Origin of the sequence: Moorena sp. SIO3I8 (assembly GCF_010692325.1) — a bacterium.
Classification (GTDB): Bacteria; Cyanobacteriota; Cyanobacteriia; order Cyanobacteriales; family Coleofasciculaceae; genus Moorena.
Genome location: NZ_JAAHHW010000001.1, coordinates 57,672 through 163,684, shown reverse-complemented (window position 1 = coordinate 163,684; position 106,013 = coordinate 57,672). Strand labels below are relative to the sequence as shown.

At 44.3% G+C, this 106,013-nt stretch carries 90 protein-coding genes and 5 pseudogenes (1 of these 95 only partly in view); 57 read left to right on the top strand and 38 right to left on the bottom strand.

What is annotated here, in order from left to right; translation table 11 throughout:
* Nucleotides 1–523, bottom strand: a 523-nt coding sequence (locus F6K51_RS00715; RefSeq protein WP_293017361.1) for an AAA family ATPase, incomplete at its 3' end; no start/stop codon positions are given.
* Nucleotides 524–861: 338 nt separating this feature from the next.
* Here F6K51_RS00715 and coaD point away from each other — a divergent pair.
* The 3 genes from coaD (at nt 862) to F6K51_RS00700 (ending at nt 3,908) form a co-directional block, all read left to right on the top strand.
* Nucleotides 862–1,416: a pantetheine-phosphate adenylyltransferase gene (gene coaD / locus F6K51_RS00710; protein ID WP_287313897.1), complete on the top strand. Its 555-nt coding sequence runs from the start codon at nt 862–864 to the stop codon at nt 1,414–1,416.
* Entirely contained in the window at nt 1,323–2,084 is a 762-nt protein-coding gene (locus tag F6K51_RS00705; RefSeq protein ID WP_293017356.1) for an ATP synthase F0 subunit B, read from the top strand. Before coaD ends, F6K51_RS00705 begins: the two co-directional genes overlap by 94 nt.
* Nucleotides 2,085–2,363: 279 nt before the next feature.
* Nucleotides 2,364–3,908, top strand: coding sequence for an NAD(P)/FAD-dependent oxidoreductase (locus F6K51_RS00700; RefSeq protein WP_293017355.1), 1,545 nt, complete (start codon nt 2,364–2,366; stop codon nt 3,906–3,908).
* Between the two features lie 120 nt (nt 3,909–4,028).
* Here the strand turns inward: F6K51_RS00700 and F6K51_RS00695 are convergent, their stop codons facing one another.
* Complete coding sequence (locus F6K51_RS00695) at nt 4,029–4,316, bottom strand: DUF1778 domain-containing protein (RefSeq protein ID WP_075903888.1); 288 nt, start codon at nt 4,314–4,316, stop codon at nt 4,029–4,031.
* Between the two features lie 191 nt (nt 4,317–4,507).
* Here F6K51_RS00695 and F6K51_RS00690 point away from each other — a divergent pair, with 191 nt between their 5' ends.
* From F6K51_RS00690 to F6K51_RS00675, 4 genes are all read left to right on the top strand, one after another.
* Entirely contained in the window at nt 4,508–5,137 is a 630-nt protein-coding gene (locus tag F6K51_RS00690) for a Uma2 family endonuclease (protein ID WP_293017354.1), read from the top strand.
* A 259-nt stretch (nt 5,138–5,396) separates the two neighbouring features.
* A complete protein-coding gene (locus tag F6K51_RS00685) occupies nt 5,397–5,813 on the top strand; it encodes a XisH family protein (RefSeq protein ID WP_293017353.1) in 417 nt (138 codons plus the stop codon).
* On the top strand, nt 5,801–6,136 hold the full coding sequence (locus F6K51_RS00680; RefSeq protein WP_293017352.1) for a XisI protein: 336 nt from the start codon (nt 5,801–5,803) through the stop codon (nt 6,134–6,136). Before F6K51_RS00685 ends, F6K51_RS00680 begins: the two co-directional genes overlap by 13 nt.
* A gap of 74 nt (nt 6,137–6,210) precedes the next feature.
* On the top strand, nt 6,211–6,357 hold the full coding sequence (locus F6K51_RS00675; protein ID WP_293017351.1) for a hypothetical protein: 147 nt from the start codon (nt 6,211–6,213) through the stop codon (nt 6,355–6,357).
* A 377-nt stretch (nt 6,358–6,734) separates the two neighbouring features.
* On the opposite strand, the gene F6K51_RS00670 is transcribed toward F6K51_RS00675, so the two are convergent.
* Nucleotides 6,735–7,061, bottom strand: coding sequence for a hypothetical protein (locus tag F6K51_RS00670; RefSeq protein ID WP_293017350.1), 327 nt, complete (start codon nt 7,059–7,061; stop codon nt 6,735–6,737).
* A gap of 145 nt (nt 7,062–7,206) precedes the next feature.
* Here F6K51_RS00670 and F6K51_RS00665 point away from each other — a divergent pair, with 145 nt between their 5' ends.
* From F6K51_RS00665 to F6K51_RS00625, 9 genes are all read left to right on the top strand, one after another.
* A complete protein-coding gene (locus tag F6K51_RS00665; RefSeq protein ID WP_293017349.1) occupies nt 7,207–7,452 on the top strand; it encodes a hypothetical protein in 246 nt (81 codons plus the stop codon).
* Nucleotides 7,453–7,484: 32 nt separating this feature from the next.
* A complete protein-coding gene (locus tag F6K51_RS00660) occupies nt 7,485–8,435 on the top strand; it encodes an Rpn family recombination-promoting nuclease/putative transposase (RefSeq protein ID WP_293017348.1) in 951 nt (316 codons plus the stop codon).
* 142 nt (nt 8,436–8,577) lie between these two features.
* Nucleotides 8,578–9,204, top strand: a complete 627-nt coding sequence (locus tag F6K51_RS00655) for a type I restriction endonuclease (RefSeq protein WP_293017347.1) — start codon at nt 8,578–8,580, stop codon at nt 9,202–9,204.
* Between the two features lie 43 nt (nt 9,205–9,247).
* Nucleotides 9,248–9,895, top strand: a complete 648-nt coding sequence (locus F6K51_RS00650) for a Uma2 family endonuclease (protein ID WP_293017346.1) — start codon at nt 9,248–9,250, stop codon at nt 9,893–9,895.
* A 600-nt stretch (nt 9,896–10,495) separates the two neighbouring features.
* On the top strand, nt 10,496–11,782 hold the full coding sequence (gene iscB, locus F6K51_RS00645) for an RNA-guided endonuclease IscB (RefSeq protein ID WP_293017345.1): 1,287 nt from the start codon (nt 10,496–10,498) through the stop codon (nt 11,780–11,782).
* Between the two features lie 103 nt (nt 11,783–11,885).
* Entirely contained in the window at nt 11,886–12,140 is a 255-nt protein-coding gene (locus tag F6K51_RS00640) for a XisI protein (RefSeq protein WP_364305299.1), read from the top strand.
* Between the two features lie 112 nt (nt 12,141–12,252).
* Nucleotides 12,253–12,804: a Uma2 family endonuclease gene (locus F6K51_RS00635; protein ID WP_293017344.1), complete on the top strand. Its 552-nt coding sequence runs from the start codon at nt 12,253–12,255 to the stop codon at nt 12,802–12,804.
* 60 nt (nt 12,805–12,864) lie between these two features.
* Complete coding sequence (locus F6K51_RS00630; protein WP_293017343.1) at nt 12,865–13,146, top strand: hypothetical protein; 282 nt, start codon at nt 12,865–12,867, stop codon at nt 13,144–13,146.
* 123 nt (nt 13,147–13,269) lie between these two features.
* Nucleotides 13,270–14,010, top strand: a complete 741-nt coding sequence (locus F6K51_RS00625; protein ID WP_293017342.1) for a sulfotransferase family protein — start codon at nt 13,270–13,272, stop codon at nt 14,008–14,010.
* A 242-nt stretch (nt 14,011–14,252) separates the two neighbouring features.
* Here F6K51_RS00625 and F6K51_RS00620 read toward each other — a convergent pair whose 3' ends face one another.
* On the bottom strand, nt 14,253–14,996 hold the full coding sequence (locus F6K51_RS00620; protein ID WP_293017341.1) for a CmcI family methyltransferase: 744 nt from the start codon (nt 14,994–14,996) through the stop codon (nt 14,253–14,255).
* 12 nt (nt 14,997–15,008) lie between these two features.
* Nucleotides 15,009–15,230: pseudogene (locus F6K51_RS00615) on the bottom strand (cupin domain-containing protein); the annotation flags it as partial.
* A 186-nt stretch (nt 15,231–15,416) separates the two neighbouring features.
* Here F6K51_RS00615 and F6K51_RS00610 point away from each other — a divergent pair.
* Nucleotides 15,417–15,554, top strand: a pseudogene (locus F6K51_RS00610) (IS4 family transposase); the annotation flags it as partial.
* A 207-nt stretch (nt 15,555–15,761) separates the two neighbouring features.
* On the opposite strand, the gene F6K51_RS00605 reads toward F6K51_RS00610, so the two are convergent.
* From F6K51_RS00605 to F6K51_RS00595, 3 genes are all read right to left on the bottom strand, one after another.
* Nucleotides 15,762–16,574 carry a spondin domain-containing protein gene (locus tag F6K51_RS00605; RefSeq protein WP_293017340.1) on the bottom strand — a complete coding sequence of 271 codons (813 nt, stop codon included), beginning with the start codon at nt 16,572–16,574 and terminating at the stop codon, nt 15,762–15,764.
* Between the two features lie 445 nt (nt 16,575–17,019).
* On the bottom strand, nt 17,020–17,988 hold the full coding sequence (locus F6K51_RS00600; RefSeq protein WP_229415318.1) for a potassium channel family protein: 969 nt from the start codon (nt 17,986–17,988) through the stop codon (nt 17,020–17,022).
* A 147-nt stretch (nt 17,989–18,135) separates the two neighbouring features.
* Nucleotides 18,136–18,363, bottom strand: coding sequence for a hypothetical protein (locus tag F6K51_RS00595; RefSeq protein WP_293017338.1), 228 nt, complete (start codon nt 18,361–18,363; stop codon nt 18,136–18,138).
* Nucleotides 18,364–18,615: 252 nt separating this feature from the next.
* Between F6K51_RS00595 and uvrA the strand changes: the two genes are divergently transcribed.
* Together uvrA and F6K51_RS00585 are read left to right on the top strand one after the other, a co-directional pair.
* The gene (gene uvrA, locus F6K51_RS00590) at nt 18,616–21,600 is read left to right on the top strand and encodes an excinuclease ABC subunit UvrA (RefSeq protein ID WP_293017337.1); all 2,985 of its coding nucleotides are present in this window, start codon (nt 18,616–18,618) and stop codon (nt 21,598–21,600) included.
* A 123-nt stretch (nt 21,601–21,723) separates the two neighbouring features.
* Nucleotides 21,724–22,062, top strand: coding sequence for a XisI protein (locus F6K51_RS00585; RefSeq protein WP_293017336.1), 339 nt, complete (start codon nt 21,724–21,726; stop codon nt 22,060–22,062).
* A gap of 805 nt (nt 22,063–22,867) precedes the next feature.
* Here F6K51_RS00585 and F6K51_RS00580 read toward each other — a convergent pair.
* The 3 genes from F6K51_RS00580 to F6K51_RS00570 all read right to left on the bottom strand — a co-directional run bounded on the left by F6K51_RS00580 (nt 22,868) and on the right by F6K51_RS00570 (nt 24,831).
* Nucleotides 22,868–23,107 carry an isopentenyl pyrophosphate isomerase gene (locus F6K51_RS00580; RefSeq protein ID WP_293017335.1) on the bottom strand — a complete coding sequence of 80 codons (240 nt, stop codon included), beginning with the start codon at nt 23,105–23,107 and terminating at the stop codon, nt 22,868–22,870.
* A gap of 42 nt (nt 23,108–23,149) precedes the next feature.
* Nucleotides 23,150–24,493, bottom strand: a complete 1,344-nt coding sequence (locus F6K51_RS00575) for a ribulose bisphosphate carboxylase small subunit (RefSeq protein WP_293017334.1) — start codon at nt 24,491–24,493, stop codon at nt 23,150–23,152.
* An 83-nt stretch (nt 24,494–24,576) separates the two neighbouring features.
* Entirely contained in the window at nt 24,577–24,831 is a 255-nt protein-coding gene (locus F6K51_RS00570; RefSeq protein WP_293017333.1) for a hypothetical protein, read from the bottom strand.
* 357 nt (nt 24,832–25,188) lie between these two features.
* Here F6K51_RS00570 and F6K51_RS00565 point away from each other — a divergent pair, with 357 nt between their 5' ends.
* Together F6K51_RS00565 and F6K51_RS00560 are read left to right on the top strand one after the other, a co-directional pair.
* Nucleotides 25,189–25,392, top strand: a complete 204-nt coding sequence (locus tag F6K51_RS00565; protein WP_293017332.1) for a hypothetical protein — start codon at nt 25,189–25,191, stop codon at nt 25,390–25,392.
* Nucleotides 25,393–25,452: 60 nt separating this feature from the next.
* Nucleotides 25,453–27,381, top strand: a complete 1,929-nt coding sequence (locus F6K51_RS00560) for a polysaccharide biosynthesis tyrosine autokinase (protein ID WP_293017331.1) — start codon at nt 25,453–25,455, stop codon at nt 27,379–27,381.
* Between the two features lie 204 nt (nt 27,382–27,585).
* On the opposite strand, the gene F6K51_RS00555 is transcribed toward F6K51_RS00560, so the two are convergent.
* Together F6K51_RS00555 and F6K51_RS00550 are read right to left on the bottom strand one after the other, a co-directional pair.
* Nucleotides 27,586–27,912: a DUF5615 family PIN-like protein gene (locus tag F6K51_RS00555; RefSeq protein WP_293017330.1), complete on the bottom strand. Its 327-nt coding sequence runs from the start codon at nt 27,910–27,912 to the stop codon at nt 27,586–27,588.
* Complete coding sequence (locus F6K51_RS00550; RefSeq protein WP_075900924.1) at nt 27,896–28,120, bottom strand: DUF433 domain-containing protein; 225 nt, start codon at nt 28,118–28,120, stop codon at nt 27,896–27,898. The genes F6K51_RS00555 and F6K51_RS00550 overlap by 17 nt, the downstream gene beginning before the upstream one ends.
* A gap of 89 nt (nt 28,121–28,209) precedes the next feature.
* On the opposite strand from F6K51_RS00550, the gene F6K51_RS00545 reads away from it, so the two are divergent.
* The 3 genes from F6K51_RS00545 (at nt 28,210) to F6K51_RS00535 (ending at nt 29,917) form a co-directional block, all read left to right on the top strand.
* Complete coding sequence (locus F6K51_RS00545; RefSeq protein WP_293017328.1) at nt 28,210–28,488, top strand: hypothetical protein; 279 nt, start codon at nt 28,210–28,212, stop codon at nt 28,486–28,488.
* Between the two features lie 253 nt (nt 28,489–28,741).
* The gene (locus F6K51_RS00540; protein WP_293017327.1) at nt 28,742–29,071 is read left to right on the top strand and encodes a hypothetical protein; all 330 of its coding nucleotides are present in this window, start codon (nt 28,742–28,744) and stop codon (nt 29,069–29,071) included.
* Between the two features lie 252 nt (nt 29,072–29,323).
* Nucleotides 29,324–29,917 (top strand): hypothetical protein, encoded by a 594-nt coding sequence (locus F6K51_RS00535; protein ID WP_293017326.1) that lies wholly within the window; start codon nt 29,324–29,326, stop codon nt 29,915–29,917.
* A gap of 436 nt (nt 29,918–30,353) precedes the next feature.
* Here the strand turns inward: F6K51_RS00535 and F6K51_RS00530 are convergent, their stop codons facing one another.
* Together F6K51_RS00530 and F6K51_RS00525 are read right to left on the bottom strand one after the other, a co-directional pair.
* Nucleotides 30,354–30,608, bottom strand: coding sequence for a hypothetical protein (locus F6K51_RS00530; protein ID WP_293017325.1), 255 nt, complete (start codon nt 30,606–30,608; stop codon nt 30,354–30,356).
* 23 nt (nt 30,609–30,631) lie between these two features.
* On the bottom strand, nt 30,632–31,342 hold the full coding sequence (locus F6K51_RS00525; RefSeq protein ID WP_293017324.1) for a hypothetical protein: 711 nt from the start codon (nt 31,340–31,342) through the stop codon (nt 30,632–30,634).
* 77 nt (nt 31,343–31,419) lie between these two features.
* On the opposite strand from F6K51_RS00525, the pseudogene F6K51_RS38265 reads away from it, so the two are divergent.
* A pseudogene (locus F6K51_RS38265) lies at nt 31,420–31,686 on the top strand (restriction endonuclease); the annotation flags it as partial.
* 352 nt (nt 31,687–32,038) lie between these two features.
* Here the strand turns inward: F6K51_RS38265 and F6K51_RS00520 are convergent.
* From F6K51_RS00520 to F6K51_RS00510, 3 genes are all read right to left on the bottom strand, one after another.
* Nucleotides 32,039–32,191, bottom strand: a complete 153-nt coding sequence (locus tag F6K51_RS00520; RefSeq protein WP_293017323.1) for a hypothetical protein — start codon at nt 32,189–32,191, stop codon at nt 32,039–32,041.
* A gap of 272 nt (nt 32,192–32,463) precedes the next feature.
* Nucleotides 32,464–33,675 (bottom strand): aspartate aminotransferase, encoded by a 1,212-nt coding sequence (locus F6K51_RS00515; protein WP_293017322.1) that lies wholly within the window; start codon nt 33,673–33,675, stop codon nt 32,464–32,466.
* 451 nt (nt 33,676–34,126) lie between these two features.
* Nucleotides 34,127–35,311 carry an iron-containing alcohol dehydrogenase family protein gene (locus tag F6K51_RS00510; RefSeq protein ID WP_293017321.1) on the bottom strand — a complete coding sequence of 395 codons (1,185 nt, stop codon included), beginning with the start codon at nt 35,309–35,311 and terminating at the stop codon, nt 34,127–34,129.
* 156 nt (nt 35,312–35,467) lie between these two features.
* On the opposite strand from F6K51_RS00510, the gene F6K51_RS00505 reads away from it, so the two are divergent.
* Entirely contained in the window at nt 35,468–35,599 is a 132-nt protein-coding gene (locus F6K51_RS00505) for a hypothetical protein (protein WP_293017320.1), read from the top strand.
* Between the two features lies 1 nt (nt 35,600).
* On the opposite strand, the gene F6K51_RS00500 is transcribed toward F6K51_RS00505, so the two are convergent.
* From F6K51_RS00500 to F6K51_RS00470, 6 genes are all read right to left on the bottom strand, one after another.
* Nucleotides 35,601–36,395, bottom strand: coding sequence for a lysozyme (locus F6K51_RS00500; protein ID WP_293017319.1), 795 nt, complete (start codon nt 36,393–36,395; stop codon nt 35,601–35,603).
* A gap of 946 nt (nt 36,396–37,341) precedes the next feature.
* On the bottom strand, nt 37,342–38,253 hold the full coding sequence (murI, locus tag F6K51_RS00495) for a glutamate racemase (RefSeq protein ID WP_293017318.1): 912 nt from the start codon (nt 38,251–38,253) through the stop codon (nt 37,342–37,344).
* 130 nt (nt 38,254–38,383) lie between these two features.
* Complete coding sequence (locus tag F6K51_RS00490; RefSeq protein ID WP_293017317.1) at nt 38,384–40,294, bottom strand: N-acetylmuramoyl-L-alanine amidase; 1,911 nt, start codon at nt 40,292–40,294, stop codon at nt 38,384–38,386.
* Between the two features lie 448 nt (nt 40,295–40,742).
* A complete protein-coding gene (locus F6K51_RS00485; protein ID WP_293017316.1) occupies nt 40,743–42,164 on the bottom strand; it encodes a cation:proton antiporter in 1,422 nt (473 codons plus the stop codon).
* A 999-nt stretch (nt 42,165–43,163) separates the two neighbouring features.
* The gene (locus tag F6K51_RS00475) at nt 43,164–43,436 is read right to left on the bottom strand and encodes a hypothetical protein (protein WP_293017314.1); all 273 of its coding nucleotides are present in this window, start codon (nt 43,434–43,436) and stop codon (nt 43,164–43,166) included.
* Entirely contained in the window at nt 43,436–43,732 is a 297-nt protein-coding gene (locus F6K51_RS00470) for a transposase (protein ID WP_293017313.1), read from the bottom strand. The genes F6K51_RS00475 and F6K51_RS00470 overlap by 1 nt, the downstream gene beginning before the upstream one ends.
* A 261-nt stretch (nt 43,733–43,993) precedes the next feature.
* On the opposite strand from F6K51_RS00470, the pseudogene F6K51_RS00465 reads away from it, so the two are divergent.
* The 4 genes and pseudogenes from F6K51_RS00465 to F6K51_RS00450 form a co-directional block, all read left to right on the top strand.
* Nucleotides 43,994–44,136: pseudogene (locus F6K51_RS00465) on the top strand (ISAs1 family transposase); the annotation flags it as partial.
* A 184-nt stretch (nt 44,137–44,320) separates the two neighbouring features.
* Entirely contained in the window at nt 44,321–44,950 is a 630-nt protein-coding gene (locus tag F6K51_RS00460; RefSeq protein ID WP_293017312.1) for a peroxidase family protein, read from the top strand.
* A gap of 276 nt (nt 44,951–45,226) precedes the next feature.
* Nucleotides 45,227–45,631 carry a hypothetical protein gene (locus F6K51_RS00455; protein ID WP_293017311.1) on the top strand — a complete coding sequence of 135 codons (405 nt, stop codon included), beginning with the start codon at nt 45,227–45,229 and terminating at the stop codon, nt 45,629–45,631.
* A 69-nt stretch (nt 45,632–45,700) separates the two neighbouring features.
* Nucleotides 45,701–46,324, top strand: coding sequence for a hypothetical protein (locus tag F6K51_RS00450; protein WP_293017310.1), 624 nt, complete (start codon nt 45,701–45,703; stop codon nt 46,322–46,324).
* Nucleotides 46,325–46,447: 123 nt separating this feature from the next.
* On the opposite strand, the gene F6K51_RS00445 is transcribed toward F6K51_RS00450, so the two are convergent.
* Nucleotides 46,448–46,570, bottom strand: a complete 123-nt coding sequence (locus tag F6K51_RS00445; protein ID WP_293017309.1) for a hypothetical protein — start codon at nt 46,568–46,570, stop codon at nt 46,448–46,450.
* A gap of 571 nt (nt 46,571–47,141) precedes the next feature.
* Between F6K51_RS00445 and F6K51_RS00440 the strand changes: the two genes are divergently transcribed.
* Nucleotides 47,142–47,339, top strand: a complete 198-nt coding sequence (locus F6K51_RS00440; protein ID WP_293017308.1) for a hypothetical protein — start codon at nt 47,142–47,144, stop codon at nt 47,337–47,339.
* Between the two features lie 323 nt (nt 47,340–47,662).
* Here the strand turns inward: F6K51_RS00440 and F6K51_RS00435 are convergent, their stop codons facing one another.
* A complete protein-coding gene (locus F6K51_RS00435; protein WP_293017307.1) occupies nt 47,663–47,887 on the bottom strand; it encodes a hypothetical protein in 225 nt (74 codons plus the stop codon).
* Between F6K51_RS00435 and F6K51_RS00430 the strand changes: the two genes are divergently transcribed.
* The 6 genes from F6K51_RS00430 to F6K51_RS00405 all read left to right on the top strand — a co-directional run bounded on the left by F6K51_RS00430 (nt 47,887) and on the right by F6K51_RS00405 (nt 75,863).
* A complete protein-coding gene (locus F6K51_RS00430) occupies nt 47,887–48,030 on the top strand; it encodes a hypothetical protein (protein ID WP_293017306.1) in 144 nt (47 codons plus the stop codon). The two genes, F6K51_RS00435 and F6K51_RS00430, sit on opposite strands and share 1 nt — an antisense overlap.
* Nucleotides 48,031–49,668: 1,638 nt before the next feature.
* On the top strand, nt 49,669–59,850 hold the full coding sequence (locus tag F6K51_RS00425; protein WP_293017305.1) for a type I polyketide synthase: 10,182 nt from the start codon (nt 49,669–49,671) through the stop codon (nt 59,848–59,850).
* Nucleotides 59,847–62,903, top strand: coding sequence for a type I polyketide synthase (locus F6K51_RS00420; protein ID WP_293017304.1), 3,057 nt, complete (start codon nt 59,847–59,849; stop codon nt 62,901–62,903). The genes F6K51_RS00425 and F6K51_RS00420 overlap by 4 nt, the downstream gene beginning before the upstream one ends.
* 145 nt (nt 62,904–63,048) lie before the next feature.
* Nucleotides 63,049–69,882 carry an aminotransferase class III-fold pyridoxal phosphate-dependent enzyme gene (locus F6K51_RS00415; RefSeq protein ID WP_293017303.1) on the top strand — a complete coding sequence of 2,278 codons (6,834 nt, stop codon included), beginning with the start codon at nt 63,049–63,051 and terminating at the stop codon, nt 69,880–69,882.
* Nucleotides 69,834–74,324: a KR domain-containing protein gene (locus F6K51_RS00410; protein WP_293017302.1), complete on the top strand. Its 4,491-nt coding sequence runs from the start codon at nt 69,834–69,836 to the stop codon at nt 74,322–74,324. Before F6K51_RS00415 ends, F6K51_RS00410 begins: the two co-directional genes overlap by 49 nt.
* A 153-nt stretch (nt 74,325–74,477) precedes the next feature.
* Nucleotides 74,478–75,863 (top strand): condensation domain-containing protein, encoded by a 1,386-nt coding sequence (locus tag F6K51_RS00405; protein WP_293017301.1) that lies wholly within the window; start codon nt 74,478–74,480, stop codon nt 75,861–75,863.
* A gap of 127 nt (nt 75,864–75,990) precedes the next feature.
* Here the strand turns inward: F6K51_RS00405 and F6K51_RS00400 are convergent, their stop codons facing one another.
* The 3 genes from F6K51_RS00400 to F6K51_RS00390 all read right to left on the bottom strand — a co-directional run bounded on the left by F6K51_RS00400 (nt 75,991) and on the right by F6K51_RS00390 (nt 78,372).
* The gene (locus F6K51_RS00400) at nt 75,991–76,617 is read right to left on the bottom strand and encodes a hypothetical protein (protein WP_293017300.1); all 627 of its coding nucleotides are present in this window, start codon (nt 76,615–76,617) and stop codon (nt 75,991–75,993) included.
* Nucleotides 76,618–76,695: 78 nt separating this feature from the next.
* A complete protein-coding gene (locus F6K51_RS00395) occupies nt 76,696–77,304 on the bottom strand; it encodes an MFS transporter (RefSeq protein WP_293017299.1) in 609 nt (202 codons plus the stop codon).
* 636 nt (nt 77,305–77,940) lie between these two features.
* Entirely contained in the window at nt 77,941–78,372 is a 432-nt protein-coding gene (locus F6K51_RS00390) for a RidA family protein (RefSeq protein ID WP_293017298.1), read from the bottom strand.
* Between the two features lie 400 nt (nt 78,373–78,772).
* Between F6K51_RS00390 and F6K51_RS00385 the strand changes: the two genes are divergently transcribed.
* Entirely contained in the window at nt 78,773–80,107 is a 1,335-nt protein-coding gene (locus F6K51_RS00385; RefSeq protein ID WP_293017297.1) for a glutamine synthetase family protein, read from the top strand.
* A 378-nt stretch (nt 80,108–80,485) separates the two neighbouring features.
* Here the strand turns inward: F6K51_RS00385 and F6K51_RS00380 are convergent, their stop codons facing one another.
* A complete protein-coding gene (locus tag F6K51_RS00380) occupies nt 80,486–82,468 on the bottom strand; it encodes a tetratricopeptide repeat protein (RefSeq protein ID WP_293017296.1) in 1,983 nt (660 codons plus the stop codon).
* A gap of 616 nt (nt 82,469–83,084) precedes the next feature.
* Here F6K51_RS00380 and F6K51_RS00375 point away from each other — a divergent pair.
* The 5 genes and pseudogenes from F6K51_RS00375 (at nt 83,085) to F6K51_RS00360 (ending at nt 88,475) form a co-directional block, all read left to right on the top strand.
* Nucleotides 83,085–83,867, top strand: a complete 783-nt coding sequence (locus F6K51_RS00375) for an amidohydrolase family protein (RefSeq protein WP_293017295.1) — start codon at nt 83,085–83,087, stop codon at nt 83,865–83,867.
* A gap of 496 nt (nt 83,868–84,363) precedes the next feature.
* Nucleotides 84,364–84,669 (top strand): annotated as a pseudogene (locus tag F6K51_RS38260) (anhydro-N-acetylmuramic acid kinase); the annotation flags it as partial.
* A 57-nt stretch (nt 84,670–84,726) separates the two neighbouring features.
* Nucleotides 84,727–85,986 carry an anhydro-N-acetylmuramic acid kinase gene (locus tag F6K51_RS00370; RefSeq protein WP_365939888.1) on the top strand — a complete coding sequence of 420 codons (1,260 nt, stop codon included), beginning with the start codon at nt 84,727–84,729 and terminating at the stop codon, nt 85,984–85,986.
* 261 nt (nt 85,987–86,247) lie between these two features.
* Nucleotides 86,248–86,694, top strand: a complete 447-nt coding sequence (locus F6K51_RS00365) for a hypothetical protein (RefSeq protein ID WP_293017293.1) — start codon at nt 86,248–86,250, stop codon at nt 86,692–86,694.
* Between the two features lie 248 nt (nt 86,695–86,942).
* The gene (locus F6K51_RS00360; RefSeq protein WP_293017292.1) at nt 86,943–88,475 is read left to right on the top strand and encodes a serine/threonine-protein kinase; all 1,533 of its coding nucleotides are present in this window, start codon (nt 86,943–86,945) and stop codon (nt 88,473–88,475) included.
* Nucleotides 88,476–88,765: 290 nt separating this feature from the next.
* Here F6K51_RS00360 and F6K51_RS00355 read toward each other — a convergent pair whose 3' ends face one another.
* From F6K51_RS00355 to F6K51_RS00345, 3 genes are all read right to left on the bottom strand, one after another.
* Nucleotides 88,766–89,584 (bottom strand): tetratricopeptide repeat protein, encoded by an 819-nt coding sequence (locus F6K51_RS00355; RefSeq protein ID WP_293017291.1) that lies wholly within the window; start codon nt 89,582–89,584, stop codon nt 88,766–88,768.
* Between the two features lie 242 nt (nt 89,585–89,826).
* Nucleotides 89,827–91,290 (bottom strand): Re/Si-specific NAD(P)(+) transhydrogenase subunit beta, encoded by a 1,464-nt coding sequence (pntB, locus tag F6K51_RS00350; RefSeq protein WP_293069238.1) that lies wholly within the window; start codon nt 91,288–91,290, stop codon nt 89,827–89,829.
* Between the two features lie 65 nt (nt 91,291–91,355).
* Nucleotides 91,356–91,574 carry a hypothetical protein gene (locus F6K51_RS00345; protein ID WP_293017289.1) on the bottom strand — a complete coding sequence of 73 codons (219 nt, stop codon included), beginning with the start codon at nt 91,572–91,574 and terminating at the stop codon, nt 91,356–91,358.
* 141 nt (nt 91,575–91,715) lie between these two features.
* Between F6K51_RS00345 and F6K51_RS00340 the strand changes: the two genes are divergently transcribed.
* A complete protein-coding gene (locus F6K51_RS00340) occupies nt 91,716–91,844 on the top strand; it encodes a hypothetical protein (protein ID WP_293017288.1) in 129 nt (42 codons plus the stop codon).
* On the opposite strand, the gene pntA is transcribed toward F6K51_RS00340, so the two are convergent.
* Nucleotides 91,835–93,400 (bottom strand): Re/Si-specific NAD(P)(+) transhydrogenase subunit alpha, encoded by a 1,566-nt coding sequence (gene pntA / locus F6K51_RS00335; RefSeq protein ID WP_293017360.1) that lies wholly within the window; start codon nt 93,398–93,400, stop codon nt 91,835–91,837. The genes F6K51_RS00340 and pntA overlap by 10 nt on opposite strands.
* Before the next feature lie 951 nt (nt 93,401–94,351).
* Here pntA and F6K51_RS00330 point away from each other — a divergent pair.
* Complete coding sequence (locus F6K51_RS00330; RefSeq protein ID WP_293017287.1) at nt 94,352–94,885, top strand: DUF2808 domain-containing protein; 534 nt, start codon at nt 94,352–94,354, stop codon at nt 94,883–94,885.
* 253 nt (nt 94,886–95,138) lie between these two features.
* Here the strand turns inward: F6K51_RS00330 and F6K51_RS00325 are convergent, their stop codons facing one another.
* Nucleotides 95,139–95,381 carry a hypothetical protein gene (locus tag F6K51_RS00325; protein ID WP_293017286.1) on the bottom strand — a complete coding sequence of 81 codons (243 nt, stop codon included), beginning with the start codon at nt 95,379–95,381 and terminating at the stop codon, nt 95,139–95,141.
* A gap of 752 nt (nt 95,382–96,133) precedes the next feature.
* On the bottom strand, nt 96,134–96,292 hold the full coding sequence (locus F6K51_RS00320; protein WP_293017285.1) for a hypothetical protein: 159 nt from the start codon (nt 96,290–96,292) through the stop codon (nt 96,134–96,136).
* A 240-nt stretch (nt 96,293–96,532) separates the two neighbouring features.
* Between F6K51_RS00320 and F6K51_RS00315 the strand changes: the two genes are divergently transcribed.
* From F6K51_RS00315 to F6K51_RS00275, 9 genes are all read left to right on the top strand, one after another.
* Nucleotides 96,533–97,120, top strand: coding sequence for a sigma-70 family RNA polymerase sigma factor (locus tag F6K51_RS00315; RefSeq protein ID WP_293017284.1), 588 nt, complete (start codon nt 96,533–96,535; stop codon nt 97,118–97,120).
* Between the two features lie 146 nt (nt 97,121–97,266).
* A complete protein-coding gene (locus F6K51_RS00310; protein WP_293017283.1) occupies nt 97,267–97,566 on the top strand; it encodes a hypothetical protein in 300 nt (99 codons plus the stop codon).
* Between the two features lie 235 nt (nt 97,567–97,801).
* Complete coding sequence (rpmH, locus tag F6K51_RS00305) at nt 97,802–97,939, top strand: 50S ribosomal protein L34 (RefSeq protein WP_044494288.1); 138 nt, start codon at nt 97,802–97,804, stop codon at nt 97,937–97,939.
* A gap of 128 nt (nt 97,940–98,067) precedes the next feature.
* On the top strand, nt 98,068–98,490 hold the full coding sequence (gene rnpA / locus F6K51_RS00300) for a ribonuclease P protein component (RefSeq protein WP_293017281.1): 423 nt from the start codon (nt 98,068–98,070) through the stop codon (nt 98,488–98,490).
* Nucleotides 98,480–98,875, top strand: coding sequence for a PH domain-containing protein (locus F6K51_RS00295; RefSeq protein WP_293017280.1), 396 nt, complete (start codon nt 98,480–98,482; stop codon nt 98,873–98,875). The genes rnpA and F6K51_RS00295 overlap by 11 nt, the downstream gene beginning before the upstream one ends.
* A gap of 208 nt (nt 98,876–99,083) precedes the next feature.
* Entirely contained in the window at nt 99,084–100,253 is a 1,170-nt protein-coding gene (yidC, locus tag F6K51_RS00290) for a membrane protein insertase YidC (protein ID WP_075901672.1), read from the top strand.
* A gap of 1 nt (nt 100,254) precedes the next feature.
* Nucleotides 100,255–100,749, top strand: coding sequence for a R3H domain-containing nucleic acid-binding protein (locus F6K51_RS00285; RefSeq protein ID WP_293017359.1), 495 nt, complete (start codon nt 100,255–100,257; stop codon nt 100,747–100,749).
* A 189-nt stretch (nt 100,750–100,938) separates the two neighbouring features.
* The gene (locus F6K51_RS00280) at nt 100,939–101,454 is read left to right on the top strand and encodes a YceD family protein (RefSeq protein WP_075901670.1); all 516 of its coding nucleotides are present in this window, start codon (nt 100,939–100,941) and stop codon (nt 101,452–101,454) included.
* 487 nt (nt 101,455–101,941) lie between these two features.
* A complete protein-coding gene (locus F6K51_RS00275) occupies nt 101,942–103,456 on the top strand; it encodes an AAA family ATPase (protein ID WP_293017358.1) in 1,515 nt (504 codons plus the stop codon).
* Between the two features lie 48 nt (nt 103,457–103,504).
* Here F6K51_RS00275 and F6K51_RS00270 read toward each other — a convergent pair whose 3' ends face one another.
* Entirely contained in the window at nt 103,505–103,630 is a 126-nt protein-coding gene (locus F6K51_RS00270; RefSeq protein WP_293017279.1) for a hypothetical protein, read from the bottom strand.
* A 245-nt stretch (nt 103,631–103,875) separates the two neighbouring features.
* Here F6K51_RS00270 and F6K51_RS00265 point away from each other — a divergent pair, with 245 nt between their 5' ends.
* Entirely contained in the window at nt 103,876–104,343 is a 468-nt protein-coding gene (locus F6K51_RS00265) for an SH3 domain-containing protein (RefSeq protein WP_293017278.1), read from the top strand.
* Between the two features lie 205 nt (nt 104,344–104,548).
* Nucleotides 104,549–104,725 (top strand): hypothetical protein, encoded by a 177-nt coding sequence (locus F6K51_RS00260; protein ID WP_009148761.1) that lies wholly within the window; start codon nt 104,549–104,551, stop codon nt 104,723–104,725.
* A 49-nt stretch (nt 104,726–104,774) separates the two neighbouring features.
* On the opposite strand, the gene F6K51_RS00255 is transcribed toward F6K51_RS00260, so the two are convergent.
* On the bottom strand, nt 104,775–105,656 hold the full coding sequence (locus F6K51_RS00255; protein ID WP_293017277.1) for an SH3 domain-containing protein: 882 nt from the start codon (nt 105,654–105,656) through the stop codon (nt 104,775–104,777).
* Nucleotides 105,657–105,839: 183 nt separating this feature from the next.
* Here F6K51_RS00255 and F6K51_RS00250 point away from each other — a divergent pair, with 183 nt between their 5' ends.
* Nucleotides 105,840–106,013, top strand: the 5' end (the start) of a protein-coding gene (locus F6K51_RS00250) for a peptidoglycan-binding protein (RefSeq protein ID WP_293017276.1). The gene runs 1,029 nt beyond the window's last position; only the first 174 of its 1,203 coding nucleotides appear in the window; it begins with the start codon at nt 105,840–105,842; its stop codon lies beyond the right edge, outside the window.

Genomic DNA, 106,013 nt, shown 5'->3' with positions numbered 1-106,013 from the left:
TGGGTTGAAGGTTATTGGGTTGAAGGTTATTGGGTTGAAGGTTATTGGGTTGAAGGTTATTGGGTTGAAGGTTATTGGGTTGAAGGTTATTGGGTTGAAGGTTATTGGGTTGAAGGTTATTGGGTTGTTCGCGAACAACCTGTAACTTGCTAACCTGTAACGGTTCCTCCAACTCTTTAACCTGTAACGGTTCCTCCAACTCTTTAACCTGTAACGGTTCCTCCAACTCTTTAACCTGTAACTCGTCATAGTTATTGAAGTCAGATAAGTCAAAGGTAACTGTGACACTCGCTTCGACAGTGCCTCGATGTTCTTTATTGTGGTTAACTAAATCAGGAAGGCGTTCAGCTCGCATTCCTTTGGAACTGGCGATACCAAGACAAAATAGAAGAGCATCAAGGATGTTGGATTTGCCTGACCCGTTTGGCCCAGAAATTACGGTAAATCCTTCCAGGAGGGGGATTTTTGTGGTGCCGCCGAAGGATTTGAACCGCGAGAGTTCCACTCGCTTGATGTGTACCATAGGCGTTTCTGGGTTTAGGTTAACCGGTTGGTCACACAGAGTGTGCGTACTGAACACATTGCTGATCAGCGTAGCATGGGCAATAGGCAGATGGCGCAACTGATGGGTTAATATATGATGTAAATGGGTTAACAGATGGAACGGATGGCGGATGGAGGGGGGACAGTGTGGGGCTGCAATTAAAATGCTCTATACTATATCAAAAAAACCAATAACTAATGACTAGTGACTAATCACCAATGAGTTAACAAACTAATATTTCACTAATAGTTCAGTATGTCATCGCCGTGAAACAAGCTATATAATCACTCCTTGAACCCATTGGTAATACTTGCGTCGTGATTGCAATCTATCCAGGCAGCTTCGATCCCATTACCCTAGGACACCTTGACATCATCCAGCGTGGCTGTAGACTCTTTGATAAGGTGATTGTGACGGTGCTGCGCAATCCAAATAAATCTCCCTTGTTCACAGTGCTTGAGCGAGTCGAGCAGATTAAACTTTGCACCCAAGACTTACCTAATGTGGAAGTGGACAGTTTCACTGGTTTAACGGTGGAATATGCCAAACTGAAGAAAGCTCAAGTACTGTTGCGAGGGTTAAGGGTGCTTTCTGACTTTGAGAAGGAACTCCAGATGGCTCATACTAATCATACCCTCTGGGATGAAATCGAAACGGTTTTTCTCGCCACCTCTAACGAATATAGTTTCTTGAGTAGTAGCGTAGTCAAAGAGATTGCCAAATTTGGCGGCTCCGTCGATCATCTTGTCCCCCAACAGGTTGCCTTAGATATATACCGATGTTACGCCAAGAATCATCCCGGTACGACCCACCCGAGCAAAACAAACCCCCAAACCCTACTGAATCCTTTAATCCTGGATCAGGAGACATAGATATTCAGGGGCAATTTAACTATATCGAGGACATAATCTTCGATAGCCCCCACATCCCCTTTACCCGGCGCACCCTGATTGATGAAGAACTGTTGCTGGCTCAACTCGACTTGGTGCGGGAAAATTTGCCCTTAGCTTTTCAACAAGCTACTAGAATAATTGAAGAACACGATGCAATAATCCAGCAAGCTGAACAGTACGCTCAAGAAATCATTGAGACAGCTCAGCGGCGTGCTGAAATGATTTTAGATGAACTCGGTATTATTCAGCAAGCGGAACACGAAGCCCAACAAATCAGCCAACAAGTTCAAAAAGAGTGTGAGGCGATGCACAAGCAAACGGTATCGGAGCTTGAGCAGATGCGCCGCAAAGCCCAGCAGGAACTGGAGCAAATGCGCCAAATGACCCTAGCGGAGTGTGAGGAAATTCAAAATGGGGCAGATGCCTACGCTGACGGAGTGCTCTACAATATTGAGCAGCACCTCAGTGACATGCTTAGAGTAATTCGCAATGGACGTCAGCAACTCAATGGTCCTGTCAAACCCCAAAACTCTGGCAAGAAAGATAATGGTAAGAAAGACAATGGTAAGAAAGACAATGGTAAGAAAGACAATGGTAAGGGGGGTTCACGCTCACCTAAAACCCCATCGAAGTCAAAAAAAGGATGAACGAAGGATTAAGGATTAAGGATTAAGGATTAACTAAGAACTAAGGACATTTCTAGAACTTATTAGGTACAGTATTTTTTGACGCTTATTACCTGAAAACCCTCTTTTATATTGCCTTTTGCATTAAAAGGATAATAAGTTTCGATAATCGTTATTATAATTGCAATATTTAATTTATTCGGTTGTTAAAGAGCCGCTACGCGATTGGCCGTAGGTCACGCTACGCGAACGCATTTTTGATGGAGAATCAGTTTAAGCCCTAATTTAGGATAACACTGGATGTTTAACCCTTACCGCCATACACAAGAGTTAGAGCGACCTTTTTCCTTTGAGCGCCTGTATCGTCATCCTGGTTCCCTTAGTCCCTACGATCAAGGTGGTACTCGCAAACGAATTGCGATTATCGGTGGAGGAATTGCTGGGCTTGTTAGTGCTTATGAACTCAGTCAACTCAACCATCAAGTTACTATATTAGAAGCTGATTCTCGCCTTGGAGGAAGAATTAAGACTCATTATTTTAGTGATGGTACTTATGGGGAATTAGGCGCAATGCGAATTCCTACTAGTCATGGCTGCACATTACACTATATAGATAAATTTAATTTACCAAAAAGACCTTTTATTAATTACAATCCCGGCGCTTTTTCTTATCTACGGGGTAATAAAACTCGTTTAGATAGTTACCAAGAGTTGTTTGGTGTTTACAAGTTAACCCCTGATGAGCAACAAGACCCAGGGGTAATTTACGACCAGTTATTGGAAGAATTAATCGATTCTTTGACTGAAAAAGAGAAATGGGAGTTATTTGCACCCACTTTTACCAGTGATCAAGTTAGAAAATGGGATACCCTAACGGTTACCGACTATTTTCGCAGTCATCTTTCTCCCGATGCTTTTGAGTTACTCGGTCATGCTACTGGAGCAATTCATTACGACAAAGTATCTCTGTTAAATGGTTTAATTGACTTCTTTGCTTGGCATCGAGTAGAACAATATGAGCTAATCGGAGGACTGGAAACGTTAATTAAGGCTTTGGTTAAAAGGATATCAGGCATAATCCAGACTGAAGCCAGAGTAACAACTATAGAAATGACCGATAGAGGGGTTAGGCTGGTCTGGAATAAGCTGGATAAGCAACAAACCGCTGAATTTGACTATATTATCTGTACCATTCCTGCTACTGCTCTGGCTCAGATTAATTTTGACCCTAGTTTACCTAGCCAACAACGGGAAGCTATTAACAATTTGGGGTATTGCAGTGCCAGTAAAACTCTATTACACTGTACCGCTCGTCCTTGGGAATTTGCCGATCATGTCTATGGGGGTGGTAGCTTTACGGATTTAAATTTCGAAAAGTGTTGGTATCCTTCTGATAATGCTCAATTAGACTCAACAAACATTTCTCAACCTCACTTTATTGCTAAAGATAAGGATATTTCTTATCAGCCATCAGTATTAACGGCTGCTTATCGCTGGGAAGATAATTCCAGGAAATTTAGGACTTTAGAGGAAACAGCTAAAACCGATTTAACCTTAGACGAAGTTTCCCAACTGCATCCTGAGATTAAAGACTATACTGATGATATTATTCATAGTATTTGGGATGAAGATAATCAGTCTGGTTCTGGTTCTTATGCCTATTTTGCTCCAGGGGATCGGGAGAACTATCAACCATTACTTGGTCAAGCTTATCCAGTAGATAATCCCCGTGTTTTCTTTGCAGGGGAACACTTGGCAATTAATCATGCTTCAGTTCAAGGAGCGGTACAAACAGCTGTTTCAGCAGTTATTGATCTTCTCGAAAGTTCTATTTTTGAGATTTAATCGATTCTATTTATTTTCCTGGCTTCTCAAGCACTACCTAAACTAGATAAAGGCAAAAACAACAATAATGGATGCTCTTTAGTTCCTTCAAACCCGTATCTATCATAATAAGCCAGAAGTTCAATCTTTTCCACTGAAAAAAGCCTGATGTCGTTGGATAGCTTCTTTTAAATGCTTATTAGGGGTGGGTGGATTCTCAATAAGACTAAAAATTATATCCGCATCTTGGGGTGATAAATGAATCACCTGTTCTGTATTAATCACTTTTTGGGCTTCTTTAACCTGAGCATGAACCATAAATTGATTTAAGGTTGCCCCCGTTAAATCCGCAGCCTTTTGTAAAGTATCTTTGACCGATGCAGGAAGCCTAGCTGTCACACGAGTATCATTAGGAGTGGTACTTGCCATCTGAATTTATGCCTCAATTTCTTTCACTATAGCAATTCTCTATCCCATTAGGTACCAAGGGATCCCCCTAAATCCCCCTTAAAAAGGGGGACTTTGAGGTTGATCAGCGTACCTGGTAAATGCCATAAAGACTATATAACAGAATAGTGTCATTTTGTCACCATAAATTTCAGCTTCAAGAAGAACGATCTATGACTCAAGCCAAAGCCGAACAGAAATTATACAGCTTTGATGAATTTATCAGCTGGTATCCCGAAAACTCAGCAGTCCGTTACGAGCTACATGATGGAGTAATTATTGAAATGCCCAAGCCAAAGGGGAAACATTCAGATCTAACTGGTTCCCTGATCGAGCAACTATTGATAGTTATCAGGCAGATAGACAAAGGAGGCATTTGGACTATTCCTAGAGAGTCAATTGTTAAACCAAAACGGGAAAACTCAGGTTATGAACCGGACATTATTGTTTTGAATCAAGACGTTATGGGGGCAGAATCTCGGTGGGAAAGCGAATCAATTATTCAAAATCCTGATTCCGTCAAATTAATCGTCGAAGTTGTTTCAACTAATTGGCGTGACGATTACTACAATAAGCTTAGAGATTATGAAGAGATGGGGATCGAAGAATATTGGATTATCGATTATGCCGCATTGGGGGCGAGAAAGTTTATCGGCAACCCCAAGCAACCCACATTTTTTGTTTGTCATTTAGTTGACGGCGAATATCAGATGACGCCCTTTACGGAAAATACTCCCATTGTTTCCCCGACTTTTCCCCAGTTCAAGTTATCCGCACAGCATATTTTTAACCTAGCTTTGTAGGAAAAGGTTAGCCATCGGCGTTTAGCTTAGTGTAAGTATTCAACTGGACATGATATCAGATCATCCCACGGCTACGCCTTGAGCTTACCAACCTCACAGTTGGGCATTTCTGCCCCAGTCAAAACCCTTGCGGTCATGAGTTTTACTGAGAAGTTAAATCTTTTTAACTAAAAAAAGCCTGATGTGGTTGGATAGCTTCTTTTAAGAGTCTAGAAGAAATAACGTGAACTATTGCTAAAATTCAGGAAAAGCATATCATATGTCTGCTAAGGATTATTTTCATGAAGCTGTCAAAGGAGGACTAATTAAGGATGGATGGATTATCACTCACGATCCACTCTACCTGGATTTTGATAACGCTCGTATTCAAATAGATCTGGCAGGAGAGAAACTAATTGCAGCGGAGCAAGGTCTTGAAAAAATTGCTGTTGAGGTGAAAAGTTTTATCGGTTCTTCTACAATTTATGAATTTTACTTAGCAGTGGGACAATGTTTAAGTTATCGAATTGCCTTAAAAGCGCAACAACCGGAACGTAAACTTTATCTAGCGGTTCCTACCTATACTTACGAAGAATTTTTTCGTCGTCCTTTCGCAAAGCAAACGATTCAAGAATCTCACATAAACCTATTGGTATATGAGCCAAATCAGGAGGTAATTTTGCAGTGGATAAGTTAATTCAGTATCGTCATTTGATTCAGGAAATCTTGGAAAAGCATAGTCTGGTTAAGCTAGCCAATGAAGATATCAAAGTCTATAAATTCTTCGATCCTGAGCAAGATCATTATCAAGTCTTTCATGCAGGATGGCAAAATTATCGTCGTGTTTTCGGACCTTTGATTCACATTGATATTCTTGATGGAAAAATCTGGATTCAACATGATGGCACCGAGTTTGGGGTGGCGAATGAGTTACTTGAATTAGGGATACCAAAACAGGATATTGTCCTAGGGTATCATGCCCCATTTATGCGTCAATATGATGGATTTGCTGTTGGTTAGAAAGTAGATATTTATGGTTTTTTAGGGAAAAGGGAAAAGGGAACAGGGAACAGGGAACAGGGAACAGGGAACGGGTGCGTCCCTATCTCCCTATCTCCCTATCTCCCTATCTCCCTATCTCCCTATCTCCCTATCTCCCTATCTCCCTATCTCCCCACCAATCACATTTGAGTCCGACACAAGAAACAGCCCTGGGTTCAGAGGGAATTCCTGCTCCCTAAAAACCAATAATTTGTAGCTCAGTTAATAAAAAAATCAGGTAAATTTATTAGACAGAATTGAGTCTAAAAATGGTTAATAAAACTAATTGCAAATAAATGTAAAATATTTTAATTAACCCTTGCATTTTTTCGAGGATTTATCTATACTATATAAGGTAAAGACTGATACTAATAACCGCGCTGGTCATGCCCGTTAATCATATCCAGCGCGGTTTTCCTCCCACCTAAATAGGAGCTACTTCCATGATGCCAAAAAAATCACGATCATCAATCCTGGCTTTTCAGCAATCCACCGGATCTCTCTTGGGGATACGGCATTGTCTTGATGCAGTCGCTCATGGGGGAAACCCCCAAGACCGCGCTGCATCGCTTCTGAATCAAGGGATTAATATGAGTGGCATGGGCATACTGCCCGCCCGGAAATTGAAACGGGCAAGATGCCCGTTCCACCAAGATGCCCGTTCCACCAAGATGCCCGTTTCACCAAGATGCCCGTTCCACCAAGATGCCCGCATACTGCCCGCCCGGAAATTGAAACGGGCAAGATGCCCGTTCCACCAAGATGCCCGTTCCACCAAGATGTCCATGGCACGGCAAGATGCCCGTTCCACCAAGATGCCCATGGCACGGCAAGATGCCCATGGCACAGCCAGATGCCCATGGCACAGCCAGATGCCCATGGCACGGCAAGATACCCATGGCACAAAACTATTAAAATCATCCCGTATTTATTCAACGACAAAATTTGTCCATCACCTTTTTTTAAACCGCTATATAGCACTATGCATTAAAGTTAGGACATTGATAAAAGCTGAAAAGCTAATGCACGTCAACTTTGAGGTGCGACCCGTGGCGAATTTAATAATTAGATGCGGAAAGCGCACTTTTGCCTTTTGCCTTTTGCCTCTTGCCTTGCCCGTAGCGCTATATAGGGATCCGTGTAGGAATTGTGATAATTTTTGTTCCCTACTCCCTACTCCCTACTCCCTACTCCCTGTTCCCTGTTCCCTGTTCCCTGTTCCCTGTTATATAACTGATTATAGTGCAAACCCTCCCAGCCAAAACTGTGACTATAAAAGTCAAGACATTAGCTAATAACTAAACGGTTTAATTAACCCTGTAAAACCATGAAATTCATCAGTCCTAAAACTGACTTTGCTTTCAATAAAATATTTGGATCAGATCAGAGTAAAGATATTCTGATTTCCTTCCTCAATGCCATGATTTACTCTGGGAATTCGGTCATCCAGGATTTAGAAATTATAGATCCCTACAGTGCGGGGGATGTGGTTGATTTAAAAGACACCTATCTGGATGTTAAGGCAGTATTAGACGATAAAACGACTGTGATCATTGAAATGCAGCTCTGGAATGTGGAGGCTTTCGAGAAGCGAGTCGTTTATAATTTGTGCAAAACCTACGGGAATCAACTAAAATCCGGACAGGGATATTTCGATCTCAATCCGGTCATTGCTTTAACTATCACTGATTTTAAGCTGTTCCCCTCAACAGATAAAGTCATTAGCAGTTTTTACTTTCAAGAAGAAGAAGACCACTTACCTTATCAGGAAAATGAGTTAAAGATGGTGTTTGTGGAACTTCCCAAATTTACTAAGCAGCTGGAAGAGTTAGAAAGTGTGGTCGATAAGTGGATCTATTTTATCAAAGAAGCTCCCAGCTTAGAAATTATTCCTGATCAAATGAGGGAAATCCCACAGCTGGAACAAGCTTTAACTATAGCAAATCAAGCTGGCTTGAGTGTAGAAGAATTGGAAAAACTCCACAAACAGGAGATGTTCTTGGAGGACTGGCGAGGTGCATTGAGTCTAGCGAAAAGGGAAGGACAAGAAGAGGGAAGACAAGAGGCAAGACAAAAGGCAAGACAAAAGGCAATACTAGAAGGCGAAAGAAGCTTACTATTGCGACAGCTTGAGCGTCGTTTTGGAAAACTAACAAGTAATGAGAACGCATTACTTGAAGCCTTGAATTCCCAAGACCTAGAACCCTTATCAGAAGCAATCTGGGATTTTAATACCAGTGAGGATTTACTCAACTGGCTCCAAGAGCACTCTCACTAAGGCTAGCTATGGCTTAGTTGCCTAAAATCACACTAGACCTCTTGGAAAAATTGGGAATCAAAAGGGATTACTTTTCACTTTCCTATGGACTTAACCTCCTACGTCCCTACTACTTTTTACTGTATTCAACCAATGACTCATTATGGTTCAAACTATTCAAGCTCAAGATCTTAGCCTAGAAGAACTGCAAGAACACTTTAAACTACAATTAACAACTGATCATCAATTTTTTCGAGAATGGCAAGACAACTTACCCTCTTTAACGGATCAGGAAAAACGTTCTCTCGAAAGAGTCCGCAGTAACTACTTTAACTTGGTTAATCGCCGCCCTCTCTTAGAAGAGGCTGTAAAAATGGTGGTTCTATCACCGTTACTCGATCTAGCTGGATTCTTTCAACCACCCTTTTCGATCAGAACTGAAACTTCTGTGGCAATTGCTGCTGAAGACAATCGAGTAATTGTAAGAGGCAGGATAGATGTTTTAGTAGTGCGACAGAGACTTTGGATACTGGTGATCGAATCCAAAAGTACCAAGTTTGATGTGATGGCAGCACTGCCTCAAGCTCTAGCTTATATGCTGGATGGATCCAACAGTGACAAGCCAAGGTTTGGTTTTCTAGTCAATGGGAGAGAGTTTGTGTTTGTTAAACTCCAACCAGCAGATGTTCCCATCTATGGTCGTTCCTACGCCTTATCTATTGACAGGGAAAATGAACTGGAGCAAGTTTTAGCTGCTCTCAAAGCTATTGGTCAATTGGTATTAGATTAACTTTTGATGTTTATCCACAATCCGAAATCATAGAAGATTCACGATGGCTGTTACTCTCCTACTCCAACAACTTACCGTTCCCCCAGGCCAAAGACTATTGATTCATAACCTAGAGTGGGCTGAATTTGAGTCTGTTCTGGAAGAACTAGGGGAACATCGCTCTGCCCGTATTGCCTATAGCCACGGAACCTTAGAAATCAGAATGCCTACCCCAGAACAGGAAGTCGATAAAGAACTGCTCGGTGATTTAGTGAAAATTTTGCTTGATGAGTTAGAAATCGACTGCGAGTGCTTTGGTTCCACTACCTTCAAGGGAGAAAATATGGACAGTGGCATTGAACCAGATCAATGCTTCTACATCCAAAACCACGCTAGAATGCGAGGCAAGCGGCGCGTCGATCTCACTATTGACCCACCGCCAGATCTAGCCATTGAAGTGGATGTTACCTCCAAGACTCAACTAGATGTCTATGGCAACTTAGGTGTGCCTGAACTCTGGCGCTATGAAAAAAATAAACTCAGGATTGACCTGTTGCAAGGAGGTGAGTACCGGCAAGTTACCACCAGTCCGACCTTCCCCAGATTACCGATTAGGGATCTGGTAGCAGACGTTTTAGCTCAAAGCCGTGAAACCGGGAGAAGTCCTGCATTACGAGCCTTTCGCCAAAGACTAAAGCAACTGCTTCAATAAATTGATAGTTTAGTTTTGGGGGATAAACCGATAGGAATCAGTAATGGAATTGACTTCTAAAACACTACCCAAACTAATTGAATAGCATTTCTAAATAGGTCATGAATAATATTGCTAATTTCTCATAACATCAAAAATTATTCGGAGCTCTTTACTACTGTTACCTGCTCCCTGCTCCCTGCTCCCTGCTCCCTGCTCCCTGCTCCCTTTTACCATCACTCTTATGTTTACATCTAAAAAAAAATGCTATATATGATATCAATCAAGAGTTTATTAAACAATGGAAAAACTAAATCACTATAGAGAATTAGTCAAAAAAATCATCAATGAATACGGGCAATATAAACCTAAATGTCAATAACTCACCGCTAAGTCCTATGGGACTATAGCGGGAGCTTGTAGAAGCTCATAGTTGACCAGACTGAGACTTAGATTAGGTCTACGTTATTTGAGTTATAACACCTGTAGGTGCGTGCCAGCCTTCAGCTCTGTTGTTAACAATTAAACATCTGTAGCGAGTTAAGGAAGTGTTGTTAACCTCTCAAGCTCTTATAACATTGTCGAGGCAAACTTTACCCACATCGTGGAGTGTTCAAAGTAATGCGAGTTTTCGTTTTAGATCAAAATAAAAAACCCCTGGATCCATGCCACCCGGCACGAGCTAGGGAACTACTTAAGAAAAGAAGGGCTAAAGTATTTAAGCGCTATCCATTCACTATTATCATGCAGGACAGAAGTGTTAATAATTCTGTAACTCATCCACACAGAATCAAAATAGATCCTGGTTCAAAAACAACCGGAATAGCTGTTATTCAAGAACAGACTGGACGAGTGACAAGTGCATTAGAAATTAACCATCGAGGACAGAGTATCAAGAATTCTTTAGAATCCAGAAGAGCCTTAAGGCGAGGTAGGCGAAACAGAAAAACTCGTTACCGCAAGCCTCGATTTCTTAATCGGAAGCGCCCAGAAGGGTGGTTACCTCCGTCACTAATGAGTCGAATATTTAACGTTGAGACTTGGGTAAGACGACTGAGGAAGTTGTGTCCAGTGACTGCAATATCTCAAGAGCTAGTGCGGTTTGATACTCAGAAGATGCAAAATCCAGAAGTATCAGGTGTTGAATATCAACATGGCGAGCTATACGGGTTTGAGGTTAAAGAGTACCTTCTTGCCAAATGGGGACACAGTTGTGTTTATTGTGGTGCTATGAATACGCCCTTAGAAGTTGAACACATTGTCCCAAAATCAAAAGGTGGCAGCAATCGGGTCAGCAACCTAACCCTTGCTTGTCGGTGTTGTAATCAGAAAAAAGGTAATGACCCCATTGAAAAATTTTTAAAGAAAAAACCAGCAATTCTCAAAAAAGTATTAGCTAAAGCAAAAATTCCTTTAAAAGATGCCGCAGTCGTCAACTCAACCCGTTGGGAATTATGGAGAAGACTACAATCAACTGGATTACCCGTCGAAACAGGCTCGGGTGGATTGACTAAGTTTAATCGCAAGACTAGGGGTCTCGGAAAAACTCACTGGATCGATGCTCTTTGTGTTGGTAAAACCACCCCTGAGCAAATATTACTGAACGGAACAAAGCCACTAACAGTAACAGCTAAAGGTCATGGTATTCGTCAAAGGTGCCGACCTAATAAATACGGGTTTCCAAAGGCTCATGCTCCTTCTGCTAAGTCGTTTAAAGGCTTTCAGACAGGAGATATCGTCAAAGCTGACATAAAGAAAGGAAAATATGCCGGGCAGTATACAGGACGGATAGCTATTCGTTATCGTCCAAGTTTTGTACTTCAGACTCCCGAGAAGAAGTTCGATGTTCATCCAAAGTATCTGAGAATAATATTTAAAGCTGACGGATACGAATATGCGTCTAACTAGCAATGATTCGCGCTTCGCTCAATTTATTGACCTGCGGGAATTCCCCTCCCGCTAAAACTAACGTTTATAACGGGAGTCCCCTTCCCGTATTTAAGATGGAGATATTGAAGTCCAAAAAATCTTTGATGTTCAAGGAGATCACTATCAACTAATGAACGTGGGGTGGCATGGAAATCGGCGTTTAAGAGGCTGTGTTCTCCAAATTGACCTTAAAAACGACAAAATTTGGATACAACATGATGGCACAGAAATTGGCGTTGCTAATGAATTAGTAGAATGGGGTGTTCCCCCTGAAGATATTGTCTTAGCCTACCATGCTCCTTATAAACGCCAATATACTGGATTTGCTGTTGATTGATTAAATATAGCAATTCTATTTTCCATGAAGTGAAAAGGGCTCCCCCTAAATCCCCCTTAATAAGGGGGACTTTAATGCAATAATCGCTAGAAATAAATAGGAGATTTTAACAATGCCTAGTTTAACAGTAAAAGACTTAGAAAAACTGCAAGCTGAACATCCTGATTATCAGATGGAACTAGTGGATGGAGAAATTCTTGTTATGAGTCCTTCAGGTATAGAATCGGATGAAGTAGCTGCTGCTATTGTTACCCAGTTATCAAACTGGGTACGACCTCGTAGACTAGGCAGGGTAACTGCTTCTAGTGGTGGTTTTCATTTACCTAACGAAGATGGAGATGTTCGCGCTCCCGATGCTTCTTTTATCCTAGCCGAACGTTTACCTCGCACTACAGAAGGTTACGCGGAGTTAGTTCCTGACTTGATGTTTGAGGTTAAATCTAGAACTGATAGTTTGGCTAAATTACGTCAGAAGATCCAGCAATTTCTGGAATTGGGAACTAAAATTGGGGTGTTAGTCGATCCGAGAACTCGCACCATGGAAGTTTATCGCCTTAATAGAGATAAAGTTGTGCTGGGAGATGGGGATGTGCTGCAAGTGCCAGAATTGCTTCCTGGTTGGGAATTGCCTGTGGTGGAAGTGTGGGCACCTGAGTTTGATTGAGAAGACTGTTTATTCTTCTCAAGTATTAGATTAAGTTTGAATATTTGTAAGGGATTGAATATGATTATATCAAATATCAAAATTAGTCAAACTTCTCAAGACATTTTGATAAAAGCGGCGGCGAAAAAACGAATGTCTGTAGAGGAGCTGGCTTCAGAAATATTAAATGAAGCTATTCAAAATAAGCTTTCCGAAATTGTCACTATTGGTGAAGTCAAAAAGGAATATTCCTCTAATCCATTGGCAAACAAGCAGCCCTACGCATACTATGCTGATCCTGAAGAGCCAGCTATCCCTCTAGAAGACTGGGATATAGAGAATAGTTATGAAGAGGTTTTATGATTGTTCTGGACACTCATATTTTTGTTTGGTGGAATCAGAACGATCCTAAAGTGACGTACTCCTTATAAACTGTCCTCTGGTAACAGAGGCATTGACTCTAACATCTACTATTGAGATCTAGCGATGAAAAAAATTTTGGTATTATGGACAACTTTTCGATCAACATCCACCGCTTTTAAAATGATGATGCAAGCAAGGGGAGACTTTATTGTTCTTCATGAACCCTTTAGCCTATACTATTACGGTAGCGAGGAAAGGAAATCTGATCGCTGTGCAAAAGCTGAGATTAATCCAGCTTATAATTTTCAACCCCTATTCCAAGACCTAATCAATAAGGCTCAAAGCCAACCTGTCTTTATTAAAGATATGGCTTTATATATTTACGATCGAGCCGATGAAGCTTTTTTATCCCACTTTAACCACACTTTCCTTATTCGTCATCCTGCCAAAAGCCTTCCTTCTCTATTTGCCGGTTGGCCTGACTTCCACTTAAGTGAAACTGGGTATGCAGAACTTTACCAATTGTTTGAAGTCACCAAAGCCTTTCTGGGACAAGTCCCCCCCCTCATTGACTCAGATGACTTGGTACAAAAACCAGAGGCCACGATTAAAGCTTACTGTGATGCTGTAGGAATTCCGTTTATGCCCCAAGCGTTAAAATGGAATCCTAAGATATGCTCTAAAATATGGACTCTTCCATGGGAAGGAGATTGGCACACTTACTTACAATCGAGTCGGGAATTTAAAGAAAGGGACAGAAAAAATTACGTTAGTGTTGAAAACAATGAACACTTGAAGCAGACCTATGACTACTGTTTACCTTATTACCAAAGACTTTATGAACATCGACTGCGGATTGAATAACCACTTTTAACTACAGACTTTAAGCAATGAAAAGAGTAGTTTTTATCCTTCGTAGGGGAAATGGGTAGTGGTGCATTGTAATGATATCGGTAACGGTATGGTTAGGGTTTCAGCCCCCACCCACCATCACTATGCAGGACTACCTAATCTTCTAAGTCATCAATAGAAACTTTACACTTAAACCTGTTTTTTTGCAAATCGTTTATTATTTCGTTTATTCTAGATTTGTTAATCATTGTTATTTACATCCTTTTTAACATCGAATTCCAATTCTTCGAGCCGTTATAACCAAACAAATCTTGATAGTGAGTATCAATTAAGTACTCATTTTTGTGCTGCATCAGCCATTTTTTTAGTAAATCAAGCTTACCTTTCATCCGTTCAATAAATTCTTTATCTTCCCAATCTGACCAAGCCTCCCATAAAGCTTTATTTGTGTCTTCAATAATTAAATAATCTCCATTTTGTAAGCCATTGTGATGAAAATAATTCAGGATACCGACTAAATTAACATGAGCATCTTCTATGATTAACCAAGGATGAGGAAGTGTAGAAAGCAGTGTGGTGGATAAAACCATATCGATCTGGTGACAATCACCTTCCAAAAATTTTATATTGGGTTGGGCTTTGGCTTTTTCATCAAGTAAGGATAAATCGATATCAACAGAGTAGAGAAGACCTTCAATTTCAAATAACTTCAACTGATCTGCTAACCATACTGCACTTCCTCCAGTATCTGCACCAAGTTCAATAATTGTCTTTGGTTGGAGTTCGTAAATGAGCATTGGATAAAGGGCAATTTCTATAGGACTTTTGTCCATTGGTATCCCTTTCCAGGTTTGTAAATGATAGTTTTCAGTCAGAGGTCTCCAAATACCCTTGGGAAGGGAGGAGATATCTTCTCGATCAGAAATTTTGACAAGTCTTTTATTCTGTGAGATGTCTTGATCAGATCTAATGGATTGATCAGCACTTTGATTCTTCATTGCGATCACTCCTCAAACAGATTTAACTTTTGGTGATCGTATTTTCCCCTCTTCAATACCAACCCCATCTTCATTCCACTGCCAATCAAAAGCATAGATCCAATACATAATCCCAGACATCCTAGTATTGTGAGGCGTGTTAGCAGGTACTTTGAAGAATTCACCAATGGAAGGATGGTGAGTTTTACCTTGAAAATAAACTTCTAATTCCCCTTCTATCATGATAATAAATTCATCAGCTTTATGACCTGGATTTGACCAAAACTCTACAGAATTTGTTCTATATAACTCGCATTTAAAACCTTTTGGTTCCTGACGGGGTGACGAAACAGGCTGAAATGCTTGCTATGTAAAGCTAGTAGCATTTTGTGGTAAAAAAAAGTAGGTCTCTAAATTTGCAACAAGACCTACGTATTGACAATGTTACCAACATTCTACCAAAACCACCTAAAAAGTCAATTAAGTCTAGCCGATTATATTTTTTTAAAAATCCTGATTAATCTTTTACAATTAATCAAGAAAGTCAGTTTGGAAAAGTTAGCAAATGCTCTCCNCCTCCATTAATAAAAATAGCGCAATGCTTTTGGCATTGCTTTGTCGGCAACAACCATTAGTTAAAACTAATGCTATACCATCGTCCTATCTGCTTGTGAGTAGGTTTGTACAGGTTAAATGTTGCACTACTTATGTTGACTAGTTATGTAGTGTTGTTAATCAAGAAGGGAAAACAATTTAAAATTGTCAATGGTCAATTGCCAAAGGGATTTAGGCGAATCTGTTAAGACTCTGACGCCAGCGGCTACCCAGCCATAACAACCCACCGATAGCAAGTAATCCTCCAGTAGTAGAAGATTCTGGCACTTTCTCGACTTTGATACGTGCTATCTGGTAGCCATCCACTGTGAAGTCAGCTTGAGCAAACGCCGGAGTTGATAAAATCGGTCCACCTGGAATAAAACCTGGATGCAGGGTGACAACTCCGTTTTCTGGTGTACCGGTATCAGGAATAGTTTGACCGAAGAAAGCAGTAGTCGTCTCCTGCTCGTCGTTAACTTCAGTACCTGCATCCAGAACTTGAGAACCGAGAACGGTAAAGTCAGCTCCAGTGAAATTACCTTCTTCATCAAAAATCTCAATAGCCAAGGGGTTGCCATTAGCAATGAAAGCATCATTACTGGGAAGAATCATTGCTGCGTAGCTGAAGTAACGGCTAGTAGAATCTACAGTAAATGTGGCTTGGGCAATATCCCCAGAAGCAACTGGACCATTTGGACCAGGAATTACCCCATCAACTGAACCCGCACCACTAGCAAAAAACTCTTCACTAAGCACTGCTGCATTGCCATCCTCAGCAATGCGCTCAAGTCCTGGTGAAGCTGCCTCACCCCGATCATAAATATCAAAAAGACCATTATGAAAACCTACCCAGACTGGAGTCAATAACGTGCCGTTGTCCGGTGCCAGGCTTTGAATTGTCACCTTGAGGGTAGCTGCTGTTGCGCTAGATGCCATGGCTAGTGTAGAGGTTACCGTAACCATGGTGATGATTTTGAGTGATTTAATAATTGAATGCTTCATGGTGATCCTGATCAATGATATCAATATGGTAGATTTGTCAATGAGTGTGTTGCTCAACTATCTATGTAGCTACATCATTATCCGTAGAGTTAATCAGCTAAGTGTTTAAAACTTAGTATTCAAAACTTAGTGTTCAAAACTTAGTGTTCAAAACTGATTTTGCTGGCACCCCATCAAGTGGATAATTTTAGGTTAGTAGCTTGACTAGGATTATTGGTTTCTTGGTTTAGTTGTTGCTGAACAGAGGCTGAAAATTTGCTGATAATTTACTGATAATTTCCAGCCTCTATCAGCCTGGAATGACGACGTGATATTAGTTGCGGTTGACTACTTATCCTGGAAGGGTATTCGTCAATTGAAAATTTCAAATTTCAAATTTCAAATTGTTACTTAACACATCACAGGTCACAGTTCACAGGTCACACTTACGTTTAAGATTTCTCGTTTAAGATTTCTTTAGCAGTCGTGGTTCGTGTTGAGAAACGACAATTAAATAGTCACCATTCTCAAGTTTATAATCTGTCGGTGGATTGGAGATAACGTCTCCTTCAATTCCTTTTTGTACCGCTAAGACAATACTTTGATAGGCTTGCTTCATATACGTAAATACTTCCATAAAGGAACTACCAACCCGAGAGTCAGGAATCGCAATTTTATAAAGCTTGTTCCCAGTTTGAGTACTTAATATTTCAGAGACAACTTTGGTAATTCCATGGTTAAGAGCAGCTTGGGAAATGAGCATACTACTTAACTCACTACTAACGATTATTTCGTCAACCTTAGCCCGCTGACAGGATTTAACATGAGTTTCATCTACCAGCTCCACAACTGTGTAAGCCTTGGGATTAATACTTTCTACTGTCAGGGTAGATAGTATAACTTTTGCGTCGCGAGCTGTGTCATCTATACTGTCATCCCCTAAAATTATAACAGTTCTAGCCTGGATCAAGTTGGCTCGAATCAAGGTTTCATCACTTACATTACCTTTAAGAAAAAACAAATTATTGTCTTCGATAGGCTTCCGGTCTATATTAGCAATTAAAATAATTTTCTCATCTTGAGTTTTAGGAAACCTTCGCAACTCATTGATGATAAATCTTGCTCTAGAATTCCATTCGCAAATAATCAAGTGATTGTTAAAATTATAAGATCCCATACCTAGATCATTTTTGAGTTTTTGATCGACAAAAATACCAGCGAGGCTAGCGGTGAAGATGGCTAAGAATCCAATCCCCACAAACATATCGAGAATAGCAATAACGCGACCACCAACTGTGACAGGGGTGATATCACCATAGCCAACAGTTGTTAGGGTGACGATGCTCCACCAGAAAGCATCTGCTTTTGAGATATCTGGTTCCAGCCATGATATAGTGATGGTGTTAATGGTAATGATTATTATAATAACCCCCATTACTTTATCAAGGTTTTCACTGCGCAAAAAGTTCCAGAATTTTCGATTCCATAGTAATATCATTTGACTTAGACGTAATGGTCAGTTCATGTCGGTTTAAGAGCTGATTCGTAAACTCGCACTAAACCTTGTAGGATAAGGCTTGCGCTAAAATAGAACAATTGAACTATTTAATACCGAAAAGACAATCATAGCAAGGCTTTCAGACTTCTTAAGATTTACTTTACGAATCAGCTCTAAGTAACTATAATACAGCGGTTTTGAATTGGGTGAGGTACTTTCGTTATAGATTTTAGGGAGCAGGGACTTCGGAGCAGGGAGCAGGGACTTCGGAACAGGGACTTCGGAACAGGGCAAAAAACCTGTGTAGCTCATAGTTATGAAAAACGCTGTATCTATTCTCTATAATTTATAGATTGAATCGGCAGGGGGGCTCAGGAGCTCGGGAGTGGGCTTTGGAGTGTGCGCGAGCTTACTGAAAACTATACAAAAACTATATAATTGAAGTCTGGGATCGCTGAAGCTGAAAGCTAGAGGGCGTCCGGCAAACGGCTGAATGCTTATTGAACATTACTATGGGAACGGATAGCGCTACTATTGTTAAGGAGTTTAAAGCCGCTGTCGGTCATGCCAAAATCCTCTAACCTCAACCACACCCAGGACCACACCCCTAACTCTGCTCAAAACACCATTCGGATTCGGGGGGCTAGACAGCATAACCTGAAAAACATTGATCTGGAACTGCCACGCGATCGCATTATTGTCTTTACTGGTGTTTCCGGTTCCGGCAAATCCTCCCTGGCATTCGACACTATCTTTGCGGAAGGACAACGCCGTTATGTAGAATCCCTGAGTGCCTATGCTCGTCAATTCCTCGGACAACTGGATAAACCGGATGTGGATGCCATCGAAGGCTTAAGCCCCGCTATCTCCATTGACCAGAAATCTACATCCCATAACCCCCGTTCCACCGTTGGTACAGTTACGGAAATTTACGATTACCTGCGATTACTGTTTGGACGGGCTGGTGAACCCCATTGTCCCAAATGCGATCGCAATATTGCGCCCCAGACCATCGACCAGATGTGCGATCGCATTATGGAACTCCCTGACCGGACTCGCTTCCATATCCTGGCTCCGGTTATCCGAGGCAAAAAAGGCACTCACAAGAAACTATTATCCAGCTTAGCCACCGAAGGATTTGTGCGCGTCAGAGTCGATGGTGAAACCTTTGACCTCTCCGATACCATCGAATTGGATAAAAATTATACCCACAACATTGAAGTGGTGGTTGACCGTCTCATCAAAAAGCCTAGTATTCAAGAACGAATTACCGATTCCCTTGCTACTTGCCTAAAACGTTCTACTGGAATTGCAGTTATCCAAGTTTTAGATAATACATCAGCACAGTCAGCAGAAGTCAAATCTGATCATAATTATAGACGTACTCCTCCAAAAAATGGCAGTTCATCTGACCAAGACATTCCTCAAGAAATCGTATTTTCAGAAAACTTTGCTTGCCCAGAACATGGGGCAGTAATGGAAGAATTATCTCCCCGATTATTTTCCTTTAATTCCCCCTATGGTGCTTGTCCAGTTTGTCACGGTATCGGTAATTTACAAACCTTTTCTCCAGAACTAGTAGTACCTGACCCTACTCAACCCTTATATAGTGCTATTGCCCCCTGGTCAGAAAAAGACAACACCTACTACATCTCCCTACTCTATAGCGTAGGAGAAGCCTATGGTTTTGAAATCCAAACTCCCTGGAATCAGCTAACCTCTGAACAACAAGACATTCTGCTCTACGGCACCGACGAAAAAATTTATATTCAAAATGATTCTGCTTATGGCAAAGAAAAAGGATACTACAAGCGCTATGCTGGCATTATCCCGATTCTAGAAAAACAGTATAAAGACACTAGCTCTGAAGCATCAAAACAAAAACTAGAGCAGTATTTAATTTATCAACCCTGTCCAGAGTGTCATGGTAAACGCCTCAAACCAGAAGCACTATCGGTGCGGTTAGGACAATATCATATTGATGATTTAACTAGTGTCTCAATTCGCCAATGTCGTCAACGGATTGATAATTTACAACTCTCCCCCCGCCAAGCTCAAATTGGAGACCTTGCCCTCAAAGAAATTAAAGCCCGATTACAATTTCTAATTGATGTAGGATTAGATTATCTTACCCTTGACCGTCCAGCGATGACCCTTTCCGGTGGAGAAGCTCAACGGATTCGCCTAGCGACTCAGATTGGAGCAGGCTTAACTGGAGTTCTGTATGTATTAGATGAACCAAGTATTGGATTGCACCAAAGAGATAATGGACGGTTACTGACTACCCTAATCAAATTGCGGGATTTGGGCAATACCTTGATTGTTGTAGAACATGATGAAGAAACCATTCGTACTGCCGATCATATTGTCGATATTGGTCCGAAAGCTGGAATTCATGGGGGAGAAATTGTTGCTCAAGGGGATTTAGAGACTATAATCAAAAGTGATAATTCCCTGACGGGAGCGTATTTATCAAAACGGCAAGTAATTGAAACCCCTAGTAAACGTCGAGAGGGTAATGGTCGTTCCTTTGTGATTAAAAATGCTCATCGTAACAATCTTAAAAACATTGAGGTAGAGATACCACTAGGGAAATTAGTCAGCATTACAGGTGTCTCTGGGTCTGGGAAATCTACCTTAGTCAATGAATTACTTTACCCGGCATTACAACATCATATGACTCGTAAAGTACCCTTTCCCAAAGAATTGGATCAAGTTGAGGGACTCAATGCTATTAATAAAGCAATCGTAATCGATCAATCTCCCATTGGTCGCACTCCCCGGTCTAATCCTGCTACGTATACAGGAGTGTTTGATGCAATTCGAGAGGTATTTTCTAAAACTATTGAAGCTAAAGCTAGAGGTTACAAGCCAGGGCAATTTTCGTTTAATGTTAAAGGGGGACGTTGCGAAGCTTGTTCGGGACAGGGTGTGAATATCATTGAGATGAACTTTTTGCCCGATGTCTATGTACAATGTGACGTTTGTAAGGGAGCGCGATATAATCGAGAAACGTTGCAAGTGAAGTATAAAGGATATTCCATTGCTGATATTTTAAATATGCCAGTGGCAGAAGCATTGGAGGTATTTAAGAATATTCCAAGAGCAGCATCTCGGTTACAAACTTTAGTAGATGTAGGGTTAGGATATATTCACTTAGGGCAACCAGCACCAACATTATCTGGTGGAGAAGCACAGCGGGTGAAGTTGGCAACAGAATTGTCACGTCGGGCAACGGGAAAGACATTGTATTTAATCGATGAACCGACAACAGGATTGTCATTTTATGATGTTCATCACTTGTTGAATGTATTGCAGCGGTTGGTAGATAAAGGAAATTCTGTTTTGGTGATTGAACACAATTTAGATGTGATTCGCTGTGCTGATTGGGTAATAGACTTAGGACCAGAAGGTGGCGATAAAGGGGGAGAAGTAATTGCGTCAGGAACACCGGAGGAGGTAGCAGAAAATCCTAAGTCCTATACGGGGAAGTATTTGAAGGAGGTTCTCCAGGAGTACCCCCGACAGGAAGGACTGCTGAGTGCTTAGTGTTCAGTGGGTTAATTATAGGGCATGTTTGAGGTATGGCTTTTTTGATGCGATCGCTTAATTTGGATGCGATCGCTTAATTTGAAAGAAACAACCTCAACTCCACAGTGAAACCTTCATTGAATGGATACCAGATTAAACTACCAAGACATCATCAAAAAAGTATTAATGGAACACGCTGACTATCGTGCTTCCCTACCTGACAGCTATGACTCTCAAGTGCTTTTCGATGATCAGCGAGGACACTATTTAGTATTAGACATCGGTTGGAATGATGACTATTACCTACACGCTACACCAATTCACCTAGATTTAATTGGTGACACAATTTGGATTCAATACGATGATACGGAAGAGGGGATTGCTACCGATTTACTGGAAGCAGGTATTCCCGCAAACGATATTGTACTTGGTTTCCGCCATCCTCAAGTAAGACAATATACAGGTTTTGCAGTAGGCTAAAGGTTGAAGAATGAAGAATGAAGAATGAAGAATGAAGAATGAAGAATGTAGAATGTAGAATGTAGAATGAAGAATGTAGAATGAAGAATGTAGAATGAAGTAAAATTCTAAATTCTACATTCTCAATTATAAATTCAAAAATGTATAATTCCAAATTCTAAATTCTAAATTCTAAATTCTAAATTCTAAATTCTAAATTCTAAAATCCCTAATGACTGTCTATCTAGGCATCGATTTCGGAACCTCTGGCGCAAGGGCAGTAGTGATAGACTCTGTTGGTACTATCGAAGCTGAGACTCAATATCCCTTTCCAGAGGTGCGCACAAAGAGCGAATTTAATTCGACGACTGTAAACGAACCGGGGGGAAATTGAGTTGTCGAACTCAGGTTTTATTAGTATTTAATAACTGTTCTATTTCTTGACAAGATAACAACTCAAAACAACCTCTATACAAAAACTTCAGCCATCAGTTATTCTATCAGCTTTTTTTGGTGCAAGATCTGAGTAAGGCTTGTTCGTTTTCTGGGCTCATTGGGATAGCACAATAGAGTAATGCTCTATTTTACCTCAATTTTGCTTTCCCTGCCAAGACCCCTGGAATAAGGTTAGCGGACAATGTCCGCTAACTAATACCTCCTCGTGAAAAAGTGACATGCCTTGCTGACGGACACAAGTGCTTGAAAAGCAAGTAGGGGAGGGGTTGGACAAAACAGAAAAATCTGGGTAAATGGGGTAGTCAATAAAAATCCCAATTATGACCCAGAAAAAAATCTACTCACAAGTATATTGCCTTTCCCCCATACCTTAGATCAACGCTACCTCATATGGCGTCTTTTCTCCCCACACTCCCCCCTCTCCCCATCTCCCCATCTCCCCCTCTCCCCCTCTCCCCATCTCCCCATCTCCCCATCTCCCCATCTCCCCATCTCCCCATCTCCCCATCTCCCCATCTCCCCATCTCCCCACACTTCCCACACTCCCCCATCTCCCCATCTCCCCATCTCCCCACACTTCCCACACTCCCCCATCTCCCCATCTCCCCATCTCCCCATCTCCCCATCTCCCTATCTTCAAGCAGGAGAGATCTCAAGGGCGTTGAATAATCTTTTCCAGAACCCGCCGCTTGGCTTTGGTGTCGATACCAATTAGGCGCACATACTCACCCTTATGCTCCCCTAAGCGTTCTGTCAAAGCAGCGATCGCTTCCGATACATTGTTTTCTGGTAATGGATTCCCACTTTTCCAAGCATTATGCTTAACCCGACGCTCATTGCCGTATTCTAGGGTAAGGCGGTAACCTTGAGCCAAAAGCTCTCCAATCTGGTTTTGGGTTTCTAGATCTAATCCTAGATCTAATGGCATTTTGCTACCGTTGTGCTGTCTTGTCTCAGAGTGATTTAACCCGTTCGTGACTTTAGGGCTAGTTGACTCACTGATGACTGGATTGGATACAGGTGCCTTGTGGTTTGCTTGAGGTTGGTCAGGGGTTGGGATATTATAATTAGTATTTCTAGTATTTGTATTAGTTGCTTGGCTCGTCAGGGAGGGGACTTGATTGTACTCCCTAGCTAGTCCGCTGAGTTCCAACCGTTGCTGTTCAGCTTTAATCAGTTCTCCAAACTCAATTAAGCGGGAGATGCTAAAGTTTGGTGTTTCAAATTTGGGCGGTCCTTGCTTACTGTTGACTACACGAGAAGAAACTCGGTCTATACCAATATCGTAAATAAACTTACGGATTTGTTCATCGTAAATACGCGATCGCAAAGCACTGAAGAAATCAATCGCTTGATTGTCGAAGGTATCAATCAGTTGTTCAATCTCCCCGGTAGAGAGTCCATCTTCGTGAAAGATACCACTAACAATACCAATCCGGTCCTCTCGGTTGGGCTCCCAGTAGAATTTCGCCATCCGACCATCCCGAGTCAAGGGCGCATAGAGAGTAGAAAAATCATTACCAGTGACAATAATCGGTACTCGGTGGATCGGTTGTGAGTCATAACTCCCTGGAAGTTGGACATTGGTGGGATTATCAGCAATGTTCATCAAAGTACCATGCACCAGCTGGGTATTTACCGTATATTGGGTGCGTTCATCGAACCGTCCCGCCCCAGCATCCAAGTCATTGATCATCAGCACACACATCTTACCCTTGACTCGGATCATTTCAGCGGTTTCTCGGTAGCGCAAGCGGATCAGACGGGCTGGATCCCCAGCATCTGGGCTTTCTAGCTCACCAGAAGACATATGAACCGCTTCAATGCCCATGCGCTCGAACACAAGCTCACACTGAAAGGACTTACCCTCCCCCTTCCGTCCATGAATTCCCAGAATTAGAGGCACACGGACATGGGGTATATCAAGGAAGTTTTTAGTGATGTGAACCGCCAGTTTATCGATAAACCGGGGAGAAATGTAATAGTGCTGGGACATACAAACAGGTGCTATGGTGATAATCTCGTCAAATCCGGCAATTTTTTAGCCTATTGGAAATACTATTACAGTTTGTTGAAGGTTTAATCGGGTTGTTCGCGTAGCGTGGCCTTTGGCCAAGGTTGAAGGTTGAAGGTTGGAAGGTTGAAGGTTGAAGGTTGGCGGGTTGAAGGTTGAAGGTTGGCGGGTTGAAGGTTGAAGGGTGAAGGTTGAAGGTTGGCGGGTTGAAGGTTGAAGGTTGAACGCGATCGCGTGGCCTTTTGGCCAAGGTTATTTGGTTGTTCCCCTGAGGCGTCCGAAGTAGGGTCGGTTGACAGTTGACAGCGAACAGCCAACATTCAACCATCAACCCGATTAACCCTTCAAGCATCAACCCAATTAACCTTTCAACCATCCAACCATCAAGCCGATTAACCCTTCAACCAGCCAACCATCAACCATCACCCTTCAACCTTGGCCAATAGGCCACGCTACGCGAACAAGCTTCAACCTTTAACTCGATTAACCCGATTAAACCTTCAACCTTCAACATTCAACCTTCAACCAGCCAACATTCAACCCGATTAAACCTTCAACCTTCAACCTTCAACAACAAACAGTAATCAAATTGGCGTATTGGCACAATTGAGACTATTGGCTGGGCTAGGATATCCCTAAATAAGCATCAGGTACTTAAATTTTTTCTTGAGCTATTTATGGAATCTCCTGAATCCTCAAGGTTTGAACAATATTGGTGGATCCTGAAGCGACGTTGGCTACCAGCTTCCGGTATTTTTGTATCAGTTTCTGTGATTATGTCTTTGGTGGCATCATTCCAAAAGCCGGTATATGTAGCCCAAGGATTGCTGTTATTTAAGCGGCTTAATACGACGTCTTCAGTCACCGAGGTAGGTAAATAAATCGGTATTTTACAACCTCTGGTAGACCAAAGTAATCCTCTAGATACAGAAGCCAACATCATGATGTCTGAGCCTCTGGCTCAAAAGACAATCACCGCACTAAATCTTAAAGATAATCAGGGTAAACCTTTAGCAATTAAATACTTTTTACACAATGTCAGTGTAACCAATATCCGGAAAACTGATCTTCTAGAAGTGTCTTACCAATCTCAAGACCCTAAAGAAGCAGCAGCAGTTGTTAATCAACTAATGAGTATTTATTTAGAAAATCACTTAGATTTTCAACGGACTGAAGCTGTAGCTGCTCGGAAGTTTATTGAGAAACAGTTACCTCAAGCAGAAGCTACTGTTAGTAAAACAGAAGCAGCTTTGCGTCAGTTCAAACAAGAGAATGAAGTGATATCCTTAGACGCAGAAGCTCGCTCAGCTATCGAAGTCCTGACAGATTTGCAAAAAGAAATTGCTCAAAATCAGTCTAAAATGGCTGATGTCAATGCCCAGTACGAATCGCTCCAACAACGATTGGGCATGAACTCCAAGCAAGCGATCGCTCTAACGGCTCTCAAGCAGTCTCCTGAGGTGCAGGAGGCACTCCAAGAATTGCGCCAAGTGGAAGTCGAACTGGCTCTTGAGCGTAACCGTTTCCAACCCACCCATCCCACAATTGCTAACTTAGAAAGTAAGGTAGCCAGCCTAAAAGGTATCCTAAACCAACGAGTTAAACAGGTTTCTAAGGCTAAGCCGAAACCTGCTAGCCAGCTTTTTCAACTCGGAGAGTTACAACAAGACCTGACTAAAGAGCTAGTAGAATTAGAAGCAGCTCGTTTAGGTTTGGCTAATCAGACAAAAGCCTTAGTCAATGCTCAAACCGCTTACCGAAAAAGACTTAACGATCTCCCTAGACTGGAACAACAGCAGCGCGAGTTAGAACGCCAACTTGATGTGTCCCAATCCACCTATTCTCTGTTGCTAAATAAGCTTGGAGAAATTCATGTAGCGGAAAATCAAAACATGGGTAATGCCCGCATTATTGCAGGGGATCAGGTGCCGATGATTCCGATTTCATCTGCTAAAATAGCCTATATTGCTGCTTGTTTTCAGGGACTGTTGGCCACCGCAGCAATTATTTATATTTTAGAAACCAGAGATAAATCTCTGAAAACGATTAAAGACGTTAAGCAATTATTTAAATTTACCTTGCTGGGTGTGATTACCCACTTTAGTAAATCTCAATTATTAAATCCATCACAGGAAGTTTTAGATCCATTTACGCCCCAAGTTATTGTTCGGAATACCCCTCGGTCTCCCATCAGTGAATCCTATCGGATGCTGCAAGCAAATCTCAAGTTTTTGAGTTCAGATAAAGCTCTCAAAGCGGTGACTGTGACTAGCTCCTTACCTCAAGAAGGTAAGTCAACGGTGTCTGCTAATTTAGCAGCAGTGATTGCTCAGCGAGGAAGTAAGGTATTGCTAATTGATGCTGATCTCCATAAGCCTGTTCAACATCGAATCTGGGATTTATCGAATGAAGTGGGCTTGAGCAATATGCTTGTTAATCAAGTTAAATTAGGGGATGCCATTAAACCAGTGAGCGAGACTCTGGATGTCCTGACCTCTGGAGTAGTACCTCCTAATCCAGCAGTGCTTCTGGATTCCGAGCGCATGGCTTCATTGATTAACCATGTTGCTAGTCGTTACGACTTTGTGATTATTGATACCCCTTCTTTAAACGTTGCTGCTGATGCTCCTATCCTAGGAAAAATGACCGATGGTGTGCTGTTAGTTTCCCGACCTGGAGTGGTCGATTCCGGTAGTGCTGCTTTCGCCAAGGGACTTTTGGAGCAGTCTGGTCAGACTGTTCTGGGCTTAGTCGTTAATGGCGTGATTCCTGATAATGAGCCTAACAGTTATTACTATTTTTCTCAGGAATACATTTCAGATGAGAGCGTTGCTCTTAATAGAATACTTGATGTTGCTAGTTATGAGTAATTAGATCATATAGCAAAGGGAGTCGGGAGTCGGGAGTCGGGAGTCGGGAGTCGGGAGTCGGGAGTCGGGAGTAGAGAGGACGATTGGGTGCATCTCCTAAAAGCTGTTTGACCTGATGGTGCGTTACGGGGCGGGCTGTTTCAACCAGGAACGAAGAGGCGGAAAATCAGGGCTAGCCCGCCCCTAACGCACCCTACGCAACTTTCAAGAACTTTTAACTTCAATCACTTCCCCCGGAGCAATTGTATTCAGAACGTTACGAACATCTGGTATCAGAGGAACTAAATCAGGGAGCCTATTGCTAGGTGCCACAAGAACAATGACTGCTACTCCAGCTTGCTGCAAGTTTTGCTGATAACGCAAATTTTGATCTGTAGTGAGTAGAACCGTGAAACCCTCCTGAATCATGAGCCGCAGCAACTCACCGTTCTTTTTTCCTGACCATCCCATCTCGACAACTGTGCGTATCTCGTAATCAGCAAGTTCGCGCTTTAAAGGTCGTGGGGCGCACTCATCAAGCAGGATTCGCATAGGCTGTCAGCATTTCCTTTGCCAATTCAAGGGCTGCGATCGCATGCTCACGGCTAACACTGGGAAAATGCTCTAAGAATTCGTCGAGTGGATCCCCTGCTTTGAGATAATCGAGCAAAGTTTTTATTGGCACACGAGTTCCAACAAAAACAGGGGTTCCTCCCAGGATGTCAGGGTCGCTATGAATAACACGGGCTGCGGTTTTCATGTCCGTTATTCCGTATACTAGGAGTTTCTCTAATTTTAGCCTACCGCTAACTGCTCCGAACTTATTTAATCTGAATTGATATCCTCATCTTGTTTGCTGGCAATGGTGATAGCCTGCTAACTGGCGGTGATGACGCCGATCAGTTTTGGATTGCGGCGGCGGCTTTTCCCAGCACTGCTAACACCATTACTGACTTTGAGTTGGATGTTGATGTACTGGTGATGAGCGGTCTAGGGGTCACCTTTGAAGATATTGCGATCGCTCAAAATCAGGATAATATTTTAACCAGTACTTTAGGTCAAGACTTGGCTGTTCTGAAGGAAGTTCAGGGCAGTGCTCTTGAGAGCGATAATTTTCTTTTCCTGTAAACAAAAAAAAGAACGGGAGGTAGTATTTTCCGGAATCCTGATTCCTTGACTGTAGTTTACAGTAGGACGCGAGGCAACATTCACGCTAACCATAAGTAGACAGCGTAAAGTGGTTGGTGTAAACCTGTTATTAGCTTGGTTCGTCGTTGATTCAATAATTCCCTATTTCCACTGATGTCGCTACTCAGTTTGGAAGGAATACTGGTGAAAATTAGAGCAATTCTCTAAACTAAACATATTGAGGAATAGTGATATGGATGAAGTGGTTAGAAAGGTTGCTGCACTAGGCTTACCTGGTGTGATACTTCTGATTGCGATGGCAACAACGGGATTCACTGGAGCAGCAGCGATCACAGCGGCTTTGGCAATGTTAGGTCCATTCGGAATGATCGGAGGCATTGCTTTCCTTGGGGTGGTGGGAATAGCTGCTGATGGCTTATCGAAATTCGGACTTGAAGCGTTACTGGTTGGAATATATAAACAGCGCCAACAAGAAGGAGAATCTAAAGCATCTCTCTGTAAAGAGATTGAACGGTTAATGGTTTCTGCTGATTTGAAACGCAAACTCAAAGAAGAATTATAGACTGTTTCTAAAGTAAATATTATTGGTGGGTTACGGGGGACAGCTCTGTTAACAGGTGAGCTTTTAAAGTCCTCGCCGCCTAACCCACCCTACGTGGCTGATTTAAGCAAAGTTTAACAAACAGTCTCTTAGGTATTTCAAAATAAGATGCGTTTCCACTGTTATTTCCACTGATTTCGTTACTCAGTTTGGAGGGAATACTGGTGAACATTATATCAACTTTATAAGCTAACAATATTGAGGTATAGTGATATGGATGAAGTGGTTAGAAAGGTTGCTGCACTAGGCTTACCTGGTGTGATACTTCTGATTGCTATGGCAACAACGGGATTTACTGGAGCAGCAGCGATCACAGCGGCTTTGGCAATGTTAGGTCCATTCGGAATGATCGGAGGCATTGCTTTCCTTGGGGTGGTGGGAATAGCTGCTGATGGCTTATCGAAATTCGGACTTGAAGCGTTACTGGTTGGAATATATAAACAGCGCCAACAAGAAGGAGAATCTAAAGCATCTCTCTGTAAAGAGATTGAACGGTTAATGGTTTCTCGTGATTTGAAACGCAAACTCAAAGAAGAAGTGAATAATGGTAAATCTTCGGTTGAGGATAGGCGGGCATCGAAGTCATCATCTTATGATAATATAGGTAAAAATAAATATAAAGGTGATTTAAAACGCAAAGTCAAAGCAGAAGTTAATAATGGTAAATCTTCGGTTGAGGATAGCCGTGCATCGAAACAGGATATTGATGAACAGTTAGATGCAATTGATAACATGAATGGGAGGGAGTTTGAAGAATATCTGGCTAAATTATTTAAGCAACTGGGCTACCAAGTGAGTAGCACCTGACTGCCTGACACATCTTGGAAAATGGCAGTCATCAAGGGGTGCAGTGCTTCGAGCGAATACGAGTAAACCAGATTCGGTCGTAGTAATGCTGCTCAGCCTTCAAAGAAGCAAAGCTTGGTTGCGGGTCGCGGGGTAACTTGAACACAGGGGTTAACAATTGGCGTCCAATGTTCGTGAACCCCCTTGAGCCAGCGTAGACCTATTTTGAGATAACTGATGCCTCGCCGCCAATGGGGATTGACCTTTGGTCACGCTACGCGAACAACTTGTTGACGCAAGCGGTGCAAGTTGTACGGCCAGACAAAGAGTAGTGCTGTTTTGGAGAGCTACAGCGGCCACTAAGTATAAGCGTTCGAGAGCTTCGGGGGAGTTAATCCGAGAATCTTCCAGTTCATTTGCTCCTGATTTGCTACCCTTGAAACAACTCTTCGACTCCTTACCGCTCTGTGTATTGCCACAAGGAAATCAAAGTAGGAGATTCATCAGTAATAACTGCCCAGGGTTCTTTGACACCTTTGACAGTAGCCAGTACCAAGTTACAATGATACAAACCATCTTCCCACAAGCCTACATTGTGATAGAATGCCGCTTCTCCTAAGGTCGGCCAAAGATAACTCAATTCAAGGGGATAGCGGCGGGGGCCATGGAGCAGTAAATCACGCTCGGAGCCGTAGGCAGTAATGCCAACCACTGGCTTGCAACCAACTCATCAGGTTATGATTGGCTTGCGCCTCGATCCGCTAACAGCATCACATCGGGGTGATACGTTACGAACCACCGGGCTTTCCGCAACAGTGGTTTGTACTCCCGGAACTTTACAGTGGCGCTGCTATGTTCTAGCACCCGCCAGAACAGAGGCACTGCTCGACCACAACAAATTACACATAAATGAATCATACAGTAGCGATTCCATAATACTGTGGTGTCTAAGGCTAAATAGAGACGATGATTTTGCCAGCCTCTCAAGGCTACCAGTACCAAAGGTACATAGAGCGCTTCTACCCTAATTCGGTTGTTGACAAGAAATCTACTCCAACGACGTTCCACACTCTGAGCTTTTTGGGCGCGGCATTGAACGTAAGGCTCCCAAGCGGGTAAGCTAAGCTGACCACTACAGATCAGGCCGCTAACCATCCAGGCTTCGACTTTGAGGTGACGCAAATCGCAGTAGTTACTATATTGACGCAGGAGGTCCAATAGTTGACTATAGAGACGGGTAGAGTTTGACATCAGAAAAGGCTGTTTTTGTAGTAACTCTAGCTTCTCATGCCACTCTACCCTTTTTGACTCAAAACCTTGTCCCCAGCACCAAGGGTGCTCCGGCAAACAGTTGAAGATCTCGATAGCCCTTGGATTGTCGGTAGCGATTCGGGCAAAGCCCGACGCTACGCGAACACCAACGAATCCTAGTCCGAGTGCGGGCATAAGCTGAGCTTTTAAAGATCCCGTTCTTGTAGGCTTTCGAGCACTTCTGTCAGGCAGTCAGGAGTAGCACTAAGGCAAGTGGGGATTATGGAGCCGATCTGGTAATTCAAAAAGGGGAGATCAAGGCTGTTGTTCAAGCCAAGAGACAACAAGGTAGCGTAGGGATTAAGGCCATTCAGGAAGTAACAGGGGCAATTGGCTATTATCAGGCGAACCTGGGACTAGTTATCACTAATAGTAAGTTTACAGAAAATGCCAAAGAACTGGCAGCTAGTAATCAAATTGAGCTTTTTGAGAGGGATGATTTGAAAAAATTAATTAAAAAAGTATATAGTGCAGGGTAAACCCATTTAATTTTTTTAATATTATATATAATAAAAACGTAAGCATATGCGCTACGCGCAGGCTACGCCAACAGCATATGCGCTACGCGCACGCTACGGGAACAGCTAATGCTTACCTTGCTTTTGCTTAAGGGAGTATGTTCACAATTCAAATAAAAAAGTTATATCATGTCAGGATAATTACCCTTAATAAAAATCTCCCCCATCTCCCCATATTCCCCTCCTGGGAGGGGTTAGGGGTGGGTTCCCATCTCCCCATCTCCCCATCTCCCCATCTCCCCACACTCTCCATTAATTATGGGTATTCAACCAGACTTGATATTACTTGTGTACTGGACAACGAGAGGTTGCCTTAATCCTCTTTAACCTGTTGCTCAATCATGACTAATTCAGCAACAGCATTACCAGTACTTGTTGCCATCCACAAAAAAGCGATCGCGTAGCGTGGCCAAAGGCCAATCGCTACCCCTGTCCGAAAGCTATTGTTCTTCACGATTACGTTCACACCCCAGCAGACTCTTTATAAAAATTGGTGTTCAAGTATATTACCTGAAGGGGTGACCAAGATTGGCAGTTGCGGGAAGTAATATTGTAAACATTGATGGGAAGATGGGGAGATGGGGAGAGAGTCAATTGAGGCAATTGCAAGTTGTCAACCGATGCTACCAGATTTGATATAATCCCCCCAACAGTTCTTGAGTTCACTTACCTGCACCTACTTACAACCTGCAACCTGCAACCTGCAACCTCGAACCTGCAACCTACAACCTCGAACCTTCAACCTTCAACCTTTACCATTGATTGGGCTTGGTAGCGGATATTAGCTTGTTTCAACCGATTGAGGGCTTCACCCAAGCGATCGCATTCCGCAATCAAACTAATCCGCACATACCCTTCACCCCCGATACCAAAAGCATTTCCTGGGGTGAGGACTACTCCAGTTTGCTGCAAAACATTCAGAGCAAAATCCGTTGAACCTACCCCTACTGGGCAAGGAACCCACAGATACATAGTTGCCTTGGATTTAGGAATCTGCCAACCCAACTCTGCCAAACCCTCAATCATGAAATCTCGGCGGCGGCGGTAACGGTTTTGGACGTCTTGAAGGTAAACATCTGACAGTTGCAAGGCCGCTTCAGCAGCAGTTTGTAAGGCAGCAAAGATGCCATAGTCCAGATTAGTTTTTAAGGTACGCAACCCTTGAATAATGCGGCTATTCCCCACTACAAAGCCAACGCGCCAGCCAGCCATATTATAAGTTTTCGATAGGGTATGGAATTCTACCCCAATATCTTTAGCGCCAGTAATTTCCAGCAAACTAGTAGGCTGATAGCCATCAAATGCTAATTCGGCGTAACATAAGTCATGTACCAGCAGAATTGAGTACCGACGGGCAAACGCAACAATTTCTTCAAAAAACTCCCTTGGGGCGGTAGCGGTGGTTGGATTACTTGGATAGTTAAAATAGAGGATCTTAGCTCGTTGGGCAACCTGATCCGGAATCGCCCCTAAATCAATCAGCCAATCATTTTCCGGTTTCAAAACCAAACTGTGAATTTCCCCCCCAGCAATCAACGGACCCCGGAAGTGTACTGGATAAGCAGGAGAAGGTACTAAAATCAAATCTCCCGGATTCACATAGGCTAAGGCTAGGTGAGCTAGTCCTTCCTTAGACCCTAACAGAGGTAAAGCTTCACTGTCTGGGTCTAGCTCCACATCATAGCGGCGGTGATACCAATTCGTAATTGCCCGACGGAAACTAGCAGTCCCCTCAAACGGAGGATAACCGTGGTTAGCGGGATTTTTTAAGGCTGCGATCGCTGCTTCGATCACCGGCTGGGGTGCTGAACCATCAGGATTACCCATCCCTAAGTCTATCAAATCTAGCCCTTGCTCACGGGCTCTTGCTTTTAATTCATCTAAACGAGCAAATACGTAGGGAGGGAGTGCGCTTAGTCGTTGTGCTGGGGTAATCAAATCTACCATCATCAGTGTCAGGTTTAGAAGTTAGCCGGTTGAAGGTCAAGATCTATAATTTTTGACTTTGGCCAAAAGGCCACGCGATGAAGCGAAGCTTCCGCTAAAAGCGATCGCGAACGAGTTGAGAGCCAGAGTATGGGAAAATGCTAGTAATATTAAAGGTTATCAGGTTTGAGCTCAAAATCTGCAACCGGCAACCTTCAAAATTTTTGAATTAAGAATTAAGAATTAAGAATTAAGAATTAATTCTGCATTCTGACAGACAACCTACCCTACACCGAATACGGGGCGAACAACCGGCAACCGGCAACCTGACAAGGTGGAACCTACACTACACCGAATACGGGGCGAACAACATTGTTGAATGAAGAATGTGTAATTCTTCATTCTTCATTCTTCATTCTTCATTCTTCATTCTTCATTCTTCATTCTTCATTCTTCATTCTTCATTCTTCATTCTTCATTCTGACAGACAACCTTGGCCTTTGGCCACGCTACGCGAACAACCTTCAACCGCTGGCAAACTTAACTCCTTACGACTCCCCTCAACTAGGACCCTAGTAGAAACCATTGCTGCCATCAGCTGTTCTGGAAGCACCTTAAACGGTAGCCGATGAATATCAGAATTTTCCCCACAGGCAATCTCAGCTGCTTTCTGTAACTGAGCCAAGGTAATCGACCCCAATCCCAGGTCTTGGAGAGTTTGGGGCAAACCAAGCTCTCCATAAAACTTCAGCAACTGTTGCCGTGCTGATGCTGCCAGTTGGTTCCCCTGAAGCATTTGTTCCAAACGCAGCTGCACCAAAATGCCATAAGCCACCTTTTCACCATGTAAAGAATCGTGAGCTGCTGGTATATGAGTTAAACCATTATGTACAGCATGGGCAGCAACAGTACGACATCGAGCTCCACCCAAGCCCCCAATCACACCAGCCAGTAAAACTGTTGCATCAACAACTTCCCGCCACACTTCACTACCAGGTTGGGTTAGAGCATCAACGGACTTTTGGAACAAAATATCTCGCAATACCCTTGCCTGTTGGACAGCGGCAATAATTAGAGTATCTGTAGCGCTACCACTACTAACTGAAGCTTCGTACCACTTCGCTAAGGCATCACCAATCCCAGCAACTAGGGTACGTTGGGGCGCTGTCTGAATCAAGCTGTAATCAAGTACCAATAAATCTGGGCAACGGTCAAGTCCAACATCATACAGGAAAGCCCCTTGGTCAGAATAGATATTAGATAGAGCTGTCCAAGCGGCACAGGTAGCAGCAGAGGTGGGTACAGTGACTACAGGTAACTGGCACTGGTGCGCTAGGATTTTAGCAATATCCAACGCCTTACCACCACCAATCCCAATAATTAAGTCAGATTGATGAGCAGCAACGGCTTCTGAGAGTTTAGCTAAAGACTTCTCACTACAATCAGGACTGTAGGATGCGCATTCATAACTTAGTTGATGCTGTTCCAAAACTGATTCCAGTGATGAGGCTAGGGTAGCCAGAGTATGCTGGCCTCCTACAATCAAAGGACGATTTCCCAGCCGTGCGATCGCATTTCCTGAGTCTTCCAAGGAGCAACGCACTACTTGAGTCGGTGCCACGTTTAGGGAAAGCAAGGAGGTAGGTGCTTGTTTGGTCATGCCTGTAGCCCAAATAAACTTTTGGTTTAGTAAGGTGAGTAATGACCTTACTGGGTGATAGGTCTTTTATTATACATTTTGCCAAACTTAGAGGGGTTAGGGATTAGGTCTAGCCTTGGCTGACAACCTTAAACCTGCAACCTTTAACCTTCAACCTTGGCCAAAAGGCCACGCAATCGCGTTCAACCTTCAACCTTTAAACCTTTAAACCTGCAACCTGCAACCTGCAACCTTCAACCTTTAACATTTAACCTTGGCCAAAAGGCCACGCAATCGCGTTCAATTTGACTTAGCTCAGAAACAGTTTACGCTCCGCTTCTCTGCGTTTGCTCAAGCCTAATAGGACTCGACCACCACCCTTGTTCCAACGAAGAAACTCATTGGCCGCCCCTTGAACATCACCCTGATTCAACTTACGTAACAATGTAGAGCGCCTAAACGCTGTTGGTCCTATATTGAACACAAAGCTAACTAGAGCAGAGAATTGATTATCAGTCAGTGATACTTTGACAAGATTACTCACCGTAGATTCAGAACTTTCTAAATCTTGTCTGAGCAATTTTTCCGCTTGCTCAACAGTGATGATATCTCCTATGCGAACACCAGCTGTATGACCCCATCCAATAGTAGGAATTCCCACCGGATCGATATAAGCTTCTACTCTGCCATCGGGGCACCTTTTATGGAGTCCTTCAAACTCTTTAACCAGATCTAAACCAGCTTGGTTAATATTTCGATCGGTACCTGGGGGCAACTCTGGTGTTACTTTATTGATGATAGCATCAAAGTAAAACTGAGCCGTTTGAGGACCAATAATTCCTCTGACAGCTCCAGTATTCCCAAGTTTGTTAGCATCTTTAAACTTATTGACTCCTGCCTCAGACAAGTCCAAGCCGCATTCTTTACACAGTTCAATAAAATTTTCTAAAATTATAGGGCTAATAACGTCTTCTACCTCCAATTCCATTAATTCTTGGAGTTTACTAACCTGAGGCACTGGCAGGTTGACTATAATGTCAAGTGCATAGCGTTCTTCTACAGAAAGGCTATCGGTGTTGATGTCTTTAATAGTTAGAGCTGACATAGTTAGATGACTTATAAAATAAACGTAACGTTATTGGCGATAAAATCTGCTTTACTAATTATTCTATCCCTAATTTTTATTGGTAAAGGTTAAGGGTAAATTAGTAATTCGCAATTGGTAATGGGTCAAAATAAGCGACAAACCAGATTTTAAGATACAAGAGTCTCCCAGGAAAAAAATCCCATGAGTTGACTCTGTTTCTTGACTAAGCTCATAGCTGACTGCTTACTCAACCACTAGGGTTTTGAGTTACTAAGTTAGTCTTCAGCGTGAGTTTTCGCTTTTACGTTAATTGTGATAAGTTTGAAACAAAAATTTACAAAACGAGTAATTCCCCTTTCCCGTCTCTTGGTGCGCGTTCCCGTGGGCGACAGATTATTAAGGGTAATTATCCGGAGATGATATGACAAGCCGAGCCAAACCTTGATTTAGCTTGATTTAGATCTAGGGTGAGTTAAAGGGGTTAAAGTGATCGAAAAAATTGCGAAAAATTAATCTTGATAATAACTAACTTAGGTGAAGTCGCCTGTGAGCAAGGACTTCACCTAAGAGAAATGGGATGCGGTGACAATTGCCTCCACAACCAAATTTATAGTGAAAAAAATCGGTCTATTATCAGAGTGGGAGAGTTTGAGAGGGAAAAGAATACCCCGTCCTATTAGGTCTTAAAGTTACCGTAAGGATAGTGGAGCCTTTATGGTTAGTCGGCTATTCATAAAAGGGTTAAAACTTTTTGATTAAGGCTCCACTATCCTAAGGTTTCGTCTCTGAGGATGAATTTTTACTCTCAAATAGTGTTAATATAAAAAGTAAGGGTCTCAAAAACTGGGTATTGACCCTACTCAGCTACCGACCGTGCGGGGGAAAGTTACGCCCAGGTCGATAACAGCCAATTAGGTTGTGCAAAGGATACCCCATTCCTGCGACGGATGGGGAAGTTCAATGGTCAATCTACCGATTCTAAAGGTGCGCTTGACCTTGGCGAATTAAATTCGCCAGAGGTCGCACCTAAAGGTATTGTAGGGATTGACACCTGTGGTAGGTGTATTTTTTCAACTGTTGGAGTGTAACCCAGCCATTGTAGGGACTGTTGGGCAAACTGTTGAGGACAACCGCTGACCCCAAAGCGAGTTGGTCTTGCCTCACCAGTATTCTTCCCTCCAATTAAATCCAGTTCTTGAGCAGCAGCAGCAACAACGTATTTCGCTGGGTCTACCAATTTAACGTCTGGGGGTAATATTTCCCGCAGGATCGGTTCTAGATGGGGATAATGAGTACAGCCATAAACTAGGGTATCGATTTGGGCTGCTAGCAAAGGTTCTAGGTACTGCCGTGCTATCGCTTTAGTGTAGGGTTCGCACAAGCGATTTTGCTCCACTAATGGCACAAACTCCGGACAACCCACTTGCCATACCTGAGCAGTTGGTTCAACCTCCAAAATAGCATTTCGATAAGCATTGCTGGCAGCCGTAGCTGGTGTAGCAATCACCCCAACGCGACGACCTTGGTGGACTGCCGCACGGGCACCCGGTAGAATCAGCCCCAGAATTGGGATGTCAAACTCACTACGCAGAGTTTCCAATGCCAGAGCCGAACTGGTATTGCAGGCCATCACCACCATTTTGACCTCCTGTCGCACCATCCAGCTGAGAATCTCGAAGCCGAACTGCACGATTTCATCCGCAGACCTGGTACCGTAGGGTAGCCGTGCTGTGTCAGCAAAGTAAATAATTGATTCGGATGGTAGTTGTTTGTATAGTTCCCTCAGAACAGTCAGACCCCCCACACCACTGTCGAAAATCCCGATGGGACGACTCTGGGGTTGAGTTCGAGAGATCAAAATTGGGTTATTGATCATTGGTTAAGAATTGGCACCTACCCACCCAGGGGCAAGAAACAGATTACTTGGGTTCGCTCAAAACAAGAAAATCGTTAGATTATAGGTTAACAATTATCAATTAAGAATTGACACAATATTAGAACTCAACTTAGGTCAACCGATTTTGCCGAATATATAGGAGGATGCCACGAGCGATCGCTCTAGCCATCTGGCTGCGATAGGCGGCAGTTTTCAGTTTAGCTGAGTCTTCATAGCCGGTTAGAAAACCAACTTCTACCAAAACTGCTGGCATGGAGGTTTTCCTGAGCACATAAAACCTCGCCCGTCGGGTACGTCGGTCACTAACATCCACGCTCCGCAAGATAGTGTAGTGGATGGTTTGGGCAAGACTCTGACCAGTAGAGTAGTAGTAAGTCTCTAATCCATTCACATCCGGTCGCTTACCCCCGATAGCATTGGCGTGGATGCTTACAAATAAATCAGCATCAGTCCGTTCTGCCACTTGAACTCGTCCATTCAGACTGATGAATCGGTCATCTGAGCGAGTCATGACAACCTGAATCCCCTGTTTTTCCAACAGCGCTTCCACCTGTCGGGAAATCGACAAATTAACATCCTTCTCTTGTATACCCCCAAGCCCAATAGCACCAGGGTCTTTGCCACCGTGTCCGGCATCAATGACCACTACCAGGCGCTCTTTGGGAACCCGACGTCTGGGAATTGGTGGGCGAGTCCGGTTAGGCGGTGGCACAGGAATCGAGTTAGGCGGTGGCACAGGAATCGAGCGGGGGGGTATCCTGGTTGGCCTGCGTGATATCAATGGTCTCAGTTGCAGAGCCAACAGCTGATCATTGAGCTGATTGAGGCTACCAATCCGGGTCCCGTTTGATGGCTGTACCAAAATCAGCACCGTGTTTTTGTCCTCCTGTCGCACCATCACTTCTGATACGGGACTAGTGCTATTAAGTTGAGGGCCACTGAACTTCTCAGCTAGTTTGGCATTCGGTATAGTAATTTGGTAAGCCTTTGAACGAGGATCCCATTTGCTAGTGGCTCTGACCCGTTGGTTAGCTTTAATCAACAGCTGAGTCTGATTGCTAGCCAATTCCACTGACCCAATGGTGGCTAACTTACCGGTATTAGCCGAGCCACGGGATTGAATCGGTTTCGTTGGCACTTTGGATGTTGGTCCATTATCTAACCTTTGAGCCGGGACACCCCTAGGGAAAATCAACACCCCCCCCAATCTTTCACTGAACGATGCTAGCCAATCAGGGCTGTCACTATCCACATTCAGGGTCATCCGGACAATCGGTGGGGACTCTTTTTTCTTTTCAAACTCGATTTTGCTAACCCCGTAGCGATTTACCTCCAAATCTTCCCCTAACAGACTCTCGGCAATCGTAACCCCTTCTAGGTCGATGTTAATGCGGCGGTTATTGCGACTTCGTTCGATTTGAATGATGGGTTTCCCACCATCGGTACTGACAAAAAATCCATTTCTATTGATCTGAAAGCCTTGTCGGCGAATCCCCGGATTGGATCTCGGAATAGTTGGATTGGATCTCGGAATAGTTGGCCGTGGTGGAGGGGATTGAGTGCGGGTCGGTGGCTCAGCCGGTGGTATAGATGGCGGTGCTGGGTTAGGCAGAACCGGCAGTGACCCTCGATAAGGCTGAGGTAATTGTACAGTCCACTGATTGGGGCTAATACCCCGAAATTTTACCTGCTGGGGGTCTATAGTGTAACCAGGAGCCAATTCAACCACAATCCGAGTGGTTTGTCTCTCAAATTGACCCACTCGCACTTCTCGAATCGCCCCGCTTAGACGCTGATTTGTTGATGGACCTCCGACGTTAATTCCTGGTAAATCAATGACTAACCGGGTAGGATTAGAAATGAGTTGGGCTGTGGGTTGTACACCCACATCAGTCGTAAATTCCAGGCGATTCTGATTGCGATCATATTGCCAAAATAGTAGTTCACGGGCTTGAGCCGCCAATGAAAATAGAGAAAATGTCAAAGAGCTGGAGAGTAGCAGTAGCCAGCGAAACCTCACAATTCTTACTCCTGTATCATGTATCTTAGGTAATTGGTTATAGCAATTGGTTATAGCAATTGGTTATACCAGCTGTTAGCGGTTAAGTATTAGACCCCAACAGCTGCCTAGAGTAGGCTATAGTTAACCGCTAATCCCTAACCGCTCACGATGAATACCCCTAATTAATAGCCCAGTCAAGCAATGTCTAGTCTGTCAGATGAATCAGATGAATCAGATTAATCTGATTAAAACCGTTAACAGACTCGGACGTAGAGTAGCTTGGTTAAGTTTCAAGAGTTTCAGTATACACGGGTTGCTCTGAATCGAAAATTTGGTTTTAGTTAACACACTTAGCTTTGTCAAATCTTAAAGCATACACAATCAACTAAATTGAACAGGATTCTTCAAGAATCCTGCATCAATAATTGTCTTTAATCAGCCAGCTCAGATACCATTAGAACAAGTCTCAAGACTCTCCAGCTGTTTCCACCTGCTCAGATGGCTCTTGAAAGACCAACCGCAACAAAGGCGGAGCAATAAAAGTCGTTAAGATAACCATCATGATAATCGCTGCTTCAGTTGCTTCTGAAAGAGCACCACTTGCTGAACCAACACCAGCAAAGACTAGCCCCACTTCACCTCTGGGAATCATGCCAACTCCAATAGCCAGACGGTTAATTCCTGATTGACCAAAGACTGTCAATCCTGTGATCACCTTACCAAGAATTGCAACCACAATCAGGAAAGTTGCCAAGATCAAACCCTCGCGATTACTGGGAACTGCTGGGTTAAGCACACTCAAATCAGTTTTGGCTCCCACTGTAACAAAGAAGATCGGCACAAGTATATCTGCCACTGGTAGGACCTGTTCTTCCAATTCTCGACGCTTATCCGTCTCTGCCAAGACTAGCCCAGCAGCAAAGGCTCCCAAAATGGCTTCTAATTGGATAGCTGTGGCAATATAGGACAAGACAAAGGCAAAAATGAGTGCTGTCAGTAATACCTGACCTCGTGTTTTCATTTCCTTGACCAAGGCAACGAAATACGGACCGAGGAAGCGACCGATTAGAATTGCTCCAACTAGGAAGACACCAGCACTAATAATCAAATAGATCACATTAGTGATCACGACTTCCCCAGTTTTTGCCAAACTAGCCACTACAGCCAGGACGATAATTCCTAAGACATCATCGAGTACAGCAGCACCAATGATAATTTGCCCTTCTTTAGAACTGAGCTGTCCAATTTCTGCTAGGACTTTAGCGGTAATCCCGATACTAGTGGCAGTTAGGGCAGCACCAGCGAAAATAGCAGGGACAGCAGAAATATGAAATAGGTAAGCTAAACCAGCAGTACCAGCAGCAAAGGGAACAACCACCCCAACTACAGCTACCACAGCGGCCTGCGGACCAACACGGATCAGTTCTTTGAGGTCAGACTCTAGTCCAATTTCAAATAACAAGATGATCACGCCGAGTTCCGCCAAGACGGAAATCACCTCGCTAGTAGACTGAAATACTGAGTTGGTAGCTTCTGGGGTTAGACCAGCGGTAGTTTGGAGAAAGGTCATCATTACGGAATTGCTAGCCGCACTGCCCCCTTCTGGGAAAACTAGCAGATTTAGGGCAGAAACCCCGACAACTACACCACCGACCAATTCCCCTAATACCGGTGGTAAGTTAATCCGAGCACAAATTTCGCCTCCGAGTTTACTGGCGAAGTAGATCACCACTAGACTCAATAGCACTCCTGCAAGAACCAGTGACCCGTTTTCTGCTTCATTAGCAGTGGCTTCAGTTGCTGTTGCCAATAGGGATGGGAGAGGGTGTTCAGGGGGGAGGAATGGTATGGGGGTGAGGAGATTCACCCAGGCAGTTATATCAGCCATGTAGTTGCGAATAAATCATTCATTATACTTTACAAAAATTATGGCAACCCTTGAGCCTCTCAGGTCTAATCAGGGGCTCAAACTAAGCTAGTACTGTGTCAATTTAGTTTTGAGGGTTAGGTGTTAGGTGTTAGGTATTAGGTGACAAGTTAAACAAAAATGCCGTTTGTCAAGCCTTGATTAATAAATATTTATAAAACCTTGGCCAAAAGGCCACGCTACGCGAACAATTGCTTTCTGTAATTAGGATAGGGGTATTTAGCTCCATGGCGTAAGTATGAAGAACAGTTTTTGCCCTAGGTATTGATGATAATGCTTACGCTAGTCTAACTCATGGCTAAGGACCCTTCCCCCGGCAGTAGCGGATCGTCTCTGACAAATTAAGATTTGGAAGCGCTGTAGCATAGTGATCAACTGAAGAACACAGGGCAGGGGAAAAAGCTGATGGCACACTCACACGGGAGAATGCGGGAGCGTGGTAGCCCCGCGATTTTAATCCGGGTCAGAAGTTACAGCAGTCGAAGCCTAGTTTAGGACAGTCACTTTTCCTCAAACCTATCCGGGAGGAAACGCGACACGGCAGTGCGAGCAATCCCTCGCACTGCCGTGAAAAGTGTATAATAATGAAGTGAGTAAGGACAGACGCCTACGTGACGAAGCGACTCTAGTACCGGAGAAATACCGACCCTGGCCAAAAGGCCACGCTACGCGAACAAAGATGGCATTGCGTTAATCCTCAGGTGCGCTTTCCGTTCGCCGTAGGCGACGCTTTCGGCAAAGCCGACGCTGCGCGAACGCGAACGGCCAATTAAATTCGCCACGGGTCGCACCTCTTGGATCTTTCCATCCACGAATTCGTTCTTTCGATTCCCCACCAAGCTTTGACTGGTACAAACCCACTTTTACCTTCTTTTTCCTTCTGAGCTTTGGATGGTTTCGCCGAAAGCTTAAATCTAATTTTGGTCATAATCTGAGGATAAATTTTCTCTAATTCCTGTGTCAGCTTTTCATCGGTGATATCCGCCGGTCTTGTAAGATGGTAATCTTGGCAATATTGACGGGTTTAGATTTGAAGTAATCAATGTGGTTAGACAACATTTCAATTAATCCCACATCGTCAGACACCGAGGCTTTGGTACAGTGACTAAAAAAAGGGAAACCCAAGGTATCTACTGCTAGATGTCTTTCATTAGTAGCTTTGTAAAAACAAAATCCTTTGGAAGAGATGCTGGCATTGCAGGTGTTTTTCACTGCTTGGGAGTCGATAATCATCAGGGTTGTCCATTGCCCTTTTTTTTTACTTGCTCACGTACTCGACGATGTAGGATGTCCCTAATTTCTTCGATTACTCCTTGCGTACGCCACTGTTTGTAGTACCAAAACACTGTGGAATAGGGAGGTAAGTCTTTAGGTAAATCACACCAATTACAACCATTCTTGAGTTGGTACAAGATACCATCTAATATCTGCCTCTTACTCCACAATGGTTGTCTAGTTTGCTTCTTTTTGGGCAACAGAGGCTCGATTATTTCCCATTCAAGATCACCTCGACTAATTGAGTACGGCATTTTTTCCCTATTTTACTCCATTACTGAGATCTCAAATGGGTTCTATACAAAACCGATCACCCATAAAGGCGACCCTCTCTTACGGTAACTTCAAAGGCAGTAACTCTTGCTCAAATAGACTTCGATTTGTACAAACAGTCCCAGTGGTCTGGATTACAGACCATTGTAATGGTTATTCGCACCCGCCATCATAGGAACAAGACTACCCGTGAGGTGATGTTTTACCTCACTTCTTTACCACCCCTCAACACGTCGGGCTTAGCAATCCGACAACACTGGTCCATTGAAAACCAACTCCACGCTCGTATTAGATGTCACCTTTGGGGAGGATGCGACGCGGATTCGTACAGGGCATGCACCACAGAATATGGATTTACTCAAGCGCGCTTAGTCTCAATCTACTCAATCTTGAAACGAGTTATAAACGCAGTACTCGTCAAAAAGTCAAACGAGCCAGTATGGTACCAAGGTATATGCTTAAGGTTTTAAAAGCTTCAATTCCCCTACAGTCTAACTTATCTGAGGCATAATTTTTCGCCGCTGTACCCTGCAGCGTTTACCAATCAGAAGTGGTATCGCCAGAATTGGATGACAGTGGAATTTAGTTTGGTATATCGTTGGCACAGTGCCCTTCCCGAGACTCTGACCTATGACAGTAAGCAAATTCCGATGGTGGATAGCCTCTGGAATAATGAGATGCTGATCAATAAAGGCTTGGGACCATTGTTTGAGGAGACCTGTTCCCAACCAGGCACCAAAATTGGTTTGTTCAACACGGCAGAATTCCTGATACCTGTTGAATTGAAAAGTATCGACTTAGGTCGTCAAGCTCAACTGGCTAGCTACAATGATTACCGGGAAATGTGTCAGTTTCCTCGGGTGACTGATTTCGATCAGATCACAGCTGATGAAGATACTCAAAGGGAACTAAAACGGTTATACGGTGATGTCAACAAGATTGAATTCTATGTGGGACTCTATGCTGAGGATGTGCCACCAAATGCAGCAGTAGGTGCCCTGGTTACCCGAATGATAGCAATTGATGGGTTTTCCCAAGCATTGACCAATCCCCTGTTGGCAGAAAATATCTTCAACGAAGAAACCTTTTCCCCCGTCGGTTGGGAAGTAATACAAAACACAAATACTCTCTCAGATGTGGTAAACCGCAATACTCAACAGCCGGATAAAAGCTATAAAGTAACATTTGACAATCCGTAAGCAAGGCATCGGGTATTGTCAAAGAAAAATTAAAGTAAAAATTCCAGCTCTCTGATTGATAAATCACCATTTATTTCAGTAAAAGTTGAGTCTCAATCGCCAGCTATCTGCTCACTTAATTTGACAGTAACCGAATCAAATCTGCTGCTATACTAACGGAGTTTTTATCACCACAACTTACTGATTTTTTTCTCTAAAAAAATAACCATGAAGCTATTTACATAATATCCCGAAAAGGACGAACAAAACTATTACAACCTTGTAGCAGAGCAAGTCATGATTCAGATGGATAAGCTTTACAAGGATGAGGAACGGGCTTTGCGAGACACCCATGCCAAAACCCACGCCTCGGTGGAGGGAAACCTAGAAATTTTTGATTTTGATGAACAGAGCATTAAAAGCGAACTGGCGAAACGAACTCGGCTTACTCAAAAGCAACTCAATGGGATTTCCCTCAAGCAAGGACTTTTTGCGACACCAAAACAATATCCTGTTCAGCTGCGATTTGCTAATGGGCGAACAAATGTTGAAAACGACTATGTCTCAGACACACGCTCAATGTCTGTGAAAGTGATTGGTGTTGAAGGAGAAAGTTTAGAACAAAGCTACGAGCCAAACACTCAAGATATTATTGTTCAAAATGCTAAGATCTTTTTTATCAAAACCATCAAATATTATTAGGAATTTTTTGGCTCCATAGTTGAGTCAGAGCAAGCTGCCCAAAAGTGGCTCAGGACTCATCCCAGGCAATTGCTAGCCCTAGCTAAAGTAACAGCTCGAACCCCAAAGAGTTTATTAACGGAACGGTATTGGAGTGGTTCTGCTTATGCCCTTGGACTCAAATCAGATTTTGATCAGTCTCAACCGGGCCTAGTTCCTGTTGAGTATCCCGCTGTGATCAAATATGCGTTTACCCCTGTTTCATGCCAGCCTCCCCATCAAAGCATGCGATATCAGTCCCGACCAGGTATTCCTAAACTTCCCTTCATCAATCGCGCCAAGGCTCTGGGATTGGATGAAAGTAAACCGGACAATTACTATCGAGATGAGCTGATCGAACAACTATCAAAAACCGATGCTCTTTATTGCTGGGACTTTGGTATCCAATTCCAAACCAACCCGAAAATGTCCATCGATGATGTCACAATTCGTTGGAGTGAGAAGAAATCACCATTTTTTACCGTTGGTCGCCTCACCGTCAAGCATCAGATCATCGATTTTGACAAACAATACGACTTTGCTGAAAACCTGCGATTTTCCCCGTGGAATGGCTTAGTGGTTCATCGTCCTGTGGGAGCTCTCAACCGGCTCCGTAATGTAGTTTATCCGATTGTGGCTAAGTATCGTTATCAAAAACGGGGACTTAACTACTAGTCTTTTAACCTTGCTCTGATGCTACATAGTTCATCTGTTCTGCAACTTTGACCTGCTCCCTCTCCTTCTCTATACACCCATTCGTCACAAGTTAAGGTTGTGTATCATTTGTCAATGGCTTAGTTACAAAATGTTACTGGTTGTAAAAGTGGTTGCTAATTCATGCTTTTGAGATTTTCCTAGTTTTGGCGATCGTGTTTCTTGGCAAGGCGATCGCCAGATACCCGCTCCCCAAACACAAGTCATTCAATCATCTGTCCTCAAAGGGTATAAATCGTCAATGCCAATCACAGCAGGTGCGACCCGTGGCGAATTTAATAATTAGATGCGGAAAGCGCACCTAAAGAGATTGAAGGTAAGGTAAAGATTAATTAACAATACCTTGACAAAATCTATTCTACCTTAACTTTTTGGCCTCATAAGGGGTGTAATCTAAAAAAAACCTTAAAAAGCTTGATTGGGAGATCGCATTAATCTATAGTTATAGCGGTTGATTAGTAGAGGCAAAAGTAATGATTTGTGAAGCTACTAAAGAAGTTCCCAGTGGTTTTATGCTCTGCCGGGAATCGAAGGCTTACCCAAAACAAAAATTCCCAGTTTCCACAAGGTAGCTCAAGCCGTCCTGCTCGTTGCGCCGAGCATAATATAGCAGTGAGCAGCACTATTGGTTAATGTTTTTTAGGGGTGTACAGCTCAGAGTGTAGTTCACCAAGTCAGCATCTTTCATGTTCACCTGTTTTTTGGGAGTTGGATTGGTGAAAAGTTATATAGATATTTTGCCCAGGTACGAATCGAGGACTTTTTTCCCGAACCTCTATTGGCAGCATCTAGCGCCTTTGATATTCCTATTTTATCTTCCTATTATAGCGGATTTAACCGGGAGCATGTCACTTATGCAGAAACATTAGTACGCTTATCTGGGGAATGGGGAATGGGGAATGGGGAATGGGGAATGGGGAATGGGGAATGGGGAATAGGTAATAGGGGGAGCATGGGGAGCCGGTCAATTTGGTGAGAACGCTTGAACTACAGTGTTTTCAGGGTTTTAATAGCGTACATGAGTTATTTTAGTACATTTGTTCTACGAATTTGACATGCTCCCAGCTTATTGTATTCAAAAGCTATTCGTAAAGTAGCGTGCCCATAGCCCATAAGCTAATAGCTGATAGCACCTCAAGTAGCATCTCAAGTAGCGCTAATCGCTGTTCGCTGACAGCTGAATACTTACATTTGAGCTTCCCCTGTCGAGACAACATTCACGTTGCGAAGACGCAAGGCCGATATGCAGATCGCTATCCATGGTATCTTCATCTAAATAAAGGCGAATCTGTGTCATGTTTAGGGTTTGGTTGCCTGATAATGTTGTTTGGCCAGTTCTTCATAGGCGGTTTGTTCGGCTGCGATATCTTCGTCTATTTCCTGACGGTTAGCATGATAATAAGTTAATGCGGCATAAATTTGAGTGATTGTTAGGTGATGTAATCGTCTCGCTATTTCATAGCGCGTTGTTACCTTGATTATATAGGCCAGCAATTCGGCGCACAGAGGTTCGAGTTCCTGCAATGACTGGACGATTACTATTGGCATCAGTACTGATCAGGCAAGCCAATGTCGGTAAGGGCTGCCAAGGGGTTTCTCCAATTGATTTAAGTGGTTTTTCCCTTATTTTAAACTATAGGGCCACGCTACGCGATCGCATTCGGTAGGGTAGGGTGTGCAAATTATGATAGTTTGGCAATTTAATTAGGAATCATGTCTATTTGCCCACCCGACAAGAGGCGATCGCCCTATCAGCGATCGCCCTATCAGCGGTCAGCGGTCAGCTATCAGCTAATGCGCTACGCGCACGCTGCTTGAGGTGCTATCAGCTAATGCGCTACGCGCACGCTGCTTGAGGTGCTATCAGCTAAGTAGTCGGACAAAACTAAAATTAACTCTTTAAATAGGGAGCAGGGACTTCGGAGCAGGGAGCAGAGGGACTTTTGGCAACTTTACACAAATTAATACAGTTAGGTTTATTTTTGTCCAGGTACTTATCAGCTATCATCTATCAGTTTAATGCTTAAATTTTTATCGTTCGCGTAGCGTGCGCCTCGGCGCAAATGGGATAATTGAATAGGTTTCAATTTGGAGCTAGGATGAATAGAATTTTTGGAATTTGTAGGGTGCGTTAGGCGGTTTTGTTGAGACGATTATATGAGATAACCAAGGGTTGAAGCCGTAACGCACCATGGGATTGGTTAAGAATGGTTTGGGTTCAATTTGTATACCGATGGTGCGTTACATTTCATTAACGCACCCTACAAGAGCTTATTCACTCTATTTTTGTATTTATTTCAGTATTAATAGATCCAAAATGACAGGTGTTTACCCTGTTTATGAGGTTTGAGCTGAGGTTTATGAGGTTTGAGCTGAGGTTTTATATGAGGTTTTATATGAGGTTTATGAGTTGAAAAATACTTTTAATTAGAGTTAACCTTTATAGTCAAGGAAGTAAACTTTCCTTTCTTGAATACAATTACGAGTTGTGATTATGATCAAAAAAACGTAAGCATATGCGCTACGCGCACGCTGCGCGAACAGCAGTCAGCACTCAGCAGTCAGCTTTATGACATAGGCCACAAGTCCTGTGACAACACTGCAGCATTATTCCAATGCTTACCGATTTTATTCAAAAGCTGTTCGGTGTAGCTTGCCCTATGCTCATAAGCACATCAAGTAGTGTGGCACAGGCTTTGGCCTTTGGCCACGCTGTGCGACACTACTTGATGTGACTGATTAGCACCTCAAGTAGCGTGCGCATTAGCTGATAGCTGATAGCTGATAGCTGATAAGTACCTGGACAAAAATAAACCTAACTGTATTAATTTGTGTAAAGTTGCCAAAAGTCCCTCTGCTCCCTGCTCCGAAGTCCCTGCTCCCTATTTAAAGAGTTAATTTTAGTTTTGTCCGACTACTTAGCTGATAGCACCTCAAGCAGCGTGCGCGTAGCGCATTAGCTGATAGCTGAATACTTACAAAAAAACTCATGCCCAAGCATGTCTAGCACGTACTAACCAATCTGTTGCTGTGGGAACAGGTCAAAGTTGCTGAACAAATGAACTATCTACCATCAGAGCAAGCTTACACCCACGAGGGGGCATGAGATTTAGTTCAAATGTTCTGCAATTGTGACATGCTCCCGATTTAACCCAAGTGTCTTGCAGGTTACAGCAGTAAACGTTAGGGGTAAACAGGGAAAGGGAAGAGTAAGGAGGATAGCAGGAGAGTAGAAGTAAAGTAGGCAAAAGGGAAGAGATGGAAAAAGTGAATTGTACTTGACTTGGGGGAAGCTAGAGAAGCAAATGTTAGATCTAATTAACCGCTATGCTCATGGATTTGTGGCTATACCAGTTATTTGGGCATGTAGAGAACGAGGAATATTTGAGTTACTGGCTCAGAAACAGTCACTGTATTTAGAGGAGATAGTAGAGCATTTCCAGGCAAATAGCGGGCATCTGCAGGTAGCCCTTAGACTTCTACAGTCACTAAAAATCCTAGAAAAAAATGATGTGGGGGCTTACTCGTTTGGGGATAGAGGTCAAATTCATAAAAAAATACCTAACGATATGGTCAGCCTCTATAAATTCCCCTTTGATTTGTATTTGAAAGGAGAACATAAAAAGGGAATAGGAAGCTGGATTGAGCGTTCGGAACGACGATGGTATATTAATGATTCAAGGTTAAGTGATTTTCTAGATGGAGTATTAGTTGTTCCTATACTGTTAGCCTTGAAAAAAGAGAAGTTAATTGCGGGTAAGTCTGGTTCGCTGTTTTCGGATTTGAAGGATTCGGTAAAGCAAGAATTGACGACTCTGTTTGTTAATTTAGGATGGGCGATCGCGGAAAAGGAAGGTATAAATTTAACGAACGTCGGTCGTTTCATGTCACAGAGGTCTATGAACTTAGGGGTAACAGCATCCTATACTCCGATGTTGTTACAGATAGACGATCTGCTATTTGGGAATCCTCATAAGGTGTTTCAGAGAGATGATGGGGGACATGAAATACATGTCGATAGAACGTTAAACGTAGTGGGTAGTGGTTTTCAACACGAGAAATTTTTTGCGGATACAGAAGAAATTATTATATCTATATTTAATCAACGACCTTTTGAAGAGCAACCTAGCTATGTAGTTGACATGGGTTGCGGCGATGGAACGCTTCTCAAGCGAATTTACAATGTAATTATAGGGAAATCTGCTCGTGGGGAAGTATTAACAAAGTATCCAGTTTATATCGTGGGAGTAGATTACAATCAGGAATCATTGAATGTAACAGATAAAAATTTAGCTGAGATTCCTCATCGGGTTATTCAAGGAGATATTGGAAATCCCGAACGATTATTAGCAGACTTGAAGGCAGAGGGGATAGATCCAGAAAAGGTTTTACATGTCCGCTCATTTTTAGATCACGATCGCCCATTTATTCCTCCGACAGACACGGAAACGGCGGGATCGCGTTCCCGGTTGGATTATCAAGTTGTGGATGTAGACGAAGAGGGAAAACTGATAGCTCCTCACATTGCCGTACAAAGTTTAGTGGAGCATTTAGGAAGATGGTCGAACATTGTGACCAGACATGGATTATTGCTGTTAGAAGTTCACAGTTTAACTGCTTCAGTGGTACAAAAATTCCTAGATGAAAGCGAATCTCTACATTTCGATGCGTGTCAAGCTTTTTCAAAACAACATTTGGTAGAAGCAGATGTTTTTCTAATGGCAGCGGCTGAGGTAGGTCTATTTCCGAAAGCAAAATATTTGAGAAGATATCCAAAGATTTTACCATTTACCCGTATTTCCTTAAACTGCTTTGAGAAGAGAGCCTATAAAATTAGACATCCCTATGCTGAAGATATTGCAGCATTGGTAAATATTGAGAAAAAATGCTGGCCGGAGCATTTACAATTGTCGGTTGGCGAAATTCAGCAACGACTAGAAGAGGGATATAGTAACCATCTGGTCCTGGAAATAGACAGAGAAGTTGTCGGTGTAATTTACACCCAAAGAATAAAAAGCGTTGAAAGCTTAAAATCGGCAAATTTCAAAACTTTGCCAGAACTACACGTAAAGGATGGTCCAGTGCTTCAACTTCTGAGCTTGAATGTAAATCCAGAAAGGCAAGGCTTGGGGTTGGGGGATATGCTACGTCAATTCACCCTTCAATGGGCAGAGTTAAAGGAGGGGATTGAGTGCGTAGCAGGCGTGACTCGTTGCAAGGACTATGCAAATCATTCTCATATTTCAATCAGGGAATATATTGAAAAACGCAATGAAAGAGGTCAAATATTCGATCCAATACCTCGGTTCCATATAGAAGGTGGCGCAACAGTAGTTAGTATTGTCCCTAACTACCGCCCAGAGGATGTGGACAATCAAGGGTTTGGGGTACTGATCAAATACGAACTACAGGAGAAGCTAGAAGCTCCAAAGGCGGAGTGGACGGCAGTTGAGTCTCTGGATAAGCTTGACGATACCGAAAAGCTTGGGGATGTCACGGTTTTAATAGAGCGCTCTATTAAAACTGTGTTGGGGAAAAAACGGATGGAGGCTTTCTCATATAAGCGACCCCTCAGGGAGATGGGTCTCGACTCTTTGGATTTACTAGAGATAAAAAGTCTACTGGAGAAGAAGTTAGAAACTTCGTTGGATTCGACATTTTTCTTCGACTACGGCACGCCAGCAGCGATCGCGGGTTACTTCAACCAGTTAGGACGTGAGATTTCGTTGCCAGATGAAGTATTAACACCGACAAGACCTCGTGGAAGAGACGGGAAGGAAGAGGCGATTGGCCAAAAAGTCAAGACTGGGAGGAAATCGCAGAGGAAAAGCGGTGCTATTCTTCCAGAGGACGGTGTGGCAATAATTGGCATGGCTTGTAGGTTGCCTGGAGGGGTAAATAGTCCCGAGGATTATTGGCAGCTACTTCGGTTGGGCAAGGACGGGATATCGGAAGTGCCTCAAAGTCGGTGGGATGTTAACAGTTACTTTGACCCCGAACCGCAAAAACCAGGCAAAATGGTAAGTCGGTTTGGAGGTTTTATAGACCGGGTGGACTCTTTTGATGCGGGTTTCTTTCATATAGCACCGCGAGAAGCAACCTATACAGACCCACAACACCGTTGCTTGCTTGAGGAAAGTTGGCATGCGCTAGAGTATGCGGGAATAGCTCCCGAATCTCTGGTCGGTAAGCGAGTGGGGGTGTTTGTGGGAATAATGTCCCATGACTACGAACTGCTCTTTGTCAAGCAAACTCAACCTGCTGATTTTGGGGCATACTTTAGTACTGGCAACTCGGCATCGGTGGCAGCGGGTCGTATAGCTTATTTCTACGGACTGCAAGGAACGACTATGTCGGTGGATACGGCTTGCTCGTCTTCGTTAGTAGCGGTTCATCTGGCTTGTCAAAATCTGCTGCATAATGAGTGTCACCTGGCTTTGGCAGGGGGTGTTAATCTGCTGCTTTCTCCGGAATTGAGCATAACTTACTCCCAAGCCAGCATGCTTTCTCAAGATGGTCGTTGCAAAACTTTTGATGCTTCCGCAGATGGCTATGTCCGCAGTGAGGGCTGTGGGGTAGTGGTTCTCAAGCGCTTAAAACAAGCAATAAAAGATGGGGACAATATCTTAGCAATAGTGCGGGGTTCGGCTGTCAACCAGGATGGGGCAAGTAATGGTTTAACGGCACCTAACAGACAGGCTCAGGAAAGTCTGATCAAAAGGGCTTTGTCTGAAGCGCGGGTTTCACCCCACGAAGTGAGCTATGTCGAAGCTCATGGTACGGGAACTTCTTTAGGCGACCCGATCGAGGTCAAAGCTTTAGAAGGGGTTTTCGGCCAAGGGCGATCGCAAAATAACCCCCTAATGATTGGCTCGGTGAAGACGAATATCGGGCATGCAGAGGCAGCCGCAGGTATGGCTGGATTGATAAAAGTGGTTTTGTCACTCCAACACCAGCAGATACCCCCGCACTTGCACTTTAACAAGCTCAATCCCCATATCACGGGAGATGGGTTGCCTTTGGCGATACCTACTTCTCTCTTGGACTGGAAACAGATTGATCGAGAAAAGCCCCGCTTGGCAGGAGTCAGTTCCTTTGGATTTAGCGGCACTAATGCGCATGCGATCGTCCAAGAAGCACCAGTGTTAGCACCGAAGCAGGAGGCCAGACCCGATCGCCCTTGGCATATACTCACAGTTTCGGCAAAGGAAGAAACAGTCCTGGGAGAGTTGGCGGGCAAATATGCAACCTTCTTAGAGGAAAACCCGGAACTGGCTTTGTCGGACATTTGCTTTACCGCAAATACAGGTCGATCGCACCTAAAGCATCGCCTGGCTGTAGTGGGAGAATCATCGGCGGAAGTGATGGAACAGTTGCAGGACTTGCACTCGGAGACAGGGGCGATCGTAGGTCAAGCAGAGGAACGGGTTCCAAAAGTGGCGTTTCTGTTTACGGGACAGGGGTCCCAGTATGTTGGCATGGGACGGGAACTGTACGAAACAGCACCGGTATTCCGTCAGGAACTCGATCGCTGCGAGGTACTGTTGCGAGGCGAGTTGGAATGCCCGCTGCTGGAAGTATTAACCGATGATAGTCAGGATGAGTCGGTACTGCATCAAACTGCTTACACCCAACCAGCTTTGTTTGCCATTGAGTATGCCTTGGCTAAGTTATGGGAATCCTGGGGCATAAAACCGGATGTGGTGATGGGTCACAGTGTGGGAGAATATGTGGCAGCTTGTGTGGCAGGGGTTTTCAGTCTCGAAGATGGTCTGAAATTAATTGCGGCACGGGGCAGGTTGATGCAGCAGTTGCCTGGTGGAGGCGCGATGGTTTCCCTGATGGCTTCTGAGTCCAAGGTACGAGAGGCGATCGCGCCCTACGTAGAGCGAGTAGCGATCGCAGCCATCAACGGACCGAAAAGCATAGTAATTTCTGGGGAGTTGGAAGCAGTAAACCAGATCCTCAATACCCTAGAATCACAAGGAATCAAAAGCAAACAACTACAGGTGTCCCACGCTTTCCATTCCCCGATGATGGAACCAATGCTGGGTGAGTTTGAAGCCGCAGCTAAAGCAGTAACCTATAGCAAGCCTCAGATAAAACTGATATCTAATGTCAGCGGACGTCAAGTGGAAGATGAAATCACGGAAGCTGCATATTGGACCGGTCATGTTCGACAACCAGTACGGTTTGCTGACAGTATGCAAACTTTGCTGGAGCAAGGATATGAGTTATTCCTAGAAATAGGACCCAAACCCATTCTGTTGGGGATGGGGCGTCAGTGCTTGGGGGAAGATAAGGGAGTATGGTTGCCAACGCTGCGTCCCCCAAAAACAGAATGGCAGCAGATACTTGAAAGTTTGGGACAGCTATATGTGCAGGGATCCCAAATAGATTGGTTTGGGTTTGACACAGAGTACGGGCGTCGGAAAGTCGTAGTTCCTACTTATCCGTTCCAGAGGGAACGTTATTGGATAGAAAATTTAAATAAATCCTATAAAAAACGGTATGTGTCGAAAAAAAGCCACCCTCTGTTAGGTGAAAGATTAAATTGTGCAGGGGAACAACAAATTTTTGAATCGTACATCGAGGAAAACTCTCCAAGCTACCTGAGCCACCACAGAGTATTCAATAAAGCCCTATTTCCGACAACAGCCTACTTGGAAATGGCAGCGTCAGCAGCTCATTACCGATTTAAGACTCCCAGGGTCGTGGTAGAAGATCTAGTAATTGGACGTGGATTGAGTTGGTCTCAAGGGGAACAGTTTTCAGTTCAGACAATACTGACACCATTAGATCAAGAAACATACAAATGGCAAATATTCAGTCAGAAGTCAAGTGCAAGCAAAGAAGGGGAAGTATGGCCCCTCCACGGAACAGGGAAAATAAAACCCCTGCCGCCAGAGACAAGCAAAGCGAAAGTAGACATAGAAAAGTACTTGGCTGATTGTAACCAAGCCATAGAAGTAAAACAACATTATCAAAAATGTCGGGAAATAGGGCTTAACTACGGCAGCAGTTTCCAAGGCATTAAAAGTTTGAGTGCTGGCCCAAACCAAGTGCTAGCGCAGATAAAATTACCCGAAGAGCTAGAAGGAGAAGCAAGACAGTATCAGTTTCATCCGGCACTGTTAGATGCAGCGTTGCAGATAACCTATCACCTACTGCCTGAGACAAACAATGACAAAACTTACTTGCCAATAGGGATAGACAAGTTAGAAATACATACTCGTTCGGGAGTAGAGCTGTGGGCGATCGCGTCCCTAACGGAGTCTGAGGTCAAAAGTGCAGAAAGTATCAGCACGCAAGTGACCCTGGTCAGTCAAGAGGGAGAGATAGTTGCGAAAGTAGAAGGGTTGCGAGTAAAACAGGCAACCCCTCAAACGCTACTGGGAACAGAAGCGAAATCTATTGATGACTGTTTGTACGAAGTAGAATGGAGAGCAAAAGGGCGTTTGGGTAGACTGCTCCCAACCTCGGATATGCTGGAACCGTTAGAAATAGAGGAGCAGTTGAGTCAGAGTCTAATAGAATTAGTAGCAACAGTAGACCAGAAAAGATCCTCCCAAAGCGCTGCTAGTTTAGAAGAATTAAGTGTAGAGTACATAGTGCAAGCATTGCTGGAGCTGGACTGGCCGTACTCGGTAGGCGATTGCTTTTCTACAGAGGCAGTTAGCCAAAGGTTAGGTATAGTTCCCAGCCAAAGACGACTATTCAAGCGAATGCTAGAAATAATGGCTTCTGAGGGAATAGTGCGGTATTCCCAGCAGGAGTGGCAAATGCAACAGACCTTAGACCCAGTCCAGCTGGGAGAAAAAATTGAGACTCTAATCACTCAATATCCCGATGCAGTGGCAGAATTGACTCTACTGAATCGTTGTGCATCTCAACTAAGTGAGGTTTTGCGGGGAACGCAAGATCCAGTGCAGCTGGTATTCCCATCAGGAGATTTGACTACAGCAACACAACTGTATCAAGATACCCCCATAGCTAAAGTGATGAACGCGATCGTGCAGCAGGTGATCGTCAAGTCAATAGAGAAGATCCCGCAACAACGAGGGATAAGGTTGTTAGAAATAGGAGCGGGAACGGGAGGGACGACAAGCTATATATTGCCCCATCTAAATCCAAATCAAACAGAATATCTGTTTACGGATATAGGGAAATTATTTACAAGTAAGGCTCAAGAGAAATTCAAGGAATATCGATTCCTGCGCTATGCAGCATTAGATATTGAGGAGGATCCGACAACTCAAGGATTTGACGCTCATCAATACGACGTGATTATTGCAGCCAATGTTCTTCATGCAACCAGGAGTATGAAGCAGACATTAACAAACGTGCGGAAAATGCTGGCACCAGGGGGCATGTTGGTATTACTGGAAATAACAAGTTGTCAACGATGGCTGGATTTAGTATTCGGATTATTGGAAGGATGGTGGAGATTCCAAGATAGTGAATTGCGACCGGACTATCCGCTGTTGAGTAGAACTACATGGAAGCAATTACTTGGTGAAATGGGTTTTACTCAAGTAGTCACCATGCCGGAAATAGAGGGAATGCCGGAAATATTGTCTCAACAAACGGTGATAGTGGCTCAAGGGTCGAAAACCAGGTTTTCACAAACAGCATCAGAACGCAAAGGTTGGTTGCTGCTAGCAGATAAACAAGGGATAGCCCAAAAGTTAGCAAAGCAACTGCGAGCACAAGGAGACTCTTGTACGTTAGTATTTGCAGATGAGCAATACAAACAAATAACAGCAGAAGAATTTACCATTAACCCCAATAACCCAGAAGATATAGAGCAAGCCATTGCTCAGGTAACCGACAAAAACCCGTTCCTCTATGGAGTGGTTCAATGTTGGACAGCGGAAACGGGAATGGCAGAAAATATGAATGCTGAGGAATTGGCTAATTTATCCTTACTGGGGTGCGGCACCACCTTGTTTTTGGTTCAAGCATTGGTAAAAAGGAAATGGGTCCAAACACCACGGTTGTGGTTAACGACGTCAGGCTCTCAAACACTATCGGGAGATCGAGGGATAATCCCAGGAGTGAGCCAATCTTCAGTCTGGGGAATGGGGAAAGCGATCGGCTTGGAACACCCAGATTTACACTGCACGCTGATAGATTTAGACCCAAACCAGACAGTAGAGCATCAAGCAGATGTACTGTTCCATGAAATTTGGTCAGAGGATATAGAAAACCAGGTGGCATTACGAGGAGACAAACGTTACGTACCTCGGTTAGTTGCAAGTCATCATCGTCAAGCAGCAGCACGACAACTGAAAATTCCATCAGAACCTTTCAGACTGGTAATGTCAGAGAGGGGAAGTTTAGACAACTTAACTTTAGAGCCATTAACCAGGCGTGCTCCAGCAGCAGGGGAAGTAGAAATTAAAGTTAAGGTCACGGGGCTAAATTTCCGAGACGTGCTGATAGCTTTGAATATATATCCGGGAACTCCGATAATGGGCGGAGATTGTGCAGGGGAAATAGTAGCTGTGGGAGCAGGGGTAAAAGAGTTTAAGGTGGGAGACGCGGTGATGGCAATGGCTCTGGGAAGCTTTAGTCAATACATCACCGTTAAGGCGAGCTTAGTCGCCCTCAAACCAGAAAAAATCAGCTTTGCAGAAGCGGCATCGATTCCGGTTAATTTTTTAACAGCATATTATGCTTTGCATCATTTAGCTAAGATTTCAGCAGGTGATCGGGTTTTGATCCATGCCGCTGCAGGAGGAACTGGGATGGCTGCAGTGCAAATTGCCCAGAATGCAGGAGCGGAAGTATTTGCCACTGCTAGTCCACCCAAGTGGGAAACCCTACGACAAATGGGTGTCAAACATGTCATGAACTCTCGCACAGTAGAGTTTGCGGACAAAATAATAGAAAGCACTCAAGGAAAAGGAGTAAACATCGTACTAAACTCTTTGACATCAGGGGAATTTATTAGCAAAAGCCTCTCAGTATTAAGTTCCCAAGGTCGGTTTGTGGAACTGGCGGTTCGAGATATTTGGGAAGCAGAGCAAATGACACGGAATAAGTCAGACATTTCATACTTTCCAGTGGATCTCACCCAAATAGCTCGGGAACAACCAGAGTTAATCCAATCAATGTTCCAGCAGTTAATAGAAAAGTTCGAGCGAAGTTGGCTAAAACCACCACCATTAAAGTTATTCCCCATAGAGTCTGCCCTCGAAGCATTCCGTTACATGCAACAAGCCAAACATATTGGCAAGATTGTGGTAACTCAAACAGAACAACCAGGGGTAGACACCAAGGAAAAGCCTTTAACTTTCCGTGGAGATGCAAGCTACTTGATTACAGGAGGTATGGGCGGTTTAGGTTTACTGGTTTCCCGTTGGATGGTGTCCAAGGGAGCCAAGCATTTAGTATTGGTAGGACGCAGGACACCGGATGCTGCTGCGAGGAAGAAAATAACTGAGTTAGAAAAAGCAGGAGCATCGGTGGTAGTAGAAAAAGCAGACGTGTCAGATTTAGAATCTATGACAAGAGTGCTCTACAATATAGAGCAGTCAAAGATTCCTTTAGCAGGGGTGATCCATGCGCCAGGGATTTTATCAGATGGAGTTCTTCAAAACCAGACTTGGCAGAGTTTTGCTAAGGTGATGGCTCCGAAAGTGCAAGGGAGTTGGCATTTGCATAAATTGACCCAACACCAACCATTGGACTTTTTTGTACTATTTTCTTCTACAGCATCTCTTTTAGGTTCAACCGGTCAAGGAAATCATTCGGCAGCGAATTCGTTTCTAGATGGTTTAGCCCATTATCGTCGTAGTATGGGGTTACCGGGGTTGAGTATACATTGGGGTACGATTTCTCAAATAGGAAAAGCAGCAGAACGCGGTGCAGATATAAGTTTTCAGCAGCAAGGTATCCAACCAATCGCGCCACAACGGGTTCTAGAGTCACTAGAGTTACTAATGAGTGGTGCCAGTGTGGAAGTAGCGGTAGTGCAGATGGACTGGTCTGCTTGGCAAGACCGAATGGCACAATGGCCGTTTTTGGCAGATTGGAAACAAACAGCTATGACAACTGCCGAGACCGTGAAATTAGGGTTGATACAGCAGTTGAAAGAGGTGGTTTCCAGCCAACGAAGAGAGATGTTAGTAGAGCTTGTGCGCAGTCAAGTAGGCCGAGTGCTAGGAATAAAGCATCCAGAATCAATTTCATTAGAAAAAGGCTTTTTTAGTATGGGAATGGATTCATTGACATCGGTAGAGTTGAGGAATAGGTTGCAAACAAGTTTGGAATGTGGTCTGCCATCAACGCTATCTTTCGACTATCCGACAGTTAATAAGCTAGTAGATTATTTGCTTAAGCATGTACTGGTTGAAAGAGATCTGGGATTAGATGATGGCGAAGTCTCAGAGGAGGACAAGGGAGATTTGGTTATAAAATTGGAACAGACTGCTAAAAAATTGGCAGAACAATTAGGTGCAGATTGGGAGGATATGACATGAGCAATAACCAGGAACAAGGCTACGCCAAGCTAATGGAAATGGCCTCTAAGAAGATTGCTAAGTTAGAAGCCGAACTAGAGGCAGTAAAAGGTAGGGACAAAGCAGAACCGATCGCGATTGTTGGGATAGGTTGTCGCTTCCCCGGAGGTGCATCGACTCCAAAGAAATTCTGGGAACTATTGGAAAACGGAGTAGATGCCATCACTGAAGTGCCAAAAGACAGATGGAATGTTGACGATCTGTACGACCCGGATCCGACAACTCCTGGCAAAATATGTACTCGTTATGGAGGGTTTATCGATGGCGTGCAGGAGTTTGATGCTGATTTTTTTAGCCTGACTCCTAAGGAAACGATAAGTCTAGACCCTCAACAAAGAATATTATTAGAAGTAACTTGGGAAGCTATAGAAAATTATGGGAAAAATCCCGAAGAATTGAAGGGGAGCAAAGCGGGCGTATTTATTGGTATATGTAGTAATGAATACATGCAACGTGTAGTCAGTCAAGGTAAGGAAAAAATTGATGCCTATATGGGTACCGGGAATATCAACAGCGCAGCAGCTGGGCGAATTTCCTATACTTTAGACCTGGTTGGACCTTGTTTTGCCGTAAATACAGCTTGTTCATCTTCTTTGGTAGCCATTCATTTAGCCTGCGCTAGTTTGAGAAATAAAGAGTGCAATCTAGCATTGGCTGGGGGAGTGAATCAATTGGTTTCTCCAGAGTTGAGTATTAACTTTTCTAAGGCTCAGATGCTATCGCCAGATGGTCGGTCCAAGACTTTTGATGCTTCTGCCAATGGGTTCGTCCGTGGTGAAGGATGCGGGATGATTGTACTCAAACGTTTGTCAGAAGCAGTAGCTGATGATGATAATATCCTGGCGGTTATTCGCGGAACAGCTATTAATCAAGATGGTTATAGCAGTGGTTTGACGGTACCTAAAGGTCCTTCTCAGCAAGCAGTTATTCGTCAAGCTTTGGAAAATGGGGGAGTAGACCCGGGAAATGTCAGTTATATCGAAGCTCATGGTACAGGAACTTCCTTGGGAGACCCCATTGAAATAGGAGCGATCGGAACCGTATTTGAAAAAAACCACTCTCAAGAACGACCTTTGCTCGTCGGTGCAGTTAAGACGAACATTGGTCACTTGGAGGGGGCTGCAGGCGTAGCAGGTTTGATTAAAGTAGTCCTGCAATTACAACATCAAAAAATAGCGCCTTTACTGCATCTGAAAAAGCTGAATCCTTATATTAATTGGTCAGAATTACCAGTAAAAGTACCGATCCAGATCATGCCTTGGCAAACGAATGGAACTCGCATTGCCGGTGTTAGTTCCTTTGGTTTTAGCGGCACAAATGCTCATGTAGTCTTGGAAGAAGCACCGCTACTCGAAAGGCAAAAGTCAAAAGGCAAAAGTAGCGAAGACATAACAGAACGCTCTTTCCATCTATTAACGCTGTCGGGGAAAAAGTCAACAGCACTTCGGGAGTTAGTCCTTCGTTATCAAAAATATCTAGCAGAACGAAGCAATGCTGAGAAAGAAGAGTTGGATAACATTTGCTATACAGCGAACGCAGGACGCGCCCATTTCAACCACAGACTAGCAGTCATAGCCTCTAACGAACGAGAATTAGCGGCCAAACTGGGAGAGTACCAAAAGGGACAGGAAGTAGCGGGAATATCGTCGGGGGAATTTTCCGGCGAGGCAGCACCGAAAATAGCCTTTTTATTCACCGGTCAAGGTGCTCAATATGTCAACATGGGCAGGCAATTGTACGAGACGCAGCCGTTATTTAAAAAGACTGTAGACCAGTGTGCCGAAAAGCTTTCATCCTACATGGACAGACCAATATTGGAAGTTCTCTACGGATCGGAAACAGACGAGTCGGTTTTGGAACAGACGGCTTACACTCAACCAGCTCTATTTGTTATAGAATACGCTCTATGCAAACTATGGCAATCTTGGGGTATCGAACCGGATGCAGTCATGGGTCACAGCGTGGGTGAATATGTAGCTGCAACTGTGGCGGGAATTTGGAGTTTGGATGATGGTCTCAAACTCATTGCAACCAGGGGACGGTTGATGCAACAGTTGCCCCCAGGTGGCGTGATGGTTGCAGTCATGGCGTCAGAGTCCCAGGTGCGAGAAGCGATCGCATTTTGTAGTAAGCACTTTAGTGCTTCTGTTAGTGCTTCTGTTGGTAGTAAACACTTTAGTGTTTCAATCGCAGCGATCAACGGACCCCAAAGTGTGGTAATATCTGGGGAGGCAGAGAAAGTAAAGTATTTACTACAAACATTAGAAGCTGGAGGAATCCAAACAAAGCAACTGCAAGTATCCCACGCTTTTCATTCACCGTTAATGGAACCCATGTTGGCCGAGTTTGAAGCAGTGGCGAAGCAAATAACCTACAGTCAAGGGCGGATCCCAATAATATCTAACGTCACGGGAGGTAAAGCAGACAATAGCATTGCTACGAGTAAATATTGGGTAAATCACGTGCGCCAACCAGTCAGGTTTTCGCAAAGTATGGAAGCTTTGAGGCAAATGGATCTATTCCTGGAAATAGGACCCAAACCAATATTATTGGGTATGGGAAGGCGATGTTTGCCGGAAGGTGTAGGAGTGTGGTTGCCTTCATTGCGTCCGGGTATGGATGAATGGCAGCAGATGCTATCGAGTCTCGGTGAACTATACGTGCGAGGGGTGAAGGTTGATTGGTTTGGTTTTGACAAAGACTATCTAGGGCGGCGCAAAGTCTCTCTCCCCACCTATCCCTTCCAGCGACAACGCTACTGGGTAGATGAGACTCGCTTTGATAGACCACATCTGCTAGAGGAATCTAATAACGAATCTTCAGAAATAGAAATAGAGCAAATCATCACCCAACAGGAAGAATATAATAACGGATGTTCAGAAACAGAAATAGAGGAAATTATCATCCAGGATGAATATGATGATAACGGATGTCCAGAAACAGAAATAAAAAAAATTATCACCCAACAGATAGAGATTATGTATCAACATCTAGATTTATTGCACGCAGAATAAAGCCATTATTTGGGTTGGGAACTACAACCTATCTCAAAGGAAAAATTTTGCTCAACGAGTATCAGGTAATTTCATAAAATAAATAAATTTTATTTATTTATTTTAAATCGCCATACATACATAATAGTTAATAATAGTTAAAGCCATGTCAGAACAACATCTCAAAAGCGATATTCAGGCAATACTTAAGGAAATTTTTGCCCCCTTAATTGTGGGTAAAAGCGCAGAGGAATTAGACTCCCATGCCAACATTTTCCAGATGGGACTGGAGTCGATTGCCTTTGTAGAAATCGCAGGAGCAATTAAAGCAAAACTAGGAGTGAATATTTCACTTCGCTCGATGTTGGAGAATAATTCCACTATCAATGACTTGTCTGAGTACATCGCCGAAAAAATGCCCGAAGCCACGCGATTATCCTGGGCACGGACAAAACCCGAGTCTTTATCTTTAGAAAAACAAGAGAAGCCAAGTAAAAATGGCGGTGCTGCTAGCAGGGCTCTAGCGAAACAGATATCGGAGCCATTAACTTCTCACGGACCATTAACTTCTCAAACGGCGATCGAACGGGTTGTGAGCCAGCAGCTTCAGCTGATGTCCAAACACCTAGAATTGCTACGCAACGGTTCTTCGGGGAATACCCCAACTCAGGCACGACTGCCTTCCCAACCCTCTAGCAACAAACAAAAGAGCCTACAGAAGCAGAGCCTAGAGTTGGAAACGGGTCGTCCAGAGAGCATAAAACTGTCCCCAAAAACCGAGAAATCAGAAGGTGCAGGGTTAGTCGAAGCGCCTGACTTTATACCTAATCCAGCCTTTATAGCGACTCGCTTGCAACCCGAGGTGCAGGAACTGGTGGTGGAAAACAAAAAGTTACACCATTACATCACCCAACTGGTACCACAACTGGAACAGGTGAGTCTGACCTTTATAATCCAAGCACTAAGGAATCTGGGTTGGTCTTATCAGGTGGGAGAGTCTATTAGTTTAGCTACGGTGGCTCAACGGTTGGGAGTTGTGCCCCAACATCAGCGGTTGTTGGTTCGATTGCTACAGATTTTATCATCGGAAGGAATCCTCAAACCACATCAGGGTCAATGGCAGGTACTGCAACCGTTGCCGACGTGTGATGACCCTGCCCTACAGAATAGTCCTGCTCTGCAGCAGCTGCCAGAATGGCAGTTATTGTATCGCTGTGGCTCCCAGCTCAGTTCAGTGTTGCGAGGAGCAGTGGATCCGGTGAAATTGATGTTTCCTGCTTGGGACACGAGCACCGCTACCCAACTGTATCAAGATTCTCCAAGGGCTCAGGTGTTCAACAAGCTAGTGCAGCAGGTGGTAACCACGGCAGTGGCAGGGGCTCCCCAGCAAAGGGAACTGCGGATCTTGGAAATTGGTGCTGGGACAGGGGGCACCACCAGTTACCTCTTACCCCATCTGCCAGAGGATCGAACTCAATATTGTTTTACCGATGTGGGAGATCTGTTCACTGCATTGGCTCAGGAGCGTTTTGGGGACTATCGGTTTGTGGAGTATCAAGCTCTCGATATTGAACAAGACCCCAGCTTGCAGGGATTTGAGCCTCATTGCCAAGATGTGGTGATAGCAGCAAATGTGTTGCATGCCACGCAGAACATGAGGCAGACCTTGGCGAATGTGAGGCAGTTGTTAGCACCAGGGGGAGTCTTAGTGCTTTTAGAGGGAACCCATCGACAACGGTGGGTTGACCTAACATTTGGGTTGTTAAAGGGATGGTGGCGATTTGCGGATGTGGATCTGCGATCGGATCACCCCCTGATCGATAAAAGGCAATGGCTGCAGCTTTTGCAGGAGAGTGGTTTTAGTTCGGTAGCGATACTGCCAGATGTTGAAGCAGACGATAACCTGGGACAGGTGGTGATACTGGCTCAAGTAAGTGGGTCTAGTTCCTCCAAGCTGGTGTCTAAACAGGGAACCAAGAAATCAGAAGGTGCAGGCTTCACTGTCCAGCAGCAACAACATTTGGATGGCTTAATAGCTCGAGTAGTCCAACGCACCCAAGAATCAAAACAATTGACCCAAGCTGCTCGTAAAGTATTAGCTAATCCTAGGGCAGCCAAATGGTTCGATAGCTCTATCAAGGAGATGATATATCCCCTCCACATTCAGCGCGGAGCTGGTGCGAGAATCTGGGATGTTGATGGCAATGAGTATATAGACCTGACCATGGGGTTTGGTCCGCTCTTATTTGGTCATTCGCCACCTTTTGTTATCGAGGCTATCCAAGAGCACATTCAACGAGGGCTCCAAAATGGTCCGCAACCGCATCTTATAAGCAAAGTTGCCGAGTTAATGTGCGAGCTAACTGGTCAAGAGCGGGTTTGCTTTTGCAACTCAGGCACCGAAGCAGTGATGGGAGCAATCAGGATAGCCAGAGCCACTACAGGACGCACTAAAATTGCTTTTTTTGCTAATTCTTATCACGGACATTCAGACGAGCTGTTGGTCGGCAAAATAGATAATCAAGACGGAACATCCCGTACCATTCCAGCTTTTCTAGGAGTTCCAAAGCATAAGGCAGAACAAGTCATAATGCTTGACTACGGAAATCCCAAATCTCTGGATATTATCAAAGCTCATGCCCACGAGTTGGCAGCTGTTTTAGTAGAGCCAGTACAGAGTCGTAAGCCGGATTTACAACCCCGAGAGTTCCTGCACCAGCTCAGAGAATTAACCCTCTCAACGGGAGTTGCATTGATTATAGATGAGGTAATTACAGGTTTTCGGATGCACCCCGGCGGCATCCAGGCATTGTGGGGGATTAAAGCTGATATTACTGCCTATGGCAAGGCCTTGGGAGCTGGACTGCCCATTGGAGCAGTAGCTGGTAAGGCTAGTTTTATGGACGCATTGGACGGTGGATTTTGGAGTTATGGAGATCAGTCTTCTCCCTCCCCAGACGTCACGTTTTTTGCAGGCACCTTTTTCAAGAATCCCCTTGTAATGAGTGTTGTATGGGCAGTTCTCAACCACATCAAAGACCAAGGACCCCAACTGCAAGCGGAGTTAACAAAGAAAACCACGAAATTAGCCAACCATCTCAATGATTACTTCAGGGAAAAGCAGTTGCCAATTCAGGTAGTTCATTTCGGGTCATTGTTCCGGTTTACTTACCCGGAGCACCTCTGGATGAATTTGCTTTTTTATCATTTGCTGGAGCGAGGGATTTACGTGGCGGAAGTGCGCAACCTGCTTTTGTCTACGGCTCATACCGATGAAGATATCGAACAGATTATTCGGGCGGTAAAAGCAAGTATAGAAGATATGCAAGCAGGGGGATTTTTACCGAGTTCGCCATCTAAGCTAAGTAAGCCGAGTGATGAAGACAAAAAAGAGGTTCAGCTACCCCTTACAGAACCCCAAAAAGCAGTCTGGATGGCCTCTAAAATAGCAGAGGGAGCATCCAAAGCTTACAACGAATCGATGGTGATTCACTTGCGGGGCCAGTTGAATTTGGAGGTGATGGGCAAGGCAGTCAGGGAATTGGTCAATCGTCACGAAGCCCTCAGAAGCACTTTTAGCCCAACGGGAGATTACCAGCGGATTGCTCCGAGCGGGGGCTTAGATATTCCTCTGGTGGACTTTTCTGGTTTAGATAATGACTTGCGCGATCCAGAAGTATCCCAGTTTTTGGTGCAAGAAGCCGGAAAAACTTTTGATTTTGAAGTCGGTCCTTTGTTCCGCCCTTTGGTTGTAAAGCTCTCGGAAGAACACCATATTTTGGTTCTAACTTTTCATCACCTGGTTGTTGATGGTTGGTCCATGGAAATTTTGTTTCGAGAACTGGGTGTAATTTATTCAGCGCAGTGCCAAGGGGTTTCCTACGATCTGCCGGAACCCATGCAATATAGCAAGTACGTTCGACGGATTGAGGCTCGGCGGCAAAGTCCGGAAATGGCCTCTGCGGAGGCTTATTGGTTGCAGCAATTTGCTGATTCCGTTCCTGTACTGGATTTGCCCACCGATCGCCAGAGACCATTGGTCAATCGATACAGGGGCGATCGCAAAACTCTGAAACTGGGTAAATCTCTGTGCGATCGCCTCAAAAGCCTGAGTGGGCAATGTCAATGCACCCTGTTTACAACGCTGCTAGCTGGATTTATCTTGTTGCTACATCGGTTGAGCGATCAGAACGACATTGTTGTAGGCATTCCCACAGCAGGACAACTGTCTGCAGGTTGTGAATATATGGTGGGTCACTGTGCCGATCTCTTGCCATTGCGCGTGAAGGTGGGTTCCGATCCGAAGTTTAAAGACTATGCTAGTACGGTCAAAAAGGTGTTTTTGAATGGTTACGACCATCAAATTTATCCTTTTATCGACTTAAGTCAAAAGTTACAGCTACCGCGCGTTCTGAGTCGAACTACCCTAATTGGAACTACATTTAATTTAAACAAAATTAGCGCCGATCCAGAATTTTGGGGTCTGGAAGTTGAATTGGCACCGAATCATGGGAAGGGAGCTAAGTTTGATCTGGTTTTCGATATTTTTCAGACAAACAGCGAGCTGATTGTGATGTGCGATTACAATAGCGATCTATTCGACTCCCAAACAATTCGGCTCTGGCTGGGTCATTTCCAAACTTTATTATTGGGCGCAGCCGCAAATCCAGAGGCACCACTGTCACAGTTGCCTCTCTCCACAGAACCAGAAGGTCGAGAATTGCTGAAGGAGTGGAATGACGCATATGCCGACTATGCCCAGGATATGTCCATCCACCAGTTGTTTGAGCACCAGGACAAGCGCACCCCCGAAGCAAATGGAGGTTACGTACCGTTAGACCCAGATTATCCCAGCAACCCTATCGGTAATATCTTAGAGGATTCACAGGCCGAAATGCTGTTAACTCAAGAGCCTCTAGCAACAAAACTGAACACTCCTGAACAGGAAATTCTTCAGGCGATCTGGTGCGAAGTGCTTGGGTTAGAGTCGGTCAGTTTGCATGAGGACTTCTTTGAAATCGGCGGGCACTCCCTCCGAGCAACCCAAGCTATCTTTCGTATTCGTAAAGTATTCTCGGTCGAACTGCAATTATCAGCTCTGTTTGAAGCTCGAACAATAGCACAACTGAGTGACCGGATCGCAGCTATGCGCCGTGCTCCTGCCGAGGTCCTACCCCAGATTTTTCCCGTTTCGCGAGAGGGCGATGTACCCCTCTCCTTTGCTCAAGGACGTCTTTGGTTTCTTAACAATTTCGCTCCGGGCAACCCAGCTTACAACATTCCGATCGCCTATCGCATTGAAGGATTCCTTAATGAGGAGATCTTAGCAAATGCCCTAAATACCATTGTTGAGCGTCAAGAATCGCTACGTACCAGTTTCCCTGTTGTCAATGGCTATCCAGTGCAAAGGATAGAGACATCGGTGGAAGTAGGGCTTAACATTATTGACCTCACAGGTATGGGGGATAGTGAGACCCAAACAAAAATTGTAGAGATAGCGAAGACCGAATATCTCTGGCATTTCGATCTCAACAACGGACCACTTTTTCGCTTTACACTGGTTCGACTCACAGATGAGGAACGCATTTTCTTCGTCAATCTGCATCATATCATAGCCGACGGGTGGTCGATTGGGGTGTTTAACCGCGAACTTGGTCAGTACTACCATGCAGCTACAACAGCAGAGGCGTTGCACCTTCCTGAACTGCCAATTCGTTACACTGATTTCACTGTAGGTCAGCAGGCCTGGCTACAGGGTAAGGTACGGGAGAGTCAGCTGGCTTACTGGAAAGACCAATTAGCAGGACTTGTTCCCTTACAATTGCCTAAAGATTATCCACGTCCAGCGGTTCAAAGCTTTGTTGGTAAAGCGGTGCAGTTTGGCCTTAAGCCCGAGATAACAACATCTCTCCAAAGGCTAAGTCGTGATCACGGTGTAACTCTCTTCATGACTTTGGTAGCGGCCTTTTTCCTTCTGCTCTATCGATACTCAGGTCAGGAAGACCTAGCCATTGCAACACCAATTGCCAACCGCAACCGCCGTGAAATCGAGCATCTCATTGGCTTCTTCGTCAACACGCTAATACTTCGTTGCCACGTTTCTGGAGACATGACTTTAACAGATTTGTTGCAACAGGTACGCCAGGTCTCGCTTTCAGCTTATGCACGCCAGGACTTTCCTTTTGAGCAAGTGGTTGAGGCTCTTGCCCCAGAAAGAGACAGCAGCCAAAATCCGCTAGTGCAAGTAATTTTTGCTCTTCAGAACGCGCCAATGGAGCCACCAATCTTGCCAGGTCTCAATGTCGCATTGGAAACCTTTGAAGAATACACTGCACGCTTTGATCTGGAGATACATTTGTTCCAGGTTGAAGATGGATTAACTGGCTATATAGTTTACAACACCGATCTGTTTAAGTCATCAACAATCGAGGGATTAACAAATAACTTTGTAACTCTGCTGCAATCTCTAAGCATCGATTCGAGTCAAAGTATTCAGCAGGTGCCAATCCTAGAGGCGTCTGAACAGATGGAACTGATAGGTGCGGGGCTTAACAATTTCCAGATTCCATACCCACGCGAGAAGACAGTCCACGAATTATTTGAAATCAAAGCTAAAGAAAAAGCAGAAGCAGTTGCACTAATATATGGCCAACAGATACTTTCCTACGAGGCACTGAACGTCAAGGCCAATCAGCTGGCTCGATATTTGAAAACCCTGGGTGTGAAACCAGAAATGCCGATCGGGATCTACCTTGAACGTGGAATCGACAGCATTATTGCCCAACTTGCAATTCTTAAGGCTGGTGCATGCTATGTTCCTCTCAACCCAGAAGATCCAGCAGCCCGAATCCGTTTTATCGTGCAAGATACAGAGCTTGAGATCATTATTACTGACAGTAAAACCTCGCAACTGCTGCCTGCAAAATTGAACAACGTGGCACCAGAGCTAGTTTGCCTCGACCGATCTCAAGCAATCATTATGGCTCAAGAGGAGGACTGAACTCTTGGAGTCAACAGCCATCCTCTCAGGCAACTTCCCAATTTTCCCTGACCCCGGAACAATTACCGATTTATCTCGGACCGACGGTTCTTGTGGATGACTCTCCTGGAATTGAGGTTTTCAGCGTCGGATGCCTTCCTCAGGACAGTGAAGAAGTCATCGGTCATATTCTGGCTCAGGCTTGGTGTGGAGGCAGTTCCATTGATTGGGCTGCTTTCCAGGGTGACGCAGCCCCAAGGCGAGTGCCTCTTCCCACCTATCCCTTCGATCGCCAACGCTATTGGGCTAAACCGGCTGGTCCGATTGTTGCTAAATCGGTTCCTACTCCCATAGCAAAACCGATTACCCCTTTCCCCCTATCCAAACAGCCTGATCTGGGAGGATGGTTCTATCGGCCTCACTGGGAGCAGAAGCTGCCCTTAGCCCCTGTTAGCCCTGCTACCATCGCCCAACGGGGAGAGTTCTGGTTGCTGTTTTTGGATGATTGCAGCATTGGAGAGGGTTTCGCCCGATATCTGCGGGAAGCTGAAATCGGGGTGGCTACGGTAAAACTTCAACCAGGTGCTGAATTTAAAGCCCTCTCAGATTGGGACTATTGCCTGAACCCCGATAGAGCCCAACACTATCGGGATCTGTTCCAAATTTTGGAGCAACGTCATAGCACCCCTCAACAGATTTGCCACTTTGGGTCTGTTACTGCTCCTGAAACAGAACCCAACCCAGAGGTTGTCTTTAACTCCCTCCTTTTTTTGGTACAAGCATTAGGTCCCCAAGCAACAGCAAATTTAACTATTATATCCACAAATCTTCATGGAATTGAACCAAGCGATCTACCTTGTCCAGCTAAAGCACTTCTTCTTGGTCCTGCCCTAGTCATTCCCCAAGAATATGCCAAAATCAACTGCCGCAGTCTTGATATAGAGCTACCAAAAAACCAACTTCAGAGACAAAACCTTCTCGATCGGATTTTGGCGGAAGCGGTTGCCCCTGAGGAGGATGCAGTCATTGCCTATCGGGAAGAAACTCGGTTGGCACGAACCTACAAATCGCTGCAGCTCCCAGAGAGCAGCAACGATCGAACCGAACCCCGACTGAGACAGGGTGGGGTTTACCTGATTGCAGGAGGACTAGGGGGAGTTGGACTTACCCTGGCTACCTTCCTGGCAAAGTACTACGCAGGGAAAATTGCTCTCCTCACCCGCTCGTCATTTCCTGATCGGGATTCCTGGGAAGGAATTTTGAAGCAGAAGCGGTTGCCGGATTTAAGTTCCTCGATTGAGGAATTGCGAAAGGTTGAAGCTAAGCTTTCTGATCAACTAGCTATTGCAGCAATCTCCGATTATCCAGGATTGACCGAAAAATTAACGGACTTGTGCTGCGCCCATGGGTTCAATTATGTAAAGACTGCCTTTGTACAAACCGATTCTTCCCAAAGTCTTTCGTATAAAGCTATTTTGGAAAGCCTAAGGGTTTTGCCGGAGTTAGAGGGATGCGTTCTTTATATCCTCGACTTACTAATGGCAGCAGAAATTATTAGCTATAAGGATGGTCTCTATTACCTCGGAGCTAAGGCAGATCGGGTCAAGGAACCCGAAGAGCTAAGTGCAAACCTGCGTCGTCATTATCCAGATTTTCGGGGTTTGGTTGAACTCTTAGACCATTGTGCGATCCATTACTCTGCTGCCTTGACTGGAAAGATTCCGGCTATTAGCGTGCTTTACCCTGAAGGACGCTCCGACTTTTTAGCCAAAACCATGGAAAACACCATTGAACACAGTAGGGAACCCATCTATCGTCAGGTGGCAGCAGAATTGGTAGCCAAGCTGGCTTCCCAGCAGCAAGGGCGTCCTCTACGCATTCTCGAAGTGGGTGCAGGCAATGGCTTGCTTACCGAGGTAGTAGCCTCAGCTTTGAAGCAGTTAGAGGGGGTTGAGTGCGAGTACTGGGCTACGGATATCAGTCCTACCTTCGTAGAACAGCTCAAACAACGCAGCCAAGAATGGGGATTTGATTTCATCGAAACTAAGGTGTTTGATATTTCTGACAATCCTCTGGATTGGGGCTTTAAATTAGGTCATTTTGACATAATTTTGGCCCTCAATGTGGTTCATGCAACCCCTCAGATTGAGAGTACCCTCTTCAATCTCCAGTCCCTCCTGGTTCCTAGTGGAACCCTCGTACTAGTGGAGGCCACTCACACCCCACCTTGGGTAGATATGGTTTGGGGTTTGTCCAAAGGCTGGTGGCAGTTTGAAGATCGGCATCTTCGTCAGCGTTCGCCTCTCTTAAGCCAATCCACTTGGGAAACTCTTTTGAGGGAGCAAGGATTCGCTCTGGTGGAAAGCTTACCTCAAGATTCCAAGAACCAAGCCGCAACGGATACAGCCCTGATTATAGCCCAGTTTCCGGCGCGAGCTGGGGAAGCTTGGGATAGGGAGGCAGATCCAGAAGAAATTACCCGCCATCGCATACGTCGCCTTCTGGAGATCGAGCAGCTTGGAGGCCAGGTGCAGGTTTTGACCGCCGATATCGGCGATCGCGATGCTCTCAAAACCCAAATTGCCGCAGTTGAAACTCACTTCGGTGCCATCAATGGAGTCATCAATTGCGCTATGGTTCTGGACGATGGCTTGATGCAGCTGGAAACCCCGGAAAAGACCCATCGGGTGTTTCAACCTAAGGTATGGGGAACTCAGTTTCTGTTTGAATTGACCGATAATCCCCAGCGAGATTTCTTCGTCATGAGTTCTTCTCTTGCTTCTACCATTGGGCTTTATGCGCAAGCAGACTACTGTGCAGCTAATGCTTTTCAGGATGTTTTTGCCCATCGAATGAACTCACAGAGCGATACTTTTGTTTGTTCTATAAACTGGGGGATTTGGAGCGAAGCGGGGGCTGCCATGCGCCTGCTGATGGATTCGAGCATTGCGGCACCTCGCCAAACCTGGGTTAACCATCCCCTCTTTGAATATTGCGTAGATGCTGGACCTGGGCGAAGAGTTTATCATGCTAGGCTTTCCACCCAACGCCATTGGATTGTGGCCGAACACCGATTGGGCGATCGCCCCCTAGTGCCGGGTACCGGTTTTCTGGAGCTTGCTCGGGCAGCTTATCAGGATTGGCAACCCTGCACCAGCGTGGAGCTGCGGGGGGTTTATTTCCTGGAACCCCTATTAGTTCCCGAATCTACCCACAAGGAAGTAAGAATTGTCCTTGAAGAAAGGGAAACGGCTTGCGACTTCACTATCTTTAGTTTGGAGCCCGAGACAGGTTGGTATGAAAATGCTCGGGGAAATCTGGTTACCCTATTGCCAGAGGATAACAAAACCATAGCATATAATCTGGAAGCTTTAAAGCGGTCTCTTACTCAGGAGCGGCCCAGAGAGATGGGAGTTGCGGCAAGCATAAAGGAACTAAAATGTTTTGGTGATGTTTGTGTGGGTCCGCGTTGGTACAAATCAATGTCGAATATCTTTGTTGGGCAGAACCAAGCCTTGACAGAAGTTATCTTGCCCGACGAATATAAAAAGGATTTGGAGCATTACCATCTCCATCCGGCCATGTTGGATTTGGCGACGAGCTTTGCTTCGACTCCTGAGGCTTTTTATTTGCCCTTTAGCTATAAGAAACTGCGACTCTATCACCCCCTGCCCCAGCAAATAACAGCCTATGCCCGTTATTTAGATAAGGGCCAATCGGGTGCGGCAACTCTCTCTGTGGACATTTTGTTGCTAGATTCTACGGGTGCGACTTGTGCCAGCATTGAAGGTTTTACCTTGAAGAAAGTGACCGCTGAAGTTTACGAGACTTCATCAAGTCCCGTTGCCCCTCCAGATCTTCATCCTGAGCTGCGTCAGGGGATGAGTGGAGTTGAAGGAGCTGAAGCCTTCCGACGCATCCTCAACCAATCCTTACCCCAGGTTCTAGTGTCTACCCAGGATTTTGCCGGGGTTCGGGCCCAGAACAAAGCGAAGACAATGGTGCGTTTCAAGGAAAGCGCTTTGCCTGAACTGCGGGAATTTACGGCAGCCCAATGGCAATCTCACAGAGTGGAGGGAACTGAGACGGTCCAAGGTTCGTTTGAATCCCAACAAGGGATTTCAGCGGATACCGGAGCAAAAGTGGTTGAGATATTTTGTCAAGTGCTTGGGGTGAAGAATATTGGACTTGAGGACGACTTCTTCGAACTCAATGGTGATTCTTTGCAAGCAATTATGGTGACGTCCCGCATTCGAGATATTTTTGGTGTCGATTTGGGTCCCGATGCTCTGTTTGACTATTCCACAGCCGCAGAATTAGCGAAGGCCATTCAAACCCAGAATAAGCCCGTAATTGATCAACCTCCAAACCAGAGCCAGGATGTTGAGGAAATGTTTCTGCGTCAGCAGGTTTACAACCTCAGCGATGAGGAAGTGGAAGCCATGCTCGGTCGGTTGAGTTAGGGGAAGCGGTGGTAAGCTGTCAGGCTACCAACGTAACCAGGGACAAATTCGGCCTAGGGAATGGCCTCTATCCCTGAGAGCTGGAAGCCTTGCACCATTGGCTGTCCCGGCTTAAGTTGGTAGCCTTCAATTTAGATGCGTGTTAGCTTAATTATGGATGATAAAAGAGAACGGTTGCTCAACTTATTGAAACGAGAACAGAAAAAATTTTTGCCCCTTACTCCGGCACAGGAAAGATTATGGCGGATGGAACAGGGCTGCAAGGGGCGACCTGTATATATTATCCCTGGGGCGATTCGATTTCGTGGTGAACTGAATCTTGTGGCTTTTCGCCGTTCTTTGGATTATCTGGTGGAGCGACAGGAAGTTCTGAGGATAACTTTTACTGTGGTACAGCAGCAGGTTTTGCAGGTGCTCACTTCTATGAAGGCGGCGCTGACCGTTCTGGACTTGGAATCTTTTCCGCCTTCACAGCGCCAATCTTTGTCCCAAAATTATTTGGTACAGGAACTGGAAACTCCTTTTGATTTGTCCTGCGGTCCGTTATTTCGGACGCTATTATTGCGGCTATCTTCCCATGACTGGATTGTTTTATTCAATCTACATAACATTATTGTTGATGGGTGGTCCATGGGAATTTTTTACGAGGAGTTAAGTCAAGTTTATGATGCATTTTGTAAGGGGCTTCCAGCTCCTTTATCGCCATTGGGGCTGCGCTATCAGGACTTTGTTCGGGAACTGACCTCTGAGTTCAAGGGTACTCGTCTGGCTGAAGCTACAGCTTATTGGCGGCGGACGTTTCAGAATCTGCCTGATTTGACCTTGCCTCCTGTGCGGAATCGAGACCTTAACAACAGTCATAATGGAGGTAGCCTTGATGTTCGCATTGATAGGACTCAAACAATCGCTCTCCAAACCTTCGCCCAAAGCCAACGGGTAACGCTATTTATGGTGCTGTTAGCAGTATTTAGCATTTGTCTTCATCGTTATTTTCAAGTTGAGAAGCTGGTAATTGCCACACCAACAGCCAATCGGGATCGGAGCGACCTGGAGGGCTTGATGGGACTTTTAGTAAACGTTCTTGTACTCCCCATTGATTTGCGAGGAAACCCAACCTACCGCACTATTTTGTCCCGAATTCGAGCGGTGACTGTTCAAGCCTATGCCCACCCCCAGGTTCCTTTTAACCAACTGCTCCCCGATCTGCCGTTTCCAGAACCCGATGCCCGCAATCCCCTTGCCCACTTCCTGCTGGCGTACCACGGATTTAGCCTCAAACCCCTCGCCTTCCCCAATTTAGAGATGGAGTCATTGAAGTACCCCATCAAAACCAGTCGCTACGAACTAGGACTGCACCTCTGGGAAAATACCAAAACCCATCTCTCCTCAACATCAGCGGAGCATGGGGGACTGAGTGGAACCTTTTTTTACGGCAGTGCGCGTTTTGATTCGGTGATGGTCGAACAAATCATCAGCAAATTCCAGCAGGTACTCCAACAAATGATTGCTCAGCCAGATGCTTGTTTATCAGAAAAGTGAGGATTCGGGGCACTGGAGAGCATCCAGTTCAATGGAAGCTCGAAAGCTTTACACCGTCAGTTTGATACGATGGGGTAAAAATCATTCAAGCCTTTAATTGGTAAGGGATTGAGCTGATTCAAGTTAATTAGGCTGAACCAGTAGCGGATTCGGGGGTGGGGATCGCATCGGGAAGTTCATCTTCAATAAACCGCAATCGCGGATACTGATAAGCGCCAATGGTTATCATCACAATCAAGATCCCCACCACAATAAAAATCAAGTCAATACCTCGGCCAGTTCCAGTACCTATAATTTTACCGAGGCTATTGGCTAATTGTCCATTAACCGCCATAAGGGGTTCAAAGACAAGTTCGTCTAAAGGACCTGCTATAAGGGCGGCCAGAGGAATACAGGAACGGGCTACCATACGTCTTAGCGCAAATACCCTTCCCTGGAGTTCAGGGGGAACCTTTTGTTGCCAAATGACCTGACTGCAACTAAAGATAATTGGCGCACAGAAATAAAGCGCAAAATTCGCGATCGCCAGCAAAAGAATTGAACTATGGCATCCCGTTACAATTACAGATAAAGCGAGCGCCAAAAATAGCACGAACATAGTATCGATATATCGTTTTGTTCCCGACCAGACAATCAATGTCAAACTACCTAACACCATTCCCATTCCCCCAATGGATTCGATCCAACCAAAGGCGACCGTTGAGAACAAGGATAAAACTAGAGGCGCAAACAAAACTGCAATAAAGCCAATCAAAAAATTACAGGTGGCAAAAAAAACAAGCAGGCTTAATAACCCTGGTCGCATGGCTATATAATTCCAGCCATTAAAAAATTACCCAAGCAAAGCTTTAATGCTAATATTTAAACTCAAATCGACGTTCTTGGGTTCTGGAAAGCGAACCAGCAGCAACGTTAGCAAAGCAAAACTAAACGTAATCAAGTCAATGGCAATAATCCCCTGTAGTCCAATACTAACCAGCAATACCGCAGCTAATACAGGGCAAAACAGCTGTCCGATCGCTTCTGCTACCTGGGTCATACCGCTGGCTCGACTGAGCTGATCGTGGGGAACCAAAAGAGTTGTGGCTGCCGCATAGGCAGGCCACTGAAATGTATTGAGTACACAGTTTATTGCTGTTAAAAGGTAAACATAATAAATGCTCAAGCTGTTGTTTACAAGCAGAATTGCAATTCCTAAGGTACAAATACAATTACCAGAATCGCTGAGAATCATCACCCAACGGCGGGGCCAGCGATCTACAAGAGAGCCTGCTAGAGGAGTAATTACAATCAACGGAAGTGTATTGCATAGAGTGATTAGGGTAAACAATGTGACAGACTGCGTACTTTGATAAACCCAGACTCCTAAGGCGAAGCGCGTTAGCCCAGAGCCTATTAGGGAAACTAATTGCCCGAGCCAAATCAAAATGAAATATCTCATGGTTTCCATCCTGTGTATGGATTGTATTTTAATCCAGAATTGTTGATTGTTATAACCCACATTACCCACTTCCATATGTAGTATTAAGATTTACATAAATTAAAATAAGAATCATGAGCAAAAAAAAATCAACCATGGTTGATTTTTCGACACAAACTTACTCTTGTCATTTTTGATGTCAAAAATCGTACCTGTGATTTCCACCCCTTGAGGTTTAACGACTTCTTCTAATCCGTCAATTTATTTCTCTGAAAGCGCTCAGTCCACTTTCGCTAAGGGTGATGGGGTAGGCTCTGTAGTTAGAGAAAGAGATAGTTATGGGATCACTGCGACGGTTATAAATGTTAGGGTAATCCCAGTGATTTGGTATAAATTGTACTTGACAAAACTAAGTTTTTACAATTGCAATTCGGACTATAAAATCTCTCCATAATGAAGGAAACTGCATAGAGAATAGGGCTTGTCTGCAAAGTAAATTCTCCAAGGTATTTGGGTAGCGATCTCCCAGAGAGCTCGTTTCGCAAATGGGCATGATTATAGGCATGATTACTGAGCGATCGCCAAATTCCAAATTCAATATCGAATCGATTAGATAAATACCATTGATTTTTCTGTATAGATTAAGACAGACAAGCCCTAAATCACAGCAATGCATTCAATCTCGACTAAAACATCCTTAGGTAGTCGGGAAACCTCAACACAGGCACGAGCTGGAGCCTCTTCCTCGTTAAAGTATTTGGCATAGATCTGATTTACTGTCGCAAAATCATTCATATCTGCCAGAAATACCGTGGTTTTGACTATGTCCGGGATTTTAGCTCCAGCAGCGACTAGGATAGCTTCAAGATTAGCCATTACCTGTTCTGTCTGCTTGGCGACATCATTACCACCAACAATCTCACCGGTGCTAGGGTCAAGGGGAATTTGACCAGCGACAAAAATCATTTGACCGCTGACTGCGATCGCTTGATTGTATGGTCCTACGGGTGCTGGGGCATTGGGGGTACGGATAATCTTTCGTGTCATAGTCTTCAGTCGTTCCAGGATGGACAAGTTGACACATTCCAAGATAGCAGTTTGAGCATTCCCATCTCAGCTTTATCCCTGACCGATACGTCTTGACCTTGGTAGTAAGGAGGTCAAGAATAGGGGGATGATGGGTAATAGTGGTATTAGTAGGATGAGGGGCAAGAAAGTGCTATGTCATCAATGCACCTCATTATCAGTAGTATCAGTAATCAGCACTAACGCACCAAGACCCTTCAAACCGGGTTTCTGGTTATAAATCAAAGGCTGAAATCGAGTAATTATATTAAGAAACCGGGTTTATGCTTAAGTCCTGTAACCATTAACTAGTAACAATAGTAACCATTAATTATTAATTATTCTATACTGAGTCTAGATTTTGGAGAGGATATTTGCTACTAGTTAAAAACCACAAAAACTAATAACTTAAAAAAAATTTTTAATGAAAAATAAAATCCTGAACACTATAGATGAACTAGGTATTCGATTTGTGCGTATCCTCTGGTGCGACAATGCTAACATCATCCGTGGTAAAGCAGTCCACTGGAAAACCTTACCAGACTACCTCAAGCACGGTGTGGGCATTTCAGCAGCCCAGCAAGCTCTACCGGTGATGTATGATGTCCCAGTCCCAGGCAGTGGCTTGGGACCCATCGGTGAAATCCGCTTAGTACCGGATTGGGAAACCTTAACCCCCTTACCCTATGCTCCTGGTCATGCCCGTGTGTTTGGGGATATGGTCAACAATGGTAGCCCATGGCCGTATTGTCCCCGAAACTTCCTCAAAAGGATGGTAGCAGAAGCGGAAAGTGAGGGCTTACAAGTAGTTGCTGCATTTGAAAATGAGTTTTACCTGCTGCAGCCAACCCCTGAGGGTATTCTACCGGTAGACAATACCGTATTTGCCTCGACGCTGGCAATGGATCAACATCAGCAGGTGATTGACCACATTGCTGAAGCCTTGGTCGAGCAAGGCATGCCCGTAGAGCAGTATTACCCAGAATGTGGTCCTGGTCAACAGGAAATTTCTATACTATACACCCAAGCCCTACCAGCGGCAGATCAACAAATAGCCTTTCGGGAGACAGTAAAAGCGATCGCATTTCAACATCACCTGGTTGCCTCATTTCTGCCCAAAATCCTAGCTGACCAAGCTGGTAATGGTTGTCACCTCCACCTCAGCCTATGGCGGGATGGCAAAAACCTGTTACTCAATCCAGAAGGGGATGGGGGACTTTCCAAAGTCGCCTGTCAGTTTATTGCTGGAATTTTACACCATTTACCTGCTTTAATGGCACTAACCACACCCAGTACTAATTCCTATCGACGGATTCGCCCTCATTGTTGGAGTGGCGCGTTCCGTTGTTGGGGAATCGATAACCGAGAGGCTGCGGTCAGGGTACCGAGTAACCCAGACGGTGAGAGTCCAACCAATTTTGAACTGAAAACTGTTGATGCTTCTTCTAATCCTTATCTAGCCTTGGGAGCAGTAATTGCGGCTGGCTTGGATGGAATTCGTAACAGTTTGGAATTGGGAGAAGCCGTAGCGGTAGATCCAGGACATTTGACAGAATTAGAACGTAGTCAGAGGGGTATTGAGTTATTGCCAACTAATTTAGGGGAAGCGATTGGTAACTTAAGTGCTGATCAAGTACTTTTGGATGCCTTAGGAGTAGAATTGGCTCAAGCCTATCTAGCGGTAAGGAAAGCCGAGTGGGAGGCAATGAAAGATTTTGAGTTGGAGGAGGAAGTCGAGCTTTTATTAGAGCGATATTGAATCAATTGATATTGGTAAGCATTCAGCCGTCAGCTAATGCGCTACGCGCACGCTACACCGAACAGCTAGCAGAAGCTTAAAGCTGATAGCTGAATGCTTAGGCATACTTGTTTATATTTTAAATTAGAAAGGGGACGTGATAGGATAAAAAATCCCACTTGATCGTAAGCATTCAGCTATCAGCCGTCAGCCGTCAGCTTATTTTATTCACAAGCACCATTAGTAGCCTAAGCTATGGGCATAAACTGTTCGCGTAGCGTGGCCACAGACCTTTAGCTGTTCGGTGTAGCGTGGGCGTAGCCCATTAGCTGATACGCGACACGCTGATAGCTGACGGCTGAATGCTTACACTTGATCTAATCGCAACCGTCCCTATCTTTAATTGGCAAGAGGGTAACGTTTCACTTTGTATGATGCCTGTTGTGTCCCCCTGATTCCGCTTATTCCTAACTCCAATTCACTCAGCTTTTTTTGTAAACCACAGTACTGAATTTCTGCAACACGTAGATTCTCGGCTGCAACTTGCTTTTTATCGTTTAATTGACGTAATTTTCCCTGAGATACATTTATTTTCTCTTCCAAACTGCGTATTTCTCCTCGAAGAGCAACGAAACGTTCTTGTGATGTCTGTACTTCAGTGCGGAAAGTGTTTCGTTGTTGTTGTAGGGTTTTGATTTCCCCTCGCACAGCCACTAGTTTCTGGTCTAAACCTCGTTGTTCACGGCGAGAGGCTTCTAGCCGTTCTTGGGAAGTTTTGATTTCCCCTCGCACAGCCACTAGTTTCTGGTCTAAACCTCGTTGTTCACGGCGAGAGGCTTCTAGCCGTTCTTGGGAAGTTTTGATTTCCCCTCCCACAGCCACTAGTTTCTGGTCTAAACCTCGTTGTTCACGGCGAGAGGCTTCTAGCCGTTCTTGGGAAGTTTTGATTGCCCCTCCCACAGCCACTAGTTTCTGGTCTAAGCTTCGTTGTTCACGGCGAGAGGCTTCTAGCCGTTCTTGGGAAGTTTTGATTGCCCCTCCCACAGCCACTAGTTTCTGGTCTAAGCCTCGTTGTTCACGGCGAGAGGCTTCTAGCCGTTCTTGGGAAGTTTTGATTTCCCCTCGCATACCCACTAGTTTCTGGTCTAAACTTTGGCGTTCTGCCTTGAAGGATTTAAACCGTTCTTGGGTAGTTTTAATTTCGCCTCTGAGAGCCACTAACTGTTGCTGAGATTGACGCACTTTTACTTGAGAGGATTCTAGTTGTGACTGTGCGGTTTTAATTTTGCCTCTGAAAGCGACTAACTGCTGCTGAGATTGACGCACTTGGGCTTGAGAAGATTCTAGTTGTGACTGTGCGGTTTTAATTTTGTCTCTGAGAGCCACTAACTGCTGCTGAGATTGACGCACTTGGGCTTGAGAAGATTCAAGCTGTGCTGTTGCTGCCTGGGTTTCACTGCTAAGGAGAAGGAGTTTTTCTTCAGCCGTGCTGATCTCAGTGCGAACCGCAACGAGTCTTTGCTGTGAGGTTTGTAACTCCCTTTGAGATTCTCCTGAAGTTTGTAAAACTGTCAGTAATCCAGCTACTTCCACATCGTCAGGCTCGTATTTTGCTGCTTTTTTAAAGGAAGCGATCGCATGTTCGTAGTGACCGATGCGATAGAGGGCAAATCCTCGCTGTTTCCAAGCCAAAGAGTTTCGAGCATCAAGTTGAATCGCCTTGTCAAAATCCGTGATTGCTTTTTCATATCGACCAAGTTTGTAAAAAGCCGTGCCTCGGTCAATCCAAATTGAAGCAGCCTTGGCATCCAGTTCCAGTACTTGGTTGTAGAATGCGATCGCCTCAGAATACCGTTTTAAATCATAAAGCAGCACACTGGCAATTTTTTTAGGAATAATTGTCTGTACCAACTGCTGTTCAAATTCTGATGTGGCTTGAATTGAAAGTGCTTGCTTCCAGGCAGTAATCACCGCATCGTATCGTTTGAGTTCATGGTTTGCCTTGCCTTTCTCAAACCACGCTAAAAGGTAATTGGGCTTAATTTTAATCGCTTGATCATAGGAAGCGATCGCGGCTTCGTACTTGCCCAAGCTACTCAACGTATCCCCTCGCCAATACCAAGCTAAGAAAGAGTCTGGCTGAAGTTTTACAATCTGCGACCGTATCGTTATCTCTTCACTATACTTACCAATTCCTCGTAACTGACTGGCTTGTTGCCACAACTCATTGATTATTCTCCCTTGTGCCACAAGTTTCTCTGTCGAGGCGTTACGGCGGTCAAAATCCATCTGAGCAACGACACTTTGAGCATTACCACTAGCCATACTTGTCGTGAGCAAAGTAGCTAGGGATACTACTACTTTAAACGGGAAATTTTTCATCTTTGGTGGTTAAGCAGTATTCTAGTTGAATTAAAATTAGGGATTACTGTCATAATATTACCAGCAATCTTAGCAAAGACACAGTTACCAAATACACAGTTAGAGGTATCACCATCCAAATGGTTTACCCCACCAACAACTAAAGCGATCGCTACCAATCCTCCAAACAGACCCTAGGGGTCTTCGGGTACTTCCTGCCTTCGTAGTTCAATAAACTTTTTTTTACGTTAACTACCAGACAATTATCTCTAGCATCTAATAATGTGAAATTATTAAGCTGTGGACTATCACCGCTATTGACCAACACGCTCACAACCTGCTAACTCCTGAAGCTGCTGCGAATTATTCCTATCCTGCCTTCTTCAGTGAAGCCTATGACCCTGATATCATTAATCATCATGCCCGTCACCGCCTTTTCTACAAACGAAGCCTTCGGGATATTTCCCAACTCTTAGACTGTGAACCAGAGGAAGAGGCAATTCTTGAACGTCGCCAGAAATTGGGCTTGAAAAAAATCACCCAGGAGTGTTTTAAATCATCTCAACTAGAAGCAATTTTCTTAGATGATGGTTTTCTGCCAAATGAGATTATTCCTAGAGAATGGCATGAATAATTTGTGCCAGTAAAGCAGATCCTTCGTTTGGAATATCTAGCAGAAAATCTAATCCGTGAGATAGATGACTTTGCTACCTTCCTAGAAACTTTCCGCTACAACATTGACCCACCCCTACCAGAAGTGGTAGGCTTCAAGAGTGTTGCTGCCTATCGTACAGGTTTGGATATCCAACTGATACCACAGGAGGTAGCTCAGGAATGTTTTGATGCCTTCAAGCAAGAAGTCTTGAGGGGAAAACCCTTGCGGCTGGTAGATAAGCCTTTAATTGATTTTTTGATTACCCAAGCGCTAGAAATTGCAGCTAAACATGGAATACCTGTGCAGTTTCATACAGGGTTTGGTGACCCAGATTTAGACTTACCGCTGGCTAATCCAGTTTATATGCGTTCGCTTTTGGAAGACCAACGCTTCCGTAACGCTCCGATTGTCCTACTGCATGGCTCTTATCCCTATACCCAAGAAGCCGGTTATCTAGCAGCCGTCTATCCTCAAGTATATTTAGATTTCGGGTTAGCGGTGCCTTTTTTAAGTGTAGCTGGGATGCGTAGCGTGGCGCAGCAGTTATTGGAATTTGTGCCAACCAGTAAACTGATGTATTCTTCTGATGCTCACAATATCCCGGAATTATATTACTTGGGAGCCAAGTGGGCACGGATAGTATTGGCACAGGTTTTGGAGGGAGCGATTCAGGATGGGGATTTGACTGCTAAGGAGGCGGAGTCAGTTGCTATGGGGATTTTGTGTGATAATGCTCGTGTGCTTTATGGGGCTAATGGTTCTTGATGAAACTGCAAAAGCCCATAGACGCGCTAGCGCTTCGGTGCAGGGTAGGACGGGAATAGGAAAAGGACTATTTGAGTTTCTGTTTTCCGGATACAGTGGCAGAAATGGTGGAGTTAAAAGAAGTAGATGAAATTTAATTACCACCCTGAGCCGTTCCTTCGGGCTTAGGGTTTTTTTGCTGCACTTTCTGCCAACATCCAAAAATTCCCCAAATCTTAAAATAGCTCAGCTAAAGTTATTAGCAACTTATTTTGATTCCTGCGCTTAAAGTCTTAGGGGTTTTGTTATTGTTAGGTGGTAATATTAGAAATGAACAATAAATAGTTAGCGATAGACTAACTAAACATTAATTGCTAGTCAGTAGCTAACATAAGGCTAAAAATAAACCTGTTTTTATTTTCCCTCTCCTCCTATCCGTTACATCCGTTACCCATCAGTTGCAGTATTTATCCTATATTGGTACTTTTAGCTTACCTTAACCCAACACAATTTTAAGATGACCCGTGTAATTGGCTTAATGAGCGGTACATCTGTAGATGGCATCGATGCTGCACTAGTAGAGATTTCTGGCTCAGACTTAGATTTAAAGATTGAGCTACTGGCTGGTGCTACCTATGGCTACCCCACTGAACTCAGGGAGAAAATTCTAGCTGTCTGTACTGGCACTCCCCTATCCATGGCCGAATTGGCAGCATTGGATGATGCGATCGCATTTCAATTTGCCCAAGCAGCATTGGCAATTGGGACTGGGTTACCCCCCGCTGAGTTAATTGGTTCCCATGGTCAAACAGTATACCATCGACCATTAGGGGTCAAGGGTGTTCGCGTAGCGTGGCCTTTTGGCCAAGGTTTTTCCGAGTTGAAAGTTGACAGGTTGAATGTTGAAAGTTCTTCCGAGTTGAAAGTTGGCCGGTTGAATGTTGTTCGCGTTCGCGCAGCGGAGGCCGAAGGCCACGCTACGCGAACGGCTTTGCCGAAAGCGTGGCCTTTTGGCCAAGGTTTTCCAGACAACCTGCAACCTGATAACCTTCAAGCTGGTAACCTACCCTTCTCGAACGCCAAAGGCGAACAACCTGCAACGGAAACTAACCTTGGCCAAAAGGCCACGCTACGCGAACAACCTGATAACCTTCAACCTGCTAACCTTCAACCTGCTAACCTTCAACCTGCTAACCTACCCTACGGGAACGCCAAAGGCGAACAACCTGCTAACCTTCAACCTACTAACCTACCCTACGGGAACGCCAAAGGCGAACAACCAGCTAACCTTCAACCTGTAACGACTCTGGGATATAGCCTTCAACTGGGACGGGGAGAGGTGATTGCTGAGATTACCGGTATCAAGACCATCAGCAATTTCCGTGTGGCTGACATTGCTGCTGGGGGAGAAGGTGCGCCTCTGGTTCCTAAGATAGATGCCTGTTTGCTCCGGTCATCTACCCATAACCGATGTATCCAAAATATTGGTGGTATTGGTAATGTTACTTACTTGCCAGTTAGTGAAGGGAACTGGTTGGAACAGGTATATGGCTGGGATACTGGTCCGGGGAATGCCCTGTTAGATCTGGCTGTCGAGTATTTTACCAACGGTAGAAAAACCTATGATTACAATGGAGAGTGGGCAGCAAGTGGCACTCCCTGTGAGGCTCTCGTCGAACAGTGGCTTGCTCAAGAGTTCTTCAATATACCGCCCCCAAAATCTACCGGACGAGAGTTGTATGGTATAGATTACCTCAAGCAGTGTTTGGTAGAAAGTGAAGCCTATAACCTTGCTCCTGCTGATTTCCTGGCAACACTCACAGAACTCACTGTTGCCTCTATTGTTGAGAGCTATCGCAACTTCTTGCCTCAAATGCCAGATCAAGTACTATTGTGTGGTGGAGGGGCAAGCAATTTATACTTGAAGCAACGGTTGCAAATTAGACTAGATTCGGTGCCAGTATTAACCACTGACCAGGTTGGGTTAAGTCGGGATTTTAAAGAAGCGATCGCATTTGCTGTTTTGGCTCATTGGCGTAACCTGGGTATTCCCGGCAATCTCCCTCAAGTAACCGGTGCTTCAGAGGCTGTATGTCTAGGAAACCTGTATTCTCCGAGATCGCAACACCACTCATCCTAAAACTGGGTATTTTAGGGTTCCTATGCGTTGTCAAATGCAGTTAATAAGCTGCTCTTGCCATATCAGCTTAGAATCCCCGTTGGCTGAGACTGTGGGAGAGTTCAACTAGTTTGTCTGTTACTCCGTAGGAGTCGGGCTACTCCCGGAAGTTTGCCAATGGTATAACCTGAGGGGGTAAACCCCACAACCTTAAGGATAGCAGCTAAAATGAGTGGGGAACGATCAGAGGGTAATATTCAGTAACAGATAAAGAGTAACACCGTGGCTCACACCTTTTTATTGGAGGCAGGATGCTGGAGACTTCGGGGCAATTGGCTGGAACGCAATGGAAAATTAATTGTAGTCAGAGGTGGGACGATGGTTACCTGGAGTCGGGAAAACTGGTTTACCATGGTCACAAGACTGGTTTTTCCCAATCGTGAACGGGAGGATATCTCTTGCCAGTATCTAGGGCGTCTCGATACTGGCGACCAGAAGTATACCTTTGTCTTACAGCATAGCCTCCTAGGTCGTGTCGAGGGAGAAGGCTGGGTGGCTCGAGAATCCATTGTGCAACGGTATTGGGTATTAGGGGATCCCCAACGACGCAGTGGTTTTGAAACCCGGTATCAACGTAATGAAAATATATACTACCTCTCCAGTAGCATTATGGCAGGTCATTATCTCAGTAGCACAATGGAAGCAACTTTGGAACGTCAGCCACAATAGAAGTATTCTGGAATTAAGGGAGTTTTAATAGCAGTACACCTGTGACCGTTGCTATTTAGTTCATCTTCCTTAGTCCTTAGTCAGTTTAGTCCTTAGTCTTTAGTCCTTAGTTTTTTGTGATCCACATTAAGTCTGCTGGTATTTACAAAAGACCAATGACCAATGACCAATGACCAATGACCAATGAGCGATGACTAGAGACTAATGATTCATGAACACGTTATTTTCCAGATTTCACCAAGGAACTTATGATCACAGACCCTAACAAAGGTCGTCTACTCGCCAATCGCTATCAACTGGTCAAGTTGATCGGCAAAGGTGCTATGGGTCAAGTGTATCAAGCCAAAGATATGCTCCTCGGAGGTGTAACCGTTGCTGTCAAGTTTCTCTCCCATACATTATTGAACCAAAAAATGCGCGATCGCTTTGAGCGGGAAGCAACGATTTGCGCTTTGCTTGGTGAGAAAAGCAATCACATCGTGCGAGTTAGGGACTATGGCATAGATGAAAACGATATTTCCTTCTACGTCATGGAATACTTGGCAGGGGGAAATTTAAGCGCAATAATTCACACTAAAACCCTATCCTTACCCCGATTTTTGCATATTGCCCGTCAAATTTGTCTGGGATTACAATGTGCTCACCAAGGCATTGTATTTAAAGGCACACTCACTCCAATTGTGCATCGTGATATTAAACCCAGTAACATTATCGTTGTCGAAGATTCCTCCTTCGGTGAACTGATCAAAATCCTTGACTTTGGCATTGCTAAGCTTCTTCAGTTTGATGGTGCTCAAACCCATTCTTTTATGGGTACCCTAGCCTATTGTTCACCGGAACAAATGGAGGGAAAGGAACTGGATAAACGCTCTGATATCTATAGTCTAGGGGTGATGATGTTTGAGATGTTAACTGGTCACATGCCCATTCTTCCAGAAGATCATTCCTTTGGTAGTTGGTACAAAGCTCATCACTTCAGCCCACCTAAATCATTTGCATCGATTAACCCCAAGCTAAAGCTGCCGAAGTCCCTAGAGAAGCTAATCATGACCTGTATAGCGAAAGAGGTATCTGATCGTCCTCAAAATGTCGGGATTATCCTACGAACATTGGATTCATTAAACGAAGGTCATGATCGCGGTCGCTATCTGGGTCATCGGATTCAAACAATACTATCCGAGAAGCCTCTGAGTAAGGTAACACAAATACTTCCCGTATCAGGGAATGATATTTGTCGGCAAACCTCCTGGCCCGATGACAAGCCTAAAGCATCTATTGTCTTTTCTAAGATAATTCGTACCACAAGCCAAACCTTTCCTACCCTCTGGGTGATGCTGACTAAAGAAGAGATTGAGAACCGTCAGGTTAGTACACGCTACAACCAATTCTTGTATCTTATTCTACCTCATCCAATGGTGCTATGGATTACCGCAGTGCATAATCGCTACCACGGTGCTTGTTGGCTTCCTTGCTACTTAGACCTCAAAACAAATCAGGGTCAGAACATAATCAGACTTTTGGGAGATACTGGATATTACAGTATTTTGTTTTTTGATCAATCAAAACCAGAAAAGTGTGCTAATGTCATGACCTCAACCATTGCTCCTGCCCAACGCCAGCTATTCATTGATTGGGCGAATTCGTCTAAGACAATAAACTCAACTAATCAAGCAATGTTGAGCAAACGCATACTTAAGCAAGAGTTTCAAAAGCTGAAGCCAAAGATTTTGATGAAGTTAGAAGCTGCTCATACAGATTACCCTACTGATATTTCAGGTTAAAACAAGTTACATGCAACCAGTTACTGGTAACTGGTTACTTGATAAGAGATTTATTTTTTTTATTGGTTCTTCAGTACCTTTTATGCTAAAGTTCCAGTTAAAAAAACTCATAAAGCTTACTGTACAAGGAAAATTATGCTATTCAACTAACAAAAGTTACTGAATACAGCCTCTTACCACTGTTCCCTATTCCCTGTTCCCTGTTCCCTATTACAGACTGTTTATTTAGCATAACAATTACGGAAGAGCATTCTTATTTTCGATTTTCCCTATTAAACCCTTAGCCAAAACTAATATAGGGATAGCATCAACTCCCGCTGATACTTTTTCGTCAGGGGATGGTCATTACCCAGCACATCAAACACCGCAATCATGGATTTTCTTGCACCATCATCTCTATAGTTACGATGTTTACTGACAATTTCTAAAAAGATTTTCAGGGCTGCTTCATAGTCTCCCTCTACAACTAACCGAGATGCCTGAGCAAATAACTGATCTAATTCACTTTCCCCAATAGGATTCGCCTGCTGCTTAAATTGAATCAATGCTCTGATTGCCTGAGCTCTGGGGAAATATTCTCGATCATTGTATTGAATGGTTTCTAAGAGTATGGTTGCCTCTTCTGGCTCATTAATGTGAACCAAAAAATTGGCCACTTCAATGACTAAACTTTGATTCTCTGGATACTTGGCAATTAGCTGTTCAAACAGCTGTTTGGCTCGGGATATATCCTCAGTTGCCATGGCAACCCGAGCTTCTTCTAGTCCAATGTCTAGCTCAGACTTCAGATTTAACCTAGCTAACATTTCCCGCAACTGAATTTCTGGTAAAACCCCCACAAAACCAGGAATCATATCACCATTGGTGACAATTCGGACATCGGGTACTCCCTCAATTTGAAAGTTATTTGCTAAATCTTGGTTGCGGTCAATATCAACTTTGGCTAAAACAAAGTCGTATTCTTTAGCTAGTTTTTCTAAGGTTGGTTTTAGGAGTTGACAAGGGCCACACCACGTAGCAAAGAAGTCTACTAATACAGGCTTCTCAAAAGACTTTTCTAAAACTTCAGTGGCGTAGTTGCTGCTAGTAACGTCTACAGAAAAACCCATATCAATTATTTCCGTTATCTTGCTGTTGAAATCAAAGATAAAATGTAAGCATATGCGCTACGCGCAGGCTACGCCAACAGCTAATGCTTACGAAGATAGGGAAGAGGAAGAAGAAGGAGGAGAGAATCGCAGGGAATTTTTACCATAAAATATCCCCTTTCCACACTCCTACCTTCCGCCACACTCGACATCAAGTCAAGGTTTGAGCCTTAACGAGGGTGTCATTCCCCTCTAACCCTTACTCAGCCCGCAGAGGATGTAGCTAAGACTTTTCCTGAGCTAGATGCTGCACTGTCCCGGCTAGATTCTACGAGCTTGCCTAGGATAGCGCTAACGTTAGTCTTGGCATCACCGAAGAGCATATTGGTGTTTTCTTTGAAGAACAGGGGATTGCCAACGCCAGCATAGCCACTGGACATTCCCCGTTTCATCACCACAACTGTACCAGCTTTCCAAACCTCTAAGACTGGCATCCCAGCAATTGGGCTACTGGGGTCTTCCATGGCACTAGGGTTAACGGTATCATTAGCACCAATCACGAGTACTACATCGGTTTCTGGGAAGTCCTCGTTAATCTCATCCATTTCTAGAACGATATCATAAGGCACATTTGCCTCAGCTAGCAGCACGTTCATGTGTCCTGGTAGTCGTCCAGCAACTGGATGAATGCCAAAGCGAACATTGATACCAGCATTCCTCAAAATCTTGGTAATATCGGACACCGGATGCTGAGCCTGAGCTACTGCCATGCCGTAACCGGGAACAATCATAACACTCTTGGCCCCTTGTAGCAGCTCTACGGTATCTTCTACTGTGGTCTCGGTGACTTGACCTTCCGGCTGATCACCACCTTTAGCTTTAGCTGTAGTTCCTGCACCTTCGCCGAAGCCTCCTAAAATCACGCTGATGAAGGAGCGGTTCATGGCTCGGCACATGATGTAACTGAGGATAGCACCACTACTACCTACTAGGGCACCAGTGATAATTAACAGGTCATTGGACAGCATAAAGCCTGCTGCTGCAGCGGCCCATCCGGAATAACTATTGAGCATGGAGATGACCACTGGCATATCAGCACCCCCAATAGCAGCTACCAGGTGGATGCCTAACACTGATGCGATCGCAGCCATAATCAACAGGGGTTGCAGACCAGCCGTCCCCTCTGCTGTCATGAACTGGTAACCCAGCCCGATTACAGCCCCAAGCATAGCCAGATTGAGTAGGTGGCGTGCTGGTAACATTAGGGGTTTGCTGCTGATGATAGCTCGTAGTTTACCAAAGGCTATCACTGAACCGGTGAAGGTAATTGCCGCAATGAACACACCAATATAAATTTCTAACTGGTGAATAGTTACTTCTGCACCCGTTAGGGATTCCCCCCCTTGCAGGTAATTGGCAATACCCACCAGTACAGCTGCAAGACCGACAAAACTATGGAGAATTGCTACCAGTTCTGGCATGGAGGTCATGGCTACCCGAGATGCCACGATCGCACCAATGATCACTCCTGGTAGAATCATCCCTCCCAGAGTGAGGTATGCCGTTACATTGCTACTTAGGGCAGTCGCAACAAAAGCAATCAGCATCCCAAGAATCCCGTAAATATTACCTTTACGGGCGCTTTCCTGGTTAGATAATCCCCCCAGGCTGAGAATGAATAAAGCACTAGCTGCAATATAGGCAACTGTCAACAGATTATTTGACATAGTCTCCTTAGTTTTATGGTGTTCAACTTGAATGTTGTTCGCGTAGCGTGGCCAATAGGCCAAGGTTAGTTGGTTGAATGTTGAATGTTGAATGTTGAATGTTGAATGTTGAATGTTGAATGTTGAATGTTGAATGTTGAATGTTGAATGTTGAATGTTGAATGTTGAATGTTCGCGTAGCGTGGCCAATAGGCCAAGGTTAGTTGGTTGTTGGCCTTTGGCGTTCGGTGTAGGGTAGGTGGTTTGGTTGTTGGCCTTTGGCCTTCGGTGAAGGGTAGGTTCATAAGATAACCTGTAACCTTCAAACCTTCAAACCTTCAACCTTCAACCTGTAACCTTCAACCTGTAACCTTCAACCTTCAAACCTTCAACCTTCAACCTTCAACCTTCAAACCTTCAACCTTCAAACCTTCAACCTTCAAACCTTGGCCTTTGGCCACGCTTCGCGAACAACCTTCAACCTTCAAACCTTCAACCTTCAAACCTTCAACCTTCAAACCTTCAACCTCAAAACCTTCAACCTTCAAACCTTCAAGGGTCTAACCTATTTCTGAAACATCTTGAGCATGCGTTGGGTTACGAGGAAGCCACCGGAGATGTTGATGGTTCCAACTAAAATTGCGATCGCACCCAGAATAGTAGTAGGTGAGGTGGCTGCGCCGGAAATTTGCAGCATTCCACCAATGATGATGATGCCGCTAATGGCATTAGTAACACTCATCAACGGAGTGTGCAGGGCTGGTTTTACGTTCCAGATCACTTGCCAGCCTACGAAGCAGGCCAGGATAAATACCGTGAAGTGGGAGAGGAAAGAAGGTGGTGCTCCGATTCCCAAGCCAACTAAGGCGAGTCCCACTAACACTGGCCAGAGCAAGCCCATGATACCCTTTGATTTCTTAGTCTCTGGCACAGACTCCTCTTTAGTTACCGCAGTCTGGGGTTCCGGTGCCGGTTTGGGAGGTGCTGGCGGTGTGGGCCGCTTGGGTGGGGGCCAGGTTACATCCCCAGCGTTTAGCACTAAGGCTCCCCGAACCACTTCATCCTCCATATCGACACGGTAATTTTCACTACCACCCATGTCCTTGAGGAGATGACAAAGGTTGGTGCCATAGAGTTGGCTAGATTGATTAGCCATACGGCTGGGTAGGTCAGTCAAACCAATGATGGTTACACCTTTGTATTTGTAGACCTCATTGGCTTTGCTAACTTCACAGTTACCCCCTTGCTCAGCTGCCATATCGACAACCACTGAGCCTTCTTTCATACTCGCTACCATTTCCTCGGTGATCAGTAGCGGTGCTTTTTTACCAGGGATCAGGGCAGTGGTGATGATGATGTCCACTTCTTTAGCCTGTGCAGCAAACAATGCCATCTCCGCCTCGATGAACTCTTTACTCATCACCTTGGCATAGCCCCCAGATCCCGTACCGTCTTCTTTGAAGTCCAGTTCCAGGAACTCTCCCCCCATGCTTTCCACTTGTTCCTTAACCACGGGGCGGGTATCGAAGGCGCGCACAACAGCACCCAGACCTTTAGCGGTACCAATAGCAGCTAGTCCAGCTACCCCAGCACCAATCACCAACACTTTAGCTGGGGGAACTTTCCCCGCTGCAGTAATTTGCCCAGTAAAGAAGCGACCAAAGTTATTGGCTGCCTCAATCACAGCCCGGTAACCAGCAATATTGGCCATAGAACTGAGGGCATCCATCTTTTGCGCCCTCGTGATGCGGGGTACCGCATCCATAGCCAACACGGTAGCCTTACGGGTTGAGAGTTGTTCCAGCAGTTCTTGGTTTTGGGCTGGCCAGATAAAGCTGATTAAAGTGCCATTTTCCGATAGCAACTCAGACTCATGCTTGTTTAGAGTTGGATGCATCTCAGGGGGACGCACTTTTAAGACAATATCTGCCTCTGACCAAAGGCTGTTCGCATCAGGAATGATTTGGCATTCTGCTTGTTCGTAAGCATTGTCAGGAAAATTTGCTGCCTCTCCTGCTCCCGATTCAATCAGCACATCAAAGCCAAGTTTCTGGAGCACCTTCGCTGTATCCGGTGTAGCAGCTACCCGGCATTCACCTGGGTAAATTTCTTTCGGGATACCAACCTTCATGCGAGTTTTGGTTGGCTGTAAATCTAACGTTTCAGCCTCTTTGGGAATGGCTAGGGTCATTGACTCTCCTTCAGTTGTCTAAATGGAATAAGGACGGAAAATTCATTGATCACTACAGTGGGTCTAGAGGCATCAGGCAAAGGATGTCCAGACCAGCCACTTTCAGGGGCTAAGGCCACCGTATTTCCTAACATAGCTTTTAGTCATGGGTGACACATACTCCTTAGGTGAGGACAACAAGAATCAGGAAAACTGGCAATAATAACTGTTTTCCGTAACTATTTTCGGTAAATAGAATCAAGTAACAACTTCTTATCGAAATGTTGTCCCTTGATGACAATCTCTCGTTCTATTTCTTTTGATTTCGAGTGGTTTTTAGCAACTGGTAGCTTCTTGCTGCTGGGGGATGTTCACCCTGTTTAGAGGATTCCCAAGTTCAACTAGAACGGGATCAGTTTGCCCCCTGATACCGCCAACGCTCTTAAGCCTGGGCGATTAACTCACTTATGATCAGCTGACTGGCTTCCCATCTGTGCTACTTGTCCTTGTATGCTACTTGTCGTGGTATCCAACACCAGGCATCGCCTCTTGCTGAATTTGAACTGCTGGCATCAATTTCTCTATATAAATTTCCCTGACTGTTCAAATACATGTTTCCCCATAACCGGATCTCTTTTTGGATCCTATGGTGATCTGCCAAAAGAGAGGATTATTTTTAACTTGTTTTAGGAATTGTGCTGTTGCACTCAGTTGTCGTAGGTAATCTTTACTAGTCAGATCGATTTATAGGTGATGGGGTAATAGGGTGTAGTGAGTGATTAAGGTGTAGCGATAGGGTTTGAAATTGGTATTAGGGATATTTTGTGTATAGCTTGTGTATATATATATAAGTAGTACAGTAAAAAAACAAATAACTGTTAACTGTCAGCTCAAGTCAGCAGCATTAGATTTATGCTATCCACACAATCTTCCATCAAACGTCTGATTTCCGCGATCGCATTAGCTGGTTGTGTCTTGACCGGGCTATCGGTTCGGAGCTTAGCCCAGAGTAATCCCGGATTGGTACTCTGGAGTGGTGTTAAGCGGGAAAATATCCTGAGATATCACCTAGATTTTAACGGTGCCCCCAATTACTGGGATCGTTACCGCTTGAAGATTCCCAAGAAGAAACTGGAATTGGGAGTTGCTCAGTTTTCTATTTCTTATCCAGATTACTACGATGGTAAGTTCGACGTGAACAAAATTGAAGTGCGCGTTGACGGTAAATCCCTCCCGGTCTCTGAAGTAGTCTGGGACAAAGAGAATTATAGCCTTCAGATTTACATGGAAGAGCCAGTTCCAGCCAATGAAAATGTGGAATTAGTATTTTCCAATGTCAAAAACCCTGATGGGGGTACTTATTACTTCGTTTGTTATGTCTTAGCTGCTGGTGATATTCCACTACCCACTTATGTCGGTACCTGGATTGTGAGTATTGGTCGTTAATCTATTGTAGTTCTGAATTGGGTCAGGTAACTCGTCCTAGGTTTTAGGGAGCAGGGAGCAGGGAGTAGGGAGTAGGGGAAACAGTGTGGGTTTTCCGGTGTAGGGTAACCGTCACCCCGTCATAGCCTCTGCCCATCTCCCCAAAGCGCCCCGATTCAGAATTTAAATCGCTAACAGCTTATTCCCACTCCCCTCCTCACTACACCTGCCATACCCCCTTGTTGATTAGACCTCCCAGAAAAACTAGGGAAGTCTATTGATCGCTTGTCCTAATTTGATTTGTTTTTGATTTGTTTGTGATTTCCCTTTTGTCTACATCAGTCATGATTTCGAGTTCCTTGGGAGTAGCCTTTAGGTGAAAAAGGTAGCGACCGTTGATCATATAGACTGTAGTGATAGCTCCTATAGCAAAGATCAGGACTCCACAGAGCGGTAAAGTAATCTGCCAAACTGGGAAGTTGTGGTTACTTGGTTTTTTCTGGTGATTCTTTGACATAGTAATTGAGCAATCCAAGACGAGTGTTAAAATAGCGACGATTTCCTGTTGAGTACCTGCCTAGACGCTACAAACTATCCAGCAGGTTTTAACTCAGAGTAGAATTCCTACCCCAAAGAATTTTTGCGCAAAATTAGTACGCATGTTCTTTCAGCGCCTACTAGCAGCTTTAGAGTCTGATCGCCAGGCTATATATTAATGTGCCTTTTCAAGGATTCTGTGACATTGACTGGGTCATTCTTCTAGAGGTGCTGCTATTCAAGATTCAAGCACCCTGTTTTTTTGGAAATTTTCCCGAGAGGGTGTCACACTTTCTGACAGTTCTGCACATATATATAGAAGAGGCAATGTGATGATTTGCGTAGCAGCATATTCTGCTAAGCATAAAAAATATTTCGTCTCTTGAACTCACAGATAGTGCTAGGGGTTACTTCAGTCAGACCTTACGCAATAAACTACTTGTAGTTTTAACAAACCCGTTAACCTATACAAGTAGTGTTTTGAAGCTGAATGTGTGAAGCTCTGATTTACCACAATAAGCACAAGAGGATTGTTCAAACAGGAGGTGGTGTTCCATGTCACCATAGACACAAGATGATTCAGTGATGATTGTTAAAACAGGAGGTAGTATTCCAGGGTGCATCTCACTTTTGTAAATGTTCGTAGTGGACCGACACATCTAAAATGGTGCAATAACCCTTTGTTGGGTTGAAGAATGAAACCCAACACCAGTAACCCTTTGTTGGGTTTCCCTACCGCTCTAACCAACCTACATTTTTAGGTGTGCCACGCCAGTAGGGTGCGTTAGGGACGGGGGAGCCATTATTGTATTGGTAGCCAGTGTTAGGACAATCCGTCCCGTAACGCACCATCTGGTCAAACGGCAAAAATGAGATGCACCCGTATTCCATGTCACCCTAGGAGACCTAATTGGTTAGAAAACCCAATAAAACAGGAGGTAGTATTCCATGTCACCCTAGGAAACCTAATTAATAAATCGTGAGTTCCACAATAGGCACAATATGATTTTTCGAAAAATCATTTCGAAGATGCAACAATAGGTATAAAAAATAAGTTCCAGTGTGTGCCTAAATAAAAATGATTATTCAAACAGGAGGTAGTGTTTAATGTCACCATAGGAAACCTAATATATGACCCCTCGTCAAAAGTTTGAATCAGCGGTTAAACATTTAGTTAGCCAAACTTTTTTAGAAACTAAGGAAGCAACATATTATGCTGCATTATTTAACGGAATAAAGAAAAAAATACGGCAATTTAATTTTCCGGATTATCAAATATACGAGGTAATTAATGAAACCTATTTACGGGGAATAAAACTCATAGAATCAGGGCAAGAAATTGAAAACCCTGGAGCATGGATCAGGGTTACTTCCTTCAATGTCATCCGTGAAATGAGCCGGGAACAAAAAAAAGAGCAATTATGGGACTCTAATTTAATCGAGGATCAACTAGGACTAGAAGACAGCCATAGCCTTTCCTCCTCAAACTCTGAGGATGAAGACTTAAGGCTGCTGGAGCTAGCCCTTAAAAAGTTAGACCCAAAGGACTCCAAACTAATCGTCTTACGGGAAATAGAAGGCTTGTCTTGGAGACAAGTAGTAAACCATCTGGCTTCTAAGGGAGAATATATTACTGAGGCGTCTGCCAGACAGCGAGGTAATCGTGCCCTAAAGCGTTTACGTAATAGGTTTTTTGAGCTTAAGGCTGATCATCAATAAAGACAATTTTCTGATTAGCTATAGCTAATCAGGGTGCGGAAACCGCTTGGGGGCATTCCTGATCTGATTGCCCCCACTTTTATTTAATCATTAAGTAAATTTTAGATAGTTTTTATGAAATGATTCAAATAATATAATAACAAACTATGTTTAAGGATGAAAATCCTAACAAACAAATGTCAACCAAAAATAATAATCCTCAAAAAGTTAAATTATCAGAAGAGTATCGCCAGCTAATAGCTCTTCCGATTTTGTCTGAATTAGAGGCAAATCGGATGGCGGAAATCCTAGAGCTAGCTAATCTTGATGAATCCCTTAACTGCTTAATTGAAGAAATTGAAATGAGCGACTATTTAAAACTAGAAAAGTGGAATCAAGGTCTTCGGAAGTTACTGAAGGTGGTTTCAACAGAAGAGCCATCCCCTACTACACCATGGCAGGACTAAACTATCTGAGGGTATGTAAGCAGTCAGTGGTCAGTGGTCAGTGGTCAGCCTTGTGGCACAGGCTTCTAGCCTGTGAAATAACCCATAAGCTGATAACTGATAGCTGATCGCTGATAACTGATAACTGATCGCTTGGCTTGATAGATCACCCCTTGACATGGTATGATCAACAATCAGCTATAGTTGGCAATCAATCCTTCATAGTATTCGTTAATAGTATTCCTCCAGCAAACCCATGACTCAACGCACTCTAGGCGGAACCAACCGTAAGCAAAAAAGAAAATCCGGTTTTCGTGCCCGGATGCGCACCAAAGATGGTCGCAATGTGATTAGAGCTCGCAGAAGCAAGGGACGGCGTCGTCTCTCGGTCTAGTCATCTAAGCATTGATGCCGACCTGCTGCAAGTGAAAGGTAAAAGGTTAAGAAACAGCCATTTCCCGTGGCTCTTCTGCCTTTATCCTGCTCAAGGAATTGATATTAATCAAGGATTACAGTTAAGCATTGGGATTGCCTCAAGCCAATCGACTTAAGCACTGGCGAGATTTTAAAACAGTCTATCGCTCAGGTATTCGTCGTTCAGGGCGTTACCTAACATTACGGGGTTTACAACAGAGTACTATTTACCCGATTGCCAAAGAAACCATTGTACCAGAAAAATCCCTACCAGAAAAATCCCTACCAGAGGATCACCCTCCCTCCCGTATTGGCATCTCCATCAGCCAAAAAGTCAGTAAGAAAGCAGTTGTTAGAAATCGGATTAAGCGGCAACTTCGAGCCGCCCTCAGGCAGTTATTACCACGCCTATCCCCCGGTTGGAAGCTAGTCGTAATAGTAAAACCAGAAGCCAGAGAGTGCGAATATGCACAACTTTTGAGAGAATTAGAAAAGTTGTTGGTAAAAGCAGAGGTGTTGGATGGGCATTAGAGAAGATGTATTTTATGAGGGTGGCCCCCACCGGGGAGATCTGATCATTAGCATATTGTTGGCATTTACGATTATATTCATACCTCTAACCGTAGCTGCTATTGTCAGGGCTCTATGGCTACGGTATCGGATTACCAGCCGCCGCATATCAATAACTGGGGGTTGGCGGGGACGCGATCGCTCAGATGTGATCTATTCCGAAATTTCAAAGATTGCCACAGTTCCCCGTGGTATAGGAACTTGGGGAGATATTGTCGTTACCCTAAAAGATGGTAGCCGTTTGGAAATGCGGGCAATACCCCGGTTTAGAGAAATTTACGACTACATTGCCGAACGAGCAGCAGACAAAACAGGCAAAGCCGTTAGTGCCATCAAAATGATGTAGACAGAACATTGCCAAGAAAACCTTGACATCGGTCACTTGCCCTGATCTAGTCTTCCCTTTCCTACATCTGGCCACCAAAATCGGTTCAACTCCTTGATGTCAGTAGATATACCTGATAAAAGTCGGAAACCCGAACCGCATAGGGACGGAGATTAGTTACATTAGACACAGAAAACTTTACAATAGCGCCTAGGTTAACGTCAAACGAATGGACTTTGGTATCGGATTTATCTCCAACAACATCATGCTGCCAATCCTGGATTTCTTTTACGGGATTGTGCCTAGCTATGGTTTAGCCATAATAGCCTTGACCCTGGTGATTCGCTTTGCCCTCTTCCCTCTTAATGCTGGCTCCATTCGCAACATGAGGCGCATGAAAGTCACCCAACCCTTGATGAAGAAGCGGCAAGACGAAATAAAAGAGCGCTACAAGGATGACCCGGCTAAACAGCAGGAAGAAATGAGTAAGCTGTTTCAAGAGTTTGGCAACCCCCTAGCCGGTTGTTTGCCACTGTTGGTACAAATGCCGGTTCTGTTTGCCCTATTTGCCACCTTGCGGGGATCACCCTTTGCAAACATTAACTACGACGTCAACTTACAAATTTTTCCCCAAGAACAGCTGGAATATATCCAGCCTAAAGTCTTTACCACCAAACCCCAAAATATTTACATTACCGATGGCTTACATGAACCAGTCATCGCCCTACTTCCGGCAGGAAATAAGCTGGTAGTTGGGGAAAAAACCAAAGTAGAGTTTCAAACTGTTGAAGGTCAACCCTTAAATCAACTAATTGCTCAGCATCCAGAAACCGATATCACTCCCACTTGGCAAATAGTCAACGGAGAAGACCGCTTACGTATTCTTGAAGATGGGACACTAGAAGCCCTGATGCCTGGAGAGGTAAAGCTTCAGGGAACCTTAACGGGAATAGCTGCTAACAAAGGCTTTCTATTTATAGATGCTTTAGGAAGAGTGGGTGCTTTTGATGACGATGGCACTATCCACTGGGATATCGTAGGTATGATTCTCTTCTTTGGGATCAGTTTGTACGTCAACCAGCTGTTGTCTGGTTCAGGTGCAGGTGCAGGGCAAGCCGGTGACCAGCAAAAGGTAGTTAATCAGATTACTCCAGTATTGTTTTCTGGCATGTTCTTATTCTTTCCCCTGCCAGCTGGGGTATTGATGTATATTGTTGTAGCTAATATATTTCAAACTATCCAGACTTTCATTCTATCGAGAGAACCTCTGCCAGAGAATTTGCAAGAAATAGTTGAGCAGCAGGAAAAAGAGGCAAAAAGACAAGCAGCTAAGTCTGGAGAGGGTCGAGAGGCATTGCCTTTTGAGCCCAAGCGTTCAAAGAAAAAAGCATCAAGTTAGTATGGTAAATCAACATCAGGAGCGTGGGAAAGAGTGGTTAGAAGAACTCCTGCGATTATCTCGATTGCCCGCCAGTATAGAGGTAGCTGATGGTGACGCTCCCCTAGGAGAGCGACCCAGCTACTGGTTGACAATCGATAATAGTCAACTGACCTCGAAAGACACTCAAACTTTAATTGGTCGGGAAGGGGAAGTTATCGATTCTATCCAGTACTTAGCAAATTCCCTCCTTAACTTGGGTCATGATGAGGAGGAACAAGCCGTTTACGTTATCGATATCGATAGCTATCGAGCCAGACGGCAAGTGGAACTTCAAGCGATCGCTGAACACGCTGCTATGAAAGTCCGTCAGACCGGGAAAGAATTTGAATTGAAATCCCTATCGGCAGCAGAGCGGCGTCAAGTCCATACCCTATTCAAGGCTTTTGAGGATTTAGAAACTCTTAGTCGAGGGCAAGAGCCAGACCGACGACTGGTGGTGCGTCGCAGGTATTGACAGATTAAGAGTTTTTATTCTATCACTGCTGATTGCACTTGGGATTCTTCCCATCACCTGGCTAACATAATGCATTAACTCTATATAACTATTTAAGTCTATAAATGGTCGCTTTTTGCTGAGTGTTTGAGAAGCTCAAGGTTAACCATCAACGCTTAACAGTCAACTGCAAAGGATAAGCTAAGCATTATGGAGGCTATCTATATTCCTGAGTTGCTCAAATTACCAGAGCAAACAGAAGTAACTCCGGTCAATCAATTCTTGGTGGATTTACAGACACTGACCCCAGTTCGAGGTCAAGTGCAAGTGGCTCATCAAGGAAATTACCTGGAGGTCTGTGCTCAAGCAGAAACGATCATTACCTTGACTTGTCACCGCTGCTTAAAACAGTACAACCACCGCCTAAGCATCGATACATCCGAATTAGTTTGGTTAGCTTCCTCAGCTGACCAACTGTCGGATGAATCCCTAGAGCAGGAGATAACTTGGGATGATTTACAAGAAACCCTTCCAGCTCAGGGGTATTTTTATCCAGACACTTGGTTATACGAACAACTATGTCTGGCAATTCCGCCACGGCAGCTGTGTGACCAAGAATGTATAGGTATCCAGATTAAGAATAACAGTGAAGCAGAGTTACGGGATCAACTACGGGATCAACGTTGGGGGGCTCTAGAATCCCTGAAGAGAAAACTTCCTGGATAGTGAGTTGCCTGGTAGTATAATGCTGAAGGGGAAATTGGTCAGGGAGTTACTAGCAGCAGAGCCTTTATCCAAGTTTATTGGAAATAAAAAATGCTATGTTTAAGGTTTAAATATTTATTTATAGCATTAACTTTTTGAGTAATTGGCTCCTATATAGGAATTCTATATCCCATAAGGTATAAATTGATCCCCCTAAATCCCCCTTAATAAGGGGGACTTTGAGGTTGCAAAGCTTACCTCATAACTGCGAGAAACGCTATATAAAAATCCATGTAGGAATTGTCATAATTTTTGATGGCATATTCCCGTCTTAATGCAGTCGCTCATGGGGGAAACCACGGCAAAGCACGACTGGGGGAAACCCCCTTTGGCCGCTTAGGTGCGCTTGACCCGTAATTTAATTCGCCACGGGTTCCTACTCCCTGCTCCCTACTCCCTGCTCCCTACTCCCTGTTCCCTATTCCCTGTTCCCTGTTCCCTTTGCTATATGAATTTCAATGACGAGTTTGAGCTTCTGCTACGTGCTCGCTACCCTTTGTTATATATTCCCACTCTAGAAGAAGAGCGAGTAGAAACAGCGATCAAGCAATCCGCTAAACGTTTGGGTAATCGTGGTGTCTATATCTGGGATTTTGTGGATGGTTACCAAGGAAATCCTAATGATATCGGCTTTGGACGCCGCAATCCCTTACAAGCTTTAGAATTTGTAGATAAAATTGGCGAAAGTGTTGCTGCCATCTTTGTATTAAGAGATTTTCACCGATTCTTAGAAGATGTATCAGTTGCTCGTAAACTCAGAAATCTGGCACGTACCCTCAAATCCCAGCCTAAGAATATAGTTATCGTTACCCCCCAACTGTCCGTCCCCTCGGATTTAACCGAAGTCCTGACAGTGCTGGAATTCCCTTTACCAACAGCATCGGAAATTAAAGCTGAGGTGAAACGTTTGTTGGGGGCAACGGGTCAAAATCTGACTGAGAAAATCATTGATGAGCTGGTGCGCTCGGCTCTTGGTCTTTCCTTAGAAAGAATTCGTCGGGTCCTAGCTCGTGGGATTGCCTCTAATAATGCCATCCAACCTTCAGATGTAGAACTGATTTTAGAAGAAAAGCGCCAATCCATTAGGCAAACCCAGATCCTAGAGTTCTACCCAACCCAAGAAAAAATTTCCGACATCGGTGGCTTAGACAACCTCAAAGACTGGCTACTGCGACGGGGTGGAGCATTTACAGAACAGGCGCGACAATACGGGTTACCTCATCCTCGTGGTTTACTCTTAGTGGGGATTCAAGGAACTGGGAAATCGTTAACTGCAAAAGCGATCGCAAACCACTGGCATCTACCCCTGCTACGTTTAGATGTCGGTCGTCTATTTGGTGGCTTAGTAGGGGAATCAGAATCCCGTACTCGGCAGATGATTCAGCTAGCCGAAGCTCTTGCTCCCTGCATCCTCTGGATTGATGAAATTGACAAAGCCTTCTCAGGTCTATCCTCTAAAGGGGATGCAGGCACAACCAGTCGTGTCTTTGGTACCTTTATTAGCTGGTTAGCTGAGAAGAAATCCCCAGTATTTGTGGTAGCTACTGCCAACAATATCCAAGCCTTACCCCCAGAAATGCTTCGCAAGGGTCGATTTGACGAAATCTTTTTTGTTGGTTTGCCCAACCAGGAAGAACGTCGTGCTATTTTCGATCTACACCTATCCCGGCTGCGACCTCATAATCTTAAGAGTTACGCTTTAGACCGATTAGCCTACGAAACCCCTGATTTTTCCGGAGCAGAAATTGAGCAGACCCTGATCGAAGCCATGCACATCGGCTTTAGCCAAAACCGAGACTTTACCACAGATGATATTCTCGAAGCCGCTAGCCAAATTATCCCCTTAGCACGGACAGCCCAAGAGCAAATCCAATTCTTACAGGATTGGGCAGCTGCCGGAAAAGCTCGTATGGCTTCTCGCAATACTCCCTTAAATGATCGCATTCAGCGCCAACTCCAGTAATTAATTATATATAGCAGTTCTCAATTGGGTCAGAGACTTCATCCTGGGTTAATTGGAGTCGGGAGTAGGGAGTAGGGAGTAGGGAGTAGGGAGTAGGGAGTAGGGAGTAGGGAGTAGGGCTAATAAAATTGACTTGACCTGATAAGTATGATCGACGCTATCGATTAATGTCAACTAGATTAATTGAGAATTTTATCATTAACTGTTGCTAGAACAATCTGTTAACCTTGGCCAATAGGCCACGCAATCGCGTTCAACCTGTTAACCTTGGCCAAAAGGCCACGCAATCGCGTTCAACCTGTTAACCTTGGCCAAAAGGCCACGCAATCGCGTTCAACCTTTCAACCTTCAACCTAACCACCTCCAACCTTAAACTTTTCAACCTTTCAACTTTCAACCTTTATCTTTAATAGCTTCCCATGAGTCTGTCCAAGATAGCTCAGTTTATCATTGGTTTTATTCTCGGCATTGCCATCTTAACAGGTGCTGCTGTTGGTACAGTGTATTACTTCTTTACTAAACTAGCAGCTGAGCCTGAAAAACCTGTCTTTGCTGAGGAGCGACCCAAGACCTCACCATCACCAAAAGCTCAGCCCACCAGTTCATCTGGGGAGTCTAAACCAGCAACTACTCCCAAACCCATTCCTAGTCCTAGTCCTTTACCAAAACTAGAACCGGGTGCTTATCGAGCCAGTGTTACCTGGCCACAGGGGTTGATTCTGAGGGACTCCCCTAGCCTGAACGCTCAACGCATTGGTGGTATTGGCTACAATCAGACCCTGATCATCCTCGGATACAGTGATGATAAGCGATGGCAGAGAGTACGCTTGCCTGGTAGTGACCAAAAAGGTTGGGTTAAAGCAGGTAATGTCAAAAAAATAGACTAATCAATAGATTAATAGTTTGGAGCAACAGTCCACACTTAACAAGTCTGGTTATTGTTAAGAAAATTAGCTAAATATTAATCTTGATTGCGATATTGCCGATCTAGCTTTAACGCCAGAATCCAGAATGATAAGGTTATGAAACTAACTTTTAACACCACCAAAAAAGTTAAATTTCTACCTAACTGAATTTCTGGCTAACAGGTTTATGTACAATAAAAATACAAATAAAGATCTTTTGGGTGCTGCTGTGACTGCTGCTTTGGGTGCAGGGATTGTCACTTCCTTTGCTGTCAGCCAAGGTCAACACCCAATGATTGCTATAGGAATTACTGCTATGGCTGGCTTAGTTGGTGCCTTGTTACATCAGGCTGACTTGGTATAAATAAAAGTCCTATAATAAGTAATTAACAACTTGCTAATTCAGTAGTGGGCTAATTGGAACAAACCACAAGATTCTGATCACCGTTACGAGGAAACCCGTTAGACATCCATCCATTAACAGGATAAGTTATTCTTGCCCACTCGCGCCCTTGGGAGTCCTGGAAAAATTGCTCTTGAGGGGAACGGTTGATCAGTGTTACTTTCACGCCATTGGAAACAAGACCCCGTCGGGAAGAGTTAATATTCGGTCTGCTACGGACAGCTATACCTCCAGAACCATCATATACAACTTGGCGGCAGAGATATGATGGTGTTTGAGTAGAGGATAATCTTTGTATGCCCTGACAGGACTTGAGATCTTTAGCTCGGACAAATCCAGGAATGGGGGAGTTGATCGCTATCCAACCATTTTTCCTAACGTTGTTTCCAGCCAGAATAACTTCTTCATTAGGCTCTAAGGCTCTGATTGGTTCGATTGATGGCTGTTTGTAGATAAACATTGACTCAGCAGCTTGGCGGCAGAGAGATTGTGTTTGAGTAGGGCGTACTCCTCCTGTCCCCGGACAGAACTTCAGATCTTGGGCTTGGACAAATCCATTAATGGGGAATTTGATCGCGATCCAACCATCTTTGCTAACCTTGTTTTCGGCCAGAATAACTTGTTCATTAAGGTCTAAGGTTCTAATTGGGTTAGAGGTTGATCGCTGTTTGTAGATAAACATTGACTCAGCAGCGGCGCGACATTCACCCATCAATTCCTGAGCCAGTTGAAATTTCCCTTGAGTCTGGGCTTGGGTTGGTGTTGCCGATGGTATGGTGTTGGCGGAATTGGTGCTGGGAATTACGGTAGCCCTAGCGTCTACTCCCCCTAAACTGCTCAAAACTAAAGCTAGCAGGGGGAAAAACGTACTCCAGTGACGAATAGTGGTCATGAGTTAAAACTATTGCGTTATGGTAAAAGAGGAGAATTGCTCTGTTTTGGTAAGAGTCTTGCTCTATAACTACATGCTTTACTATCGGATTACGTAAAATTTCTGAGATTCTCTTGTCCGAAACATTACCAATGGTCTACTGTGATTTGTTAGACTAACGGTAAAAGTTTCCTTGGAATAATCATGGAGACCCTTGCCTATCTTCATCTTGCTTTAAGCGCAGAAGAACTAGCTTATACTCCTGCAGTTTTGACGGAGTCGATTGAAGAATTGTTTCAGTGGCTCAAGGAGTATAAGCTAGTTGCTTACCATCGGATTTATTTACTGTTACTAGTTGCCACACTTAGCATTGTGGGC

Bases quoted from the DNA above. Each gene is read 5' to 3' on its own strand.
- F6K51_RS00705 (WP_293017356.1), top strand. From the start codon at position 1,323: ATGTTACGCCAAGAATCATCCCGGTACGACCCACCCGAGCAAAACAAA.
- F6K51_RS00700 (WP_293017355.1), top strand. From the start codon at position 2,364: ATGTTTAACCCTTACCGCCATACACAAGAGTTAGAGCGACCTTTTTCC.
- F6K51_RS00695 (WP_075903888.1), bottom strand. From the start codon at position 4,316: ATGGCAAGTACCACTCCTAATGATACTCGTGTGACAGCTAGGCTTCCT.
- F6K51_RS00690 (WP_293017354.1), top strand. From the start codon at position 4,508: ATGACTCAAGCCAAAGCCGAACAGAAATTATACAGCTTTGATGAATTT.
- F6K51_RS00685 (WP_293017353.1), top strand. From the start codon at position 5,397: ATGTCTGCTAAGGATTATTTTCATGAAGCTGTCAAAGGAGGACTAATT.
- F6K51_RS00660 (WP_293017348.1), top strand. From the start codon at position 7,485: ATGAAATTCATCAGTCCTAAAACTGACTTTGCTTTCAATAAAATATTT.
- F6K51_RS00655 (WP_293017347.1), top strand. From the start codon at position 8,578: ATGGTTCAAACTATTCAAGCTCAAGATCTTAGCCTAGAAGAACTGCAA.
- F6K51_RS00650 (WP_293017346.1), top strand. From the start codon at position 9,248: ATGGCTGTTACTCTCCTACTCCAACAACTTACCGTTCCCCCAGGCCAA.
- iscB (WP_293017345.1), top strand. From the start codon at position 10,496: ATGCGAGTTTTCGTTTTAGATCAAAATAAAAAACCCCTGGATCCATGC.
- F6K51_RS00635 (WP_293017344.1), top strand. From the start codon at position 12,253: ATGCCTAGTTTAACAGTAAAAGACTTAGAAAAACTGCAAGCTGAACAT.
- F6K51_RS00630 (WP_293017343.1), top strand. From the start codon at position 12,865: ATGATTATATCAAATATCAAAATTAGTCAAACTTCTCAAGACATTTTG.
- F6K51_RS00625 (WP_293017342.1), top strand. From the start codon at position 13,270: ATGAAAAAAATTTTGGTATTATGGACAACTTTTCGATCAACATCCACC.
- F6K51_RS00620 (WP_293017341.1), bottom strand. From the start codon at position 14,996: ATGAAGAATCAAAGTGCTGATCAATCCATTAGATCTGATCAAGACATC.
- F6K51_RS00605 (WP_293017340.1), bottom strand. From the start codon at position 16,574: ATGAAGCATTCAATTATTAAATCACTCAAAATCATCACCATGGTTACG.
- F6K51_RS00600 (WP_229415318.1), bottom strand. From the start codon at position 17,988: ATGGGGGTTATTATAATAATCATTACCATTAACACCATCACTATATCA.
- F6K51_RS00595 (WP_293017338.1), bottom strand. From the start codon at position 18,363: ATGAGCTACACAGGTTTTTTGCCCTGTTCCGAAGTCCCTGTTCCGAAG.
- uvrA (WP_293017337.1), top strand. From the start codon at position 18,616: ATGCCAAAATCCTCTAACCTCAACCACACCCAGGACCACACCCCTAAC.
- F6K51_RS00585 (WP_293017336.1), top strand. From the start codon at position 21,724: ATGGATACCAGATTAAACTACCAAGACATCATCAAAAAAGTATTAATG.
- F6K51_RS00580 (WP_293017335.1), bottom strand. From the start codon at position 23,107: ATGGGGAGATGGGGAGATGGGGGAGTGTGGGAAGTGTGGGGAGATGGG.
- F6K51_RS00575 (WP_293017334.1), bottom strand. From the start codon at position 24,493: ATGTCCCAGCACTATTACATTTCTCCCCGGTTTATCGATAAACTGGCG.
- F6K51_RS00570 (WP_293017333.1), bottom strand. From the start codon at position 24,831: ATGTTGGCTGTTCGCTGTCAACTGTCAACCGACCCTACTTCGGACGCC.
- F6K51_RS00565 (WP_293017332.1), top strand. From the start codon at position 25,189: ATGGAATCTCCTGAATCCTCAAGGTTTGAACAATATTGGTGGATCCTG.
- F6K51_RS00560 (WP_293017331.1), top strand. From the start codon at position 25,453: ATGATGTCTGAGCCTCTGGCTCAAAAGACAATCACCGCACTAAATCTT.
- F6K51_RS00555 (WP_293017330.1), bottom strand. From the start codon at position 27,912: ATGCGAATCCTGCTTGATGAGTGCGCCCCACGACCTTTAAAGCGCGAA.
- F6K51_RS00550 (WP_075900924.1), bottom strand. From the start codon at position 28,120: ATGAAAACCGCAGCCCGTGTTATTCATAGCGACCCTGACATCCTGGGA.
- F6K51_RS00540 (WP_293017327.1), top strand. From the start codon at position 28,742: ATGGATGAAGTGGTTAGAAAGGTTGCTGCACTAGGCTTACCTGGTGTG.
- F6K51_RS00535 (WP_293017326.1), top strand. From the start codon at position 29,324: ATGGATGAAGTGGTTAGAAAGGTTGCTGCACTAGGCTTACCTGGTGTG.
- F6K51_RS00525 (WP_293017324.1), bottom strand. From the start codon at position 31,342: ATGCCCGCACTCGGACTAGGATTCGTTGGTGTTCGCGTAGCGTCGGGC.
- F6K51_RS00515 (WP_293017322.1), bottom strand. From the start codon at position 33,675: ATGATGGTAGATTTGATTACCCCAGCACAACGACTAAGCGCACTCCCT.
- F6K51_RS00510 (WP_293017321.1), bottom strand. From the start codon at position 35,311: ATGACCAAACAAGCACCTACCTCCTTGCTTTCCCTAAACGTGGCACCG.
- F6K51_RS00500 (WP_293017319.1), bottom strand. From the start codon at position 36,395: ATGTCAGCTCTAACTATTAAAGACATCAACACCGATAGCCTTTCTGTA.
- murI (WP_293017318.1), bottom strand. From the start codon at position 38,253: ATGATCAATAACCCAATTTTGATCTCTCGAACTCAACCCCAGAGTCGT.
- F6K51_RS00485 (WP_293017316.1), bottom strand. From the start codon at position 42,164: ATGGCTGATATAACTGCCTGGGTGAATCTCCTCACCCCCATACCATTC.
- F6K51_RS00475 (WP_293017314.1), bottom strand. From the start codon at position 43,436: ATGATTATCGACTCCCAAGCAGTGAAAAACACCTGCAATGCCAGCATC.
- F6K51_RS00470 (WP_293017313.1), bottom strand. From the start codon at position 43,732: ATGCCGTACTCAATTAGTCGAGGTGATCTTGAATGGGAAATAATCGAG.
- F6K51_RS00460 (WP_293017312.1), top strand. From the start codon at position 44,321: ATGACAGTGGAATTTAGTTTGGTATATCGTTGGCACAGTGCCCTTCCC.
- F6K51_RS00455 (WP_293017311.1), top strand. From the start codon at position 45,227: ATGATTCAGATGGATAAGCTTTACAAGGATGAGGAACGGGCTTTGCGA.
- F6K51_RS00445 (WP_293017309.1), bottom strand. From the start codon at position 46,570: ATGACTTGTGTTTGGGGAGCGGGTATCTGGCGATCGCCTTGCCAAGAA.
- F6K51_RS00430 (WP_293017306.1), top strand. From the start codon at position 47,887: ATGACTGGACGATTACTATTGGCATCAGTACTGATCAGGCAAGCCAAT.
- F6K51_RS00425 (WP_293017305.1), top strand. From the start codon at position 49,669: ATGTTAGATCTAATTAACCGCTATGCTCATGGATTTGTGGCTATACCA.
- F6K51_RS00420 (WP_293017304.1), top strand. From the start codon at position 59,847: ATGAGCAATAACCAGGAACAAGGCTACGCCAAGCTAATGGAAATGGCC.
- F6K51_RS00415 (WP_293017303.1), top strand. From the start codon at position 63,049: ATGTCAGAACAACATCTCAAAAGCGATATTCAGGCAATACTTAAGGAA.
- F6K51_RS00405 (WP_293017301.1), top strand. From the start codon at position 74,478: ATGGATGATAAAAGAGAACGGTTGCTCAACTTATTGAAACGAGAACAG.
- F6K51_RS00395 (WP_293017299.1), bottom strand. From the start codon at position 77,304: ATGAGATATTTCATTTTGATTTGGCTCGGGCAATTAGTTTCCCTAATA.
- F6K51_RS00385 (WP_293017297.1), top strand. From the start codon at position 78,773: ATGAAAAATAAAATCCTGAACACTATAGATGAACTAGGTATTCGATTT.
- F6K51_RS00380 (WP_293017296.1), bottom strand. From the start codon at position 82,468: ATGAAAAATTTCCCGTTTAAAGTAGTAGTATCCCTAGCTACTTTGCTC.
- F6K51_RS00360 (WP_293017292.1), top strand. From the start codon at position 86,943: ATGATCACAGACCCTAACAAAGGTCGTCTACTCGCCAATCGCTATCAA.
- F6K51_RS00355 (WP_293017291.1), bottom strand. From the start codon at position 89,584: ATGGGTTTTTCTGTAGACGTTACTAGCAGCAACTACGCCACTGAAGTT.
- pntB (WP_293069238.1), bottom strand. From the start codon at position 91,290: ATGTCAAATAATCTGTTGACAGTTGCCTATATTGCAGCTAGTGCTTTA.
- F6K51_RS00345 (WP_293017289.1), bottom strand. From the start codon at position 91,574: ATGAACCTACCCTTCACCGAAGGCCAAAGGCCAACAACCAAACCACCT.
- pntA (WP_293017360.1), bottom strand. From the start codon at position 93,400: ATGAAGGTTGGTATCCCGAAAGAAATTTACCCAGGTGAATGCCGGGTA.
- F6K51_RS00330 (WP_293017287.1), top strand. From the start codon at position 94,352: ATGCTATCCACACAATCTTCCATCAAACGTCTGATTTCCGCGATCGCA.
- F6K51_RS00325 (WP_293017286.1), bottom strand. From the start codon at position 95,381: ATGTCAAAGAATCACCAGAAAAAACCAAGTAACCACAACTTCCCAGTT.
- F6K51_RS00320 (WP_293017285.1), bottom strand. From the start codon at position 96,292: ATGGAATACGGGTGCATCTCATTTTTGCCGTTTGACCAGATGGTGCGT.
- F6K51_RS00315 (WP_293017284.1), top strand. From the start codon at position 96,533: ATGACCCCTCGTCAAAAGTTTGAATCAGCGGTTAAACATTTAGTTAGC.
- F6K51_RS00310 (WP_293017283.1), top strand. From the start codon at position 97,267: ATGTTTAAGGATGAAAATCCTAACAAACAAATGTCAACCAAAAATAAT.
- rpmH (WP_044494288.1), top strand. From the start codon at position 97,802: ATGACTCAACGCACTCTAGGCGGAACCAACCGTAAGCAAAAAAGAAAA.
- F6K51_RS00295 (WP_293017280.1), top strand. From the start codon at position 98,480: ATGGGCATTAGAGAAGATGTATTTTATGAGGGTGGCCCCCACCGGGGA.
- yidC (WP_075901672.1), top strand. From the start codon at position 99,084: ATGGACTTTGGTATCGGATTTATCTCCAACAACATCATGCTGCCAATC.
- F6K51_RS00285 (WP_293017359.1), top strand. From the start codon at position 100,255: ATGGTAAATCAACATCAGGAGCGTGGGAAAGAGTGGTTAGAAGAACTC.
- F6K51_RS00280 (WP_075901670.1), top strand. From the start codon at position 100,939: ATGGAGGCTATCTATATTCCTGAGTTGCTCAAATTACCAGAGCAAACA.
- F6K51_RS00275 (WP_293017358.1), top strand. From the start codon at position 101,942: ATGAATTTCAATGACGAGTTTGAGCTTCTGCTACGTGCTCGCTACCCT.
- F6K51_RS00265 (WP_293017278.1), top strand. From the start codon at position 103,876: ATGAGTCTGTCCAAGATAGCTCAGTTTATCATTGGTTTTATTCTCGGC.
- F6K51_RS00260 (WP_009148761.1), top strand. From the start codon at position 104,549: ATGTACAATAAAAATACAAATAAAGATCTTTTGGGTGCTGCTGTGACT.
- F6K51_RS00255 (WP_293017277.1), bottom strand. From the start codon at position 105,656: ATGACCACTATTCGTCACTGGAGTACGTTTTTCCCCCTGCTAGCTTTA.